The organism is Vibrio penaeicida (assembly GCF_019977755.1).
GTDB classification, from domain to species: Bacteria; Pseudomonadota; Gammaproteobacteria; order Enterobacterales; family Vibrionaceae; genus Vibrio; species Vibrio penaeicida.
In genome coordinates this window covers 2993551-3108893 of sequence record NZ_AP025144.1, presented here as the reverse complement: position 1 = coordinate 3108893, position 115343 = coordinate 2993551, and the positions used below count along the sequence as shown (strand labels likewise).

106 protein-coding genes and 1 pseudogene (1 of these 107 running past the window's edge) are annotated in these 115343 nt (G+C 44.6%); 75 read left to right on the top strand and 32 right to left on the bottom strand.

Annotated elements, in window-relative coordinates; genetic code table 11:
• Positions 1-366: 366 nt before the first annotated feature.
• Positions 367-1872 carry a membrane-bound lytic murein transglycosylase MltF gene (mltF, locus tag LDO37_RS13910; RefSeq protein ID WP_126609365.1) on the bottom strand — a complete coding sequence of 502 codons (1506 nt, stop codon included), beginning with the start codon at positions 1870-1872 and terminating at the stop codon, positions 367-369.
• Positions 1873-2286: 414 nt separating this feature from the next.
• On the opposite strand from mltF, the gene purL reads away from it, so the two are divergent.
• On the top strand, positions 2287-6180 hold the full coding sequence (purL, locus tag LDO37_RS13905) for a phosphoribosylformylglycinamidine synthase (RefSeq protein WP_126609364.1): 3894 nt from the start codon (positions 2287-2289) through the stop codon (positions 6178-6180).
• A gap of 178 nt (positions 6181-6358) precedes the next feature.
• The gene (locus LDO37_RS13900) at positions 6359-6676 is read left to right on the top strand and encodes a DUF3622 domain-containing protein (protein ID WP_126605858.1); all 318 of its coding nucleotides are present in this window, start codon (positions 6359-6361) and stop codon (positions 6674-6676) included.
• Between the two features lie 62 nt (positions 6677-6738).
• Here the strand turns inward: LDO37_RS13900 and LDO37_RS13895 are convergent, their stop codons facing one another.
• On the bottom strand, positions 6739-8211 hold the full coding sequence (locus LDO37_RS13895) for an aminoacyl-histidine dipeptidase (RefSeq protein WP_126605857.1): 1473 nt from the start codon (positions 8209-8211) through the stop codon (positions 6739-6741).
• Between the two features lie 1079 nt (positions 8212-9290).
• Here LDO37_RS13895 and LDO37_RS13890 point away from each other — a divergent pair.
• The 15 genes from LDO37_RS13890 (at position 9291) to LDO37_RS13820 (ending at position 22318) form a co-directional block, all read left to right on the top strand.
• Complete coding sequence (locus LDO37_RS13890) at positions 9291-10586, top strand: NCS2 family permease (RefSeq protein ID WP_126605856.1); 1296 nt, start codon at positions 9291-9293, stop codon at positions 10584-10586.
• 28 nt (positions 10587-10614) lie between these two features.
• Positions 10615-11070 (top strand): xanthine phosphoribosyltransferase, encoded by a 456-nt coding sequence (gene gpt, locus LDO37_RS13885; RefSeq protein ID WP_101110681.1) that lies wholly within the window; start codon positions 10615-10617, stop codon positions 11068-11070.
• Positions 11071-11204: 134 nt separating this feature from the next.
• Positions 11205-12452 (top strand): esterase FrsA, encoded by a 1248-nt coding sequence (frsA, locus tag LDO37_RS13880; RefSeq protein ID WP_185829686.1) that lies wholly within the window; start codon positions 11205-11207, stop codon positions 12450-12452.
• Between the two features lie 158 nt (positions 12453-12610).
• Entirely contained in the window at positions 12611-13000 is a 390-nt protein-coding gene (crl, locus tag LDO37_RS13875) for a sigma factor-binding protein Crl (RefSeq protein WP_126605854.1), read from the top strand.
• A 141-nt stretch (positions 13001-13141) separates the two neighbouring features.
• Positions 13142-14281 (top strand): glutamate 5-kinase, encoded by a 1140-nt coding sequence (gene proB, locus LDO37_RS13870; protein WP_101110871.1) that lies wholly within the window; start codon positions 13142-13144, stop codon positions 14279-14281.
• A gap of 17 nt (positions 14282-14298) precedes the next feature.
• The gene (locus LDO37_RS13865) at positions 14299-15549 is read left to right on the top strand and encodes a glutamate-5-semialdehyde dehydrogenase (RefSeq protein WP_126605853.1); all 1251 of its coding nucleotides are present in this window, start codon (positions 14299-14301) and stop codon (positions 15547-15549) included.
• A gap of 123 nt (positions 15550-15672) precedes the next feature.
• The gene (gene nrdR, locus LDO37_RS13860) at positions 15673-16122 is read left to right on the top strand and encodes a transcriptional regulator NrdR (RefSeq protein WP_101110677.1); all 450 of its coding nucleotides are present in this window, start codon (positions 15673-15675) and stop codon (positions 16120-16122) included.
• Complete coding sequence (gene ribD, locus LDO37_RS13855) at positions 16122-17219, top strand: bifunctional diaminohydroxyphosphoribosylaminopyrimidine deaminase/5-amino-6-(5-phosphoribosylamino)uracil reductase RibD (RefSeq protein ID WP_126605852.1); 1098 nt, start codon at positions 16122-16124, stop codon at positions 17217-17219. The genes nrdR and ribD overlap by 1 nt, the downstream gene beginning before the upstream one ends.
• An 8-nt stretch (positions 17220-17227) precedes the next feature.
• Complete coding sequence (locus LDO37_RS13850; RefSeq protein WP_126605851.1) at positions 17228-17896, top strand: riboflavin synthase; 669 nt, start codon at positions 17228-17230, stop codon at positions 17894-17896.
• Between the two features lie 17 nt (positions 17897-17913).
• Entirely contained in the window at positions 17914-19041 is a 1128-nt protein-coding gene (gene ribBA, locus LDO37_RS13845; protein WP_126605850.1) for a bifunctional 3,4-dihydroxy-2-butanone-4-phosphate synthase/GTP cyclohydrolase II, read from the top strand.
• Positions 19042-19388: 347 nt separating this feature from the next.
• Positions 19389-19859, top strand: coding sequence for a 6,7-dimethyl-8-ribityllumazine synthase (ribH, locus tag LDO37_RS13840; protein ID WP_101110673.1), 471 nt, complete (start codon positions 19389-19391; stop codon positions 19857-19859).
• Positions 19859-20326 (top strand): transcription antitermination factor NusB, encoded by a 468-nt coding sequence (nusB, locus tag LDO37_RS13835; protein ID WP_101110672.1) that lies wholly within the window; start codon positions 19859-19861, stop codon positions 20324-20326. The genes ribH and nusB overlap by 1 nt, the downstream gene beginning before the upstream one ends.
• A 133-nt stretch (positions 20327-20459) precedes the next feature.
• On the top strand, positions 20460-21434 hold the full coding sequence (gene thiL, locus LDO37_RS13830; protein WP_126605849.1) for a thiamine-phosphate kinase: 975 nt from the start codon (positions 20460-20462) through the stop codon (positions 21432-21434).
• Positions 21434-21940 (top strand): phosphatidylglycerophosphatase A, encoded by a 507-nt coding sequence (pgpA, locus tag LDO37_RS13825; RefSeq protein ID WP_126605848.1) that lies wholly within the window; start codon positions 21434-21436, stop codon positions 21938-21940. Before thiL ends, pgpA begins: the two co-directional genes overlap by 1 nt.
• Positions 21941-21967: 27 nt before the next feature.
• A complete protein-coding gene (locus LDO37_RS13820) occupies positions 21968-22318 on the top strand; it encodes a putative quinol monooxygenase (protein ID WP_126605847.1) in 351 nt (116 codons plus the stop codon).
• A 72-nt stretch (positions 22319-22390) separates the two neighbouring features.
• Here LDO37_RS13820 and dxs read toward each other — a convergent pair whose 3' ends face one another.
• Genes dxs through xseB form a run of 3 tightly spaced genes read right to left on the bottom strand, consistent with a single transcriptional unit; the run spans position 22391 to position 25433 of the window.
• Positions 22391-24280, bottom strand: coding sequence for a 1-deoxy-D-xylulose-5-phosphate synthase (gene dxs / locus LDO37_RS13815; protein ID WP_126605846.1), 1890 nt, complete (start codon positions 24278-24280; stop codon positions 22391-22393).
• 19 nt (positions 24281-24299) lie between these two features.
• Entirely contained in the window at positions 24300-25184 is an 885-nt protein-coding gene (gene ispA, locus LDO37_RS13810) for a (2E,6E)-farnesyl diphosphate synthase (RefSeq protein ID WP_126605845.1), read from the bottom strand.
• A gap of 3 nt (positions 25185-25187) precedes the next feature.
• Positions 25188-25433, bottom strand: coding sequence for an exodeoxyribonuclease VII small subunit (xseB, locus tag LDO37_RS13805; protein WP_101110666.1), 246 nt, complete (start codon positions 25431-25433; stop codon positions 25188-25190).
• A 361-nt stretch (positions 25434-25794) separates the two neighbouring features.
• Between xseB and pomA the strand changes: the two genes are divergently transcribed.
• The 8 genes from pomA (at position 25795) to rlmM (ending at position 33029) form a co-directional block, all read left to right on the top strand.
• Complete coding sequence (pomA, locus tag LDO37_RS13800) at positions 25795-26559, top strand: flagellar motor protein PomA (RefSeq protein ID WP_101110665.1); 765 nt, start codon at positions 25795-25797, stop codon at positions 26557-26559.
• Between the two features lie 11 nt (positions 26560-26570).
• Positions 26571-27512: a flagellar motor protein MotB gene (locus LDO37_RS13795; protein WP_126605844.1), complete on the top strand. Its 942-nt coding sequence runs from the start codon at positions 26571-26573 to the stop codon at positions 27510-27512.
• A gap of 129 nt (positions 27513-27641) precedes the next feature.
• Complete coding sequence (gene thiI, locus LDO37_RS13790; RefSeq protein WP_126605843.1) at positions 27642-29090, top strand: tRNA uracil 4-sulfurtransferase ThiI; 1449 nt, start codon at positions 27642-27644, stop codon at positions 29088-29090.
• Positions 29091-29206: 116 nt separating this feature from the next.
• The gene (locus LDO37_RS13785; RefSeq protein ID WP_126605842.1) at positions 29207-29641 is read left to right on the top strand and encodes a DUF805 domain-containing protein; all 435 of its coding nucleotides are present in this window, start codon (positions 29207-29209) and stop codon (positions 29639-29641) included.
• 373 nt (positions 29642-30014) lie between these two features.
• The gene (locus LDO37_RS13780; protein ID WP_126605841.1) at positions 30015-30917 is read left to right on the top strand and encodes a transcriptional regulator GcvA; all 903 of its coding nucleotides are present in this window, start codon (positions 30015-30017) and stop codon (positions 30915-30917) included.
• Entirely contained in the window at positions 30917-31546 is a 630-nt protein-coding gene (locus LDO37_RS13775) for an alpha/beta fold hydrolase (RefSeq protein ID WP_126605840.1), read from the top strand. Before LDO37_RS13780 ends, LDO37_RS13775 begins: the two co-directional genes overlap by 1 nt.
• Entirely contained in the window at positions 31543-31941 is a 399-nt protein-coding gene (locus tag LDO37_RS13770) for a DUF423 domain-containing protein (protein WP_126605839.1), read from the top strand. Before LDO37_RS13775 ends, LDO37_RS13770 begins: the two co-directional genes overlap by 4 nt.
• Entirely contained in the window at positions 31938-33029 is a 1092-nt protein-coding gene (gene rlmM, locus LDO37_RS13765) for a 23S rRNA (cytidine(2498)-2'-O)-methyltransferase RlmM (RefSeq protein ID WP_126605838.1), read from the top strand. Before LDO37_RS13770 ends, rlmM begins: the two co-directional genes overlap by 4 nt.
• Before the next feature lie 144 nt (positions 33030-33173).
• Here rlmM and LDO37_RS13760 read toward each other — a convergent pair whose 3' ends face one another.
• The 6 genes from LDO37_RS13760 to queF form a co-directional block, all read right to left on the bottom strand.
• Positions 33174-33929, bottom strand: coding sequence for a DNA/RNA non-specific endonuclease (locus LDO37_RS13760; protein WP_126605837.1), 756 nt, complete (start codon positions 33927-33929; stop codon positions 33174-33176).
• Positions 33930-34112: 183 nt separating this feature from the next.
• Complete coding sequence (gene xni / locus LDO37_RS13755; RefSeq protein ID WP_126605836.1) at positions 34113-34892, bottom strand: flap endonuclease Xni; 780 nt, start codon at positions 34890-34892, stop codon at positions 34113-34115.
• 168 nt (positions 34893-35060) lie between these two features.
• A complete protein-coding gene (gene ppnN, locus LDO37_RS13750; protein ID WP_126605835.1) occupies positions 35061-36425 on the bottom strand; it encodes a nucleotide 5'-monophosphate nucleosidase PpnN in 1365 nt (454 codons plus the stop codon).
• A gap of 313 nt (positions 36426-36738) precedes the next feature.
• Positions 36739-38310, bottom strand: coding sequence for a GGDEF domain-containing protein (locus LDO37_RS13745; protein WP_399480284.1), 1572 nt, complete (start codon positions 38308-38310; stop codon positions 36739-36741).
• 100 nt (positions 38311-38410) lie between these two features.
• On the bottom strand, positions 38411-40675 hold the full coding sequence (locus LDO37_RS13740; protein WP_126605834.1) for a tetratricopeptide repeat protein: 2265 nt from the start codon (positions 40673-40675) through the stop codon (positions 38411-38413).
• Positions 40676-40703: 28 nt separating this feature from the next.
• Complete coding sequence (queF, locus tag LDO37_RS13735; RefSeq protein ID WP_126605833.1) at positions 40704-41549, bottom strand: NADPH-dependent 7-cyano-7-deazaguanine reductase QueF; 846 nt, start codon at positions 41547-41549, stop codon at positions 40704-40706.
• Between the two features lie 92 nt (positions 41550-41641).
• Here queF and syd point away from each other — a divergent pair, with 92 nt between their 5' ends.
• The 3 genes from syd to LDO37_RS13720 all read left to right on the top strand — a co-directional run bounded on the left by syd (position 41642) and on the right by LDO37_RS13720 (position 43519).
• A complete protein-coding gene (syd, locus tag LDO37_RS13730) occupies positions 41642-42190 on the top strand; it encodes a SecY-interacting protein (RefSeq protein ID WP_126605832.1) in 549 nt (182 codons plus the stop codon).
• A gap of 10 nt (positions 42191-42200) precedes the next feature.
• On the top strand, positions 42201-42974 hold the full coding sequence (locus tag LDO37_RS13725; RefSeq protein WP_104401983.1) for a Zn-ribbon-containing protein: 774 nt from the start codon (positions 42201-42203) through the stop codon (positions 42972-42974).
• Positions 42975-43102: 128 nt separating this feature from the next.
• Positions 43103-43519 (top strand): globin family protein, encoded by a 417-nt coding sequence (locus LDO37_RS13720; protein WP_126605831.1) that lies wholly within the window; start codon positions 43103-43105, stop codon positions 43517-43519.
• 29 nt (positions 43520-43548) lie between these two features.
• Here the strand turns inward: LDO37_RS13720 and LDO37_RS13715 are convergent, their stop codons facing one another.
• From LDO37_RS13715 to LDO37_RS13700, 4 genes are all read right to left on the bottom strand, one after another.
• Positions 43549-43995: a YaiI/YqxD family protein gene (locus tag LDO37_RS13715; protein WP_101110649.1), complete on the bottom strand. Its 447-nt coding sequence runs from the start codon at positions 43993-43995 to the stop codon at positions 43549-43551.
• Positions 43992-44294, bottom strand: coding sequence for a hypothetical protein (locus tag LDO37_RS13710; RefSeq protein WP_126605830.1), 303 nt, complete (start codon positions 44292-44294; stop codon positions 43992-43994). The genes LDO37_RS13715 and LDO37_RS13710 overlap by 4 nt, the downstream gene beginning before the upstream one ends.
• 846 nt (positions 44295-45140) lie before the next feature.
• The gene (locus LDO37_RS13705; protein WP_101110647.1) at positions 45141-45440 is read right to left on the bottom strand and encodes a DUF3301 domain-containing protein; all 300 of its coding nucleotides are present in this window, start codon (positions 45438-45440) and stop codon (positions 45141-45143) included.
• Positions 45441-45461: 21 nt separating this feature from the next.
• On the bottom strand, positions 45462-46499 hold the full coding sequence (locus tag LDO37_RS13700) for a DUF3549 family protein (protein ID WP_126605829.1): 1038 nt from the start codon (positions 46497-46499) through the stop codon (positions 45462-45464).
• Between the two features lie 82 nt (positions 46500-46581).
• Between LDO37_RS13700 and LDO37_RS13695 the strand changes: the two genes are divergently transcribed.
• Together LDO37_RS13695 and truC are read left to right on the top strand one after the other, a co-directional pair.
• A complete protein-coding gene (locus LDO37_RS13695) occupies positions 46582-46899 on the top strand; it encodes a YqcC family protein (protein WP_126605828.1) in 318 nt (105 codons plus the stop codon).
• Positions 46884-47618 carry a tRNA pseudouridine(65) synthase TruC gene (gene truC, locus LDO37_RS13690; protein WP_185829685.1) on the top strand — a complete coding sequence of 245 codons (735 nt, stop codon included), beginning with the start codon at positions 46884-46886 and terminating at the stop codon, positions 47616-47618. The genes LDO37_RS13695 and truC overlap by 16 nt, the downstream gene beginning before the upstream one ends.
• Before the next feature lie 110 nt (positions 47619-47728).
• Here the strand turns inward: truC and LDO37_RS13685 are convergent, their stop codons facing one another.
• The 3 genes from LDO37_RS13685 to map form a co-directional block, all read right to left on the bottom strand.
• Positions 47729-48112, bottom strand: a complete 384-nt coding sequence (locus tag LDO37_RS13685) for a DUF3461 family protein (protein WP_126605826.1) — start codon at positions 48110-48112, stop codon at positions 47729-47731.
• A gap of 179 nt (positions 48113-48291) precedes the next feature.
• Positions 48292-50916, bottom strand: a complete 2625-nt coding sequence (gene glnD / locus LDO37_RS13680) for a bifunctional uridylyltransferase/uridylyl-removing protein GlnD (RefSeq protein ID WP_126605825.1) — start codon at positions 50914-50916, stop codon at positions 48292-48294.
• Between the two features lie 100 nt (positions 50917-51016).
• Positions 51017-51895 carry a type I methionyl aminopeptidase gene (gene map, locus LDO37_RS13675; RefSeq protein ID WP_126605824.1) on the bottom strand — a complete coding sequence of 293 codons (879 nt, stop codon included), beginning with the start codon at positions 51893-51895 and terminating at the stop codon, positions 51017-51019.
• Positions 51896-52299: 404 nt separating this feature from the next.
• Between map and rpsB the strand changes: the two genes are divergently transcribed.
• The 22 genes from rpsB to LDO37_RS13565 all read left to right on the top strand — a co-directional run bounded on the left by rpsB (position 52300) and on the right by LDO37_RS13565 (position 75552).
• Positions 52300-53034 (top strand): 30S ribosomal protein S2, encoded by a 735-nt coding sequence (gene rpsB / locus LDO37_RS13670; protein ID WP_145959477.1) that lies wholly within the window; start codon positions 52300-52302, stop codon positions 53032-53034.
• A gap of 146 nt (positions 53035-53180) precedes the next feature.
• On the top strand, positions 53181-54023 hold the full coding sequence (gene tsf / locus LDO37_RS13665) for a translation elongation factor Ts (protein WP_126605823.1): 843 nt from the start codon (positions 53181-53183) through the stop codon (positions 54021-54023).
• A gap of 185 nt (positions 54024-54208) precedes the next feature.
• On the top strand, positions 54209-54940 hold the full coding sequence (gene pyrH / locus LDO37_RS13660) for a UMP kinase (RefSeq protein WP_126605822.1): 732 nt from the start codon (positions 54209-54211) through the stop codon (positions 54938-54940).
• Between the two features lie 46 nt (positions 54941-54986).
• Entirely contained in the window at positions 54987-55544 is a 558-nt protein-coding gene (gene frr / locus LDO37_RS13655) for a ribosome recycling factor (protein ID WP_101110636.1), read from the top strand.
• A gap of 96 nt (positions 55545-55640) precedes the next feature.
• Complete coding sequence (locus LDO37_RS13650) at positions 55641-56393, top strand: isoprenyl transferase (protein ID WP_101110635.1); 753 nt, start codon at positions 55641-55643, stop codon at positions 56391-56393.
• A gap of 15 nt (positions 56394-56408) precedes the next feature.
• The gene (locus LDO37_RS13645) at positions 56409-57251 is read left to right on the top strand and encodes a phosphatidate cytidylyltransferase (protein ID WP_126605821.1); all 843 of its coding nucleotides are present in this window, start codon (positions 56409-56411) and stop codon (positions 57249-57251) included.
• Between the two features lie 57 nt (positions 57252-57308).
• On the top strand, positions 57309-58517 hold the full coding sequence (gene ispC, locus LDO37_RS13640; RefSeq protein WP_126605820.1) for a 1-deoxy-D-xylulose-5-phosphate reductoisomerase: 1209 nt from the start codon (positions 57309-57311) through the stop codon (positions 58515-58517).
• Complete coding sequence (gene rseP / locus LDO37_RS13635) at positions 58514-59872, top strand: sigma E protease regulator RseP (protein ID WP_126605819.1); 1359 nt, start codon at positions 58514-58516, stop codon at positions 59870-59872. The genes ispC and rseP overlap by 4 nt, the downstream gene beginning before the upstream one ends.
• A gap of 62 nt (positions 59873-59934) precedes the next feature.
• Positions 59935-62361, top strand: a complete 2427-nt coding sequence (bamA, locus tag LDO37_RS13630; protein WP_126605861.1) for an outer membrane protein assembly factor BamA — start codon at positions 59935-59937, stop codon at positions 62359-62361.
• Between the two features lie 16 nt (positions 62362-62377).
• A complete protein-coding gene (locus LDO37_RS13625) occupies positions 62378-62887 on the top strand; it encodes an OmpH family outer membrane protein (protein WP_126605818.1) in 510 nt (169 codons plus the stop codon).
• 6 nt (positions 62888-62893) lie between these two features.
• Positions 62894-63913, top strand: coding sequence for a UDP-3-O-(3-hydroxymyristoyl)glucosamine N-acyltransferase (gene lpxD, locus LDO37_RS13620; RefSeq protein WP_126605817.1), 1020 nt, complete (start codon positions 62894-62896; stop codon positions 63911-63913).
• A gap of 113 nt (positions 63914-64026) precedes the next feature.
• Complete coding sequence (gene fabZ / locus LDO37_RS13615; protein ID WP_174715161.1) at positions 64027-64458, top strand: 3-hydroxyacyl-ACP dehydratase FabZ; 432 nt, start codon at positions 64027-64029, stop codon at positions 64456-64458.
• 1 nt (position 64459) lies between these two features.
• Positions 64460-65248, top strand: a complete 789-nt coding sequence (gene lpxA / locus LDO37_RS13610) for an acyl-ACP--UDP-N-acetylglucosamine O-acyltransferase (RefSeq protein WP_126605816.1) — start codon at positions 64460-64462, stop codon at positions 65246-65248.
• 113 nt (positions 65249-65361) lie between these two features.
• Entirely contained in the window at positions 65362-66510 is a 1149-nt protein-coding gene (gene lpxB, locus LDO37_RS13605; RefSeq protein WP_126605815.1) for a lipid-A-disaccharide synthase, read from the top strand.
• 2 nt (positions 66511-66512) lie between these two features.
• Positions 66513-67133, top strand: coding sequence for a ribonuclease HII (gene rnhB / locus LDO37_RS13600; protein ID WP_126605814.1), 621 nt, complete (start codon positions 66513-66515; stop codon positions 67131-67133).
• 91 nt (positions 67134-67224) lie between these two features.
• Complete coding sequence (dnaE, locus tag LDO37_RS13595; RefSeq protein ID WP_126605813.1) at positions 67225-70704, top strand: DNA polymerase III subunit alpha; 3480 nt, start codon at positions 67225-67227, stop codon at positions 70702-70704.
• 44 nt (positions 70705-70748) lie between these two features.
• Positions 70749-71708, top strand: a complete 960-nt coding sequence (gene accA / locus LDO37_RS13590) for an acetyl-CoA carboxylase carboxyl transferase subunit alpha (RefSeq protein ID WP_101110623.1) — start codon at positions 70749-70751, stop codon at positions 71706-71708.
• A 117-nt stretch (positions 71709-71825) separates the two neighbouring features.
• The gene (tilS, locus tag LDO37_RS13585; RefSeq protein ID WP_185829684.1) at positions 71826-73163 is read left to right on the top strand and encodes a tRNA lysidine(34) synthetase TilS; all 1338 of its coding nucleotides are present in this window, start codon (positions 71826-71828) and stop codon (positions 73161-73163) included.
• Between the two features lie 58 nt (positions 73164-73221).
• Complete coding sequence (locus LDO37_RS13580) at positions 73222-73536, top strand: c-type cytochrome (RefSeq protein ID WP_126605812.1); 315 nt, start codon at positions 73222-73224, stop codon at positions 73534-73536.
• A gap of 234 nt (positions 73537-73770) precedes the next feature.
• Complete coding sequence (locus LDO37_RS13575) at positions 73771-74145, top strand: hypothetical protein (protein ID WP_101110621.1); 375 nt, start codon at positions 73771-73773, stop codon at positions 74143-74145.
• 115 nt (positions 74146-74260) lie between these two features.
• Positions 74261-74599 carry a nitrogen regulatory protein P-II gene (gene glnB / locus LDO37_RS13570; RefSeq protein WP_101110620.1) on the top strand — a complete coding sequence of 113 codons (339 nt, stop codon included), beginning with the start codon at positions 74261-74263 and terminating at the stop codon, positions 74597-74599.
• Positions 74600-74679: 80 nt separating this feature from the next.
• Entirely contained in the window at positions 74680-75552 is an 873-nt protein-coding gene (locus tag LDO37_RS13565; RefSeq protein WP_126605811.1) for an endonuclease/exonuclease/phosphatase family protein, read from the top strand.
• On the opposite strand, the gene LDO37_RS13560 is transcribed toward LDO37_RS13565, so the two are convergent.
• The 3 genes and pseudogenes from LDO37_RS13560 to gloB all read right to left on the bottom strand — a co-directional run bounded on the left by LDO37_RS13560 (position 75511) and on the right by gloB (position 78595).
• On the bottom strand, positions 75511-76194 hold the full coding sequence (locus LDO37_RS13560) for a YIP1 family protein (protein WP_126605810.1): 684 nt from the start codon (positions 76192-76194) through the stop codon (positions 75511-75513). The genes LDO37_RS13565 and LDO37_RS13560 overlap by 42 nt on opposite strands.
• A pseudogene (locus LDO37_RS13555) lies at positions 76191-77600 on the bottom strand (LysM peptidoglycan-binding domain-containing protein); the annotation flags it as partial. The gene LDO37_RS13560 and the pseudogene LDO37_RS13555, both read right to left, overlap by 4 nt.
• Positions 77601-77836: 236 nt before the next feature.
• On the bottom strand, positions 77837-78595 hold the full coding sequence (gene gloB, locus LDO37_RS13550; protein ID WP_126605808.1) for a hydroxyacylglutathione hydrolase: 759 nt from the start codon (positions 78593-78595) through the stop codon (positions 77837-77839).
• A 39-nt stretch (positions 78596-78634) separates the two neighbouring features.
• Here gloB and LDO37_RS13545 point away from each other — a divergent pair, with 39 nt between their 5' ends.
• The gene (locus LDO37_RS13545) at positions 78635-79378 is read left to right on the top strand and encodes a class I SAM-dependent methyltransferase (protein ID WP_126605807.1); all 744 of its coding nucleotides are present in this window, start codon (positions 78635-78637) and stop codon (positions 79376-79378) included.
• 38 nt (positions 79379-79416) lie between these two features.
• Here LDO37_RS13545 and rnhA read toward each other — a convergent pair whose 3' ends face one another.
• On the bottom strand, positions 79417-79881 hold the full coding sequence (gene rnhA, locus LDO37_RS13540) for a ribonuclease HI (RefSeq protein ID WP_126605806.1): 465 nt from the start codon (positions 79879-79881) through the stop codon (positions 79417-79419).
• Positions 79882-79945: 64 nt separating this feature from the next.
• Between rnhA and dnaQ the strand changes: the two genes are divergently transcribed.
• Positions 79946-80686, top strand: a complete 741-nt coding sequence (gene dnaQ / locus LDO37_RS13535; protein WP_101110613.1) for a DNA polymerase III subunit epsilon — start codon at positions 79946-79948, stop codon at positions 80684-80686.
• 8 nt (positions 80687-80694) lie between these two features.
• Positions 80695-81948: a TIGR03503 family protein gene (locus tag LDO37_RS13530; RefSeq protein WP_126605805.1), complete on the top strand. Its 1254-nt coding sequence runs from the start codon at positions 80695-80697 to the stop codon at positions 81946-81948.
• Positions 81949-82011: 63 nt separating this feature from the next.
• On the opposite strand, the gene LDO37_RS13525 is transcribed toward LDO37_RS13530, so the two are convergent.
• Together LDO37_RS13525 and fadE are read right to left on the bottom strand one after the other, a co-directional pair.
• Complete coding sequence (locus LDO37_RS13525) at positions 82012-84576, bottom strand: hemolysin (RefSeq protein ID WP_126605804.1); 2565 nt, start codon at positions 84574-84576, stop codon at positions 82012-82014.
• 400 nt (positions 84577-84976) lie between these two features.
• Positions 84977-87424, bottom strand: coding sequence for an acyl-CoA dehydrogenase FadE (gene fadE, locus LDO37_RS13520; RefSeq protein WP_126606837.1), 2448 nt, complete (start codon positions 87422-87424; stop codon positions 84977-84979).
• A 359-nt stretch (positions 87425-87783) separates the two neighbouring features.
• Here fadE and lpcA point away from each other — a divergent pair, with 359 nt between their 5' ends.
• Together lpcA and LDO37_RS13510 are read left to right on the top strand one after the other, a co-directional pair.
• On the top strand, positions 87784-88359 hold the full coding sequence (lpcA, locus tag LDO37_RS13515) for a D-sedoheptulose 7-phosphate isomerase (protein ID WP_101115729.1): 576 nt from the start codon (positions 87784-87786) through the stop codon (positions 88357-88359).
• 16 nt (positions 88360-88375) lie between these two features.
• The gene (locus LDO37_RS13510) at positions 88376-89221 is read left to right on the top strand and encodes a class II glutamine amidotransferase (RefSeq protein WP_126606838.1); all 846 of its coding nucleotides are present in this window, start codon (positions 88376-88378) and stop codon (positions 89219-89221) included.
• Between the two features lie 35 nt (positions 89222-89256).
• Here LDO37_RS13510 and LDO37_RS13505 read toward each other — a convergent pair whose 3' ends face one another.
• Complete coding sequence (locus tag LDO37_RS13505) at positions 89257-90489, bottom strand: alpha/beta hydrolase (protein WP_126606839.1); 1233 nt, start codon at positions 90487-90489, stop codon at positions 89257-89259.
• Positions 90490-90799: 310 nt separating this feature from the next.
• Between LDO37_RS13505 and LDO37_RS13500 the strand changes: the two genes are divergently transcribed.
• The 14 genes from LDO37_RS13500 (at position 90800) to LDO37_RS13435 (ending at position 104539) form a co-directional block, all read left to right on the top strand.
• Positions 90800-93109, top strand: coding sequence for a bifunctional salicylyl-CoA 5-hydroxylase/oxidoreductase (locus LDO37_RS13500; RefSeq protein WP_126608745.1), 2310 nt, complete (start codon positions 90800-90802; stop codon positions 93107-93109).
• A gap of 4 nt (positions 93110-93113) precedes the next feature.
• Positions 93114-93590, top strand: a complete 477-nt coding sequence (locus tag LDO37_RS13495) for a MarR family winged helix-turn-helix transcriptional regulator (RefSeq protein ID WP_221768563.1) — start codon at positions 93114-93116, stop codon at positions 93588-93590.
• A gap of 82 nt (positions 93591-93672) precedes the next feature.
• Positions 93673-95289 carry an AMP-binding protein gene (locus LDO37_RS13490; protein ID WP_126608744.1) on the top strand — a complete coding sequence of 539 codons (1617 nt, stop codon included), beginning with the start codon at positions 93673-93675 and terminating at the stop codon, positions 95287-95289.
• 63 nt (positions 95290-95352) lie between these two features.
• Positions 95353-96492, top strand: a complete 1140-nt coding sequence (locus LDO37_RS13485; protein ID WP_224055237.1) for an ABC transporter substrate-binding protein — start codon at positions 95353-95355, stop codon at positions 96490-96492.
• A 20-nt stretch (positions 96493-96512) separates the two neighbouring features.
• The gene (locus tag LDO37_RS13480; protein ID WP_126608742.1) at positions 96513-97430 is read left to right on the top strand and encodes a branched-chain amino acid ABC transporter permease; all 918 of its coding nucleotides are present in this window, start codon (positions 96513-96515) and stop codon (positions 97428-97430) included.
• Positions 97427-98443: a branched-chain amino acid ABC transporter permease gene (locus LDO37_RS13475; protein WP_126608741.1), complete on the top strand. Its 1017-nt coding sequence runs from the start codon at positions 97427-97429 to the stop codon at positions 98441-98443. The genes LDO37_RS13480 and LDO37_RS13475 overlap by 4 nt, the downstream gene beginning before the upstream one ends.
• On the top strand, positions 98436-99200 hold the full coding sequence (locus LDO37_RS13470; protein WP_126608740.1) for an ABC transporter ATP-binding protein: 765 nt from the start codon (positions 98436-98438) through the stop codon (positions 99198-99200). The genes LDO37_RS13475 and LDO37_RS13470 overlap by 8 nt, the downstream gene beginning before the upstream one ends.
• Position 99201: 1 nt before the next feature.
• On the top strand, positions 99202-99891 hold the full coding sequence (locus LDO37_RS13465) for an ABC transporter ATP-binding protein (protein ID WP_126608739.1): 690 nt from the start codon (positions 99202-99204) through the stop codon (positions 99889-99891).
• Positions 99892-99893: 2 nt separating this feature from the next.
• The gene (locus LDO37_RS13460; protein WP_126608738.1) at positions 99894-100310 is read left to right on the top strand and encodes an acyl-CoA thioesterase; all 417 of its coding nucleotides are present in this window, start codon (positions 99894-99896) and stop codon (positions 100308-100310) included.
• The gene (locus LDO37_RS13455; protein ID WP_221768562.1) at positions 100307-101326 is read left to right on the top strand and encodes a carbon-nitrogen hydrolase family protein; all 1020 of its coding nucleotides are present in this window, start codon (positions 100307-100309) and stop codon (positions 101324-101326) included. The genes LDO37_RS13460 and LDO37_RS13455 overlap by 4 nt, the downstream gene beginning before the upstream one ends.
• Before the next feature lie 38 nt (positions 101327-101364).
• A complete protein-coding gene (locus LDO37_RS13450) occupies positions 101365-102507 on the top strand; it encodes a cupin domain-containing protein (RefSeq protein WP_126608737.1) in 1143 nt (380 codons plus the stop codon).
• A gap of 41 nt (positions 102508-102548) precedes the next feature.
• Complete coding sequence (locus LDO37_RS13445) at positions 102549-103472, top strand: fumarylacetoacetate hydrolase family protein (protein WP_126608736.1); 924 nt, start codon at positions 102549-102551, stop codon at positions 103470-103472.
• A complete protein-coding gene (locus tag LDO37_RS13440; RefSeq protein WP_126608735.1) occupies positions 103469-104212 on the top strand; it encodes a maleate cis-trans isomerase family protein in 744 nt (247 codons plus the stop codon). The genes LDO37_RS13445 and LDO37_RS13440 overlap by 4 nt, the downstream gene beginning before the upstream one ends.
• A 54-nt stretch (positions 104213-104266) precedes the next feature.
• Positions 104267-104539, top strand: a complete 273-nt coding sequence (locus tag LDO37_RS13435; protein ID WP_101115711.1) for an Lrp/AsnC family transcriptional regulator — start codon at positions 104267-104269, stop codon at positions 104537-104539.
• Positions 104540-104672: 133 nt separating this feature from the next.
• Here LDO37_RS13435 and purN read toward each other — a convergent pair whose 3' ends face one another.
• Both purN and purM read right to left on the bottom strand, forming a co-directional pair.
• Positions 104673-105311: a phosphoribosylglycinamide formyltransferase gene (gene purN, locus LDO37_RS13430; protein ID WP_126608734.1), complete on the bottom strand. Its 639-nt coding sequence runs from the start codon at positions 105309-105311 to the stop codon at positions 104673-104675.
• A gap of 3 nt (positions 105312-105314) precedes the next feature.
• Positions 105315-106355, bottom strand: a complete 1041-nt coding sequence (gene purM, locus LDO37_RS13425; protein ID WP_104402028.1) for a phosphoribosylformylglycinamidine cyclo-ligase — start codon at positions 106353-106355, stop codon at positions 105315-105317.
• Positions 106356-106603: 248 nt separating this feature from the next.
• Here purM and upp point away from each other — a divergent pair, with 248 nt between their 5' ends.
• Positions 106604-107230: a uracil phosphoribosyltransferase gene (gene upp, locus LDO37_RS13420; protein WP_104402029.1), complete on the top strand. Its 627-nt coding sequence runs from the start codon at positions 106604-106606 to the stop codon at positions 107228-107230.
• 172 nt (positions 107231-107402) lie between these two features.
• On the opposite strand, the gene LDO37_RS13415 is transcribed toward upp, so the two are convergent.
• From LDO37_RS13415 to LDO37_RS13405, 3 genes are all read right to left on the bottom strand, one after another.
• Positions 107403-108788 (bottom strand): TRAP transporter large permease, encoded by a 1386-nt coding sequence (locus LDO37_RS13415; RefSeq protein ID WP_126608733.1) that lies wholly within the window; start codon positions 108786-108788, stop codon positions 107403-107405.
• On the bottom strand, positions 108775-109314 hold the full coding sequence (locus tag LDO37_RS13410; RefSeq protein ID WP_317982634.1) for a TRAP transporter small permease subunit: 540 nt from the start codon (positions 109312-109314) through the stop codon (positions 108775-108777). The genes LDO37_RS13415 and LDO37_RS13410 overlap by 14 nt, the downstream gene beginning before the upstream one ends.
• A 78-nt stretch (positions 109315-109392) precedes the next feature.
• Positions 109393-110397, bottom strand: coding sequence for a TRAP transporter substrate-binding protein (locus tag LDO37_RS13405; RefSeq protein ID WP_224055453.1), 1005 nt, complete (start codon positions 110395-110397; stop codon positions 109393-109395).
• Positions 110398-110611: 214 nt separating this feature from the next.
• Between LDO37_RS13405 and LDO37_RS13400 the strand changes: the two genes are divergently transcribed.
• The gene (locus LDO37_RS13400; protein WP_126608731.1) at positions 110612-111622 is read left to right on the top strand and encodes a sensor histidine kinase; all 1011 of its coding nucleotides are present in this window, start codon (positions 110612-110614) and stop codon (positions 111620-111622) included.
• Entirely contained in the window at positions 111619-112245 is a 627-nt protein-coding gene (locus LDO37_RS13395; protein WP_126608730.1) for a response regulator, read from the top strand. Before LDO37_RS13400 ends, LDO37_RS13395 begins: the two co-directional genes overlap by 4 nt.
• A 79-nt stretch (positions 112246-112324) precedes the next feature.
• Here LDO37_RS13395 and LDO37_RS13390 read toward each other — a convergent pair whose 3' ends face one another.
• Positions 112325-113578, bottom strand: a complete 1254-nt coding sequence (locus LDO37_RS13390; protein ID WP_126608729.1) for a uracil-xanthine permease family protein — start codon at positions 113576-113578, stop codon at positions 112325-112327.
• 196 nt (positions 113579-113774) lie between these two features.
• On the opposite strand from LDO37_RS13390, the gene LDO37_RS13385 reads away from it, so the two are divergent.
• Positions 113775-115100 (top strand): DUF2066 domain-containing protein, encoded by a 1326-nt coding sequence (locus LDO37_RS13385; protein WP_185829868.1) that lies wholly within the window; start codon positions 113775-113777, stop codon positions 115098-115100.
• 111 nt (positions 115101-115211) lie between these two features.
• On the opposite strand, the gene LDO37_RS13380 is transcribed toward LDO37_RS13385, so the two are convergent.
• Positions 115212-115343, bottom strand: partial view of a DUF2069 domain-containing protein gene (locus LDO37_RS13380; protein WP_101112919.1) — the end only. It continues 285 nt past the right edge of the window; 132 of the gene's 417 nt are visible here — the last part of the coding sequence; its start codon lies off the right edge, out of view — the gene reads right to left on this strand; it ends in the stop codon at positions 115212-115214.

Here is a 115343-nt window from a genome sequence, read left to right as displayed (position 1 = left end):
ACAGTGAGTTTTCTTTTACAGCGAAACTAAGGTTTCTTTGTACAGTAAAACTAGAGTTTCTTTGTACTTCAAAAACAAGTTATAAGCTTCGATTGTTACGAGTTGATGACGTGACAGCAAAGATTGTCATCACTGTTTAATGTAAGGGCGTTTGGTAGGTTTTTCAAGTAGTGTGACAATTAACCAGAAAGCCAAGTGAAAAAAGGGCTTAGCATCCTAATTGTTTAGAAAAAACACATTGCTCTTAGGAATGCATTTTCATCATAAAGAGCTTTTGAATTGAGTGAGAAGGTTTGAAATAGAGTGGGGCTCAACCGTTAATTGAGCCCCACTGGGTATCCCATAAATCGAATTACTTTAAAGATATTAATTCTTGTCTTCTTTGGGCTTTTCGCTGTCTTTCTCGCCTTGAGCAGGTTTATCTTGTTGCTTATTAGTGTCTTTACTTGATGTTGCCTCAGCTCCCGAAGTCGTAGGCAGAGCGGCAGACAGTGGAACATCAATAACCTGAAGATCGTCAATGTTGATTTCTTCGTTTGCGATACGCTGCTTATCAATATGACCAATGATCGATTGGTAGTAACGGCGAATATTCTCAACGTAGTTCCTCGCTTCATCTCCGCGAGCGTAGCCATAGCGAGTTTTGCTATAAAACTCTTTTTTCCGCAGTAGTGGCAATCTGTCTTTTACATCTGCCCAAGAGTCTGGATCGCCACCTTGACGTTTGGTGAGCCTTCTTGCGTCCATCATGTGACCGTAACCCACATTATAAGAGGCGAGAGCAAACCAAATTTTTTCGTGTTCGGAAATAGAATCAGGGACGCGGTCGACGATGCGCCTCAAGTATTCCACACCACCACGTACGGATTGTTCAGGATCGAGACGATTCTTTACGCCAACGCTTTTTGCGGTTGGCAAGGTAAGCATCATCATGCCTCTTACCCCAGTTGGCGATTTGGCGAGTGGATTCCAATGTGATTCTTGATAGCCCAGCGCTGCAATTAAGCGCCAGTCGAATTCGTTAGAGTGCTTCTTGAATAGCGCTTCCCATTTAGGCAGCTTGCTGTCTAATGCGCGAATAAATGCTCTTGTATCCACGTAATCGAAGCTTTCCACGTGACCGAAGTATTTTTCTTCCAATCGAGCCAAATCGCCAGATTGTTTAAGAAGCCCAAAGAATTCGATGAGCAGTGCGTAGAGGCTTTCATCGTCGCTGCGCCGCATATACCAAGAGATCGGCTGGTCTTCTGTTAGCTCAAATGCCAATGCCAATGAAGGGTACAAACGCTGAGATAAAGAAAGCTCAACCGAATCAGCCATGGTGAGTGCCAATTCGCCCCTAGATACTTTCTGTAATAGATCGTTGACGTCGGCGTCCTTTTCATCGCGATAAACGAGTCCAGGTTTTTCTTGTTGGAGTGTTTTTAGTGTGCGTTCAAAGTGTGAATCTTTTACAACGATGATAGGGATTTGCTTTTTAACCAGCTGATCAACGTTTCTTGGTCGCCATGATCCTTTTTTATACACCACCTGCTGAGATACATAATAGTAAGCTGGTCCGGCGCGAAAATGCTTAAGGCGATCAGGGGTCTGACTTAACCCAGCCGCAATCATATCAATTTCGCCACGATCAAGCGCTGGGAACAATTCCGATAAACGGTAGGCTGGTTTCATTTCCAAATTGACTCCAAGCTCGTCAGCAAATTGCTTGGCGAGCTCAAAATCTAAGCCAGTAGGGCCATCCGGGCCAATATAGTAAGAAAGCTGATTATTCAGTGTTCCGACTCTTAGCGTGCCTCTTTCTTTAATCTTTACGAGTTCACTTTTTGGGTTGGATTCTATCTGACAGCCAGATAACACGACGCTTATCATAGAGATAAAAGCGAACCTTCTTAGCCAGACTAGTGGGGAAATAATACTCAAAACAGTTTACTCACACTGAAATTCAGCTCTCTTTATATCAAAGCAGGTCACTAGGGCAAAGCAGCAATAAAAAAAAGAATAAAAAAGCGCGAGATGGTAAACGGAGAAATGCAACAGGTCTTGTCTTTAATTGACCTCAAGACACTCGATTTCTAGCACGTGACTTCCTTTAATAGCGACGCAATTAATTGAAGTATTAAAAAAAGGCGCAAACGGTTGCTATTTGTGGTTACGTCACAGAATTTTTCCTCTATAATACGCCCGCAAATGCGAGGTGAAATTGGTATAGGTTTCAGGGTGTTCAATAACCCTTTGAATTTATTGCAATATCATCTTAACTAACTGCATAAGAGACCTAAGCACATGAGAATTTTGCGTGGCTCCCCAGCTCTTTCTGAGTTTCGTGTTAACAAATTACTTGAACTTTGTCGTGAGCAAAGCCTGCCAGTAACAGGTATTTACGCTGAGTTTATGCACTTTGCTGACCTAACAGCAGATCTAGATGCGTCTGAATTAGGCAAACTAGAAAAACTGCTGACTTATGGTCCAACGATCGAAGAGCACGAGCCTGAAGGTCTTCTACTTCTCGCGACTCCACGTCCGGGTACTATTTCTCCGTGGTCTTCTAAATCCACTGACATCGCTGTTAACTGTGGTCTAGACAAAGTAAAACGTCTGGAGCGCGGTACGGCTTACTACATTGAATCATCAGAAACTCTATCTGAAGATCAAACTCAAGCCGTTAAAGCACTGATCCACGATCGTATGATGGAATCAGTGTTCACGGATCTGGATGCTGCATCTGCATTGTTTACAGTGGCAGAGCCGGCACCAGTAGCCGACGTTGATATCTTAGCGGGCGGTCGCGCTGCGCTAGAAGAGGCAAACGTTTCACTGGGTCTTGCACTTGCTGAAGACGAAATTGACTACTTGGTAGAAAACTTCACCAAGCTTGGTCGTAACCCGAACGACATCGAACTGATGATGTTTGCTCAAGCGAACTCTGAGCACTGTCGTCACAAGATCTTTAATGCAGACTGGACTATCGATGGCGTTGACCAAGATAAGTCTCTGTTCAAAATGATCAAAAACACGTTTGAAACGACGCCTGACCACGTTTTGTCTGCATACAAAGATAACGCAGCAGTAATGACGGGTTCTAAAGTGGGTCGTTTCTTCCCTGATCCAGAATCTCGCCAGTACAACTACCATCACGAAGATGCGCACATCTTGATGAAGGTTGAAACGCACAACCACCCAACGGCAATTTCACCTTGGCCTGGTGCTTCTACCGGTTCTGGTGGTGAGATCCGTGACGAAGGCGCAACCGGTATCGGTGGCAAGCCAAAAGCGGGTTTGGTTGGTTTTACAACATCTAACCTTCGCATCCCTGGTTACGAGCAACCTTGGGAAACTGATTTTGGTAAACCAGGTCGTATCGTTAACGCACTAGATATTATGCTAGAAGGTCCGCTTGGTGGCGCGGCGTTTAACAACGAATTTGGTCGTCCAAACCTGTTGGGTTACTTCCGTACTTACGAAGAAAAAGTAACGTCTCACGCGGGTGAAGAAGTTCGTGGTTACCATAAGCCAATCATGATTGCTGGTGGTATGGGGAACATTCGTGACGAGCATGTTCAGAAAAAAGAAATTCCTGTTGGTGCTAGCCTGATTGTACTTGGCGGTCCAGCTATGAACATCGGTCTTGGTGGTGGTGCCGCTTCTTCAATGGCTTCTGGTCAATCGGCTGAAGATCTTGATTTTGCTTCTGTTCAGCGTGAAAACCCTGAAATGGAACGTCGTTGTCAGGAAGTGATCGACCGTTGTTGGCAGCTAGGCGACGACAACCCAATCGCATTCATCCACGATGTTGGTGCTGGTGGTATTTCAAACGCGCTTCCTGAACTTTGTGATGATGGTGAGCGTGGTGGTAAATTCCAGTTACGCGACGTACCAAATGATGAGTTGAGCATGAGCCCACTTGAGATTTGGTGTAACGAATCTCAAGAGCGTTATGTTATGGCCGTTGCGCCAGAAAACATGGCAACATTCGAAGCAATTTGTAAGCGTGAACGTGCACCATACGCTGTCGTAGGTGTGGCAACAGAAGAGCGCCATTTAACACTGGAAGATTCGCACTTCGATAACACGCCAATCGATATGCCAATGGATATTCTGCTTGGCAAAACACCAAAGATGCATCGTGATGCCAAAACGCTGAAAGTGGAAAGTTCCGCGATTAGCCGTGAAGGTATCGAGCTAAATGAAGCGGCGGATCGCGTTCTTCGTTTACCAACCGTTGCAGAGAAAACATTCCTTATTACCATTGGTGACCGCTCAGTAACTGGTTTGGTTGCGCGTGATCAAATGGTAGGACCTTGGCAGGTTCCTGTAGCGAACTGTGCGGTAACGGCGGCGAGTTACGATTCTTACCACGGCGAAGCGATGTCGATGGGTGAGCGTACACCAGTTGCATTGCTAGACTTCGGTGCATCGGCTCGCTTAGCAGTAGGTGAGTCTTTGACGAACATCGCTGCGACAGATATCGGCGACATTAAACACATTAAGCTATCGGCAAACTGGATGTCTCCAGCGGGTCACCCAGGTGAAGATGCAGGTTTGTACGAAGCCGTTAAGGCGGTGGGCGAGGAGCTTTGTCCGGCACTGGGTCTAACCATTCCTGTTGGTAAAGACTCCATGTCTATGAAAACCAAGTGGAACGAAAATGGTGAAGACAAAGAAGTTACTTCTCCATTGTCATTGGTTATCACGGCATTTGGTCGTGTGGAAGACGTTCGCAAAACCGTAACCCCTCAGTTACTGACTGACAAAGGTGAGTCTTCACTGGTATTGGTAGACCTAGGTAACGGCAAGAACCGCTTAGGTGCGACAGCGCTAGCGCAGGTATACAAGCAGTTAGGCGACAAGCCAGCTGATGTAGATAACGCAGAGCAGCTAAAAGGCTTCTTCGATGCCATGCAAACATTGGTTCGTGAAGACAAACTGTTGGCTTACCACGATAAAGGCGATGGTGGTTTGTTTGTAACCCTAGCGGAAATGGCATTCGCAGGTCACTGTGGTGTTCGCTCGAATATCGCAGAGCTGGGTGAAGACGCGCTCGCGACGTTATTCAACGAAGAATTGGGTGCTGTGGTTCAGGTTAAGAACGACGATTTGGATGCGGTACTTTCTACTCTGGCTGCAAATGGCTTGGAAACATGCTCTCACGTTATCGGTAGCGTTGAAGATTCAGACAACTTCGTTATCACTTCTGGCGATGCGATTGTGCTTGAGCGTTCACGTACAGAACTGCGTACTATCTGGGCAGAGACAACGCACAAGATGCAAGGTTTACGTGATAACCCAGCGTGTGCCGACCAAGAATTCGAAGCGAAGAAAGACAATTCAGACCCAGGCCTGAACGTCAAATTAAGCTACGATGTGAATGAAGACATTGCTGCGCCATACATTGCGACAGGCGCTAAACCTAAAATGGCAATTCTACGTGAGCAGGGCGTGAACTCTCACGTTGAAATGGCTGCCGCGTTCGATCGTGCTGGTTTTGAAGCCACCGATATCCACATGAGTGATATCTTAACAGGGCAAGCCGTACTGGAAGAGTACAACGGTTTAGTCGCTTGTGGCGGTTTCTCTTACGGTGACGTATTGGGTGCTGGTGAAGGCTGGGCTAAATCAATCTTGTTCAATGAAGAGGCTCGCAGCCAATTCGAAAGCTTCTTTAAGCGCGAAGATACGTTCTCTTTAGGTGTTTGTAACGGTTGTCAGATGCTTTCAAACTTGAAGGAACTGATTCCAGGTGCGGACTTATGGCCTCGCTTTGTTCGTAACGAATCTGAGCGTTTTGAAGCGCGCTTTAGCCTAGTTGAAGTGCAGAAATCCGATTCTGTGTTCTTCGATGGTATGGAAGGCTCTCGTATGCCAATCGCGGTTTCTCATGGCGAAGGTCGTGTTGAAGTTCGTGGCGGTGAACACCTAAATGCCATTGAAAATTCAGGTACGGTCGCGTTGCGTTACGTTGATAATAACGGAAACCAAACGCAGCAATACCCTAACAACCCGAATGGTTCGCCAAACGCGATTACGGGTCTAACAACATCGGACGGTCGTGTAACGATCATGATGCCTCACCCAGAGCGTGTATTCCGCACGGTAGCAAACTCTTGGTCTCCAGAGGGTTGGGGTGAGAATGGTGCTTGGATGCGTATGTTCCAAAATGCACGTAAGAATGTCGGTTAATTGAGTTTTCGCTAGCAACTGATTCTCAGTTTACCGAAACCGCCAGAGTGAAAGCTCTGGCGGTTTTTTCGAAGTGTTGATGCTGAAAAACTAGAGCAATTTGTGTGACTTTGTGCTCTAATACCGCGCTTGCCAAGGGATGGCTATATCCCTTTACAAATCCCTTAGGAATATAGAAATGTCGAAAAACAGAAAATTTGCTATCCGTGTGTCTGAGAAGCGCAATGGCTGGACAGCAGAAATCACTCGCCAAGTTACATCGCGTCGTACTGTTGTATCGAAACGCGAAACTGGTTTTGAGTCTGAAGTTTTAGCAAACGAGTGGGCAGAAAAAACGCTGGCTGAGTTTGTAGAAAATCAAGCTAAGCGCAATGATCGTAAAGCTGAAAAGCGAAGCGAGCGCGAAGCTGCTGCATTGGCTTTGGCTGAAAAAGTGGCCGCAGAAAAAGCGAAAAAAGCAGCGGAAGAAAAGAAAAGTATCGCTGACGAAGAGTAATTTACTTTTCGATTATGAATAAAAAAGGCTGGCTCATCGCCAGCCTTTACTTTTTCTAGAGATTATTTCTTTTCTGGAATGGCTTCCAGTAGTGCAACCATTTGTTCCCAGTACAAAGCAACGGTATCAATTTTCACCTTCTCATCTGGAGAGTGAGGGAATTTGATTGTTGGTCCGAAAGAAACCATATCCATTTCAGGGTAAGGTTCTTTGAACAACCCACATTCTAATCCAGCGTGAATCACCATGATATTAGGTTTATGTCCGTAGATGCCTTCATACATTTCACGGAAGATAGCCATGATTTCTGAATCTGCGTCTGGCTTCCAACCAGGGTAAGCGCCAGAGAAAGATAATTCTGCCCCAGCCAACTCTGCAATAGAGCGAAGCGTGCTTTCAACTTGCTCTCGACCCGAGTCAATCAAAGAGCGAATCAAACACAGTACAGTGACCTTGTCATCTTCTGTTGTGATGACACCAACATTCAAAGACGTTTCTACCACACCCTCGATTTCATCACTCATACGAATAACACCGTTTGGCGCGGCGTTTAAAGCGGAAACAAAACGGAATTGATCTGCCTGAACAAACACTTTTCCTGTATTCTCTGCTTCTTCATTGAAAGAGACGATGCTTGTTTCAATTTTGCCTAATTCAGCAGAGAGCAGGTTTGTGTAAGTATTGAAAAGTTCTGCTAGTTTGTCTTGGTTTTCAGCAGGGACGGCAACGGTAGCAAACGCTTCTCTTGGAATGGCGTTACGAAGGCTACCACCACGGAAATCAATAAGTCGAAGATCAAGTTCTTGAGCATGAACGGCAAGGAAGCGAGCAAATAATTTGTTCGCGTTACCACGACCCGTGTGAATATCACAACCGGAATGCCCACCTTTTAAGCCTTTTAGAGTGAGCACGCGAGTCACGTAACCTTCTGGTACTTCTTCGCGTTGGATATCAAATGTCATTGCACCATCAATACCGCCAGCACAACCCATGTATACTTCACCTTCCTGCTCAGAATCTGTATTGAGAAGAATGTCCCCTTCCAGCCATCCAGCCTCCAAACCGAATGCGCCAGTCATGCCTGCTTCTTCATCAACCGTCAGTAAAACTTGAACTGGACCATGTTTAATGTCGTCAGAAGCAAGTACAGCTAAGCAAGAAGCCATACCAATACCGTTATCTGAACCTAGAGTCGTGCCCTTTGCAGTAACCCATTCACCATCAATGTAAGGTTGGATAGGATCTTTTGTGAAGTCATGGTCCGTGTCTTCATTTTTTTGAGGAACCATATCGATGTGCGCTTGAAGCACTACGCCTTTCTTATTTTCCATTCCTGGTGTGGCTGGCTTTTTGATAAACACGTTACCAGTAGGATCGCGGCGTACATCCAAGCCTTGCTCTGTAGCCCAATTTATAATGTATTGAGCAAGCTCTTCCTCATGCTTTGAAGGGTGAGGAATAGAACAAATTTTATCGAAGAACTGCCAAAGCTTCGCTGGGGACAACTGGCTGATTTCAGAATGGAACTCAGACACGGAAAACTCCTTTATTGTTTTGTTAGGCTGGCAGGATGATGTTTCTTGAGGATTTAAGATAACTAACCAGATATCGCATCAGTTGCGGTAATGACCGTACTTCATCCTGAACAACGCTGTGACGATGCGCCTAGAATACCATTTCCAATTCAGATTTACGTAGCAATTCTCAATTCAATCTTTAGCGATCGCGTAACAAATAGTTGGCGGTGTAAAAAACAGAATCGTAATACTTCTGCTAGCCTTAAAGAGTATGGATAGCAACTATTAAATATGTTTCATTTGGCTATTGTCATTATTTGATATTTTTGTAATTAAATTACATTAATTTTTTGATTTGGCGCAATTTAAGCGGGTTTGTGTGATATAGATCATTTTAAATGTTGTAATTATTTTTCCTGATGGTATATTAGCAACCAACTTCAGCAATGAAGAGAAAATGCTCAAAGGATGAGTCCGTTTATCGCCTCCAAGGAACTGAGAATCAAATTGTGTTTAATTGATTTAAAGGTGATAGCTATGAAAGGTTTACCGTCTGCGATGTTCTGGAATGTACCATCTATATACACTGGTAACTTCGCATACCCAACCAGCTTTGGTTACTAGTCATAACCAAGTGTAAGACTGAACAAATTGTTCACCCCTAAAATTGGAATTAATTTACCATCCCTGTTTTTGCTGTCGGGATTACAAGATTCTACCGCCACTCAAGTTGAGTGGCGTTTTTTTATGTTCAAAATATATTCACTCTGTGACTTTTACCCAACATAACCCTGCAATTTCATAATCCTTCCATTTTTAAACACTACCAATCGCAAATTTCTGGGAAATGTGTTCCTTGTCTAACTATGTGCTCAGTTTTCAACCTACAATGATGAGCTCTATGCCAATATGGCATAGAAACGTTTATAAGGATTAAGTGATTGATATGCATGAAAAAGGTAGCGTCGCTAGCCTTCGATAATTGTACGGATAATCGAGAGTTTTAATTCTAACTAGAATTTGATATTTGATATCTTTATAATTCGCGCCAATCGATTACGCAAACGTTTATTTTACACAATTTTAGGGATTCGATTATGCTCGAAAGGCTATTTAAACTGAGTGAACACAATACCAGTGTGCGCACCGAAATCATTGCCGGGGTGACGACTTTTCTCACCATGGCTTATATCATTTTTGTTAACCCAGCGATTTTGTCTGATACCGGAATGGATCGTGATGCTGTGTTTGTCGCAACATGTTTAGCGGCCGCCGTTGGGTGTTTCATTATGGGCTTAGTGGCAAACTACCCAATCGCTCAAGCACCAGGTATGGGGTTAAATGCCTTCTTTACTTATTCCGTTGTATTGGGGATGGGGCATACATGGCAAGTGGCATTAGCGGCGGTTTTTGTTTCTGGTGTTCTATTTATTTTACTGAGCATTTTTAAAATCCGCGAGTGGATCATTCACTCTATACCTATGTCATTGCGAACGGGTATTTCGGCAGGTATTGGTTTGTTCTTAGCTTTCATCGGACTGAAAAATGCCGGTATTGTTGTGGATAATCCAGCGACGTTTGTCTCGTTAGGGCAAATCACTTCTCTTCCAGCTGTACTCGCTTCACTTGGTTTCTTTTTGACCATTGCACTGGTTCATAAAGGTGTAAAAGGCGCAGTCATGATTGCTATTCTAGCAGTGACGGGTCTTGGCTTAGCATTCGGTGATGTAACTTGGGGTGGTGTGGCTTCGTGGCCGCCAAGCATTGCACCAACCTTTATGCAATTGGATTTCTCTGCTGTATTTGAAATCGGTATGATTTCCGTCGTGTTTGCTTTCCTATTTGTCGATTTGTTTGATACTGCAGGCACCTTAGTAGGGGTAGCGCAAAAAGCCGACCTTATTCAAAAAGATGGCAAGATTCCTCGCTTGAACCGAGCACTTCTCGCGGATTCAACAGCAACATCTGTTGGTGCTGTTCTGGGTACATCGAACACTACGTCTTACATCGAAAGTGTTTCTGGCGTTGCTGCTGGTGGTCGAACTGGTCTCACTGCGGTTGTGGTTGGCATTTTATTCCTACTTGCTTTATTCTTCTCGCCACTAGCTGGAATGATCCCCGCTTACGCGACAGCAGGCGCACTATTTTATGTTGCAATCCTGATGCTCTCCGGTTTGGTTAGTATTGACTGGTGCGATCTAACCGAAGCGGCTCCTGTTGTTGTGACGTGTCTTCTGATGCCGCTAACATTTTCTATCGCTGATGGTATTGCTTTAGGTTTTATTGCCTATGCAGCTATCAAAGCGCTGAGTGGTAAAGCGCAAGATGTGTCCCTAAGTGTTTGGGTTATGGCAGCCATTTTCACCATTAAATTCGTTCTTAGCGCAGGCTAAGACAAAGCCGATACAGGTTATAACAACTATGAGTAATAAATTTATCATCACCTGGGACAACATGCAGATGTACTGCCGTCAGCTTGCTGAGCGTCAAATGCCGGCAGAGCAATGGAAAGGCATCATTGGCGTGAGCCGTGGTGGTTTGGTTCCTGCCGCTATTCTAGCTCGTGAACTGGGTATTCGCTATGTGGACACGGTTTGTATTTCTAGTTATGACCACGATCATCAGCGCGATATGTCGGTTTTAAAAGCACCAGAAGGTGATGGTGAAGGCTTCCTGATTGTTGACGATTTGGCAGACAGTGGTGACACAGCTCGTCAGATCCGTGAAATGTACCCAAAGGCTAAGTTGATTACTGTTTGTGCGAAACCTGCTGGTATCGATTTGGTTGATGATTATGTTGTTGATATTCCACAAGATACTTGGATAGAGCAACCATGGGATATGGCGTTGACATTCGTTGATCCAATCAACAAATAAAGGCTTTATCTAGAGTAAATACTTAGGTAAACACTCAAATTTTCAAAATGACCCTGTATAGGGTCATTTTTTTTATTACTATTAGGGGCAGAAACCCCTTATACAACACTGAATAAGATCCTTGCCTTATGTCCATGCCTGAAGAGCAAATCAGCAAAAACCTTTCAGAAGAACTGTTTCAAAATCATCGCCAAGCGAGAGAAACGTCTGCACTTGTTCGCTATATGCCAAGTAACGAGAGCTACTTGGATAAGCAGCGAGAAGAGCAAGGCGAATCTTGGTATCGAACGCTAAGGCGTATGCAGTGGATATGGCAGGGGATTGAGCCGTTAGAGATGGAGGAAGTGCTTTCAAGAATTGCTTCTTCCACTCATTCCCGTACCCATGACGAATGGTTAGATACGGTCATGGGGTACTATTCTGGTAATTGGACGTACGAATGGATTCATCAAGGGATGTTGAATCAGAAGAAAGCATCGGAACTGAAGGGTGATGAAGCGAGTGACGCTTACTTTAGAGCCAGCCTGTGTTTTAGCATTGCGGGCTACCCGCACATAAAGGGAGATAGCCTTTCCATTCAGGCTCAGGTGTTGGTGCACAAAGCCTATGATTTGGCGATGGAACACAGTTCGCTCATTACTAAGAAGATCGAAGTGCCTTTTGGTAAGAAAAAGATAAAGGCGAATCTGCACCTTCCGCACACCGAAAGACAATTACCTGTTGTGATTGTTAGTGCTGGGCTTGATAGTTTGCAGTCGGACATGTGGCGATTGTTCAAAGACTATTTGGCGCCCAATGATATTGGCATGCTCACCTTAGACATGCCTTCTATCGGTCATAGCAGCCATTGGGATCTCACAGAAGATTCAAGCTGCCTTCACAAAGCGATTCTCGATGAGCTCCCTAGGATTCCTTGGGTTGATCACTTTAAAGTGGGGATGCTTGGTTTCCGCTTTGGTGGAAATGCGGCGATTCGTTTGAGCTTTTTAGAACAAGATAGGATTAAAGCGTGCGTTGCTCTGGGCGCGCCCATCCACGATGTTCTGTCTTCTACAGACAAGCTACTACAAATGCCGAAGATGTACTTGGACATGCTTTCATCTCGTTTGGGTAAAGAAGTCGTCGATGTACACAGTTTGGCAGGTCAAATGCGCGCTTGGTCACTTAAAACACAAGGTTTTTTAACGAATCGAAGAACTCAGGTGCCTATCCTCGCTCTTGGATTGGAAGGGGATCCCATTTCTCCCTATTCAGACAACAAATTGGTCTCAATTTTTAGCCATGGTGGTCAAGCAAAGAAAGTGTCATCTAAGTCAATTTCGAAAGGATATGAGGAATCTCTCTCATTAGCACTTCAATGGCTAAAATATGAACTAAAATAATGACTTTTGGTCAGTTTTAGTCAATGATTAATAAGTTCGACAGACGTAATCCTGCGCTTTAGGGCTGTCGGGTATAGGTGCCGAAACTGAATATCTTAAGGCACGTATCTTATAAATCTAAGTTCTTATAAATCTAATAATTGAAATGGAGATTCAATATGACTGAAAACACTGCGAATCCCACACACTTTCGTTTGTTGTCGGCATTAAAAGCCGTTGGTCCTTACTTGCGAGAGAAGGAGTCACAGGAAGGTCATTACTTGTTTGATTGCTTATCTGTTTGCGTTAGTGACAAAAAGTCACCGGAAGAAAGGGAGTTTTGGGGGTGGTGGTTAGAGTTCGATAAGCAAGATGAAGGTTATGTCGCTAACTACAGTTTAGGGCTTTACAATGTTGAAGGGGACTGGGAATCAAAGGCAATTCCTAAGAAAGCTCAAGATGAAGTTGCCAGAACAATGGAAGACTTTGATAAAAAACTAAAAAAAGCACTTTCAGAGCGATTTGAAATTGATTACGAGTTGCATAAAGAGTCAGTAGAAGTCACTTAATTCTCGTCTTTCAACACCGCACCTTGCCGTGACTCGGGTATAAGTGCATAAAAAGGCGCATTTTTGCGCCTTTTCTTCTTGTTAAAACCTCACTTCATTGTTACAACATCTGTTCTTAGTTTGTTTTTAACCATGTTGACAATGACAATGAATCAAAAAAACGGGATAGCCTCCCAAACTCAAACCATCGTTGTAAAGTTAGGAACCAGTGTGCTCACAGGCGGCACTTTGGAGATCAACCGACCCCACATGGTTGAGCTTGTAAGGCAGTGTGCAGAGCTTAAAAAGCAAGGTCATGCTGTTGTATTAGTTTCTTCTGGTGCTATTGCAGCAGGCAGACAACATTTAGGCTACCCGACCTTACCCAACAACATGTCGAGCAAACAACTGCTCGCGGCGGTTGGGCAAAGCAGATTAATCCAAATCTGGGAATCGTTGTTCGATCTATTTGGTTTGAAAATAGGTCAAATGCTCCTTACTCGCGCCGACCTTGAAGACAGAGAGCGCTTTCTTAACGCGAGAGATACCGTGAATGCACTGGTCGCAAACGACATCATTCCCATTGTGAATGAAAATGATGCAGTGGCGACGTCAGAGATAAAAGTGGGTGATAACGACAACCTATCAGCACTTGTTGGTATTTTATGCAGCGCCGATAAATTACTGCTTTTAACCGATCAGCCGGGGTTATTTACCGCAGACCCTCGTAAAGACCCGAACGCTGAATTAATAAAAGAAGTGAAAACCATCGATGACACTCTGCGAAAAATCGCGGGTGGCAGTGGAACCACGTTAGGTACTGGCGGTATGGCAACCAAACTGCAAGCTGCCGATATTGCGAGAAGAGCAGGTATAGAAGTGATTATTGCTGCGGGGAGCGGGCAAAATGTCATTTTCGATGCTTTAAGCGACAATCCGCAAGGCACTCGTTTCTTGCCGTTAGAAGAGTCACTAGAAAATCGCAAGCGTTGGATCCTAGCTGGGCCAGCGGCATCTGGCGATATTGTTATCGATGAAGGTGCAGTAAACGCAGTGATTGCTAGAGGAAGCAGCTTATTGGCTAAAGGTGTCGTGCAGGTAAGCGGATCGTTTGCTCGCGGAGAAGTTGCACGTATTACCACTTCCAAAGGTCAGCTCATTGCGAAAGGCATTACCAGTTACTCAAGTGGTGACTTAGAAAAAATTATAGGAAAACACAGCAAAGATATCAGCGCGATTCTTGGTTATGAGTACGGTGCAGAAGTCATACACCGTGACGATCTTGTTGTGATTCAAGAGTAGAATTGAGGAGAAAAGTCATGGATTTAACTAACATGGGAAAAGCGGCAAAAGACGCAGCTTTTTACCTTGCAACAGCATCAACCGCTCAGAAGAATCAAGCGTTAGCCATTATTGCAGATGAGCTAGAAGCGAATGAAAAAGTTATTCTTGAAGCGAATGCCAAAGATATAGAGCTAGGTCGTGAAGCGGGTTTAACAGAAGCGTTGCTCGATCGTCTCTTGCTGACGAAAGAAAGGTTGGCAGGTATTGCTGGCGATGTACGAAACGTCATTGGCTTGACTGATCCAGTCGGAAGCGAATTAGACAGCAAAATGCTTGAAAATGGCATGTTTCTGACCAAACGCCGTGTGCCACTTGGCGTTGTCGGAGTGATCTATGAAGCGCGTCCGAATGTCACGATTGATATCGCAGCGCTATGTGTGAAAACGGGTAATGCCAGTATTTTACGCGGCGGTAAAGAAACTTTCTTCTCCAATATGGAGTTGGTTAAGGTTATTCAATCTGCGTTAGAAAAAGCGGAGTTACCGGCAGCATCGGTCCAATACATTGAAAAGCCCGATCGTGAATTAGTGTCTCAGTTGCTCAAACTCGACCAATATGTCGATATGATCATTCCTCGTGGTGGGGCTGGGTTACATAAAATGTGTAAGGAAAACAGCAATATTCCAGTGATTATTGGTGGATTTGGTATCAGCCATATATTCGTGGATGAAAGTGCTGATTTGGATCGCTCACTGGACGTCGTTGAAAATGCAAAAATTCAGCGCCCCTCAGCATGTAACGCTCTGGACACTTTGCTTGTGCATGAAGCGATTGCTGCGGAGTTCTTACCTAAATTGGTAGGAAAAATGGCGGAAAAAGTCGCATTTGTTGCTGAACCGAAAGCCAAAGTATTTCTGTCCGATGCGGAAAACCTAAGAGATGCGAAAGAGGGGGACTTTGATACCGAATGGCTGAGTTTCACTCTCGGTGTGAAAGTGGTCAGTGACCTAGACGAAGCCGTACATCACATGCGTGTGCACAACGCGAGTCACTCCGATGCCATCATGTCAAATGACTTGGTGAATACCGAGCGCTTTATTAACTCAGTTGATTCCGCGGCGGTATACGTGAACGCATCGACACGATTCACCGATGGTGCCGAATTTGGTTTAGGCGCGGAAGTGGCGGTTTCGACCCAAAAACTCCATGCTCGAGGTCCTATGGGGTTAGAAGAATTAACCAGTTACAAATGGGTGGGTAAAGCCAATTATTTGCCGCGTAGTTAACAAATTGCTGGGCAGTTAACAAAAAAATGCTGCTAAAGTGTTGATAAGGGCTCCTTGTGAGCCCTTTTTTCTTTTCTCAACCCCTTATATTCCGGTAGACTAAGACAAATTTTTGGAGGTGATATGCATTGTCCATTTTGTTCAGAAAATGACACTAAAGTCATTGATTCTCGTCTGGTTGCAGATGGGCATCAAGTTCGTCGTCGCCGTCAATGCTTGGCGTGCAGTGAGCGATTCACGACATTTGAAAGCGCAGAGCTTGTCATGCCGAAAGTCATTAAATCCAACGGAAATCGTGAACCGTTTAATGAAGATAAAATGGTCGGTGGATTTCAAAGAGCGCTTGAGAAACGGCCTGTGGCAGCCGATGCCATTGAGCTCGCGATAAGTACAATTAAGTCTCAACTTCGTGCAACGGGTGAGCGTGAGGTACCTAGTGAAATGATTGGTAACCTTGTTATGGATCAGCTTAAAGACCTCGACAAAGTCGCTTACATTCGTTTTGCATCGGTTTACCGCAGTTTTGAAGACATTAGAGAGTTTGGCGAAGAAATCGCTAAGCTAGAAGACTAATGCCATTACCCATCCAAGACGCCCACTATATGGCATTGGCAATCGCTTTGGCTAAGAAAGGGCGTTTTACAACGTCACCTAATCCAAATGTAGGCTGTGTGATCGTAAAAAACGATCAAATTGTGGGGCAAGGCTACCACCAGAAAGCAGGTGAAGCCCATGCTGAAGTCATTGCGCTAAAAGACGCAGGAAAAGATGCCAACGGCGCGACAGCTTATGTGACTCTCGAACCTTGCTCGCATCAAGGTAAAACACCGCCATGTGCCGATGCATTGATTAAAGTGGGTATTGCTCGTGTAGTCTGCGCGACACAAGATCCAAATCCATTGGTTTCAGGGCGAGGCATCCAAAAACTAAGAGCTGCTGGCATCGATGTCGAAGTCGGTGTACTAGAGTCCGAAGCTATCTCCTTAAATACCGATTTCAATCAGCGTATGCAAAAAGGCAAACCTTATGTGCAATTGAAGTTAGCCGCAAGTTTGGACGGGCAAACAGCGCTGAGTAATGGCGAAAGTAAATGGATAACCTCAACTAAAGCTAGGAAAGACGTGCAGTTTTATCGTGCGCAAGCATGTGCGGTGCTATCGACTAGTAAAACCGTTATTGATGATAATGCATCACTAAACGTTCGTTGGTCTGAGCTTCCCACATCCATTCAGTCTGTTTACCCAGAAAGTGAGCTTCGACAACCCTTGCGCGTCATTCTTGATCGTCAGAAGAAGCTCCATGCTGAACTTGCGTTGTTCAAAACTGGCGGTAAAGTCGAAATCGTTTCGCCAGAGTCTGAACTTTTTGCGCTGGACAAGAAAAACAACATTGATCTATCGGCTGTACTGAAACAACTGTCTGCTATCCATCAAGTGCAAAAAGTATGGGTTGAAGCAGGGGCGACATTGGCCGCCAGTTTGATTCAGCTAGAATTAGTCGACGAGTTAATTGTTTATCTAGCCCCTAAATTGATGGGGAGTGATGGTCGAGGCTTGGTGCATATTTTGGGCCTGAACACTATGGCAGAAGCAATAGAACTCGATATAAAAGACGTACGCATGGTAGGACCAGATATTCGTATCACGGCCAAAATTCTAAAAAATACGTAGAAGAAATTATGTTCACAGGAATTATAGAAGCGGTGGGAACCTTAACCGCGATTACGCCCAAAGGTGAAGATGTTAGCGTTACGGTTGATGCTAGCAAGTTAGATATGTCTGACGTTCACCTAGGGGACAGCATTGCCACCAATGGCGTATGTTTGACGGTTATTGAATTTAACGATCACAGTTATACCGCCGACCTTTCACTGGAAACGTTGAACAAGACGGGATTCACTCAATATCAAGTGGGTGACAAAGTGAATTTGGAAAAAGCCATGTTACCAACTACTCGTTTTGGCGGGCACATTGTGTCTGGGCATGTAGATGGTGTTGGTGAGATTGTTGAGCGCAATCAGGTCGGAAGATCGGTTGAATTCTGGGTTCAGATACCTCAAGAGATAGGTAAGTATGTTGCGGAAAAAGGGTCGGTTACCGTTGATGGCATTAGCCTCACTGTTAATGCGCTCCGCAAAAATGCTTTCAAACTGACGATTGTGCCGCACACATCTTCTGAAACGACGATTAACGATTTTCAAGTTGGTCGAAAAGTAAACTTAGAAGTTGATGTATTAGCCAGATACATGGAACGCTTACTTCAAGGTTCTGCCCACAGTGGTTCTTCAATTGAAACACCTGAATCCAGCATGACAATGGAATTTTTACAACAAAACGGTTTTGCCTAACTAACGGGAACAGCATTATGTCTATTAGTACGCCTCAAGAAATCATTGAAGATATTCGTTTGGGTAAAATGGTTATCCTAATGGATGACGAGGATCGTGAAAACGAAGGCGATGTCATTATGGCAGCCGAGCACGTAACGCCTGAAGCTATTAACTTTATGGCAACGCACGGTCGTGGTCTTATTTGTTTAACCATGACCAAAGAGCGTTGTGAGCATCTTGGCTTGCCGCCAATGGTTCAAGACAATAATGCGCAGTATTCCACCGCGTTTACCGTCTCAATCGAAGCCGCAGAAGGCGTGACAACGGGTATCTCTGCAGCCGATAGAGCGCTGACTGTGCAAGCGGCTGTGGCGAAAGATGCCAAAGCGGCAGATCTCGTTCAACCGGGTCATATATTCCCTTTGACCGCCCAAGATGGTGGGGTCCTAACAAGAGCTGGGCACACCGAAGCAGGTTGTGATTTGGCGCGTTTGGCAGGGTTAGAGCCAGCTGGTGTTATCGTCGAGATTCTGAATGACGACGGCACAATGGCTCGTCGCCCCGATTTGGAAGTGTTCGCGGAAAAGCACGACATCAAGCTTGGTACCATTTCAGATTTAATCGAGTTTAGAAACAATACCGAAACGACGATTGAACGCGTGGCTCAATGTCACTTGCCAACAGAGTTTGGTGATTTTGAATTGGTTACTTACCGCGACACTATCGACAACCAAATACACTATGCGTTGAAAAAAGGCGACTTAGACGGCGCAGGAGCAAGTAACGGTAAAGCGCCGTTGGTACGTGTTCACTTGCAAGACACATTTACCGATGTTCTTCGAAGTGACCGCAGTGCCGAGCGAAGCTGGACGTTAGACAAGGCGATGAAGCGCGTAGGTGATGAAGGCGGTGTTCTGGTGATTTTGGGGAATGAAGAAACATCAGATTATATCGTTCACAAAGTAAAAACCTTTGAGCAGCAAGACAAAGGTGACGCGCCAACCATGGCAAAAAAGCAAGGCACTTCGCGCCGTGTAGGTGTGGGTTCTCAGATTCTTGCTGATTTGGGTATCAGTGATATGCGTTTGCTTTCTTCGAGCTCTAAGCGTTACCACTCTTTGTCCGGATTTGGTTTGAACGTTGTTGAATACGTTTGTGATTAAGGTCATCAGACCTTCGAGAACCATCAAACTTCTGAGGTTACTTTTTCAGCGGTGATTCTCTCATATCGTAATGACATGTTTTTTGTCTTAGAAAGAGCAGGTGCTTAAGTGCCTGCTCTTTTTGTATTCAACATTATCGGTTGTTTCAAATTCAATGAACGATAAATCGAATGGGATACAAAAGCTCTGTCGTGAATTCTGCTTTTAAGGAATCACGAGGGAAATTTTCTCAATAAATTTGCGTCTGTTCTAAGGTGATATCGCTTAATTTCCATTAGATATCTCTCACACTTTTGTGCTAGAATCCGGCGATTCTCACTTGATGAACATAGTTAAAGGAAAGCTTTATGAAAGTGATCGAGGGCGTTCTCCCTGCTCCAAATGCAAAAATTGCTATCGTTATTTCTCGTTTTAATAGTTTTATTAACGAAAGCCTGTTATCTGGTGCAATCGATACTTTAAAGCGTTATGGACAAGTCAGCGAAGACAACATCACTGTCGTACGTTGCCCTGGTGCAGTTGAACTGCCTCTAGTGGCTCAACGTGTTGCGAAAACTGGAAAATTCGACGCTATTGTGTCTTTAGGTTCAGTAATTCGTGGCGGTACGCCTCACTTTGACTATGTTTGTAGTGAATGCAACAAAGGGTTGGCTCAAGTGTCTCTGGAATACAGTCTTCCAGTTGCGTTTGGCGTACTTACTGTTGACACCATCGATCAAGCTATCGAGCGCGCAGGAACCAAGGCTGGTAATAAAGGTGCAGAGGCTGCACTAAGCGCGCTAGAAATGATCAACGTTCTTTCAGAAATTGATTCCTAATGGGGGCCAGTGTGAAACCAGCCGCACGTCGTAACGCACGTCAATTTGCATTACAAGCCATATATTCGTGGCAGATTACCAAAGAGAATGTTGCTACTGTTGAAGAGCAATTCCTGTCTGGAGGCAAATATGATGAAGAAGAGCATCATGCAAATGAGCCTTCTCTGTCTGCACCAGAAACTGACGTCGCTTACTTCCGTGACCTGCTAACTGGCGTTGTGCTTAGTCACACAGAGTTAGACAGCAAACTGCGTCCTTACTTGTCTCGCCCTATGCAAGACTTGGACATGATGGAGCTGGCTTTGCTTCGTCTTGCGATGTATGAAATGACGCGTCGCGAAGATGTTCCTTACAAAGTAGTGATTAACGAAGCTATTGAGCTGGCAAAAGTGTTTGCAGCGGAAGATAGCCACAAGTTTGTGAATGGTGTGCTTGATAAAGCCGCACCGCATGTTCGCAAAAAGTAATCGTGAATAAATACAAAAAGGTCAGCTAATTAGCTGACCTTTTTCTTTTCGTGCTCTAGGTCTTAAACTGCTTCGAGCAAGTCATGCAAACTTGGGTATAATTAACATAAATAACAACATGCAAGAGTCAGCTATGGCAGGTGAATTTAACCTAATTACCACCTATTTCGTAAACCGACAAACCCAGCGTAAAGATGTTCAGCTTTCCCTCGGCGATGACAGCGCCTTGGTTACCTCTCCTGAAAATGTTCAAATTGCAATCAGTACTGATACGCTCGTGGCGGGTACGCATTTTCTAGAGCACGCCAACCCAGCGTGGGTCGCTCACAAAGCATTGGCTTCAAATTTGAGTGATTTAGCTGCTATGGGCGCTTCGCCAGCATGGGTATCCCTTGCGCTCACTTTACCAGAGCCCGATGAAATGTGGCTGGCCCCATTTAGCGAGTCATTTTTTGAGTTAGCTAACTATTTCAATATCCAGCTCATTGGCGGCGATACCACTAAAGGTCCTTTGAGTATTACCCTAACCGTTCAAGGTTTTGTTCCCGAGGGTAAAGCGATGCGACGCGATGGTGCAAAAGTGGGTGATTGGATTTACGTGACGGGTACGTTAGGTGATAGTGCGGCTGGGCTCGAAGTTGTTCTTGATGAATCAAAGCGAAGTAAACCTTACGCAGAAGAACTCGAAAGAAGGCACTATCTCGCGGCTCCACGCTTGGTCGTTGGGCAGGCTTTGCGAAATGTAGCGTCTTCCTGTTTAGATGTCTCTGATGGGTTAATCTCGGACTTAAAACACATTATGGACGCTTCTAACGTTGGTGCGGTTATTAACGTGGATGCTATTCCTTTGTCTGATGAATTACTAGCGTATTGCGATGATAAAGATGAGGCTCTGAAGATGGCGCTGATCAGCGGTGAAGAGTATGAGCTTTGTTTTTGTGTCCCAGAAGAACATAAAGGTCAAATGGATACCTTGCTTGCGTATTCGGGTACAACCGCTACGTGTATTGGGCAAATTCGCAGTGGTGGCGAATTGGTACTGGAAAAAGAAGGTCAGAAACTGGATTGGCAGTTGTCTGGCTACGATCATTTTAAGGTTAACTCGTAATGCCATCTCCTTTATCCCTGATTTCGCTTAAAAACCCTTGGCACTTGCTTGCGACAGGTTTTGGCAGTGGATTAGCTCCCATTATCCCTGGCACCATGGGAACACTCGCCGCGGTTCCTTTCTATCTTCTATTGGTGCAGTTACCTTTGCCGCTATACATTATTGCTGTCATTGGCTCGTGTATTATCGGCATCAAGATTTGCCAAGTGACTTCTGATGATATGGGGGTGCACGACCATGGCTCTATTGTGTGGGATGAATTTGCCGGCTTTTGGATCACTATGGCTATTGTCCCACTGTTTAAAGTACCTGTTTTCGATTGGAAATGGATTCTTACTGGGTTCGTCCTTTTTCGCTTTTTTGACATGGTAAAACCATGGCCAATAGGATGGCTTGATAAGCGAGTCCACGGTGGGTTAGGTATTATGCTGGACGATATTGTCGCAGGCATCATGGCGGCTATTTCATTATGGCTTGTTGGCAGGTATGCTGGCTGGCTTATATAATGGAGTCGTTAAAAAAGGATACTTAACATGTCTAAAAAGGTGTATTGCATTGCTCAATTTTTACCGAAGGAAGGTAAGCTGGATGAATTGTTCGATGTTCTGTCATCATTGGAGTCTAATACATTAAGAGAGGATGGATGCTTACAGTATATCGTAACGCGCCATATCCCTAGCCCATTCGCAGAAGGTGAGTCTTATCCCATTGCATTTAACGAAATTTGGGAAAGTAATGAAGCGTTTGAAGCACATTGCCAGCGTTTTGAAATACAAGAGTTTTTTGAAACACACTGTATAGCTGAGAGTGGCTTGGTAGAGAAATATAATGTATGTATATATAGTGATGAACCAAACGGATACGATGCACCAAAATTGAAATAACGACAAGTTTGTAAGCATAAAAAAGCCGAACTGAGTTCGGCTTTTTTGATCATTACTTTAGGGTAATAGCGGTTATTTACTTAAGTATTCTTTTATCGCTAACTCAACACCCGCAGCATCTAAGCCAAGCTCGGTATGCATTTCTTCTTGCGTGCCTTGCGCGACAAATTGGTCAGGTAAACCAAGGTTTAATACTGGCACAATTTGTTTACTGCTCATTAGGTATTCAACAACACCAGCACCAGCACCGCCGGCGATAACGTTTTCTTCTAGCGTAACCAGCACGTCGTGTGTGGATGCTAATTCTGAAATCAAAGCTTCGTCTAGTGGTTTCACAAATCGCATATCAGCCACTGTGGCGTTTAACGCTTCTGCTGCAGAAAGAGCACTAGGCAAGAACGTACCGAAGCTTAATATGGCAACTTTTGGATGACTCTCTTTATCGTCAGTTTGGCGCTGGCGGACAATACGACCTTTACCAATCTCAAGTGCAGTCATGTCTTGTTGAATAGCCGTGCCACGCCCACTACCACGAGGATAACGAACAGCAGATGGACCTGTGTGTTTGTGTCCGGTGTACAACATCTGGCGACATTCATTTTCGTCACTAGGCGCCATAATAACCATGTTAGGGATACAGCGCATAAAGCTGAGATCAAACGCGCCTTGGTGAGTTTGACCATCGGCACCGACAAGTCCAGCTCGGTCAATAGCGAACAATACTGGCAAATCCATGATAGCGACGTCATGAATCAATTGGTCGTAACCACGTTGTAAAAACGTTGAGTAAATCGCTACAATTGGGTTCTGACCTGCGATGGCCATGCCACTTGCGAGCGTTACTGCGTGTTGTTCAGCAATCGCGACATCAAAATATTGTTTAGGATATTCCTTCGAGAACCGAACCATACCAGAGCCTTCACGCATTGCTGGTGTGATTGCCATTAGTTTTGGATCTTGAGCTGCCATGTCACAAAGGAAGTCGCCAAAAATATTGGAAAATGTTGGCTTTGAAGCTTTGGTCTTTGGCTTGTTATCTGGGTTTAGGAATTGTTTCTGTACCGCGTGGTATCCAATCGGATCTTTCTCGGCAGGTGCGTGTCCTTTACCTTTTTTGGTCATAATGTGTAGGAACTGAGGCCCTTTCAGGCTACGCATATTTTTCAGCGTCTTAACCAGTTCGTTCACATCGTGACCATCGACAGGGCCAATGTAGTTAAAGCCAAGCTCCTCAAACAAGGTCCCTGGAACAACCATTCCTTTGAGGTGTTCCTCTGTTCTGCGAACCAATTCTTTAATTGGAGGCAAGCCAGACAGTACTTTTTTACCGCCTTCGCGAATAGAGGTATAAAGGTTACCGGATAGAAGCTGAGCTAAATGATTGTTCAGTGCGCCGACGTTCTCTGAAATGGACATTTCGTTGTCGTTCAGAATGACCAGCATATCAGTATGTACATCACCAGCATGATTCATTGCTTCAAAAGCCATGCCTGCAGTAATCGCACCATCGCCAATAACGCTAACCACTCGCCTGTCTTTGCCTTCTTTTTCTGCGGCGATAGACATTCCCAGTGCTGCACTGATAGACGTTGAGGAGTGACCGACAGACAAGACATCGTATTCACTTTCGCCTCGCCAAGGGAAAGGGTGAAGCCCACCTTTTTGGCGAATGGTTGGAAGTTTCTCACGGCGACCTGTCAGGATCTTATGTGGGTATGCCTGATGACCAACATCCCAGATCAACTGATCAAATGGAGTGTTATAGACATAATGCAAAGCAACCGTTAGTTCCACTGTTCCTAAACCGGATGCCAAGTGCCCACTTGATTGGCTGACGGAATTAAGAAGGTACGTTCTCAATTCATCACATAGTGTCGGTAGGCTCTCCTTTGGAAGGAGGCGCAACTCATCAGGTGTATCTGCCAGTGCTAAAGTAGGATATTTTGAAATATCGAGAGTCATAAAATTCAGCGCTTATAGTTTAGTTTTTGCGCTCGACCACATAACGGGCGAACTCTTCAAGTAACTGCGTATTGTAAGGGATGGCTTCTAATGTGCCTAACGCCTCAGTGAGCAGCTCTTGAGCTTTCTTCTGAGCACCTTCCAAACCTAATAGGGAAGGGTAAGTACTCTTGTTTAATTCTTGATCTGAACCTTGAGGTTTCCCCAATGTTTCAGTATCGCTGATGATATCTAAAATATCGTCTTGTACTTGGAAAGCCAGACCGACTAGGTCTGCGTATCTTTCCAATTGAGGAAGAACAGTCAGCCCTTTCTCTCCAGCAGCCATTGCGCCCATCTTTATGGCGCTTTTTATCAGTGCTGCTGTTTTATTTAAGTGGATGGTTTCAAGTTCTTCGAGTGACACGCTGCGGTTTTCCGCGGCGAGGTCGAGCGCTTGCCCCATACACATCCCGCTCACGCCAGAGGCATTAGCAAGTGTTTGAACCATTTTTATACGGTTAAGCTCTCCGTCGGAACTCAGCTTACCTTCAGCAAGAATAGTAAATGCCAATGTCTGTAGTGCATCGCCTGTCAATATGGCGGTTGCTTCATCAAATTTGATATGACAAGTTGGCTGACCGCGACGAAGCTCGTCATCGTCCATTGCGGGTAAGTCATCATGAATCAAAGAGTAGGCGTGAATACATTCGACTGCGCAGGCTGGTGTATCCAAATCTTCTAGCCCACATCCCAGCATTTCACCGGTAATGTAAACGAGATAAGGGCGCGCACGCTTGCCACCCAGAGTTAATCCGTGGCGCATAGCCTGAATTAGAGGTAACTCTTGATAAGGAAGGGTATCAAGCCATGCATTCAACTGCGTGTTACTGCGGTTTTGATAAGGCGTTAAAGAAGCGGACATAAATTAATCTTCAGAATTTGATTCAAATGGCGAAAGTTCAGCCTGATCGTCATCTTGAGTCAGAATGGCAACACGTTGTTCAGCTTCAGATAATTTACCTTGACCTGATCGAGCAAGGAGGATTCCACGTTCAAATTTTTTTAAAGCATCTTCTAGTGCGAGATCGCCGCTTTCTAACTGCTCAACAATAGAATCCAATTCTGTTAGAGACTCTTCAAAAGTCATGTTTTCTGGTTTTTTGCTTGCCATACGGTTTCTGCTATTAAAACGTTGCACGCAAGTTACCCCAGCGACTGCTGCTGGTCAAACTCACGCAAGAGAAAATTTAACAAAAGTGCAGTATATCAGTTTTTATCCTCTATTCGTTATTAACAAATAGTCTCAAATTATGATGGAGATTCTTTTTTGCCCAATTCAGACGTGATCACAACACAAAACGAGAGATTGCCTACAATGTGAATGGGCAGCGAGCGTAGGTAACTCGGTTATACTCTGTTAAAGTTAAAGGAAAATTTGCGCTTGGTATCGGGAAAAGTCCTAAATAATACTCAGATTCTGCCGATAGTTGGTGTTAAGCGCACAGTAGAATTTATAGCATGAGGGGTGCTTTGTGGATTTAGCAACGTTAATTGGATTAATTGGCGGTTTTGCATTCGTCATCATGGCGATGGTGTTGGGGGGAGGCATCGGTATTTTTATCGATACCACTTCTATCTTGATCGTAGTCGGTGGCTCAACCTTCGTTGTATTAATGAAATTTACCATGGGGCAGTTTTTTGGCGCGGCCAAAATTGCAGGTAAAGCCTTCATGTTTAAAGCGGACGAACCTGAAGATTTGATCGCTAAGGTTGTTGAAATGGCGGATGCCGCTCGTAAAGGTGGTTTTCTTGCGTTAGAAGAAATGGAAATTACCAGCTCCTTTATGCAAAAAGGTATCGATTTACTCGTCGATGGGCATGATGCAGATGTTGTCCGGGCGACCCTTCAAAAAGACATTTCGCTCACCGATGAGCGCCATGAACAAGGAAGAGCTGTGTTTACGGCTTTTGGTGATGTTGCGCCTGCGATGGGAATGATCGGTACACTGGTTGGTTTGGTAGCGATGCTTTCCAACATGGATGATCCTAAATCTATCGGTCCTGCAATGGCGGTAGCACTTCTTACAACGCTATACGGTGCTATTCTTTCTAACATGGTGTTTTTCCCAATTGCCGACAAGCTATCCCTTCGTCGTGAGCAAGAAAAACTGAATCGCCGTCTGATTATGGATGGTGTATTAGCCATTCAAGACGGTCAAAACCCTCGTGTTATCGACAGCTATTTGAAGAACTACCTTAATGAAAGTAAGCGTGTTCTTGATGTGGATGGCGAGTAAGGTGAACTGAGATGGAAGAAGAAGAGTGCAAATGTCCCCCCCCGGGGCTCCCATTGTGGATGGGTACATTCGCTGATTTGATGTCGCTATTGATGTGCTTCTTCGTACTCCTGCTTTCGTTTTCTGAAATGGATGTACTGAAGTTCAAACAGATTGCGGGTTCAATGAAATTTGCGTTTGGTGTTCAAAATCAGCTGGAAGTGAAAGATATCCCTAAAGGAACCAGTGTGATCGCTCAAGAGTTTCGTCCTGGTCGCCCTGAACCTACTCCGATTGATGTGATCATGCAGCAAACCATCGATATGACGCAGAAAACCTTGGAGTTTCATGATGGAGAGTCCGATCGCGCAGGTGGTACAAAACGAGAAGTCGGTAAGCTGACAGGCGGTAAATCGCCAGACACATCTACTAAGATGAATCAAAATAACGAATCAGAGCAACAACAGCAACAAGCCGAATCTCAATCTCAGGAAATGGAAACCATTGTTGAGAGCATCAAAAAAGCGCTGGAAAAAGAAATCGATGAAGGCGCCGTCGAGGTCGAAAATCTCGGGCAACAAATTGTTATTCGTATTCGTGAAAAAGGTGTGTTTCCTGAAGGTTCTGCTTTCTTGCAACCTAAGTTCCGTCCTTTGGTGCGACAAGTTGCAGAGTTGGTGAAGGATGTGCCGGGAATTGTTCGAGTTTCCGGTCACACAGATAACCAGCCATTAGATTCTGAACTGTATCGATCAAACTGGGATTTATCCTCTCAAAGAGCCGTATCCGTTGCTCATGAAATGGAAAAAGTGAAAGGGTTTGAACATGCTCGTTTACGTGTTCGGGGGATGGCAGACACAGAGCCGCTCGTGAGTAACGACACTCGAGAGGGCAGAATTGAAAACCGTCGCGTTGAAATCAATATCATGCAAGGTAAACCGCACTTTAGTGACGAAGTTTCTGCTCAGCAGTAAATGATAGTTCTAAAATGATAAAGGTGAGTTCGATATGAGCTCACCTTTTTTTGTGGGGTTATCTCGGTTATAATCGCGCGCCTCAGAATTGCCTAAGGCAATCCTTTTTCTAATACAGTGAAGAAAGCCATGAAGTTTATTGTTAAACCCCATCCAGAAATTTTTGTTAAAAGTGATTCTGTTCGAAAGCGCTTCACTCGTATTCTGGAATGTAATATTCGCATTGTTATTCAAAAGCACACTGAAAATGTGGCGGTGTTTAACCGTCGTGATCACATTGAAGTGACAGCAAACAGTGACGAACACTACGAAAAGGTTTTAGCAATCCTGACTCAGACTCCAGGTATTCATCATGTTTTGGAAGTATTGCAATCAGACTTTGAAGACATGCACGATATCTATGAGCAAGTGCTCGAACTTAACCGCGACAAGCTAGAAGGAAAAACCTTTGTGGTTCGCGCTAAGCGCCGCGGTAAGCATGACTTTACTTCTATTGAACTTGAGCGCTATGTTGGTGGCGGGTTGAACCAAGCAGTCGAAAGTGCTCGCGTTAAACTCAGCAAACCTGACGTTACGGTAAAAATTGAAGTAGCGAACGAAAAGCTCAATCAAGTATTGGCACGTCATAAGGGATTGGGCGGTTTCCCATTGGGAACGCAAGAAGATGTACTCAGCCTCATTTCTGGTGGTTTCGATTCTGGTGTTTCAAGTTACCTGCATATAAAGCGCGGTTCTAAAACCCATTACTGCTTCTTCAACTTAGGTGGACCAGCACACGAGATTGGTGTTAAGCAAGTTGCTCACTATTTGTGGGAAAAATACGGTTCATCGGCCAAAGTAAAATTCATTTCAGTGGATTTTGAACCCGTTGTTGCTGAGATTCTAGAAAAAGTAGATGACGGTCAAATGGGTGTAGTCTTGAAGCGTATGTTTATGCGTGCAGGCGGAATGATTGCCGATAAGTTCGGTATTCAAGCATTAGTCACTGGGGAAGCATTGGGTCAAGTATCTAGCCAAACCCTGACCAATCTAAGACATATCGATATCGTGACAGACACACTGATTCTTCGCCCTCTTATCAACTGGGATAAGGAAGATATCATCAATCTTGCTCGTGATATTGGCACGGAAGACTTTGCGAAAACTATGCCTGAATATTGTGGTGTGATTTCGAAAAAGCCAACCGTCAAAGCAGTTAAAGAAAAGCTTGAAACGGAAGAAGAGAAGTTCGATTTCTCTATTCTAGAGAAAGTCGTTTACGATTCCCGCGTAATGGATATTCGTGATATTGCGAAAGAAAGCCTTGAACAAGCGCCAGAAGTTGAACAAGTAGAAGCTGTTGAGCAAGATGCGGTTGTGCTGGATATTCGTAGTGCAGAAGAAGAGGACGAAAACCCACTAGAGATAGAAGGTGTTGAGGTCGTTCATATTCCTTTCTTTAAGCTGAGCACTAAATTTGGCGACTTAGACCAAACTAAATCGTACTTGCTGTATTGTGATAGAGGTGTCATGAGCCGCTTGCAAGCTCTTTATCTTAAAGAACAAGGTTATCATAATGTTAAGGTATACCGTCCTTAATCTATAATTCTGTTAACCCCTACAAAAAAACCACTCTTTGGAGTGGTTTTTTTATGCAACACAATTACTATTTGTAACCTTCTTAAAATAAATATATCAATATCATGAGGTTGGTTATGAACGAATTTTTAAAAGCTTGGAAAAACCCTTTCGACTTCTCAAGTCGATCGCGTCGCAAAGATTACTGGATGTTTGCACTGATAAACTTTTTGGTCAGCCTTTTACTGGCATTCATCCCACTCGTTAATGTCATTTATCCATTAGCGGTAATGGTGCCCCAGCTTGCGTTGGCTGTTCGCCGTTTGCATGATATTGGTAAAAGTGGCTGGTGGTTATTGTGTCCATTACCTGGTGCTATTATTGCAGGTTTTGCCGCTTTCAATCAGTCTTACGAGTTGGCGTTCGTAGGCGCTGGTCTCGCGGCTATTGGTGGTATCGCTCTGTTTGTATTCAGCGTAATGGACAGCCAACCTGGTCCAAATCAGTATGGTGACAACCCTAAAGGGAATTCTGGTGATGGCAGCGCAAATCAAGAAACAGTGATTGCATAACCACTGCATTACTTACCGCGCACTTAATGACTTCAAGCCCTGTTTATCGGGGCTTTTTAGGCTTTGGAGACATAAAAAAACACCGCCTTTATAGGCGGTGCTGAAAAATTGACAGACAGGTCAAAATAATACAGGAAGTATGGTCTTGGCGCTGAGCGCTAAGACACTATGGTAGATAACTCTACCAACTCGAAATTCGAGTTTATGCAAACACAACATCGTAACAACCAAACCAATTGATTATCATAGATAATCAAGCCGTTCAGGCTTAGCGCTACGAGACGAAATATAGATTTTCTCTGGCTCATCGGCAATCGACAATTTATAATGTTTCGGATAAAAAAAACTAATGCTAAGTCTAAATTGGTGAATCATGTCCAGACGCCTTCCCCCTTTAAATTCTCTTCGTGTCTTTGAAGCTGCAGCCAGACACCTGAGTTTTACACGAGCTGCAGAAGAATTGTTTGTTACACAGGCAGCCGTGAGTCATCAGATCAAAACTCTGGAAGATTATCTTGGGTTGAAATTATTCCGTCGTCGTAACCGATCTTTGCTCTTAACTGAAGAGGGGCAAAGCTACTTCCTCGATATCAAAGATGTTTTTACTTCACTTGCTGAAGCGACCGATAAAGTGCTTGAACGCAGTGAGAAAGGGGCGTTAACCATTAGCCTACCCCCAAGCTTCGCCATTCAATGGCTCGTTCCAAGGCTTGCGGACTTTAATGCGCAAGAACCCGACATTGATGTTCGCATTAAAGCTGTGGATATGGATGAAGGCTCTCTCACTGACGATGTGGATGTTGCCATCTATTATGGGCGAGGTAATTGGTCGGGTCTTCGAGCGGACAAACTGTATCAAGAATGTTTGGTTCCTGTATGTTCGCCTCAGTTGTTGCTCGGTACGAAACCATTAGAATCTCTTGGGGATTTAAAACAGCATACGTTATTGCACGATACATCCAGAAAAGATTGGAAACAATTTACTCGCGTTCATGAAATTGAGGGGGTAAATGTTAATCACGGTCCAATCTTTAGCCATTCAACCATGGTATTGCAAGCAGCAGTCCACGGACAGGGTGTCGCGTTGGGAAACAATGTTCTTGCCCAGCCAGAAATTGATGCTGGGCGATTAGTTTGTCCATTTGATGAGGTATTGATCAGCAAAAATGCTTTTTATGTGGTGTGCCATGAGCAACAGGCAGATACAGGGCGAATAGCCACCTTCAGAGATTGGATGCTGGCTAAAGCGGCAAAAGAGCAAGAGGATTTTATTTAATGAGCCAAGTAATTGTAAATGGTGAAGGTGCGCAGACGTTTCTTTTTGCCCATGGTGCTGGTGCAGGAATGGATCATGATTTCATGACTCGGGTAGCGGAAGGTATTGCAGAACATGGTATTCGTGTTGTTCGTTTCAACTTTCCTTACATGGTAAAGCGCTCGGAAGATGGAAAAAAGCGTCCACCCGATCGCGCGCCAAAGTTGCTCGAAGCCTTTGAAGAGGTGATTGAGCGATACAGTGATGAGAGCCTTGTAATTGGCGGAAAGTCGATGGGGGGGCGCATGGCGAGCTTGTTATCCGAATCTCCACACATTCAAGGTATCGCGTGCCTTGGTTTCCCTTTTCACCCACCAGGGAAACCAGAGAAATTCAAAGGTGATCACCTCGCTCAAATCAATAAACCATGCCTTATCCTTCAGGGTGAAAGAGACACGTTTGGGAAAAAAGAAGAATGCGCCGAATTTCACTTTTCTGATGCAGTAGAGCTTCAGTTTATTCCCGACGGCGACCACAGCTTCAAACCCAGAAAAAGCTCTGGTCACACACAAGAAGGCAATATCGATTTAGCCATTGAACATTTGGTGAGCTTTATAAGAGGCTGTTGTGACGTTAAGGGGGAGCAGTGAAAAGTAAGCAAGTTTTAATGATCGCTGGTGTCTTTGGCGCGACTGCCGTGATGTTGGGTGCATTCGCAGCACATGGCTTAAAGGCGATGCTGTCTGAATATCTGATTGGGGTATTTGATACCGGAGTGCAATACCAATTCATCCACACATTGGCGTTGGTCTTGATTGGTATTTTGATGCAGATAAAAGTCGGAGAGAAAGTAGAAAAAGGACTGCGAAACGCGGCGATTTGCTTTATTATCGGCATCCTTTGCTTTAGTGGCAGCCTTTATGCGCTTGCATTAACGGGAATCAAATGGTTTGGACCTATTACTCCATTTGGTGGCTTAATGTTTATTGTGGGTTGGGTTTGCTTCACTATTGCTGCGTTTAGAATGAAAGAGGTGAAGTCGTGAAACACTTAATGCTCTACTGCCGCCAAGGTTTCGAAAAAGAGTGTGCAGGTGAGATTCAGGATCGTGCTACTCAATTAGAAGTGTACGGTTTCCCGAGAGTACAAAAAAACACAGGGTATGTGTTGTTCGAGTGCTACCAGGAAGGCGATGGTGCGAAACTGGCTCAGGAGCTGGACTTTAACTCATTGATTTTTGCCCGCCAGATTTTTGCCGTGGCAGCAGAATGTAAAGATTTGCCACAGGATGATCGAATTTCGCCCATTCTTGAAGGGCTATCTGAGATAGAGGCATTTCCACGTTGTGGCGATCTTCGTGTGGAAACACCAGATACCAATGAAGCGAAAGAGCTTCTGAAGTTTTGCCGCAAGTTTACCGTGCCATTAAGGCAAGCCTTACGTGGAAAAGGGGTGCTTTACAACAAAGACAACCCTAAAAAGCCGGTATTGCATGCGTGTTTTGTCGCACCGGGTCACTGTTTTGTTGGCTATTCCGTATCCGACAATAACTCAAAATTCTTTATGGGGATTCCTCGTCTTAAATTCCCATCCGATGCACCGAGCCGTTCCACATTAAAATTGGAAGAAGCATTCCATGTTTTCATTCCTAAGGAGGAATGGGACACACGTTTAGCTTCTGGTATGTGGGCGACCGATTTGGGAGCTTGTCCCGGTGGTTGGACATACCAGCTTGTGAAGCGCTCTATGTTTGTTCATGCAATTGATAATGGCATGATGGCGCAAAGCTTGATGGATACGGGTCAGGTTAAACACCATATGGAAGATGGGTTTAAATTTGAACCCCCACGTAAGAACGTGACGTGGTTAGTGTGTGACATGATTGAAAAACCATCGCGCGTTGCTCAGCTGATGGGAGAGTGGCTAATAAAAGGTTGGGCAAAAGAAACCATCTTTAACCTTAAGCTGCCAATGAAAGGTCGATACGATGAAGTTCTTCAAGATATCGAGAACTTAAAAGTTTTTCTAATCGACAATAAAGTGAAATTCAAGCTTCAAGCTAAGCATCTCTACCATGATAGAGAGGAGATCACGGTTCACATTCAATGCTTGTCGAACATATCGCCTCATTAGGTTTTCTAGGTAATGTAAGTTAACTAAGCTATCGCCTCACTTAGTTAAAGAAGCGGAAAGACATTAAAAGGCTTATTAGTCAAAAAAACGCTCCAATCGGAGCGTTTTTTATTGCTTCATTCTGGGGACAATAGAACCCAATTATTACTGATTAGTTGGCCACATATCCGGCCAATCTACCGACTCCATTTCATCTTCGGTAGTGTTTGGAGTGGCAGAGAAAAAATCCAATCCGGTTTGTTGTTCTACATCGTCAATCGTTGTAATGAAATTGACAAGTTCATCCCCTGAAACTTTTCTGTGTGGGACGATGAATGCGATGGCTTCGTTAAATTGCGGATCCAGAATTACTTTATAAAAAGCGCTCGGTATCGTTACACCATCTCCAATACTGTTTTCATTTCCTTGATAGATGGGCCCCGTTACCACGTACAGTTCATTGTACTCATTCGCCAAATCCCGCACGTGTTCTTCCAGTATTCGCCAACCCGCGCGATTAAATGTGGGAAGCTGGGGAGACATATTACTCATATAAAAGCTTTGTTTAATGGATTGAAGCGTAAAGTCCATGGTTGCTGAAGGGGCGAGGTGACCTCGGTCGTACCCAGTACCACGGTAATCTGCGAGAGTTGAGCGTGCATGCTGTGGCAAATCGGGGTCTTCTTTGAAGAAACTACTCTTTCGCTTGAACTTTAAGTTCACGCTGTCTGCAGTGATGTGATAGGCAACCCAATCTGCATTTTTTGTTGTGTAGTTATACCCTACGGCGTAGCCATCTCGACACAATACTTGGTCGGATTGACTTGAAGGAACTCCTATATCCAGATGCTTGGCACAGGTTGCAGAGAGAGCTGGGAGCGACATTAATGTCGTTAAGGTAAGTAAGATTGTTCTTTTCATTATTTTTCTCCTTATTGGGAGATATAAAAATAATGATATTTATCAATAACGTTGTGAAGCTGATTCTAGAATAATCAGCATCTTGTAAGGTAAGCCCAATATTGTATTGGTGTTGTGAGTGCAAAGGATTTCACAACACGTTTATTGAACATTGAGGAATGGTGCGGATATTAAGCGCATATATTACAGTTGGTTAGGTCCTGAATATCGGATATCTTGCAAGTTGAAGCCGAGCTCCATGTCTATTTTTAATGCTGAAATCTTTTTGCACGCTCGTGCAGATTCGATGTGTTCGTCAAATTTTTTACGGTACTTAGCTGGTAAATCGTCAGACGCATAGGCGCTTTCGATATCAGCATAAGCGGTGAGTATTTCTTTCGCCGCTTTGGGTCCAACCCCCGGAATACCAGGAACTTGGCTAGAGCTCACTCCCGCCAACCCCCAATAATCAGCGAGTTGTTCTGGTTTTACACCAAACTCTTTTTCAATAAACGGAGCATCAAGCCAGCGGTGCTGAAAATAATCTCGAATTTGAAGGGTAGGTGAGAGTAGTTGGCAGTAGCCTTTGTCTGTCGACACTATAGTTACTTTTTCACCATGGCTCGCGACTTTACAGGCTAATGTTGCGACTAAGTCGTCCGCTTCATCACCATCAGATAATAGTGAATCGATACCGAGTTTCCACCATGCATCTTGGATAGCATCTAAACCCTTCAGTAGTGGTTCAGGCATGGGCTTTCGGTTTTCTTTATATGTAGGAAGTACTTCAGCTCGCCACCCCCTATCTTGTTCATGATGATCGAAGACCGCAATGATATGCGTAGGACTAGATTCCGATAAGATTCGATTCAATGTTCGACCAGTAGTTTCTATGGTCCGTGAGATGTCTGTGGGATCAGGTTGCGCTGAATGCACGCGACGAATGAGGTTCAGAGCATCAATGATGACTAGATGAATCGACATTTTTGAATTCTAAAGAAAAAGGGGCGTAATGCCCCTTAGTGTATGTAAATAAAAACCGTATGTGAATAAAAAGAGTATACGAATCAAAACGTGATGATCTGAATCGGGATTTCCTGACTGATCAAGTAACCCCTATTGAGCTGACAGCCCTATATATCCCGTTAGTAACTATTGATCTGACAGAGCAATCTTGTAGCAAGGAATGTATTCCGAACCCGGTAGTTTCATCCTTTGTTGTTCAACAAAATCGCTGAGTAGTCGATCCATTTTTTTCATTAGCGCGGGGTCGCCATCGATAATGAAAGGTCCTTTTCGTTTTATTTCCCTAATGCCTTCTGCTTTTACGTTACCAGCAACAATTCCCGAGAATGCTTGACGCAATTTAGCGGCTAATACTTCAGGTTTTTGGTTTAGGTGAAGATCCAAATTGGCCATGTTGTCATGTGTTGGCTCAAACGGGAGCTGGAATTCAGGCTCAATCTTTAAAGACCAATTGTAACTGTACGCATCACCTGTTTCTTTGCGATGCTCGCGAACCGTTGGCATGGTTTCCTTGATGATTTTTGCCGCTTTTTCAGGATCGCCAATCACAATGTTGTAGCGGCTTTGCGCTTCTTCTCCCAGCGTATCCCCGATGAATTTATCGATGGATCGGAAGTAAGCCTCACTTTCTTTCGGTCCAGTTAATACAATCGGCATCGGCTGATCGACATTGTCTGGGTGAAGCATAATACCAAGGATGTACAGAAGCTCTTCTGCGGTACCAGCACCACCTGGGAAAATGACTATGCCGTGTGCCATTCGAACAAACGCTTCTAAACGCTTTTCGATGTCAGGCATGATGATGAGTTCATTCACAATTGGGTTAGGTGGCTCTGCCGCAATAATGGAGGGTTCAGTTAACCCTATGTAGCGTTGTTCGTCGTAACGCTGTTTTGCGTGCCCTATGGCAGCCCCTTTCATCGGACCTTCCATTGCACCTGGACCACAACCCGTACAGATGTTCAGCTCTCTTAACCCAAGCTCATGCCCAACCTCTCGGGTGTATTGATATTCGATAGGGTTTATAGAGTGACCGCCCCAGCAAACCACAAGATTTGGGTCTATTCCTGGGTGAAGTGCACCCGCGTTACGCAATATACCGAACACTAGGTTAGTGATGTGGGTTGCATTGGTTAGGTTGAGTCTTTGGTTGTCGGCTAGGTGCATGTTGACGTAAACAATGTCTCTCAACACCGAGAAAAGATGCTCTTGAATACCGGTAATAATAGTGCCGTCAACGAATGCATGATCGGGTGGGTTGTTGAGCTCGAGCTTAATACCACGTTCGCGACGCATCACGCTTACGTCGAACGCTTTATATTTATTAAGTAGTTCTTCAGAGTTATCGGTATGGCTGCCGGAGTTGAGAACCGCAAGGCTGCAGTTCCTATAGAGCTGGTAAAGCTCACTAGAGGCGGTTTTTTTTAGACGTTCTACTTCAATCTGAGACAGCAAGTCCATGCTGCCTGCAGGGCTGATATGAGTAATCATAGGCTCCTCCTTGGGATAGAAAGTCATTGTTTTTGTTAATTTCTCTACCCTGTCATTTCACCTTACACAGGAATTTGGGGTTTCGCCACTCACTTTTAACGGATAAATCAATAAATTGAGGTGTCCACCGAGACAAAACCTGTCTAAACGGTCGAAAAATTCATTACGCTCTTTGAGCGTTAAGTATACAACTCATTCCCATATCGATGAGCTCAATTAGGCATTGTGAAGGTGGAATAGGATTGAAAATTCAGCTCGGTTATCGGGAGGGAAATTAGATGATTTTTTCTAATGAAGAGATAAAAGTCAGGGGCTACAGCCAGATCAGCTGATTAGGACCTGTTCTCTTGGCGTTTTTGAGACCGAGTTGCAGCCTTTCAAGCACTTCTTCAGGAGTATCGGTATCACCGAAGACAGCACAAACCGCAGAGGCAGTGATAGTGATGCTTTGGTCTCTAAATTTAAATGGCAGCTTGGATATTTGCGCTTGAATCTTTTGTGTAACGACGTGAGTTTCTGAGTCCACTTGATCAGGAAGCAGAACTAAGAACTCTTCACCAGAGAATCGCGCCACAATATCGGTATCTTTCACAGCCTTTTTTATAGTGCGAGCGATGATCTTTAGTGCTTTATCTCCTGCACTGTACCCAAAGCTATCGTTCAACGTTTTAAAGTTGTCGATATCAAGCAACAAAATTCGGAAAGAGTGTTGAGCTCGGATCCAGCGGCGGTACTCCAGCTCGAGTTTATCCGCGAGTGCTGCTCTGTTATACACTTTAGTTAGTGGATCAAGAAGAAGCCTTTGTGCCTGATCTTGTAATCGGCGGCGATAGTCTTGAGTCACTTCTTGCAGCGCTTCCAGCTGGTTATGACTGTAGCTGAGCCTTTCGGTCAGAGTTTGCTCTCGTTTTTCGATGTGCTGCAAGCGTTCTGTTAGCGAACCTATCTTATCCAAAAGAGGTGCGATGGCGAGCTTAAGTGCCTCGGCATCTAAATCGGATTCCAAATTGCTTTTGCCCTGAGAGACCAAATCGTTGATCTCGAAGTGCATCATCTTACGATGTTCAGAGTAAGAAAGGCTTTGTTCGATATTCTGCGATGTGTTCTTTATTGCGGTGTTAAGAGAGGTATTGACCTGGTCTAAAAACTGCTCAGAGGTTTTGCGTTCGAAATGGGTGCCTTGAATAACAAGCTTCAAAATTTGAAGTATTAATTCAAACAATTCATTTGGTGGTACACCAATGAGAAGCTTAGCTCTTATGTCGGTTAATAATTCACCAGACTCGCCATCGAAATCTAATTCAGTAATCAGATTTTGCAGCTCTTCAGAAAGGCGATCAAAAATTTCCTGATCAACGGCTTTTTCTAAATTGAGGTTATTACGAGAATTAGACGCCATGATTTTTGTGGCGCGCTCGTATATACCCAAAAGGCGAATTGCTTGGTCAATTTCTTGGGTCAGCTTTCGACTTGGGAAATGAAGCAGGTTGCGGAGATCGCGTTTTAACTGTGCAGGCAGACCAGGGATGCGCTGCAACGTTTCTCCGCTATGTTTAATTCGCTCGTCTAAGTGAATTGTCTTTTTTTCCATGGTCACCGTGTTTTGCTTCAGCATTCTTTCTATGACGACCAGCTTAGGTATTAACTTTGTGACATCTTGTTGGTGTTCTAGGTCTTGCTTTAATAGCGACAAACCTTTATCAAGATCTTGGTTATTACCTTTGCATGCATCACTAAGATTAGCAACTATACGCTTAAGAACGTTTTGTTCTCTTTTAAATTTAAAAAGAGAATCTCGATGCGAAAGACGTGCGTGATCTAATTTACACTTTAAATCATGTAATTCGTCTTTCAACTCTTGCTCAAGAGTATCCAAATCATTCATAAAAAGCAGATGCCAATAAACCGCGATGGCGAAAACAGTTTAATGATAATAACAAAAAACAAAATAAGGTCACTTTAATCAGGAGTTAAGTGCTCACTTATCACTCGGATAGTGTCAATTTTTTGATGTCATCCTCATTTTGGCATGATGATTGGACTTTTATTAACCCTTGGTTTAATGCTTGCTTACATGCAAGTCGAATATTATCGGTCGCAAAACTTGCCGCTGGAGCATTTTCAATTGCTCGTAAATAGACCCATTGGCTTTCATCGCTATTTTTTTCTATTCCACGAGCAAGGTTTGTTGACAGCAGTAATATATCTATTAATTCTTGATCGTTAATCGCTGTATATGCTCTGGGCAAGAAAGGATAATCTGCCATACCTACGTGAACTTTGCGCGATATTTTTCTTTCTGGCTCAAATTCTGAGATCCAGCTGCAAATCTTATCGAACATTTGTTGCGGTTCGGTTGCAGTCTTAGTATTGGGCTCAACATACAGAAACATTGCGTCTGAAAAGTGGTAAAGGCGAGCAGGTCTGCTGACTTTTGATTTTATAAACTCTCCGAACGATCTCTCTAGCTCGAGTCCTGCTTGATAGCCCAGCTCAAGGTACGTGTTACGCAAAAAGGGTAAGTCAAACATTACAAAGCGCAGTCGGTCGCTGAATGGTTCACTGATTAGCTCACCAAGCTGCCATTGTTCGAATGTTGCACTACTGCGCGCTAATGAATTCTGAAGCTTTTTATTGAGCAACCGCAAATTTTGAAGGCCAGAACGAGCGTGCGTGTACAAATCGAGTCTGAGTGCTTTAACTTCACCTTTTAATTTGTCTATTACATAGCCACGTCTTAAAACAAATAGCACCAGTATCACGGTGATGATAAATAAACCAAACGCTGTATTTTGGAATTTTCTAAATTCTTGTTGCGCTATTTTTAGCTCTTCTTCCAGCCCTTTGTAATGTAAAGACTGCTCGATAATGTCCTTTTGCTGCTTTAGCACATCCTCGTTGATTTCATTCAATCTTCTTTGCTGGCTTGCGTTGAGAATAGAAAACTTCTTGAGCGCATTTAATGATTCTATGAAGTCGCCATTTTGTTCATATGCAGCAGATAGCACTCGATAGGATTGCAATAAAATAAAGTTATCGGATAAATCTTGACCTATTGCGAGTGCCTTTCTTGCATTATTTAGTGCATTTGAAGTTTGTTCTTGTTGCAGTGCCAAACTGGCAGTGAGTAATAACGTACGTGCTTTCAGCGGTTTTATTTGTGTGTAATTGACTAAGTTTTTTGCTTGGTCTAAATATCGCTCGGCTAGCGTAAAGTTAAATAACTGTAAATAAGTGTCAGCAATGCTTAATCTTAATTCAATCGCGTCGTGAATATCTCGTGCTAAGTATTCATGATCGAGTACGTTAAAATAACGCACTAATGCCAAATTATACTTTCCTTGTAAGAAATATATATCCGCCATTTGTTTAATTACATCGCCTAAAATCTGCGATTGTTCGTAATTTCGGTAGAAATCTGCAGAGCGAGCTAGATGTTCTAGAGCTTTGTCAAGAACTTGACGCTGTCTAAATAACTGGGCAAGTTGATAGTTCGCTTTTGCTAATTCTTGGCTCCTATCTTTCTCTATTGCCATCCAGTATCCGGTAAGTAATTCTGTTAACGCTAAATCGTAGGACTTGTAGCGTAAATAGTGTTTACCTAACTCAATATGGTAATTAATCAGCGTATCGATTCGTGTAATTTTGGCTAGTATTTCGAATGCAGTTTTATATTCCAACTCGGCATTAACACGATCGCCTTCAAAGGATGCGATTTCACCCTTGAGCATCGCTAATCTAAATTGAAGATCGGTAATAAGGCTCGAAGCGGTATGTGGTTGGAGTAGCTCTTGCTCAACTTTCTCAATGATGGGCAGAGCCTTTTTAATGTCCCCCGTTTGCAGCCAGAGCAATTCTGCTCTCAGCTGCAGAGTTTCAAGCGCGATTAATGGTAAGTCGTGGTTGTTGGCGAGCCTTTCTGCATTTTCTAAATGTAAAAAGGCATTGCGAGGGTCACCAAGCGTAATTTCCACTTGTGCCAATATCTGCAGAGCATCAATGCTACTGCTTGGAGTACGTAAAGAGTTGTCTGTATCTTCCCTAGGGATTGCTGACGGTCCTTTAGGCGAAGCGTCGGTCAACTTTCGCTGACGGAGAAATTTGGTGGCTATTTTCTTAGATTTTTTTGGGTCGACTTCAACCAAACTTGCGGCTTCACTGAGGACCGGCGATGTATAGAGCTTTGCCACTGCGGTCTGGCTTTGCAGCAAAATGGCAAAAAGCAGCCCCGACCAACCAAAAAATTTCATTCCTTTGTACTCCAGGCGTAAGTCGCTTCTATTGTCTTGCTAGGCGCAGATTGTTGTCCGGTCTTGATTGTTCTGTCGAACGATAAGGGTTGATATCTAATCCGCCACGTCTCGTGTATCTCGCAAATACTGTTAACGAGGTCGGTGCGCAGTATTTTTGAATATCCGTAAAAATACGCTCAACACATTGCTCGTGAAACTCGTTATGTTCTCGGAAAGAGACAAGGTAGCGTAAAAGAGATTCACGGTTAATTTTCTTCCCTGTGTATTGAATGGATACACTACCCCAATCGGGTTGATTGGTGATCAAGCAATTTGATTTGAGAAGGTTGCTGACTAAAGTTTCAGAGACAAGATCATCAGAAGTCGAGTTTTGAAGTAGCGCTGCATCAAATTCATAATGTTCAATCTTTATGTCCTGATTGTCGATGCATTCTCCCTTGAAGCTGACAATCGGCTGATTATCATAAAACGTGACAGGGTTGATAACGACATCCACCGCTTCGCCCGCACATTCAGACAAGTCTTTAACTAAAGCCTTTTTGACCTCATCCCAATGACTGAATCGAGTTTGATTGAAGCTGTTCAAATACAGTTTGAACGATTTGGATTCGACTAGGTTTGGACTAGTGGCTGGAAGTATTACTTCACCGACTGCAACTTGTGGGAGTCCGTTTTCGTTTAGCCAAGAGAGCTCATATAACGTCCAAATGTCGACGCCTATAAAAGGCAGGTCATCTGTTAGCTGGATATCATTGCGGTTTAGGCTGCGAGGAACACCTTGTAAAAGAGAAGGGTCATATTGGCTGCTGTATTCCGTTATTTGTCCAAGAGTTAAACCAGCCAGTTCTTCAGCGTTCGAATATTTGCTCATACTTGCTTTAAAAGATCGATTAGAATATCTCGGAGTTTACTTAATCCCTTTAATTCTGTCATCAATCTATGATGAGTATCTAGGAGCAATCAATGTCTCAAAATGTTGCACGTGCCTTAAAGTCGTTCAGCGAATCCTTCGTATCTTCATGGCAAGAGACGAACTCCAGTTTTCCCAAAAGCGAAGAGCTGGCGGGTATCCCTTCTCCTTGTATTGAGCAACAAGGCGATGATTTTGTTGAGTGGCAACCTGTATACCGAGATGAGTGGGCAGACTTTAGTAATGTAGAGAATGGCATTGAGCTGACAATTCATAAAGACATAAAAGCGTTCTACAGCTGTCAGTTTTGCGGTGATATGGAAGCGCTCTGGGATGGTAAGCCTTTAACTTTGCTTCAAGTGTGGAGTGAAGATGATTTCCTTAGATTACAAGAAAATATTCTTGGTCATTTGGTGATGCAGCGTAGGCTAAAGCTTAAGCCTACGGTATTTATTGGTTCGACCGATGCTGAAATGGATGTCATTTCAATCTGTAATTTAACAGGCGAAGTTATTTTTGAGCGTTTAGGAACGGATAAAAGAGACGTTCTAGCGCCGTCTGTAGAAGAATTCTTGGCGCAACTGACGCCAGACGTGCAGTAAGGTGAGATAGATGTACATTACCGAGCTCTCTTTTGAAGTATACCGCGATACGTCTATGGGCGATGTTGAGAAAGCGGTAAATTATGTGCTTGATTGTCTGAGATACAACGGACAAGTCTTAGGGCGAGAACTGCCTGTTTCGATGGACGGCGCAATTTTTACCGCGCGCGTTGTTTGCCCTGAATCCAATAGCTTGCATCCAGACTTCCACAGCCCTCAAGTTAAGCATGCGATGGATATATTGGCAGATTCGGGGTTACTTCAGCCAAAAATTAAAGTGATCGGTGAAGACATGAACTCCGATCCCAGTGATGGATGCGGTGAGCGAGATTGGCAAATCCTCTATACCAGTTATCTACATACTTGTTCGCCGATTCGATGCGGTGAACACTTCCAGCCCGTTCCACTGTACCGTTTGCCCGCTGTCGCGAATGGTGATCAAAAACAAATCATAAAATGGCAGGAAGATTGGAGTGCGTGCGATCAACTTCAGATGAATGGCTCGGTGGTTGAGCACCCATCACTTTACGAAATTTCTTCGAGCAAAAGTTTGCTGTTTCGTCGAGGGTGGGATTTATGTCGTCGAATTAAAGTCGTGAGTGGGATTCCTACTTATCTATATATCTACCGAGTGGGCGGTAAAAGCAAAGAAGAAGAGCTGTCTAGAAAATGCCCAAAATGCGAAGGGGATTGGAAGTTAGATGAACCCGTTCATGGCGTTTTCGACTTTAAATGTGACGATTGCTTACTAGTGAGTAATTTATCTTGGGACTTCAAAGACTAATCGACCCATCTATTTAAGAATCTGCCACGCACTCGCGTGGCGTTTTTAATCTGCCTACACTTTATAGGTCTGTTCATTTTTCGAAACAAACAGACACCAATACGCAGGTCAGGGAATAGAGGGTGATTATGTCAGTTACACAGCGTCAAATATCTTTGGTTCAACAGTCATTCAAGCAAGTTGAACCCATTTCAGAGCAAGCAGCAGAGATCTTTTATAACAAGCTATTTGAATATGAACCCGAGCTCCGCCCTCTTTTTAAGGGCGATTTAAAGATTCAAGGCAGAAAGCTTATGATGATGCTTAAAGCCACGGTCGAAGGTTTACAAGATGTGAACGCCCTTGTCCCTGTTCTGATCCAGCTCGCGCAACGTCACAATAAATATGGGGTTAAACGTTCACACTTCAGCCCAGTTGGTAACGCGTTGCTATACACGTTAAAAACGGGGCTTGGGGCGTCTTATACTAAAGAGCATCGCGAAGCGTGGGTTGCGGTTATACACGTGGTATCCGACACCATGAAACCTGAAATAATCCAGCGGTAGCTTTGAACTTACTTTAGTCGGACTTGCTGTTAGCGGTGTTTGGCTAAAAATCGGTCCAGTTGGTTGGCAAACTCTCTTCTTTCTGTTTGGGAAAGTGCGGCTGGACCACCAGTTTGTACTCCACTAGAGCGCATTGTGTCCATAAAATCACGAATATTTAGACGAGCTTTTATGGTGTCTTTGGTGAATAACTCTCCTCTTGGGCTTAAGGCTAAAGCATTTTTACTGATTACTTCATCGGCAAGAGGGATATCAGAAGTGATAACGAGGTCTTGCGCTTCGACTCTTTTCACAATCTCGTCGTCAGCGATGTCAAAGCCGCTAGGCACTTGTAGAGCATGAATATTATTCCGCTTCGGTAGTGGTATCGCGTGGTTAGCTACGAAAGTGGTGGTAATTCCTGTTCTTTCTGCGGCACGTATGAGTGTTTCTCGGATGACCTTGGGACATGCATCGGCGTCTACCCAGATTTTCATGATGATTGGTTCTCTAATTTTTCAATTCGTTTATTCAGATCTTCAATTTGCTTAGAAAAAGCAGCTATCTGTGCTTCCAGCAAAGCAACACGTTTGTTGCTAGATGGTTCACTGACCCCAACTTCAACTTTTGGGATATGAGATGAAGATTTCCAGCTTTTTATCGCGGCAATAATAGCAGGCATTGGCGCTGGGGTTTTCATTCTTGTTTTCACTAAGGCGACAGTAGGCTCTTTGCCTTGGTCGGCCAGAGACTGAATAGCCGCTTCCAATTCTGCTGTAATGTCCTGAGTTTTCATTTTGAGATCCTTAAATTCTACTCATCACCAAGGTCTACTGCCCTGAATGAATATGCGCTAATAGTATCGGTTCCAAGAAGTGTGCGCCAGCACTGGTTATTTGTAGTGAGTTTAACGAGGGGCTCGAGTTATTTGCTCATTAGCTTGTGAGAGATCTCTTACAAGAGGTGTAGGAAATGTTTGCTATTTATATTGGGGTATTATTACTAGTTGCGATTAACTTACTGTTATTTATAATAAAATTATTTGATGATATTTCTTCTCATAAAGAAATGTGAGATGGCTAAGTTGTTCTAAAAAGAGATAAACGTAATCTGTTCTCTGTCGGAAGGATTCCGACACGGAACAGGAAACAACCAAGGAATGGTTATCTTCAGGAAGAAGATTTGGTTATTCAGGATGAATGATCAGCATGGAGCGAAAGGACATTGAATGGACTCAATCGTTATCAGGAAGATGACGACAAAGGAAAGACAATGGACACCTCTAGGAAGAGGCAAGGAACGAGCATCAGGATGATGTAAAGGACACCGCTCAAGGAACAAGTGAGTGCGCTAATCAGGAAGGTTAGCAGATCAGGATAGGATCATGGACACCGCTAGGATGGCGACGAAAGGACTAAGCTGAAGGAACACAGCATACTATCAAGGATTTGATGCATGGAGCACTTTTAGTAGCCGGATTGCTGCGAGTAAGACTACAGCCCCGATACGCGAGTATCGGGGCTTTTCTTTTCTATGGGCTTTATGACGTTGAGTGTGTTTCCGAGAAAATTATAGCGTTATCTGTCTGTTTACTGGACAAAAAGCTATTTGCTTAACCAAGAGCTATTTACCCTCACACAGGCTACATTCGATAAGGTGGGATCTCGAAGTGGCTGGCATGAAAGCCCACCATAGTAAGCTCCCCGATGTAGTAATCATCCCCAAGCGCCGAGAATTCAAACTGGTAAATGGTGTGCCAGCCTAATTTACCTGTTTTATGGCGAATTTTGTGCCCCTTGAAAGAAACAGACAACATTTGTATCTCAAGCTGCTTACAACGATGCGCAACCATCTGTTTTGCTAGCTCAGATTGTCTGCGTTGTTGCCAGAACAACAAACAGAACAGGGTGACCAGTATGATTGTGAAAAGATTCCCTATCATTATTCCATCCTTTGGCGCTGTTTATTGAGAACGTGTGTTTTGCTGAAGTTTCAGCAAGGCAGTGGCCAATTCTTGCGATGGCGCGTTATGAAGTAATGGCAGCAAAACCATTCGAAGTTCAGGCAACATAACGAGATCGGCAAATAGCTGGTTGAACAGGTTTTGATTTCCTGTCTGTGCGAGCCTCAATAAAAACTGCCCAGCTCTTTCTGTGTCCGCCAATGAGGACCAACTTCTACCTGCGATCCCCACCAATACTTCCTGATGGCTCAATCTCGGGCTCTGTAATATATGGTCGACGATTAAGTTAAGAGAGTTTGAAGACCCTGCCAATGCTCTCACTAATGCCGATACGAGAAACAAGTCTGGCGTGTCGGAATTGCATTCAGAGAGCGCTTTTTCTTGCAAGGCTTTCCCGAGGTTGTCAGGCAGTTCACAGTGTTCTAGCACACCCAATAAGGCATAAAGTGGTTCGTTAGGCAGCTGGTTAAGCGCTTTTTTAAGCATCACGCTATTTTGATCAATGCCAAAGCGCGCACAAATGTCTGCAATGCCTTGTAATCCAATTGTCTGCCAGTTGTTCCAGCCTAAACCACCTGAGAAATAGTGCTGCGCGTGTTCATAGTATTGGCTTGTTGGCATCGACAGCTTTGCTCGAACTTGGCTGTGGAACACGGCCATTTTGTCTTCTGCTGGCTTGAAGGTGTAAGGGTTGTTAGAGAGCTTTTCTTGTTGCTCTTCACTCAACTCACCTCCCAGTCGTGTCCCCATGGCTTCAATGATGTATTTAATAAAGTTACCCACGTCAGCCTGTCTGAGTAGTCCACGTTCATCCAATTCAAACTTCAAAAACCAGATCCAAGGCTGTTTCGATTCGTTCCAGTAGGCAATAGCAATGTGTGCCTTGCGCTGCATTGGGAAGGGGTAAGCTTGTCGCCCCAATTCTACTTTTGCAAATGCACTAGGCTCGATCTTCGTAATACGACGACCCAAATCGAAAACTTGGTACTCGCAATGACTGTCACTTAGAAGCTGGGTAAGGGTATGAATGGTGTCCATGGACTGACTTGTTATCCTATATGTCTTTAGCCAATAGATGGTACTCTATGGGCATTTTTCAAGGCCATTTGAAACGAAATAGATGAATACTGCTCGAATATCGATCCTTATCGAGAATCTTAAAACCGCTTTGCAGCAACAAAACCTCTGGGAATCTTCGCCTCCTTCTCCTGAGGCGTTGGCTAGCCAACAGCCCTTTTCCTACGACACACTCGAGCCACAGCAGTGGTTGCAGTGGATATTCATTACCCGACTAGAAGCGATGATAAGTGCCAGCCAACCTTTACCTTCTGCGTTGCAGCTTTTGCCATACTTTGAAGAAGTTTGGAAAGATGATGTATCTAAGATAAAAGTGTTAGCAGCTATTTCTGACATCGATGAGGCATTTGCATCGTGCTAGAAATTTTATTTCAAGATGAGTATCTGGTCGCTGTAAACAAGCCTGCTGGAATGTTGGTTCATCGATCTTGGTTAGACAAACACGAAACGCAGTTTGTGATGCAAACATTGCGTGATCAAATTGGGCAACATGTGTTTCCATTGCATCGACTCGACAGACCGACTTCCGGTGTGTTGGTGTTTGCACTCTCTAGCGAAGTGGCTTCTGAAGTGATGCCGATGTTTGCGAATCATGAAATGCAAAAAACCTATCACGCGATAGTGCGAGGATGGATAGAGCAGGGTGATACGCTGGATTATCCTCTCAAAGAAGAGTTGGATAAAATTGCGGATAAGTTTGCAGATAAAGACCAAGAAGCCAAAGAGGCGATCACGGTATATCAGCCATTAGGAAAAGTAGAAGTTCCGCTGTCTACAGGGCGATTCCCAACCACACGTTATGGCTTGGTTGAGATGAAACCCAAGACGGGACGGAAACACCAGTTACGACGGCATATGGCGCATTTAAGGCATCCGATTGTCGGAGATACTTCTCATGGTGATGGCAAGCACAACCGCTTGTTTAGAGAGCATTACGACGCACATCGCCTGCTTCTTCACGCGTCGGAATTATCCTTTGTTCACCCTTATACCAAGGAAGAACTGGTGCTAAAGGCGAAGTTTGATGATGTTTGGGAAAGGTTATTGATTGAGTTTGGTTGGGTGGAGTTGTTTGCTTAATCCGGTTTGAAGCGCTTAATTAGCCGCTCTGTACTTTACTAGTAGAGGGTTCATTATGATAAGAGGGTCGGAAACCCTCTTATTCATTGTTTTCTATCGTAAATATCCGCTTACTTTAGCTTGTCGAGATCAGCTTCGATTTCAGCGATTTTGCTGGATACGACTTTTTCTAAGTGACGAAGATCAGACAAGACTTTCTCTTTCACATCAACTTCAACCAATTTTTCAGGCTTCGTAATGGTGTTTAACTCATCGATCACGAGTGTTAAGTTGCGGTTTATTTCAGTTACTTCTTTGTACTGATGGCTGCCGCTGTCGACCAAAACATTTTTGCGCTGTCTTGGGTATTTGAATTTGACGCTTTTAGCAAAAAGCTCGCCCTTTTGCTTTTTAAAATAGATCTTAAGTACGTCTTTTTGCGATTCTTGTCGAAGGGAATAACGTTCGATCTGTTTCGGGTCTTGAATACCTAATCCAGTGAGGTTTGGATACATAGAGCACCTCGTGTTAGCCAATGAATAGTAAATCAGTTTAATATTCATCAGGCTACAGGATGAACAAACTGATTGAGTACTGTTCAACTTTAGCAGCTATTGATAGGTCAGACAGGCGTTTGAGCAGAGAGTGTGGACGAGATCGCGATAAACCGGATCTCGTCCATTTACTTGTTTCGTTAGTGATGCTGAAGCTCACTAACGCTTTCTTTCAGCTTGGTTTTTAGCGCGGCTTGTTCTTCTTCACTCAAAGGACCGCCATTAGGTGAGGTGAGAATAAACAAGTCTTCTGCTCGTTCGCCTATGGTGATGATTTTTGCCGCATGAAGGTGAATACCTAACTCGGCAAAAGTTGCGCCTATGTTTGCCAGTAACCCTGGAGTATCTAAGGCAACGAATTCCATTAGCGTGCGCTTTCGTGTTTTGGTTGGAATAAAATCCACACGTGTTTTGACGTTGAAATGCATCAGTTGCCTCGGAGTCCGGCGCACTTTTGAGTTTGCCACGTCGTCTTCACTGAGAATGCTTTCTATATGACGAACCATATTGGCATGTCGGTTTTCGTCTATGGGTTCACCATGATGGTCTAACACAATGAATGTATCGAGGGCATAACCATCTTTGCTCGTCATTACTTGTGCGTCATGGACGCTAAAGTTACGCCTGTCGAGCTCACCAACAACGTTGGCAAATAGGTTGGGCAGGTCTTTTGAGTAAATGAACACTTCTGTACCGCCACGAGTGGCTTCTTTACTCAGTAAAACCAGAGGTTGCTCTTTGGATTCTAATCTAAGGAGATGTTCTCCGTGCCAAGCAATTTGTTTGTGGGTGTGGCGAAGGAAATAGTCGGCTTTGAAACGTTGCCATAACACTTCAATTTCTCGGGCGGTGAAGCCTTCTTTTCTTAACATAGCCGAGGCTAAGTGTTGGTTATGACGGATTCTGTCGCGAACATCGACTGGGTTTTCTAAGCCACGGCGTAGAGCTCGCTGGGAAGAGTAAAAAAGTTCAGCGAGCAGTGTCCGCTTCCAACTGTTCCAGAGTTCTGGGTTGGTTGCGCAGATGTCTGCAACGGTGAGGCATACCAAAAATTCGAGGTATTCTTCATCGCGAACTTTCTTTGCAAACCCTGTGACGACTTCTGGGTCATAAATATCACGTCTTTGAGCGGTGACAGACATCAACAGATGGTGTTTGACCAACCAAGAAACCAGCTTAGATTCTGGTTTGGATAAACCGTGCTCTATGCAAAAGTCGTAAGCTTCGACTGCACCAATCTCTGAGTGATCTCCTCCGCGCCCTTTTCCAATATCGTGGAAAATAGCCGCTATGATCAGCAATTCCTTTTTTTGAATCCGAGGGTAGACCTCGCAACAAATGGGGTGTTTCGCGTGGTTTTTGGCAAAGCTAAATGTGTGGATATGCTTGAGCAAACGCATACTGTGCTCGTCTACGGTATACACGTGGAATAAATCGAACTGCATTTGCCCAACAATTTGGCTCCACTGTGGTAGATAAGCCGACATCACGCCTAGGCGATGCATCAAACTGAACGCTTTATGCAAAGCATTAGGATGACGAACTAAGTCCATGAATTTTTCACGGGCTTCTGGAATGGTATGCAAAAATTTGTTCAATCGACGGCGAGCGGTTCGCAGTTGTCGCATGGTCGCGGGTGCCACGCCTTCAATAGAGGAGTCATTCGCAATGTGTAAAAACATATCCAAAATGGTTTCAGGGCGGGCCTGAAACAAAGCTGGTTTTCTGGCTTCGATTAGAGGTCCTCGGCGCTGAAAATCGGCATCCAGAATTTCTGCTGGTAGCTGTTCACCTTTATTGATGATGGCTTGGTCGAACAATTTGAGTAGCATTTTATTGAGTTCCGCCACACGTCTTAATGTGCGGTAAAACTCTTTCATCATCATTTCGATAGGCTTATTGCCTTCGCCAGTAAACCCAAGATGCTGCGCAACTTGAAGCTGGTGGGCAAACGTCAAACGATTATCGTAACGTTTCAGCTCTATATGTAAGGCAAAGCGCACTCGCCACAGGTAATCTTGGCACTCTAACAGTTCACGGTATTCAGCATCAGTGAGAAATCCATAGCGGCTCATTTCGAATAACGAAGTTGCCCCAAAGTGGCGTCTGGCAACCCAGCTTAGAGTATGGATATCACGAAGCCCGCCGGGACTAGATTTGATGTCGGGTTCTAGATTGTAAGTGGTATCGTGGAACCGTGCGTGTCGCTGCTTTTGCTCTTGGATTTTCGCTTGATAGAAGATCTCGCTCGGCCAGAAACTCTCTGAGTGGATAAGCATTTTTAGGCTGTGAAAGGTTTCTTCACAACCGCAGATTAACCTTGCCTCTTGGAGGTTTGTTGCGACGGTCAGATCGTCTTTTCCTACCTCTTCACACTCCGCTACGGTTCTGACACTGTGTCCGACTTCTAATCGTAAGTCCCAAAGCAGAGTAATGAATTCACTGACCTTGGTTTTGACTTCGCTCTGAAGTGGTGAGCTGTTAAGAATCAGGATATCGATATCGGAAAGAGGGTGTAGTTCACCACGTCCATAGCCACCAACAGCGACTAGGCTGAGTTCCTCTATGTGCTCAAATCCATAGTATTCCCAAAGGCGAGTAAGCAGCATATCCATATATTCGCTGCGACCAAGAACCAAATCGGTTACCGGGTGGTGCGAGAGAAACTCTTCTTTTTGGTCATTGGAGAAACTCTCCAACTCATGACGTAAATTTTCGAGATTCATAGCAGAATCTTTAAGCGTAAAAGGGGATTGAAAAGTCATCCATGCGTTCCGTGCTAGCTGTTATGTTTTAACTTTAACAATTGATACTCAAGTTTTCGAACTCTACAAAAGAAAAATCCCAGCAATGCTGGGATTTGAGTTATTTGTTAACCATGTTTCGAGGAATGCTTTCATCACCTCGTAAGGTAAGAACTTCGCAGCCGTCTCTTGTGACTAGTATCGTGTGTTCCCACTGCGCGGAGTTTTTCCCATCGCCAGTGTACACCGTCCAGTCGTCTTCTGAGTCGACGCTGCATCCAAATTTACCTGCGTTAATCATTGGCTCGATAGTAAAACACATGCCTTCTTTTAGCTTGCGTTTGTCGGAGTTCTTATAGTGAACCACTTGAGGTTCTTCATGGAACTCGCTACCAATACCGTGACCACAAAAATCCTTCACAATGGAGTATTTCATGCGAGGATTTTTCTTATTGTTGTCTTTTATAAATTTATCGATGGCTGTACCAAGCTCGCCAACCGTAACACCTGGCTTCACTTTACGCATGGCTACGTATAGTGCTTCTTGTGTTACCGTACATAAACGCTTATCGGCTGGTGAAACCTCGCCTACGCAGAACATTCTTGAAGTATCGCCATGATACCCCTTCGGTCTGACGCTCAAGTCGGCATTTTTATCTTCTGGGATAATAACAGTGACGTCGATATTGATGACATCACCGTCTTTTAAAATCGCAGGTTTTCCCTTACCGGTAGAACCGATTTCATCTTTGGATGCTGGGATCCCGTGGCAGACAATGTGATTAATTGAAGTACAGATAGATTTTGGGAAACCGTGGTAATCCAATGGTGCCGGATACGCATTGTTTTCCAGAATGTAATCGTGACAAATGCGGTCAATTTCTTCGGTGGTGACACCTGGTTTGACGTGCGGCTCTATCATTTCTAAAACGCTCGAAGCCAATTTGCAGGCTACACGCATTTTCTCGATTTCTTCTGTGGTTTTAATTTTAATAGACATCGTCTTTCTCGAACTCATTAATGCAATCGCTGCATTCTATCAGTGGGTTGCTCCACACGCAAAGGCCGTGGCAACGGGTTTGTAACAGCAGCAGTGGTGTTAGTTATGTTTCATTTAACGTTCAATTTCAGCTCAGGGTACGGCAAGCATAGACCTCATGGTGACTTTCAATAGAAGAGATATTCAAATTTATGCTAGCCAAAATGGCGATTTTTATGGTATAAAGCGCGCCGGAATTAAGAACAGTTATCTCCACTTGGCGAAGCTGTTTTTGAGTCCAAATATATTTTCTTTAAATCACACACATACCGACACATGATCCGGGGTGCTCACTTACTTATATTTAAGAAGTCGAGTCGGACGCATGGGGTATGTGGAGGCCTAACCCCATAGAGGAATTTAAAATGGCAACTGTATCAATGCGCGATATGCTTAAAGCTGGTGTTCACTTCGGTCACCAAACTCGTTACTGGAACCCAAAGATGAAGCCATTCATCTTCGGTGCTCGTAACAAAGTTCATATCATCAACCTAGAAAAAACTGTACCAATGTTCAACGACGCTCTAGCTGAGCTAGGCAAAGTTGGCGAGAAGAAAGGTAAAGTTCTTTTCGTAGGTACTAAGCGCGCTGCATCTGAAGCTGTAAAAGAAGCTGCTATCGCTAGCAACCAGTACTACGTAAACAACCGTTGGTTGGGTGGTATGCTTACGAACTACAAAACTGTTCGTCAGTCAATCAAGCGTTTGAAAGATCTTGAAGCACAAGCTCAAGACGGTACTTTCGACAAGCTAACTAAGAAAGAAGCTCTAATGCGTACTCGTGAAATGGAGAAGCTAGAGAAATCTCTTGGTGGTATTAAAGATATGGGCGGTCTACCTGACGCACTATTCGTTATCGACGCTGATCACGAGCACATTGCAGTTCGCGAAGCAAACAACCTAGGTATCCCAGTATACGCGGTTGTTGATACTAACTCTGACCCAGACGGCGTTGACTTCGTTATCCCAGGTAACGATGACGCAATCCGCGCAGTACAACTTTACCTTAACGCTGCAGCTTCTGCTGTAAGCGAAGGTCGTAACCAAGATGTTGTTGCTGCAGCTGCTGAAAAAGACGGTTTCGTAGAAGAAGCTGAATAATAGCGGCTCTGAGTCACGCTTAGTCTTATAGATAACAAGCCTTATCAGCAATCAAAGTTAAATATAAGCTAAGTTATAGTTACAATCAGGGGCCGAAATCGAGCCCCTGATTTTTACCATATCCAGAATTAACTGAGGAATAGAGAATGGCTGTTACTGCTGCTCTAGTAAAAGAACTGCGCGACCGTACTGGCGCAGGCATGATGGACTGTAAGAAAGCGCTGAACGAAACTGACGGCGATATCGAACTAGCAATCGAAAATATGCGTAAATCAGGTGCTGCAAAAGCTGCTAAGAAAGCAGGTAACGTAGCGGCTGAAGGTACAATCATCATCAAAGATGCTGATGGTGTAGCGGTACTTCTAGAAGTGAACTGCCAGACTGACTTTGTTGCTAAAGATGCTAGCTTCACAGCGTTTGCAAACGAAGTTGCTGAAGCGGCTCTTGCTTCTAAAGCTACTGCAGAAGAACTACAAGCTCAATTCGAGGAAACTCGTATTGCTCTAGTTGCTAAAATCGGCGAAAACATCAACATCCGTCGCGTTCAATACGTTGAAGGTGTTGCACTAGCTTCTTACCGTCACGGTGAGAAAATTGGTGTTGTTGTTGCTGGTGAAGGCGACGCTGAAACTCTTAAGCACGTTGCAATGCACGTTGCTGCTTCTCGTCCAGAATTCGTTAACCCAGAAGACGTACCTGCAGACGTAGTAGAAAAAGAGAAAGCCGTTCAAGTTGAAATCGCAATGAACGAAGGCAAGCCAGCTGAAATCGCTGAGAAGATGGTTGTTGGCCGTATGAAGAAGTTCACTGGTGAAATCTCTTTGACTGGTCAAGCTTTCGTTATGGAACCTAAGAAATCTGTAGGCGACGTTCTTAAAGAAAAAGGCGCTTCAGTAACTAACTTCGTACGTCTAGAAGTTGGTGAAGGTATCGAGAAAGCGGAAGAAATGAGCTTCGCTGACGAAGTAGCAGCGGTACAAAAAGGTTAATCCTTAGCGTATTGTTGAAAAAAAGACCGTAGCCAAGGCTGCGGTCTTTTTACGAACAAAATACATAAACTTACAAACAATGACCTATGTGGCTAATTGTCATAAATGCATGTTGGCATCAACGTAAAAATGCAATTTGTATTCATGACTGTTAATCAACAACTCTCATTTGGAAGGTAGACTCCATGACAACTAACCCTAAGCCAGCGTATCAACGTATCCTGTTAAAACTGAGTGGTGAAGCTCTTCAAGGTGAAGAAGGTTTTGGTATTGACCCTGCGGTACTAGACCGTATGGCTCAAGAAGTAAAAGAACTGGTTGAACTGGGTGTTCAAGTGGGTGTGGTTATCGGTGGTGGTAACTTGTTCCGTGGTGCTGGTTTGGCTGAAGCGGGCATGAACCGCGTTGTCGGCGACCATATGGGTATGCTAGCGACGGTAATGAATGGTCTTGCTTTACGCGATGCCCTTCACCGTGCTTACGTCAATGCGCGTGTAATGTCGGCGATTCCATTGAAAGGTGTGTGCGACGATTACAACTGGGCTGATGCAATTCGCGAGCTTCGCCAAGGTCGCGTAGTGATCTTCTCGGCAGGTACAGGTAACCCATTCTTTACTACAGATTCTGCTGCATGTTTGCGCGGTATTGAGATTGAAGCGGATGTTGTTCTTAAAGCGACAAAAGTTGATGGCGTATTTACTGCGGATCCAGTAGCAAACCCTGAAGCAGAGCTGTATGATAACCTATCGTTTAGTGAAGTTCTTGATAAAGAACTGAAAGTAATGGACTTAGCGGCATTTACACTGGCACGTGACCACAAAATGCCAATCCGTGTATTCAATATGAACAAGCCAGGCGCTCTACGTCGCGTGGTAATGGGTGAAGCCGAAGGTACGCTAATCAGCGAAGACCAATAATTGGCAGCCAAAAACACTCTTATTAAAAAAATATTAAGGTGAAATTGTGATTAACGAAATCAAACAAGATGCACAAGAGCGCATGGATAAAAGCGTTGAAGCGCTAAAGAACAACCTATCTAAAGTACGTACAGGTCGTGCTCACCCAAGCCTACTGTCGAATATCAACGTTGAATACTACGGCGCACCAACGCCTCTAAATCAAGTTGCAAACGTGATTGCTGAAGATTCTCGTACCCTTGCTATTACCGTTTTTGACAAAGAGCTAACGCCAAAAGTAGAAAAAGCGATCATGCAATCGGATCTTGGTCTGAACCCAATGTCTGCAGGTACTGTAATCCGTGTTCCTCTTCCTCCATTGACAGAAGAACGTCGTAAAGATTTGGTAAAAATCGTTCGTGGTGAAGCAGAAGGTGGTCGTGTTGCTATTCGTAACATCCGTCGCGATGCAAACAGTGAACTTAAAGCGCTTCTGAAAGACAAAGAAATCTCAGAAGATGAAGATCATAAAGCACAAGATGAAATTCAAAAGCTAACTGACGCTGCTGTTAAGAATGTTGATGACGTTCTTGCTGCAAAAGAAAAAGAGTTGATGGAAGTGTAATATAACTTACACTTTTCTTTTTCGAAGCGCTGTGCCCACAGCACAGCGCTTTTTTTATGCTATTATCTCAACCCCATTAGATTCAATGAACTTCCTATGCTGAACACTCAAGTCTATCCAGACGCATTCCCTAAACATATCGCTATCATTATGGACGGTAACGGCCGTTGGGCAAAAAAGCAGGGTAAGCCTCGCGTTTTTGGTCATAAAGCAGGGGTAGATTCAGTTAGAAAAACCATTTCAGCCGCTTCTCGACTCGGTATCCAAGCTGTTACTCTTTTTGCATTCAGTAGCGAAAACTGGCGCCGCCCGGAAGAGGAAGTTAGCTTGTTGATGGAGCTGTTTATTACCGTTCTGTCCAAAGAGGTCAAACGTCTTCATAAGAATAATCTTAGATTAAGAGTTATAGGCGACATCAGCCGTTTTAATCAACGATTGCAAAAAAAAATTGCAGAAGCGGAAAGCCTAACTAAAGACAACGAAGGTATGGTTGTTAACGTGGCGGCTAACTATGGTGGAAAATGGGATATCACCCAAGCTATTCAAAAAATCGCGACTGAAGCTAAAGAGGGTGTACTTGACCCAGCTGAAATCAATGAAGATCTGGTAACATCTCATTTAACTATGTCTGATTTGCCTGAAGTCGACTTACTCATCCGCACCAGTGGTGAATGCCGGATCAGTAATTTTGTTTTGTGGCAGATGGCATACGCTGAAATGTATTTTGTTGATCAACATTGGCCTGATTTTAATGAGCAAAGCCTAGCAGATGCTGTGGCATGGTTTGTTAATCGCGAGCGCCGTTTTGGTTGCACAGGCGAGCAGATTCAAGAAATTATGAATGGCTAACAAAGGATCATCAGCTTGAAACAAAGAATTATAACCGCGCTGATTCTGGCTCCATTAGTTGTATTAGGGATTTTTAAGCTCTCTATACCCCTATTTATTGCTGCGATTGCTGCAATTGTAGTAATTGGCTTTTGGGAATGGACTCAATTCGTTGAAACACCGAACCGCTCTATAGCAATAATCCCCGCTTTAGCAGTGCTTGCGGGTGTATTTTACTTTTTACCGTTTGAAATCTCTGCTTTGCAGCAGGTCTCGGGTGGACACATTTTAATCTTAGCCGCTGCAGGAATATGGTGGTTAGTATCCAGTGGAATGGCAATGACATTCCCGAAATCTTCTGCATTGTGGCAAGGCTCTAAGGTTCTGAGGCACGTATTTGGCTTGCTGACACTTATTCCATTCTTAACTTCCGTTATCCTTTTACGAAGTGTTGGTTACGATTCAGATCCATACTACGGTGCTAAGCTCGTACTGTTTGTTTGCTTTTTGGTTTGGGCTGCTGACAGCGGTGCTTACTTTGCAGGTAAAACGTTCGGAAAGCGTAAAATGGCTCCAAATGTAAGCCCAAATAAAACCATTGAAGGCTTGGTTGGTGGCATTATTACCGCATTGGTTATTGGATGGGGTGCCGCAAATTGGTTTGAACTCACCTTCCCAAGTCATGTCATAATGATATTCATCACTTTCACTACTGTCGTTATTTCAGTATTAGGTGATCTGGTAGAAAGCATGTTTAAGCGAGTTTCGGGCATTAAAGATAGTGGAAACATTATCCCGGGACACGGTGGTGTGCTAGACAGAATTGACAGCCTGACCGCCGCCTTTCCTGTTTTTGCCTTACTCTATTTCACGCTTTAGCATAGTAAAAAGGCAAGGAAACTTGCCTTTTCATGTTCTGTATAACGGTTTTCTATAATGCAAAATATAACCATTCTTGGAGCAACAGGCTCAATTGGTGATAGCACTTTAAAAGTTGTCGCCCAAAACTCCGAGAAGTTCAACGTCTTCGCGTTGGCTGCTGGCACAAACGTTTCAAAAATGCATGATTTATGCGTTGTTTGGAACCCATCGTATGCCGTTATGGCGGACGAAAATGCAGCGAATTCGCTCCGAGAAAAACTGTCAGCCTCCGGTAAAAAAGTAACCGTCTTAAGTGGAAACGAAGGACTTTGTGCCGTTTCTTCAATGGATGAAGTTGATATGGTTATGGCAGCTATCGTTGGAGCTGCTGGGTTAATACCTACTATGTCAGCGATTCAAGCGGGTAAAAAGGTGTTACTCGCTAACAAAGAAGCGTTGGTTATGTCTGGTCAGCTTTTTGTTGATGCTGTAGAGAAATATGGAGCGCAGCTGTTACCTGTAGACAGTGAGCACAACGCGATATTTCAGTGTCTACCTAAAGAAGTTCAGGTTCGACCGGGTAAATGCAATCTTGCAGATTCAGGAATCTCGTCCATTTTACTCACTGGTTCTGGCGGCCCTTTTCGTTATTCAGATGTTGCAACTTTGGCTAACGTGACGCCTAAAGAAGCCATTGCACACCCTAACTGGTCTATGGGGCCAAAAATCTCGGTTGACTCTGCCACTATGATGAACAAGGGGCTTGAGTACATTGAAGCCAAATGGTTATTCAATGCTGCGCGAGACCAGCTTAAAGTCGTAATACATCCTCAGTCGGTGATTCACTCAATGGTTCAGTATTGTGATGGCTCTGTATTGGCTCAGATGGGTGAGCCTGACATGGCGACGCCGATTGCTTACTCGATGTCTTATCCTGAGCGTATTTCAGCGGGTGTTAAGCCGCTTGATTTTACCAAAGTAGGTGAACTCACATTTCTTGAGCCAGACTTCGAGCGTTACCCTTGCCTTAAGCTAGCGATAGAGGCTTGCTATACAGGGCAACATGCCACTACTGGTTTAAATGCCGCCAACGAAATTGCGGTGGATGCATTTTTGAATCACAAAATTAAATTTACAGATATAGCTGCAATCAACGATCAGGTTTTATCTAAGCTGTGTGGTCTACAGCAAAACCTTGAAGTAGATTGCTTGGAAAGCTTATTAGAGCTGGATAGAATGGCGCGTACTTTTGCGCATGAATATGTAGGTAAGCGAGCAATATGACTGGTATTTTGTGGAATTTAGTATCGTTTATCGTCGCCCTTGGGGTGTTGGTTGCTGTGCACGAATATGGGCATTTCTGGGTAGCGCGACGCTGCGGAGTAAAAGTTCATAAGTTTTCGATAGGGTTTGGTAAGTCTATCTGGAGCAAGATAGGTAAAGACGGAACAGAATACAGCCTATCTATTATCCCGTTAGGTGGTTATGTCAAAATGCTCGATGGGCGAGTTGATTCGCTCAAAGAAGAAGAGAAAGAGCAAGCATTCGATCGAAAATCATTGTGGCAAAGAAGCGCAATTGTGGGCGCTGGTCCTGCATTTAACTTTATTTTCGCACTGTTTGCCTATTGGGTTGTCTTCATTATTGGTGTTCCAGCAATAAAACCCGTGATAGGAGAGGTAACCCCCAATTCCATTGTTGCACAAGCCGGAATTCAAGATGGGATGGAACTAAAGTCCGTCGCGGGAATCAAAACCGCAGATTGGGAATCCGTTAATATGCAGTTAATTGCCCATATTGGCGATGATGAAATGACGATGACGGTTACACCGGAAGGTGGTGTTGGCTTCGAAGAAACCTATACGCTTGATTTGCGTGAGTGGCGCTTCAACCCAGAAACTGAATCGCCAATGAGAACATTAGGCTTTACACCATTTCGCCCAGATACGACCACTAAAATCGCGCACGTAGGTAATGGCGGAGCCGCTTATAAAGCTGGATTTGAAGTTGGTGATCAGCTTCTGGAAATTGATGGTCAGCCCGTGTCGGAATGGCAGCAAATGGTTGATGCTATCCAGACGAACCCAAATAAATCAATTGATGTGTTGGTTGAGCGTAATGGTGTTGAAGTTCAGTTGGCGCTGATTCCTGAAGCTAAGGAAGCAAAAAACGGAACAACCAAAGGGTTTGCAGGTATTGCTCCTGAAATTGGTGAATGGCCCGCAGACTATCGCTTCGACCTACAATATGGTGTGGTTGAATCCGTTGGTAAAGCTGTTGAGAAAACAGGACAAGTTATTTCTTTGACCTTCAGTTTATTGAAAAAATTGGTTGTTGGAGATGTTGGAATAGAGAACTTGAGTGGTCCTATATCCATTGCTAAAGGCGCTGGCACAACCGCTGATTATGGTTTGGTGTACTTCCTAGGTTTTCTTGCTCTAATCAGTATCAACCTAGGAATTATTAACCTAATGCCATTACCAATTTTGGATGGTGGTCACTTGTTATTTTTTGCGGTGGAAGCAATTATCCGCCGCCCTGTGCCAGAAAAGATTCAAGAAGTCGGTTACCGTCTGGGAGGCGCAATTATATTCTCTCTCATGGTAGTTGCATTGTTTAATGATTTTACTCGCCTTTGATATCACCTGATTGGTAGAAGATGGCAAAGAATAAGAAGTTGCAAGGAATAATCAGAATAGATATGGCGATCAAGCATTTATTGCTCACCTCTCTGTTGCTATCGAGCACAGTGGTGAATGGTGCAGAAAAATTTGTCGTAGAAGACATCAAAATTGAAGGTCTACAGCGCGTAGCGTTGGGGGCAGCACTCCTCAAGATGCCTATTCGTATTGGTGATACTGTTGATCAGCAAGATGTGGCAAAGATCATCAAATCCTTATACGACTCTGGCAATTACGAAGATGTCAGGGTTCTCAAAGACAACAATGTGTTGGTTATCGAAGTGAAGGAGCGTCCAACCATTGCGAACATCTCGTTCTCTGGTAACAAAGCCATTAAAGAAGAGCAGCTGAAAGAAAACCTAGATGCTTCTGGGATTCGTATTGGTGAAGCGCTTGACCGAACAACTTTAAGTAACATAGAAAAAGGTTTAGAAGATTTTTACTACAGCGTCGGTAAATACAACGCCGAAGTAAAAGCGGTTGTAACACCGTTACCTCGGAATCGTTCTGACTTAAAATTTGTTTTTACCGAAGGTGTGTCAGCGAAAATTCAGCAGATTAACTTTATCGGTAACTCGGTATTTAATGACGAAGATCTCCGCTCTCGCTTTAACCTAAGAGTTGACGTGCCATGGTGGAATTTCTTAGCTGATGAGAAATACCAGAAGCAAGTATTGGCAGGTGACTTAGAAGCATTACGTACATTTTATCTCAACCAGGGTTACTTAAAGTTCCAAGTTTCCGACACTCAGGTTTCTATTTCTCCAGATAAAAAAGGCGTGTATATCACCCTAACACTGGATGAAGGCGAACCTTATGCTGTCGAATCTGTAAAGTTCCGAGGCGAGCTCATCGATAAGGAAGCAGAATTCGACAAGATGGTTCCTTTCGCTGCTGGTGATATTTATAATGGCAGCGCCGTAACATCACTCGAAGAAAATGTTAAGCGCGTATTGGGTGAGTCCGGCTATGCATATCCTCAAGTTAGGACCATTCCAGAATTTGATGACGAAAATAAGCAAGTTTCACTTGTTGTGAATGTAGAGGCTGGCAAACGAATTTATGTTCGTGATATTCGATTTACGGGTAACAACGCAACGCGTGATGAGGTACTTCGCCGCGAAATGCGTCAAATGGAAGGCAGTTGGTTAAACTCGAAAGCCATTGATACCGGTAAAAGCCGTTTGAATCGCTTGGGCTTTTTTGAAACGGTCGATGTTCAAACAGTACGTGTGCCCGGCACGGAAGATCAAGTTGATTTGGTCTATAACGTGAAAGAAGCAAACTCCGGAAGCATTAACTTCGGGGTAGGATACGGTACGGAGTCGGGAATCAGTTTCCAACTTGGTCTGCAGCAAGATAACTTTATTGGTAGCGGTAACCGCGTTGGTATCAACGCATCCACCAACAAATTCCGTAAGAACGTAAGCCTTGAATACCGAGATCCATACTGGAACCTTGATGGTGTCAGCCTGGGTGGTAAGATTTTCTACAATCAGTTCGAAGCCTCTGAAGCGGGCATCGTAGACTATACCAACGAAAGTTACGGCACACGTTTAACTTGGGGTTTCCCATTCGACGAACTTAACTTTTTTGAAATTGGTGCGGGTTATACGCACAACCGAATTTCCAACTTGGATGAGTACGTACAAATTGAAAAGTTCTTGCAGGCGCAAGAAGACAATTTGGACAAAAATGATCGAAGCCTGAACGTAAACGACTTTGATTTTTCTCTGTCTTGGACACGAAATAACCTAAACCGAGGGTTTTTCCCGACAGCAGGTAACCATCAGCGTGCATTCTACAAAATGACGGTGCCAGGTTCTGATGTTCAGTACTTCAAGCTTCAATACGATGTGAGACAGTACATCCCTCTGACAAAAAAGCATGAGTTTACTCTATTATTGCGTGGGCGGTTAGGTTACGGAAATGGCTACGGCAAGAATGGCGACAACGATAACTTGTTCCCATTCTACGAAAACTTCTACGCGGGCGGCTTTAGTTCGTTACGCGGATTCCGATCCAATAGCGCAGGTCCGAAGGCTGTGTACAATGAAAACCACACGGGTGGTAACAATTCCCAGTACACAGTGACAGACGATGCCGTTGGGGGTAATGCGATTGCACTTGCAAGCATGGAATTGATCTTCCCAACCCCATTTGCATCAGATGAAGCACGTAGCCAAATACGCACCAGTGCGTTTATTGATGCAGCAAGTGTGTGGGATACAGAATTTAACTATCTTGATCCAGACACTGGTGTAAGTGCTGGTGATTCTTATTACTATGATTACTCCGACCCGACAAATTATCGAATGTCTGCAGGTGTCGCCTTACAATGGATGTCACCAATGGGACCGTTGGTTTTCTCTCTTGCGAAGCCAATCAAAAAATTCGAAGGGGATAAAGATGAAGTCTTTACCTTTACAATCGGTCGAACTTTCTAATACTTAGGAGAGAATTTTGAAAACAACGTTAAAAGCAGCTGCACTTAGCCTAGCCTTACTGGGTACATCTTTTTTTGCCAATGCTGCAGAAGCGGCTCAAAAAGTGGGTTATGTAAATACTGCGCAGATTTTCCAGGCTCTCCCTCAGCGTGAATCTGTTTTACAAAAACTTCAGGCTGAATTTAAAGACCAAAACGCAGAGCTACAATCACTTGAAGCGAAGCTGAAAACGAAAATCGAACAAGGTCGCCGTGATGGTGAATTACTTGGTGAAGATGGTCTTCGTAAACTGCAGATTGAAATTGGTCAACTTCAGGCTGAATACAAAATTAAAGCGCAATCACTAGAGCAAAATGGTCAAAAGCGCGAAGCGCAAGAAAGACAAAAACTGCTTAAGCTGATTCAAGATACAATTGCAAAAGTAGCAGAGAAAGAAGGCTTTGACGTAGTGATTGATGCTACTTCACTCCAATACGCAAAACCAGAATTGAACCTGTCTAAAAAAGTAATTGAACAACTTAAATAAGAATATATGACAACATTAACCCTTGCAGAAATCGCGAAAATTGCAGGTGGTGAGTTACACGGAGACGGCAGCATTGCCGTTTCCGAGTTTGCTGCCATGGACAAAGCTGGTCAAGGTCAGCTTTCTTTTCTTTCTAGTCCCAAATTCAGAAAATCACTCGATCAGTGTAAAGCGGATGCTATTTTATTACGTGAGTCCGATCTGGAGCATTACTCGGGTAATTCAATCGTCGTTGAAGACCCATACGTAGCGTACGCCCGTATCGCCCAAGTGCTTGATACGACACCTTCACCAGCTTCCAATATTCATAAAACAGCGGTTATTGACGAATCGGTTTCATTAGGTGAAAACGTATCTGTCGGAGCTAATGCAGTGATTGAATCTGGTGTGTGTCTTGGCGATAACGCTGTGATTGGCGCTGGATGTTTCGTTGGTAAAAATACCTCAATAGGTTCAAATACCAAACTTTGGTCGAATGTTAGCGTATACCATGATGTAACGATCGGTTCGGATTGCTTAATTCAAGCTAATGCTGTGATTGGATCCGATGGATTTGGCAACGCCAACGAAAAAGGTGAGTGGATAAAAATCCCTCAAGTTGGCGGTGTTCGTATCGGAGACCGCGTAGAGATCGGAGCATGTACTACTATAGACCGTGGTACACTGGACGATACCGTAATAGAAGACAACGTTGTTCTAGATAACCAGATCCAAATTGCTCATAACGTCCATGTCGGTTATGGCACCGCAATGGCGGGAGCAGTGATAGTCGCAGGCAGCACTCAGATTGGTAAGTACTGTCAGTTTGGCGGCGGTGCGGTTGTTAATGGTCACATTACGATTGTCGATCAAGTGGTTGTTACTGGTATGTCCATGGTGATGCGTGACATTGAAGAAAAAGGTGTTTTCTCTTCAGGTGTCCCGGTGCAACCGAATAAAGAATGGCGTAAAATGGTGCCACGTGTACACAAGATTGCGGAACTAGACAGAAGACTGAAATCTGTCGAGAAAGAGCTAAAATCCTGACACGAAACGTTTAACTTAAAGCCTGCGCACTGCGGGCTTTCATTCGTTTATCTAACGATGAATTGAATTTGAAAATTGATAGGAATATGACTTTGACTACTGAAAAGAAAACGATGGACATCACGGAGATTCAAACACTTCTTCCACATCGCTACCCTTTCCTGATGATTGATCGTGTTACTGACTACGAAGAAGGTAAGTACCTAGTAGGCTTGAAAAATGTGTCAGTGAACGAACCTCAGTTCACCGGTCATTTCCCACAATTGCCTGTATTTCCAGGCGTATTAATTCTTGAAGCAATGGCTCAGGCAACGGGGCTACTCGCATTTAAAACATTTGGTGCTCCTGCGGAAAACGAACTGTACTACTTTGCTAGTGTTGACGGCGCAAAGTTCCGTGCACCTGTGATGCCAGGCGATCAAATGTTGATTGAAGTTGAATTTTTGAAAGAGCGTCGCGGTATTGCTGCGTTTAATGGTAAAGCGACGGTGGACGGCAAGGTAGTGTGTTCTGCTGAGCTGAAATGTGCTCGTAGAGAATTTTAATATGATTCATGAATCTGCCTCTATTCATCCTAGTGCGGTTATTGAAGGTAATGTTCGTATCGGTGCTGGCACAACGGTAGGGCCATTCACTTATATTTCGGGTGATATCGAAATTGGTGAAAACAACGAGATTATGTCTCATGTTGTGATTAAAGGTCCGACAATCATCGGTAATGAAAACCGAATCTTCCCCTATGCGATCGTAGGTGAAGAATGTCAGGACAAAAAATACAGCGGCGAAGATACTCGTTTGATTGTTGGCGACCGCAACGTTATTCGAGAAAGTGTACAAATGCACCGTGGCACAGTTCAGGATAAGGGTGAAACTCGCGTTGGTAGTGATAACCTATTCTGTGTTAACGCCCATATTGCTCATGATTGTATTGTGGGTGATAACGTTATTCTAGGTAACAATGCGACATTAGCGGGTCATGTTACAGTCGAAGACTACGTGATTCTAACTGCCCTTTCTCCGGTTCACCAATTTTGTACGTTGGGTGCTCACTGCTTTGTTGGCGGCGGATCCATTGTTGTACAAGACGTACCACCTTTTGTTATGGCGCAAGGGAATCACTGTAAACCTTTTGGTATCAATATCGAAGGGCTGAAACGCCGAGGGTTCGAGAAAAAAGAAATCCATGCTATTCGCCGGGCTTATAAGTCCCTTTACCGTAATGGACTGACGCTTGAAGAAGCGAAAACAGAGATTGCAAAAGAAGCGGATGAGTTTAAAGCTGTACAGCAGTTTTTGGATTTCTTAGGTAACTCGCAACGTGGGATTATTCGATAGGGTCAACCCGATCGGCTATATAAGTGCGTTGATTGTACTGACCACTGAAAAGATCGCTGTTTTTAGCGATCTTTTTGTATTTTTAAGTGTGAAAATTTGGCTTTGGGTGAAATATGACTTCAGGTACTGGTCCGTTAAGAGTTGGCATCGTTGCTGGTGAATTATCTGGTGATACGTTAGGTGCTGGTCTTATGGAAGCGATGAAAAGGCAATATCCAGATGCCGAATTTGTCGGTATTGGCGGACCCAAAATGAAGGCGTTGGGCTGCGAATCTCTGTTTGAGATGGAAGAGCTAGCCGTGATGGGGCTTGTAGAAGTATTAGGGCGCTTGCCTCGGCTTTTGAAAGTAAAAGCGGATCTAGTAAAGCACTTTACGCAAAACCCACCGGATGTGTTCATTGGTATAGACGCGCCTGACTTTAACTTGCGATTGGAATTGAGCCTCAAGAAAGCAGGGATTAAGACTGTCCATTATGTCAGTCCATCTGTATGGGCTTGGCGTCCAAAGCGAATTTTTAAAATTGATGCCGCAACGGATTTGGTTTTGGCTTTCCTGCCATTCGAGAAAGCTTTTTACGACAAATACAACGTAGCCTGCGAATTTGTCGGTCATACACTCGCAGACGCGATCCCCCTTCAGCCCGATAAAAAAGAAGCAAGAGCGCATCTCGAGCTTGAGCAAGATAAAACTTGGTTAGCCGTATTGCCTGGTAGCCGAGGAGGGGAAGTAGGTTTGATTGCTAAGCCGTTTATCGAAACGTGTAAACGCCTTAATCAAAAACATCCCGATGTTGGTTTTGTTGTTGCCGCTGTAAACGAAAAGCGAAAAGCGCAATTTGAACAGATCTGGAAAGACATCGCTCCCGAACTCAACTTTGTCATTGTTCAAGATACAGCTCGAAATGTGATTACGGCGTCTGATGCAGTATTACTTGCTTCTGGCACAGTAAGTTTAGAGTGCATGCTACTTAAGCGCCCTATGGTTGTCGGCTACAAAGTAAATAGACTGACAGGTTGGATAGTTCAGAAGTTGGCGATTACAGAATTTGTTTCTCTACCCAATATACTGGCAGGTAAAGAGTTGGTGAAAGAATTCATTCTTGATGGGTGCCACCCAGACTTTTTGTATCCTGAAATTGAAAAAGCCTTGTTTGGTGACAACCAAGCTTTAATCAGCGAATTTACAGAGATGCACCAGTGGATTAAAAAAGATGCCGATCATCAAGCCGCTACTGCCGTTCTCAATTTAATTGGAAAATAATTATGCCTAAGAAAGCAACGCAAGACTTTCCTCCATTTGAATACCCTACGGGTTATCAGCTTTTCGCGGGTGTAGACGAAGTCGGTCGTGGTCCATTGGTTGGTGACGTAGTGACTGCTGCGGTTATTTTAGATCCTAACAACCCCATTGAAGGACTGACCGATTCAAAGAAATTGTCTGAGAAAAAACGCCAAGCGCTTTTCCCTGAAATCAAAGAAAAAGCACTGGCTTGGGCAGTAGGTCGTTGTTCTCCAGAAGAGATAGATGAACTGAATATTTTGCAAGCCACGATGGTAGCAATGCAACGAGCCATTGCAGGATTGGATACACAACCGAGCTTCGCGCTTATTGATGGTAATCGTGTCCCTGAGTTACCTATGGCTGGTCTAGCTGTAGTAAAAGGCGATTTAAGAGTAGCGGAAATCAGTGCTGCATCCATTATCGCCAAAGTAGTACGAGATAGTGAGATGGAAGAGCTTGATAAAAGACACCCAGAATTTGGATTTGCAAATCACAAAGGGTATCCGACCAAGGCGCATTTTGAAGCAATCGAAAAACACGGTGTTATAGCTGAGCACAGAAAGAGCTTTAAGCCTGTAAAACGCGCACTTGGGATCGAATAGCTTCTCTTGTTTTTGGATTCAAGTATCATGTACGCAAGTGGGTTTAACCCTCACGAAATATCTAAGTAATCTGAGCATCAGGATCTGATTAATGTCTGACCCGAAATTTGTACACCTACGTATTCACAGTGACTTCTCTATGGTCGATGGCCTTTCTAAAGTGCCACCTATAGTCAAAAAAGTGGCTGAATACGGGATGCCTGCAATGGCGCTGACAGATTTTACAAACCTTTGTGGTTTAGTGAAATTTTATAATACGGCGCATGGGAATGGTATCAAGCCTATCATCGGGGCAGATTTCACAATGCAGTCGGATGAATTTGGTGATGAACTCACAAAAATGACGGTATTGGCAACGGATAACACGGGTTATAAAAATCTGACTTTGTTGATCTCAGATGCGTACCAACGTGGTCATGTACAGCACCAGCCGGTTATAGAAAAAGAATGGCTGGCGAAATACAGCGAAGGTCTTATCGTACTTTCAGGTGGGCGTGTTGGTGAAATTGGCCGTGCTTTACTGAAAGGCAATACTGCTCTTGTATCTGAATGTGTTGAATTTTATCAAACTTACTTTCCAGACCGCTTCTATTTGGAACTCACCCGTACAGGTCGACCTGATGAAGAAAGTTATCTGCATTTTGCTTTAGAACTTGCTGAGCAAGCAGAATTGCCCGTTGTTGCGACCAACGAAGTGGTATTCATTACTGAAGATCAGTTTGATGCACATGAGATTCGCGTTGCCATTCACGATGGTTTCACACTCGAGGACCCTCGTAGACCTAAAAACTACAGCCCACAGCAGTACCTTCGTAGTGAAGAGGAAATGTGTGAGCTGTTTTCAGATATACCTGAAGCACTAGAAAACAGCGTAGAAATTGCCAAACGCTGTAACGTAACCGTGCGTTTAGGCGAATATTTTCTGCCAAACTTTCCTACTGAAGGTATGGCGATCGAAGACTTTCTGGTTAAGAAATCGCAAGAAGGCTTAGAGCGGCGATTGGCTTTTCTCTTCCCCGATGAAGATGAACGCCTCAAACGCCGTCCAGAATACGATGAACGCCTAGAGATAGAGCTCGACGTTGTCAACAAAATGGGGTTCCCTGGTTACTTCCTTATTGTTATGGAATTCATCCAGTGGTCGAAAGACAATGATGTACCCGTTGGACCTGGGCGAGGTTCTGGTGCAGGGTCGCTTGTGGCTTACGCGTTGGATATTACCGATCTCGACCCATTAGAATACGATCTTCTATTCGAACGTTTCCTCAACCCAGAACGTGTATCCATGCCCGATTTCGATATCGATTTTTGTATGGATAAGCGTGATCAAGTTATTGATCACGTGGCTGAAATGTACGGTCGTGATGCGGTATCGCAGATCATTACATTCGGTACCATGGCTGCAAAAGCGGTTATTCGAGATGTGGGGCGTGTGCTTGGTCACCCATATGGATTTGTTGACCGAATATCGAAACTTGTTCCACCTGACCCTGGGATGACGCTAGAGAAAGCATTTGTTGCAGAGCCACAACTTCCCGAGATTTATGAAGCCGATGAGGAAGTAAAAGAACTCATCGACATGTGTCGTATTTTAGAAGGCTGTACTCGAAACGCGGGTAAGCATGCCGGTGGTGTTGTTATTTCACCAACGACCATTACCGACTTTGCTCCTATCTACTGCGATGCTGAGGGTAACTTCCCTGTAACTCAGTTTGATAAGAACGACGTAGAAACGGCAGGTTTGGTTAAGTTTGACTTCTTGGGGCTACGAACGCTGACCATCATCGATTGGGCGCTTGGCCTAATTAACCCTCGATTGGAGCGTGAAGGCAAAGAAAAAGTCCGTATAGAATCTATCCCTCTTAACGACCAACCGTCATTTAAATTGTTACAAAACTCCGAGACTACCGCGGTATTCCAGCTGGAATCTCGCGGTATGAAAGATCTGATCAAACGGCTTCAACCCGACTGTTTTGAAGACATAATCGCATTGGTAGCCCTGTTCCGGCCGGGACCGCTTCAATCGGGCATGGTAGATAACTTCATCGACCGTAAACACGGACGTGAAGCCATCTCTTATCCAGATGAAACATGGCAGCACGAAACGCTGAAAGAGACGCTGGAACCGACTTACGGCATCATCCTGTATCAAGAGCAGGTGATGCAGATTGCCCAGATCTTGGCGGGTTATACGCTAGGCGGCGCCGACATGCTTCGCCGAGCGATGGGTAAGAAAAAACCAGAAGAAATGGCCAAACAACGTGCCATTTTCGAAGAAGGCGCCATAAAGAATGGGGTCGATGGCGAACTCGCCATGAAGATCTTCGACTTGGTAGAGAAATTTGCAGGTTACGGTTTTAACAAATCTCACTCAGCTGCTTACGCGTTGGTTTCTTACCAGACGCTTTGGTTGAAAAAGCATTATCCAGCGGAATTCATGGCGGCAGTAATGACTGCTGATATGGATAACACAGAAAAAGTTGTCGGTTTGGTAGATGAATGCATAAGAATGAAGCTGACTCTGTTACCACCAGACATCAATGCTGGTTTATATCGGTTTAATGTCGATGAAACCGGTGCCATCGTTTATGGTATTGGAGCCATTAAAGGTGTTGGTGAAGGACCCATCGATAACATTATTGAAGCACGTGAAAAGGGCGGTTATTTTAAAGATCTTTTCGATTTTTGTGCTCGTATCGACCTTAAAAAAGTCAACAAACGTGTTATCGAAAAACTGATTTATGCCGGTGCGTTGGATAGACTCGGTCCACATAGAGCAGCCATGATGGCATCGCTCAATGATGCAGTGAAAGCCGCGAGCCAACACCATCAAGCGGAATCGTTTGGTCAGGTTGATATGTTTGGTGTCCTAACGGATGCACCCGAAGATGTTGAAACGAAATATACCCAAGTTCCCGCATGGCCAGAAAAAGTTTGGCTAGAAGGGGAGCGTGAAACCTTGGGTCTGTATTTGACCGGGCACCCAATTAATGCCTATTTAAAGGAACTCGGTAAGTACACCAGTTGTCGACTTAAAGATGCGCAACCAACTCGCCGTGACCAATCTTTAACCATTTCAGGGTTAGTGATTGCCGCACGTGTTATGACAACCAAACGCGGTACGCGCATTGGGCTTATGACACTGGATGATCGCTCTGGGCGCATGGAAGTGATGTTGTTCTCAGATGCGCTCGAAAGATATGCAGAACTGCTTGAAAAAGATAAAATTTTGGTCATTTCCGGACAGGTCAGCTTTGATGACTTTAACGGTGGGCTTAAAATGTCCGCGCGCGAGGTTATGGATCTCGGAAATGCGCGTGAAAAATACGCTCGTGGTTTGTCCGTTTCTATACAAGAACAACAAATTGATGAACATTTCTTTGAACGCTTCAATCAAATATTGGAGCCGCACCGAGCGGGAACAGTGCCAGTTAATGTATATTATCAGCGCAGCGATGCGCGAGCCCGTTTAGCACTGGGCGTGGAATGGCGAGTAACGCCAGCAGATACATTACTAGACGATTTAAAGGAGCTGCTTGGTCATAGCCAGGTAGAACTCGAATTTAACTAATTCAGCTGCGAAATGGTACGCAGTTGACCAATAAGGATTCATAGATGAGCCTAAACTTTCTTGAATTTGAAAAGCCTATCGCTGAACTGGAAGCAAAAATTGAAGCATTGCGTGACGTATCTCGTCATGGCGGGGATGCTTCAGTTGATCTAGATAAAGAAATCAAACAACTTGAAGACAAAAGTTTAGAACTGAAAAAGAAAATCTTCAGCGATCTAGGCGCATGGCAGGTAGCTCAGCTAGCTCGTCACCCTCAGCGCCCTTATACACTGGATTACGTGGAAAACGTATTTACAGAGTTTGATGAGCTTGCTGGTGACCGCGCTTATGCAGATGATAAAGCCATCGTTGGTGGTATCGCTCGTTTAGAAGGACGTCCAGTGATGATCATTGGTCATCAAAAAGGGCGTGAGACAAAAGAAAAAGTGATCCGCAACTTTGGTATGCCAAAGCCTGAAGGTTACCGTAAAGCACTTCGCCTTATGGAAACAGCAGAGCGCTTCAAAATGCCAATCATCACGTTTATCGATACCGCGGGTGCATACCCAGGTGTTGGTGCCGAAGAGCGCGGGCAATCAGAAGCTATCGCTAAAAACCTAAAAGTGATGTCTGGTCTTAAAGTACCCGTCATTTGTAACGTTGTGGGTGAAGGTGGTTCTGGTGGTGCATTGGCTATTGGTGTCGGTGACTACGTGAACATGCTTCAATACTCAACATACGCTGTTATTTCACCGGAAGGTTGTGCTTCTATCTTATGGCGTGATTCAGATAAAGCACCTCAGGCCGCCGAAGCAATGGGTCTTGTTGCTCCTCGCCTTAAGGAATTGAAGCTGATCGATGAGATCATCGAAGAGCCTCTAGGTGGCGCACACCGCGACAAGCTAAAAATGGCTGAAAACATGAAGGCGATGCTTGTTAAGCAACTTGACGAGCTTGACCATCTTGATGAAGAAACCCTACTTGAGCGTCGTTACCAACGCTTAATGAGCTATGGTTATTGTTAAGAGCTACGGTTATTGCTAAGAACTACAGTTACTGGTTAATAAGCCATAGTTACTGTGAGTTAGCAGATTAAGGTAGAATAAAGCGAGCATTAGGCTCGCTTTTTTATTGGGACAAACGTGTTACAAAACGAATTCAACCAACAAATACTGAAACATACCTCACCTGAGACAACGATTATCCTTGCCTTAAGTGGTGGGATGGACTCACGCGTAATGCTGCATCTACTGAGTCACATGGTTGAATCTCATCACATCAAAACCAAAGCCGTTCATGTCCATCATGGCTTGAGCAGCAACGCTGATGACTGGCAAAAAAATTGTCAGGCTTGGTGTGAAAAAGCCAACGTTCCGTTTTTTGCTGAAAGAGTTGTGTTAGATATTGAATCGGGTAGGAGTGTCGAGGAATTGGCCCGCGAAGCAAGGTATGATGTTCTTCGTCGATACGTCGGTCATAATGATGTTCTGTTGACGGGGCAGCATATGAGCGATCAAACGGAAACGTTTCTGCTGGCCTTAAAACGAGGAAGTGGTCCAAAGGGTTTATCAGGTATGCCGCGCATTGCTTCATTTGGAGAAGGGGAGATTTTACGTCCTCTACTCAGTGTTTCTCGCCAAGATATCGAACAGTATGCCCTCGAACACAAACTGAGTTGGAATCATGATGAAAGCAATGATGACACTCAGTTTGATCGCAATTTCTTACGCCACCGAGTTGTCCCTGAGCTTGCTAACCGCTGGTCTGGTTTTGAAAAATCTGTTCAGCGAAGTGCTCAATTGTGCGCCGATCAACAAAATCTCCTTGAAGAGCTCTTGAGCCAGAATCTATCGGATGCTCTGTTTCATGATGGTAGCTTAAGCATTGGTAAGCTTTCTGAACAGAGTGAACTCGCCAGAGCGCAATTGATCCGAATGTGGCTTGAGTATTCTGGCGCCAAAATGCCGTCAAGAAAACAATTGCAGGTCATCTGGCAAAATGTGGCGTGCAGTCAAAAAGATGCCAATCCAAGTTTGTCTTTGCCATCTGGAGAAATACGCCGATATGACCATCGCCTTTATCTAGTGCCCCCTGAACATGATCTTTCTGATTGGTGTGAAGAGCTAAGCGTTGGGAAGACGTTGCTTCTTCCCTATACCCTTGGTGAATTAACACTGGGTACAAGCGACCTCAATACATCACAGGGCAACTCTGTTTCAGTAAGCTCGCTTTCACTGCGCCTTCCACTTCCATCAGAAAAAGTGACAGTGCACTTCTGTCCTCAAGGGCTCAGCGCCAAGCCTGTGGGTCGAAATGGCAGCCGAAAACTTAAAAAGCTCTTTCAAGAGTATGGCGTGCCGAGTTGGAAGCGCAGGCAAATACCTATTCTAATGTACGATGATAAAGTTGCTGCTGTTGCCAATCTATTTGTTACTCAAGGCTTTAATGCTTCGGATTGTGAACTTGTTTGGATCAGTTGATCGAAAAATGTGCCACAATTAGCGGAAACTATAACCCTAATAAATACATGGTGAAGCAATGAGAAACGTAACAATAGGATGTGCAATGGCATTCGCAATGGTGTTTAGTGGTGCCAGTGTCGCAGGAGATGCCAATGCTGGGAAAGCTAAAGCGGTGGTGTGTGCTGCTTGTCATGGTGCGGATGGTATTGCAGCAATTGATGGTTATCCGAATTTGAAAGGTCAGAACGAGAAGTATTTAGTCAGTTCTCTAAAAGCGTATAAAGCAAATCAACGCACTGGCGGCTTGGCGGCAGTAATGTCGGCGCAAGCAATGGGGCTCAGTGATCAAGATATTGATAACTTGGCTGCTTACTTTTCGAGCCTTAAATGAAATTCGAACACGATAGTGTGATCTTATGCCCAGTACTGACTTCAATACTGGGCATTTTTATTTTTATTAATAAAAGAAAAGGTATAAATAAAGGTAGGCAATAGAAAGTCACTATATTTTTTCCATCTATTGTAAGGAGCTCATTTCCAACTACACTGAAATGAGATGGTATCAAACTATACGGGCATAAAGGTTACTATCGAAAAACAATAACGGACAACAAGGAGTGTTGCCATGAATGTGAATTCGTCAGGACAAAAGCGCATTTCGACAGAACGCATTATTGCGCTGATTCTTATTGGCTATTTAGCTTTTCATTCACCTATCCTAACTCAAGCTCTTTCCCAAACTGTACTCAAGCTGATTCCAGCGACCATAATGGCACTAACCTATATTAGTGGGCTACTTGCTGTTGTTGGGCTATGGCGTCAAAGAACTTGGGGTTATCTACCTGTTCTCTTCTTTATTCCCTCGCTAACACTGTTTTCAGGTGTGCTGTCGTTTGATGGTAGTGGGCTGTTATTCCAAGATTTTGTTCTCATGTTGGTAAACATAGGCGTATTCTTATTTGCTGCTTGGGGATTAATGCAGAAAATGGACGCTGCTTAGACATTTGCTTATTGCCAAATTTTAGTGGCATACAGCTAAGCGTGGGCGGCAGGACGTAGCATCTTGAAATCACTTGGGTATAATGATCTGCAAACGAATACGTGAAGGGAAGACAATGAAAAAAATAGAAGCAATCATTAAGCCATTCAAGTTGGATGACGTTCGTGAAGCTCTGGCAGAAGTCGGTATCACAGGTATGACTGTATCTGAAGTAAAAGGATTTGGTCGTCAAAAAGGTCACACCGAGCTGTACCGTGGTGCGGAATATATGGTTGATTTTCTGCCTAAAGTAAAACTAGAAATAGTTGTCTCAGAAGACGTTGCAGATCAGTGTGTGGATACCATTATTGAAACGGCGCAGACGGGTAAAATCGGTGACGGTAAAATTTTCATCACGGATATTGAGCGTATTGTACGTATTCGTACTGGTGAAGAAGACGAAGACGCCATCTAAACCAAAATTAGTATTAAAGAAATGGAGCTTCGGCTCCATTTTTGTTTGAAGCTTAGTCGCGTTAGGTTTTAGGAGAAAACATGAGGAAGTGGTTACTCAGTGTGGTTGCGGGCTGCTTTTGTTTAGTGGGTATTTATGCCATTTTGTTCACTGTTCCGGAAAAGCCTATACTCATTTCCCTCGATGCGACCAGCCAGCGTACCGACCAATATTGCTATACCAATGCGAATACCACACCTTTAGATTCCGATGAGAGAATTCGTTTATTGGTGTGGAATATCTACAAACAAAATCGAGAAGGGTGGTCTCAAGCACTCGACCGCTTTTCGGAACATGCGAACTTAGTGCTACTGCAAGAAGCCAACCTGAATGCTGAATTTATTCAATGGCTGTCTAAGCATCGCTGGGCAAGTAGCCACGTGAGCGCTTTTAAGCTTTTTGATAGCAGTGCAGGTGTTTTGAATCTCGCCCCCAACTTCCCCATAAAAGCGTGTGCTTATACCCAAATAGAGCCGTGGCTCAGATTACCTAAATCAGCCTTATATTCCACTTATCCTTTGTCTAACGGTCAAACACTAGCGGTCGTGAACATTCATGCGGTTAATTTCACAATTGGTACAACGGAGTTTGAAGCGCAGATAGACGCTTTGAAAGTGGCAGTTGAGTCACACGAGGGGCCAATGATCATTGCTGGTGATTTCAATACTTGGAGCGAAGAACGAACCTTGGAGCTGAAAGAAAGAATGGCAGCATTGGAAATGGCTGAAGCAAAGTTTTCACCAGATGCACGGCTAGCGTTTATTACGGGATGGGCATTGGATCATGTGTATTACCGTGGATTAACGCTAGAAACAGCAGAGGCGCCCATTTCAGGCGCCTCTGACCACAATCCTATGTTGGTCACGCTTAAGCTAGTTAAACACAGCGATACCGACGAGCATAGCAAAGAATAAAAACCATGGAAGGATAGCAATCGCTAGTGCCTGTCCTTTATCAAACTCAGTCCAAGCCCCTAGAGCGGCATAGCCCAGTACAATGTACCAAGGCAGTAACAATGGGAAGGTGCTGGTAAAGATATACCAGTTATGATCAGGTGATAACTTGATCAGCCCATTCAAACTGTTCAGGTCAGCGGCGTAACTCACTATGTGCCCGTGATTAACTAAAAGGCTAATGTAGCTTGCTAGATCCCCTAAAACCGCAGGGAAAAGCATCACACAGCTTGCAGCGACCCACTTCCAATAACCCATTTTGTATTGGCTTTGCCTTGTTGCCAAAGAAAACCAAAAACCTAAAAGCAACACGGCAAAAATACGACCCATGACATCGAGCAACACCTCACCCGCTAAAAGCGTATCGCTGTTTAGCAAAGCTTGTTGGTCTTGTGGAATGGTCATGGTGGCGATGAGCTCGGACTTTAGCCATTCAAAATCGACGATATCGAAGTAGGCACCCCAAAACAGAAACGGCGTAATCAGCAGAAAGATGAAAGGTTGCCATCCCCATATCCCTTTTTGGTAAAGAGCTGCAAAGCATTGAGTTGGTGAACGGAAAATGTCGACCAACATCACCAATGAATTCTTAGAGGGGGTCATGCACTTACCTTCGTTACGTCAACATACAGCTTTAATTTTTGACCAGGCTGTAAGTATTTGGATTTATTCAAATCATTCCACTTCATAATATCGCCTGTTTTGACTTTGAACTTAGACGCAATACCGCTGATGGTGTCGCCAGATCGCACCTTATAGAACACTGGGCGGATGATTGCACCTTCGTTGGAGTTTTTCCAAACAACCAGTTTCTGACCAATACGCAATGTATCGCGTGGTCCCATACCATTCCATTTTGCGAGAGATTGATGTGAAACTTTGTGTTTTTTGGCAATTGACCAAAGGTTGTCGCCTGATACGACTGTGTGGCTAAATTTGTATTTTCCACGAGCTTTGGACTGTGTTTTTGCTAATCGGTTATCAGCACTGAGCGCGTAAATGGTGTCGTTTTTTGTCGACGTAGGAATCATCAGATTCTGACCAACCCAAATGCTTGTGCTTGAAAGCTCGTTTGCCGCTTGAATGACTTTTGTCGTCGTGCTGTATTTTTTAGCGAGCACGCTTAAAGTGTCACCGGATTTCACTTGGTGGCGAACCAATTTCATACCTTTACCGCGATTTTGCGATATTTTTTGGTTGAACTGCTCTACTTTCTCAACGGGAATCAATAAATGGTGCGGTCCTGATGGAGCCGTTGCCCATTGGTTGTAAGCCGGGTTATAGCCTTGAAGTTCAGCCACACTCAAGCCTGCATAATTTGCGGCAATGGCTAAATCCAATTGTTCTTTAGGGTTTACTTGTGCTAGCACCGGTTGGTTCGCAATAGCCGGGATATTGATACCGTATTTTTCTTGGTTAGCGACGATGTCTGCTAGTGCAAGCAGTTTAGGTACGTACCCACTGGTTTCTTTTGGTAGAGACAGTGAAAAGAAATCGATAGGTTTGTTGGCTTTCTTGTTCTTTCGGATGGCACTCGATACTCTGCCACCACCACTATTGTATGCGGCAATGGCGTGATTCCAGTTACCCTCAAAGCGTCGATTCAAGTTTTCTAAGTAATTCAGAGCGGCATCGGTAGCCTCAGTAACATCACGTCTACCATCGTACCAATAGTTTTGCTCTAGTCCGTACATTTTTCCGGTAGCTGGAACAAACTGCCATAAGCCCGCTGCACTGCCATGAGAGTAGGCAAATGGGTCAAATGAACTTTCTACTACAGGCAACAGAGCGAGCTCCAAAGGTAAGCCGCGTTCTTCAATTTTTTCTGTAATTAGAAATAGAAATGGTTCTGCTCTTTGTGCGACCGTTTGTAAATGTCGAGGGTGTTTTAGGTACCATGTACGATAGTAATCGACAGTTTTATGGTCTGGGATAGGCATTTCAAGCTGCATGGCGATTCGTTGCCAAACATCAAGCTGACTTTGAGGAGTGACTACCGGTGTTTCTTTTGCCGTGGTGTTGCTAACAGGTTTGCTTGCCGACGGTGTAGAAGTCGAAGTAACTTTAGTTTCCTTTTGGTTACTTTCCGGTGATGTTTGATTGGGTGTTTCCGACGACGTTAGCTGACAACCTGTCAAAAATAACGCCAACACCCAACTGTACTGTACTCTCATTGATGCAGCCTTTTAATTAAATGGCTGCTGATAATACTTGTCTCTCTATCTAGGTGACAAGCATCAAATCGTTAAAATTCGTTCTTCCACTCACGAAGTGCCGAAAAGACTGCAAGTGGTGACGTATCTTGAGTGCGATGAGACACGGCCTTGATCACACTTTCTTCTTGAATGCGAAGAAACGGGTTTGTCCGCATTTCTTGGCTTATGGTGGTTGGGATTGTTGGCAAATTTTGTGCTCTTAGACGATTGACTTCATCGCGATAGATATGGAGTTCAGGGCTATCAGGTTCGACAGCGAGCGCGAAAGAAACATTGGATGAAGTGTATTCATGGGCACAATACACTTTGGTTTCTTGAGCCAGAGCAGACAGTTTGTTAACTGATTCAAACATTTGAGCAAAAGTGCCTTCAAAAACTCGACCACAACCTGCGGCGAACAGGACGTCACCACAGAACAATTTACCGTCGCCGACATAACCAATATGACCTAAAGTGTGTCCAGGTAGATCTAAAACGAGAAACCTTTCTCCAAATAGTTCGATTTGGTCGCCTTCTTTAACTGGTGTCGTTAGGGTAGGGATGGGTTCATCGGCAGGACCGACGACTTTACAATTTGGAAAAGCCCTTATGAGGTCTGATACACCACCAATATGATCGCCATGATGGTGTGTAATTAGAATGGCTTCCAGTTCAAGCTCATGAGTTTTTAGGTGCTCCAATACTGGAGACGCATCGCCTGGGTCGACAACCGCACAACGCTGATCGTTATTTTGGATGAGCCAGATGTAATTGTCGCTAAATGCAGGTATGCTTTTGATGGTTAACATATTTGGAACTCCAGTCCCCAGATATTTAGACGGATTATTATGAAGCCAGCTCGCACATCACGCAAATTAGAACAGCCACATTCTTGGGAACAGCTCAAAAATGGTCAGTGGGTATCAGAAACTATCCAAATGAGGCTAGATGAATGGTGTCCCAAGTTGTTTGGTTACCATATGCTCAAGCTCGGTGGCTTAAGTTGTGAGCTAAGTAGCTCTAACTGCAACATACAGCACCAAGTACTACTGGATGTCGAAAACCCACTCCATAACGTCATAGCCGATGCATACGATCTGCCTTTTCTTGAGAAGAGTTTTGACGCAGTGCTGATGGCGCACCAACTTGATTACTGTAATGACCCCCACCGACTACTGCGTGAAATAGACAGAGTAATGATTGACGATGGTTACTTAATCATAACGGGGTTTAATCCTATAAGCGTGACAGGATTATCGAGTTTGATGCCATGGCGAAAGAACAACTTACCTTGGAGTGGGAGAATGTTTACTCCCAACCGAATCCGTGACTGGTTAGGATTATTGAACTATCAGGTCGTTCATTTAGACAATTACGCACTATTGCCATTTGAGCGCTATCAACCTTTATGGACTTGGACTGAGAACGCACTAGGTAATTTCGCGAACCCATTTGGTAGCCTTTATTTTATCGTCGCTCGTAAACGCACCTATCCTCTTAAACCCATTAAGCCCCATTGGCGATTTAAGCGTAACTTATCGCCAATAGGAGTGAATTATCGAGTTTCTTCTCGGGAAACCAAGTCGTCTTAGGCTGTGGGAGTCTAAGTAATCTGAGTTTGATTAAGAGGTTAACTAGCTTGGTAGCCGGTATCTTCTTCGGTAGGTGATTCTGCAGCGGCGCGGGCAAGTTCATCACATATTTCGTTTTCTCTATGACCAGCGTGTCCTTTTACCCAGCGCCAATCCACATCATGACGAGCGGTTTCTTTGTCGAGCTCTTGCCATAAGTCGGCATTTTTCACGGGCTTTTTGTCAGCCGTTTTCCATCCTCGCTTTTTCCAATTATGGATCCACTGAGTGATGCCTTGTCTGACATACTGACTGTCTGTAGTCAAAATCACATTACAGGGTTCTTTAAGCGACTTCAGCGCAACAACCGCTGCCATCATTTCCATGCGGTTATTTGTGGTGAGGTGGTATCCTTTAGAAAGGTTTTTTTCAGTTTGCTTGTATCTGAGTACAATGCCATAACCGCCTGGTCCGGGATTACCTAGGCAGGAGCCATCTGTGAAAACTTCAACTTGTTTCGCCATGATTTGATACTATTACTCGATATTGCGAAATGAATTCATTGAACATAGTCTGACACATATCCTTATGAATACCAGCAACAATTCTGCGCACCAGAGAATCGTGGTGCTCGATACCGAAACAACCGGTATGAACCGAGAAACCGGTCCACACTACATGGGTCATCGCATCATCGAAATCGGTGCGGTAGAGATCATGAATCGTAAGCTCACTGGTCGACATTTTCATGTGTACTTGAAACCCGATATGTTAATCCAGCCCGACGCCATATTGGTCCATGGTATTACGGATGAGTTTTTGGTTGATAAACCTGAATATCGAGATGTCCATAAAGAATTTCTAGAATTCATTGATGGTGCAGAGCTGGTGGCTCATAACGCGCCCTTCGATGTCGGCTTTATGGATCATGAATTTAAGATGCTCGATCCATCAATCGGGAAAACTGAGCAATACTGTAAAGTAACCGATACCCTTGCCATGGCGAAGAAAATCTTCCCCGGCAAGCGGAACAACCTCGATATCTTGTGTGAGCGATATGGAATAGATAACTCTCACCGTACGCTCCACGGGGCATTACTCGATGCCGAAATCCTAGCAGACGTATACCTGTTAATGACAGGCGGTCAAACCACACTTAAGTTTAATAGTGGAGATCAGAACAGCGATGGATCGGGAGAAGCGATCAAACGGGTAGCGGCTGGTAGAAAGTCGCTTAAAGTTATTCGCGCATCAGCCGATGAAGTAGAAGCGCATGGTGCGCGTCTTGATATTGTAGAAAAAGCTGGCGCTTGCCTCTGGCGTCAATAGGAGAGTGTATGTGGCGGATTTTGATTCCCTTATTGTTGGTGTTTGCAGCTGGTGTAAGCAGCGAAGAATCAGAATCCTCAATTCGACTCTTAGACAACCGCTTTAGGGTCGATCCCTCTATTTCTCAAGCGTCCTTCATTATTTATCGCAAGCGTAACAGCCAATCTGTCGTCCTTGTAAGACCGGATGGCAAGAAATACTACGCTTGGAGCCATCCAGAAAACGTACGTTGGTATGAAGAGTCTGGTATGGACATCATTTCAATTGATGACCCAATGCCAGGACCGTGGCAAGCCGTCGGTAAAGTGCACCCCAGCAACAACATTAAAATTCTTTCAAACCTCAAGCTGAGTGTGGATCGTTTCCCACAGCGCCTTTATATGGGCGAAAGCACGAAGTTTACTGCTCAGTTAAGGCACGATGATAAGCCACTGATACTAAGAGATTTCTTGGACAGAGTGAACCTTAAAGTTACCTTTACGAAGTATGTAGAAAATGAAGCTTCGCTAAGCTCAGATGCTAGACCAAAACCTCAAGTTATGGGGGAATTTGAAGATGATGGGCAAGGGCTGGATGAGTACCCTGGAGATGGTGTGTTTACCGTAGAACTACCTATCCAAATTGAGCCTGGAAAATATCGAGCGCGCATCACATCTGGGAATGGAATCTTTCTTCGGTCGATTGAGCAGACAATTTTGGTGTATCCGACCCCATTGTCGGCGGAATTCATGCAAGCGCGAAGTGAAACAATGAACCATTCCATTACCGTGACGGGTGAAGAAGGGGCTATCAAGCCTGGATCTATTGCCGTCAGTATCGAGCAAACGACACCTGAAGGCAAAGAAATGATCACTCAAGGGCAATCGGATGAAGATAGCCTGAAAGCGTATTTTGGTTTGCCTAACGCTGCTATGCCCGGTAAACACACTTGGTCGGGAATTGCTTTCGCTACAGAGGCAGCAACGGAGCGAGAACTCGTTTTTCGTTTTGCAGAACAGTCTTTCAGTGTGGTGGAAAAGGTAGACGTGGAAGCTTCCATGCAAGCATTCAAGCAAGCTCAAGATGAGAAACGCATGCTTGAAGAGCAAGCCATTCGTGAGCAAGAGAGAGAAGATGAACGCTTCAAAGGGATGATGATCATTATGATCGGAAACCTTATTGCGATTATTCTGGGAATTGTTGTTTGGTTTGTTGTTCGCAAGATTAAGATGAAGAAAGCACAAATGCCAGAGATGCAGCTTTCAATGCCGCCTAAAGGTTAGCGGTAAACCTAGAGAATAAAAAAACGGGCTCGATTGAGCCCGTTTTTCGTTGAACGGTTTTGATTAGTTCAATTTTAGATTACGAATATCGAAGCCGTCACTAATTGCGCTATAACCTTGTTGGTAAGACGGAATCTTATGCGTTCTGTCTACAAAGCGGATTGCACGAAGCTTACAGCTTGAGTACTTGTCGTCGTTAAACGTTTTGTTGATTTTATGGTTGGTGATCAGCAAGTTATCAGGGAAAGTCGTTTCTAATGTTTCCCAGTTAAGCACGGTTTCGTTGTCTTGTTCACAAGCTAGAAGGACTTTCGTCAAACCTTGCTCTGCGAATCGTTGGAAATCCCAGTTATTACCTGTAAACTCATCCAGTGACAAAGTCTTGTTCTGAACATCACAACCTGAGTAAACACCATTGTATGCAAGGTTCAGTGTCACGACACCACCTTTACCCACAGAATAGTAATTCTTGTGATGGAAGATATTTTGTGGAACATAACGGAATGGTTCACTTTCTGCGCGGTAGCCCGGCTTGTTGACCACAAAGTTACCTAAGCTTTCATCAATACTTAGATCACATGATTCTGGTGTAACTGTTGGTTTGCCCGTCGACGTTAAACACTCTTTCTGAAGTTCAGGGTCATTCGGGTGGAACATCTGACATGCCACTTCAAATGGGTTTGCCATTGTTTCATCAGACACCACTTTTGTTACCAAGATACCGTAAGAGTCTGGGTGACCCGTATCTTTCAAGCTAATAGGCGTATAGAAACGATCAGCCTTGAAGGTGATTTTTGCGGATTTGAACCCGTCATTTTGAGCTTCACTTGATGCATAAAGCTTGTTGAAGCTTACATTTCCGCCAGCGGTGAAATTGCTGGTTAACTTAATGCGATCCCCTTTTCTGGCGATAAAGTTGTTTGTGAATGCCCAGTGGGTTGTTCCGTTAGCAATGCGTCCAGTGGCTGGATCATAGGTGTTCGAAACACGAACCTGATATACACGACCGTGTTGGCCTGTTGTCAGGTTAATCGCGTTTTGGTAGGCACGAGAATGCACGTATGCCCCTTTATTGAACGCCCCAAATCCAACGGCTAAACGCTGTTCGGTTCTATCCAAAGATTGTGAACCTTCAACGTTGTTGGAGCCATTGTTGTCTTCAAGTAGGTTGTCGTCGTCTTTTACAGAAATCGAGAAAGAATCCGAAGGCAGTGTGAAAGTGTGACCCACTGGGCTGCCATTTTGACCAATACCTGTATCGGAATGGTTAAACACTTGGGTCAGTGTATAGACGTCATCCAAACCATTCACTGTTGGCGTGATTGGAAGGTAGGATGTATGGCTATCATGCTCAATTTCAGCAATACCGGATACGGATACACTTTCAATTTCACCAGCCGTTGTTGTGACAAGCTCACGGTACGCAGCATCGGGATTTATGCTAGTACTGTAGTTACGTTTTTGGTAATCCACATCTAACTCGTAGGTCGCACCAGGAACGGTAGGTAAGAAGCTTTCAATGATGACGGTTGAAGCCTGACGACCAGAGAAGTCTAGTGGGTAGTTTGTCCCGTCAACATAAATCGAAGTACCGCGCTGACAGTGGTAGTTGCCAGAGTCTAACTCGGACGTGTGTCCAGCGGTGAACTGACTGCCGTAAGTACGATGTGTACCCACTTCAAGTCTTGCCGGGCAATACTCTTCAACAAGCTCACGAATCTTATCCACACCGACACTGGTTTTCAACGTTTCGAAACTCTCATCGCTTAGAAGTTTGCGCAGAGTACGCTCAGTCCAGCTAACTTGAAACAGTATTTCGCGTCCTTCAACAAATGTCGCTTTATCATCTTCAATAACAGGCTGACCATTGTTGTCAAATTCAACCAATCCCCAAGAGCCACGATCATACTGATCCGTAAAATCGTTGAAATCTTGAATCAATTGCTTATTTGTTGGAACGGTAGCACGAGACAAAACACGCATTGACCGTGGGTGAGAGAAATCAAGATTACGACCGTTGTATGCACGAACATTTTTCATATCTTCGTTGTTCGTGTCTTTAGTGAATACCGCTAAACGGTTGTAAGACAAGTTATCCCAGTCACTCAACATAACTGCCAAGCCTTCAGGTGCAATAACATCTACTTGATGTCCCCGAATGTAGTAGGGCAGTGAGTAACCCGAACGTTGACCTGCTTTCAAGCAGTATTCAGCGCCTGTTTGACGGCTAACGATACAGGCTTCATCCGGCTTCGCGGTGCTGACTACTCTCATTGAGCGAGGGTTAGAAAAGTCGAGGTAACGCCCATTACGAGCTAAAACGTGTTCCATCGCTTCGTTGTGAGTATGGCGTTCAAATACCGCTAATCGGTTGTAGGAAAGGTTATCCCAGTCACTGAGCATCACACCTAAACCTTCAGGTGCAATTACATCAACATCATGACCACGGATGTAAGATGGCAACGAGTAGCCAGATCGCTGACCTGCTTCTAAACAGTATTTTGCGCCTGTATCACGGCTAACAATACAGGCTTTTGCTGGTTCAGCTGCGCCTGCTGTTGCGATCATTGGCGTTTGGATGCCTACACCTAATATGATGGTGGACAGCAGTATTGGAGTCTTTTGCATTATTCTCTTCCCTCTGAGAGCTAATGAAATCAATAAACAACTTTCGTTTTAAAATGAAATTATTTAAGTGTTCGCTTATTTAGGTAATTATTTTTATTAAATTAACAAGTCGGTATTTTTGCATTTATTAAAAAAATAGAGTCGAGCATAAAAATGCATAAATAGTAAATAACGAGTTAATAGTGTGATTCGCCTGAATTCAGGCTGCTCACTGATATGTAAATTTTTGTCGAGGTGATTGTTAATTACTTGGAGGAAGATCTCAATTGCCCGTTTGTACTATTTTTGAGACTAGAGCGTTTGTCTTAAGTTTGAGAGGGTTTGTGGGAAGGCTAAGTAATTGTTTAGCTAAGTATTAGATGAATCCTAGTTCACCTAATACTTAGCTGAGGGAAAGAAACTATGCGACTTCATCCATTTTAGAAGACATATGAGGGTTTGCTGCAAGAGCATTGAAGTCGAAATCATCAACGTTGATGGTTTCTAACCTTAGCTTCTCGGCCAATACCAATAAATTAGCCTCTTCTTGAGAAAGAATATTATTTTCAATTCCTATATTTGCTATTTTATCTAGTTGCGTAAATGGTTTTCTTTTCTCAATTGCTTTGCATACTTTATTAAATAAAGGCTCCGCTTCCAAAATTATTTCCAACGCATATTCTAACTTACCCGCAGGGTTATTTTCTGTTGGAATTAAATATTGGTTACGACCTATTCTAGAACGTGTTTCACTTGGCACTTGAAGGATTGCTGCTACTTTGTGATCCAAGTTATCTGAAGGTGACTTTCTGATTCGACCAAAAGGTAGAATGATGACTCGGAGCATTTTTCCTAGCCAAGGGCTTGGGAAGTTCGCGAGGAACTCATCAATAGCGATTTCTGTTTGGATCAAGCTGTCTTGCATTCCCCATTCCAGTAATGGCAAATCTTCCGTTTTCTTTCCTTCATTTTCGAAACGCTTTAAGGTTGCGCTTGCCAAATAGAGTTGGCTCAGAATATCACCTAAACGTGCACTTAAGCGCTCTTTTCGTTTTAGCGAACCACCCAGAACAGCCATGGAAATATCGGATAACAATGCCATATTCGCGCTGTAGCGATTAAGCTGTTGGTAGTAACGACGAGTTTTGTCGCTGGTTGGGCTGTCTGAGCCTCTGCCATCTGTAACACCAAGCCAGAAGCTACGCACTAAATTACTCATGGTAAAGCCAATGTGTCCCATCAGTGCCTTATCAAATTTAGCTAACGCGTCTGGCTTATCTGAATGTGCGGCATTCATCTCTTCTAAAACATAAGGGTGACAACGAATCGCTCCCTGACCATAAATGATCATCGAACGTGTCAGAATATTTGCACCTTCAACCGTGACGGCGATGGGCGAACCTTGATAACCACGAGCCAAAAAGTTAGATGGACCTAGGCAGATACCTTTACCGCCGACAATGTCCATGGCGTCGATGATGCTTTGCTGCCCTCGGTGAGTACAGTGGTATTTCACAATAGCGGAAATAACCGATGGTTTCTGCCCCATGTCGATCCCAGCAACTGTAAGACTGCTCGCGGCATCCATAACGTAAGCGTTACCTGCAAGGCGCGCTAAAGGTTCTTCTATTCCTTCCATGTGACCAATAGGTTGCTTGAATTGGCGACGAATTCGAGCGTACGCCCCAGTTGCTAACGCTGCCGTTTTGATCCCACCGGTTGAATTTGAAGGTAACGTAATACCGCGACCGACACTTAAGCATTCAACCAGCATACGCCAACCTTGTCCTGCCATTTTTGGACCGCCGATAATGAAATCGAGTGGCACAAAGACATCGTTACCTTTGGTTGGACCGTTCTGGAATGGAACATTCAATGGGAAATGCCTACGACCGATCTCAACACCATCAATATTGGTAGGGATCAACGCACAAGTAATACCAAGATCTTGCTTTTCACCTAATAGCCCATCTGGGTCTTGTAGCTTGAATGCTAAACCCAAAACGGTGGCGACAGGTGCCAAAGTAATATAACGCTTATTCCATGTTAGGCGCATTCCCAACACTTCTTTTCCTTCCCATTCACCCTTGCAAACTACGCCATAGTCAGGGATGGATCCAGCATCCGAGCCAGCTTCTGGGCTCGTCAAAGCAAAACAAGGGATCTCTTTGCCGACCGCTAGTCTTGGTAAGTAATGGTTTTTTTGTTCTTCGGTACCATAGTGCTGAAGTAGCTCACCAGGACCTAAAGAGTTAGGTACGCCAACCGTGGAAGAAAGTACACCCGAGACGCCCGTGAGCTTCTGCAATACCAAAGATTGGGCATAGGCAGAAAATTCCAAACCGCCATATTGCTTTTTAATGATCATGGCGAAGAATTTGTGATCTTTAAGGTATTGCCAAACTTCTTGAGGAAGATCGGCAAGTTCATGAGTGACCTGATGATCACTTGTCATCGCACACACTTCATTCACCGGGCCATCAAGGAATTCTTGTTCTTCTTTTGTCAGAGTGGGTTTTTTAATGGATTGAAGTTGACGCCAGTCTGGCTTGCCTTTAAACAGCTCCGCTTCCCACCATACCGTACCTGCGTCCAGTGCTTCTTTTTCTGTTTGAGACATGGCAGGAAGAACTTTTTTAAAAAACTGAAGCGCTTTAGCACTGAACAGGGATTGTCTTACTGCTGGAATCGCTACGATGGCACTCAACACGATAAATACAATCCAACTTGTTCCTTCGGTCCAGCCTAGAACAGTTGTTCCGATTAGTGCAGCACCAATCATAAGCAGAGAAACAGCGAGCGACGTTCGATGATAGAGCACTAGCCCGACGGCTAGTACCAACGTAATTGTAGAGAGCAAGATATCCATAATTATTATCCTTTTAATTGGCAGTCTACTGCCTTATTCAGATAAGAGGTCATACCAGTTAATATGGATTGTAACTTAGATGTTACTGACTTGTAAAACTGTTATTTGTTCAAGATTTGATCGCGATCCGGTGTGCGAGCAACCAGTTTTATTTCAAGCGACAAATTCTCACTACAATTGAGAGGATTCTGCTCTCTGCTATCGACACGAAATTAATAATCGGTAAAATTTAGGGGGAAGGTAATCGGAACTCCCATTCCTCAATTTTTTGGGGATATATACTCAAAATGTTTGAGTTTAGGAAAGGGGTGGCTCTCCACATTGGAAGGCTGAAAGCAAACAACTATTCAGAGAAAACCATGTACCAAGACCTAATAAAAAATGAACTGCAAGAAGCTGCCGACGTACTGAACGCATTTTTAAGTGATGATGCAAACATCAAACAGATAGAAAGTGCTGCTAAATTAATCGCCGACTCTTTCAAACAAGGTGGAAAAGTCCTGTCATGTGGAAATGGGGGCTCGCATTGTGATGCAATGCACTTTGCGGAAGAATTAACAGGGCGATATCGTGAAAACCGCCCAGGCTACCCTGGTATCGCGATTTCAGATCCAAGCCACCTTTCTTGTGTGAGCAACGATTTCGGTTATGAATCGGTGTTTTCGCGTTATGTAGAAGCGGTAGGTTCAAAAGGCGACGTGTTGTTTGGTCTTTCAACGTCTGGTAATTCGGGCAATATTTTGAAAGCCATTGAGGCTGCAAAAGCAAAAGGAATGAAAACCATTGCCTTAACGGGTAAAGATGGTGGAAAGATGGCTGGTTTGGCTGATATAGAAATCAGAGTACCTCATTTTGGTTACGCTGATCGAATTCAAGAAATTCATATAAAAATTATTCATATCGTTATTCAGCTAATCGAAAAAGAAATGGAATAAAGGAGTACCAGTACTTATGTGCGAATTGCTCGGAATGAGCGCCAATGTGCCAACAGACATTTGTTTCAGCTTTACAGGGCTAATGCAAAGAGGCGGAAATACGGGACCACACCGTGATGGGTGGGGAATCACGTTTTACGAAGGGAAAGGGTTTAGGACGTTTAAGGACCCAAACCCGAGCTGCAAGTCTAAAATTGCTGAACTGGTGCAGAATTATCCGATCAAAAGTAAAGCCGTCATTAGCCATATTCGGCAAGCCAATCGAGGGGGAGTGAATTTAGAAAATACTCACCCTTTTACACGAGAGCTTTGGGGGCGTTACTGGACTTTTGCACACAATGGGCAGTTGAGTGGGTACGAAAAATTAAAAACAGGTTTCATTCGACCTGTTGGGCAAACAGACAGTGAATTGTCATTTTGTTGGCTACTCAATCGCTTGCAAGACCGTTATCCAGAGCCGCCGCAAGACATGGTTGGCATGTTTAAGTTTGTAGCCGAGTGCTGCGATGAACTGAGAGAGCTCGGCGTGTTTAACATGTTGCTCAGTGATGGTGAGTATGTGATGACCTATTGCACGAATCACCTGTATTGGATAACAAGACGCGCACCGTTTGGTAAAGCAAGCCTTATCGATGAAGATGTCACCATTGATTTTCAGAAAGAAACGACACCAAATGACGTTGTTTCTGTCATCGCAACTCAGCCGTTAACCGACAATGAGGCATGGCACCGCATGAAGCCGGGAGAGTTTAATATCTTCCATTTTGGTGAAAGCATTGACGGAAACCACGATGAGCTTGAGCACGTCCCGTTCGCAGAAGCGAAACCAAAATCACAAGCTCCAACAGAACCATTAGAATAATCGATTTTAAATCCCACTTACTTCGGTGGGATTTTTTATCGCATCTCTTCATTCTTCTCTTTTTCATTCTTCTCCAAAATCAAATCCAAGCAATCAAAGAAGGTCTGCGTGGCTCCAGAGTAGAGCTCATCAACAGCAGAGAAGTGATTTTTATTCGGTAGCACAACCTTGCGACCAGCCATGCCGTTTGAATGTATGTATTCAAGAAAAACATCGGTTTGTCTTTGAAATTCATCGCTTTCATTTTTTCCTACATAAAGGTGGAAGTCGACGGGTTCAACAGCGTCGCAATGGATAGGGCTTGTCTCTTTTAACTGTGTTGAATCGAGCTTCAACCGATCGCGCATCACGATAGATAACGGCTCTAAATCGTAGAGACCTGAAAAGCCAATAACGGTTTGAAAAATATTGCGAGGCAACACTGGATCTATCGTCGACCAATTAGTCAGCCCCGCCATGGCAGCAAGGTGTGCGCCTGCGGAATGACCTACTACGGTTATCGCATTTGGGTCTATGCCGTGTTCTTCTGCTGCGAGAAACAAGGCACGAATACCTTTGCGACACGATTCGATGATCTCACTTATAGGGACATCAGGGGCTTGAGGGTAGTTTAAGTTAGCCACCGCAACACCGGACTGAGTAAAAGAGTTGGCGACTTTGATGTAGATTTCTTTATCCGTGTATTGCCAATAGCCTCCATGAATATGGATAAGTAAGGGGATTTTCTTGCTCTTTTGTTTTGGAATAAACAAATCCAATGAATGATGATAAGAAGATGACCCGAATACCATTTCTGTTTTCTCGCAGTCAGGTGAGGGCTGGGTATTGACCCAATTACGAATGATTTGTGGTGCATCTGGTGCAGTCAAAAACGTGTAATACTGATCAAAGAGCGCGGTTTTTGTGTAGCGATGAAAAACAATCTCATTCGATAGAGGCTCACGTACAATTGCTGCTTCTAGCGCCACCGTGTCGTGTTCAATTAATGCCACCTCACCAATATTTCCTGCTAGTTTGAATCTGAGTAACTTATCTATTTCGTCAGCATTGCTATAGAAATCATCAAGTGCTTTTAGAAAAATCGTTAACGTTTTGATGGATGATCGATTCACGCCATAGGATTGAAACTTTGCGTTGATTTTAGTAGCAAGAACGTCAAGGGTTTCTATTGTATTTTTAGAGTTTTCTTCTGACACGTAATCTATGAAAATTTCATTATTTTCAATGCTTTCTATCGGTATTTTGCGATTTATAGATGTGATTTTCATGGCTGCTCTCCTTGCATTTTAGTATGGCAAACTATCAAGCGATTAGGCAAAAAAGCCCAAGTTTTCTGTTGTAGTGAAATGCGTCTCTTATGCACTGCAAATCTCCATATGCACACAAGATCCCTGCGATTTTTTCTAGAAATTCCCTCTAACCTTCAAAGTCCTTGATTGGAAATATAATTCTTCAAATTCTATAAAAACAGCATAACAACACAGATCACATTTACTTTAAGTATATATATTTTAAGCTTGAAGTATTTTTGTGAATTGTATACTTTTTGATCAAATCATCAAGGCAAGGAGCACAAAAATGAGAGTCGCTTGTATCGGAGGTGGGCCAGGAGGCCTGTATTTCGCAATATCAATGAAACTACGCAACCCTGAATCAGAAGTGGTCATTTTTGAGCGGCATCGTGCTGATGATACGTTTGGCTGGGGAGTCGTATTTTCAGCGGAAACACTAGACAACTTCGCACAAAACGATCCGTCAAGCGCAGAAGCGATAAGAGAAAACTTTGCTTATTGGGATGACATTGCTTTGGTCCGAAACGACGAAAAAATTGTTTCCACTGGTCATGGGTTTTGTGGAATAGGGCGTTTAAGGCTACTGAACATTTTGCAAAAAAGGGCAGAGGAACTTGGTATTGAAATTCGTTACGCCACTGAAGCATGTCCTGCCGAGGAATTAGCGAAGGAATATGATCTTGTCGTGGCTTCTGATGGCTTGAACTCCAAAACAAGACAAGCGCACGAAGCGGAATTCAAACCTAATGTGGAAATGAGACCCTGCAAATTTGTTTGGCTAGGTACCCCACAAAAGTTTGATGATGCATTTACGTTTATTTTTGTGGAAACCGATAAAGGTTGGGTTTGGGCACACGCCTATCAATTTGACGATGAGATGGCGACGTTCATCGTCGAGTGTGATGAAGAGACATGGCAAAACTATGGCTTTGGAGAGTTGAGCCAGCAAGAATCTATCGAAGTTTGTCAGGACATTTTCAAAGACCACCTATCCGGTCAGCCTCTCATTACCAATGCTAACCATATCCGAGGCTCAGCATGGATCAACTTCCCACGCTTACTGTGCGAAAAATGGAGCTTTAACAATATTGTCTTAATGGGGGATGCCTCTGCGTCGGCGCATTTCTCCATTGGCTCTGGCACGAAATTGGCGATGGAAAGCGCCATTGCCCTAGCTACTTATTTGAATCAAGAAGACTCCATCCAAGATGCGTTCGAGCTGTATGAAAGTGAACGTCGAGAGCAAGTGCTGCGGATTCAATCGGCCGCGATCAATTCTTTAGAGTGGTTTGAACACGTCCATCGTTATTTAGGATTTGATTTAGAGCAATTGAACTACTCCATGTTGACCCGCTCACAGCGAATTGGGCATGAAAATCTGAGAATGAGAGATCCGAATTGGCTAGCGGATGCAGAAGCTTGGTTCTGCAAACAGGCTGGTGGCACTGATTCAGATGGCGTTCGATCCCCTATGTTTACCCCGTTTTCTCTGCGTGACTTGGAATTGGTGAACCGCATAGTGGTTTCCCCTATTGCTCAATACAAAAGCAGCGAAGGGCACATTAGTGACTGGCACTTAATTCATTACGGTGAGAGGGCCAAAGGTGGTGCGGGTTTGGTGTGCACAGAAATGGTGTCTGTGTCTGAAGAGGGGCGTCCCACTCTCGGCTGTGCAGGGCTTTATCACGACTCCCAAATAGAAGGTTGGAACAGGGTTAACCGATTTGTTCATAAAGAAACTCAAGCGGCAACCTGTTGTCAGTTAGGACACGCAGGTGCTCGCGCGGCAACTCAATTGCCTTGGGAAGCGGAAAACCAACCATTAAACAAAGGAGGTTGGCCACTGAAATCAGCCTCTAACGTGCCATGGTCTCCTAGCAGTGAAACGCCAGACCCGCTTTCTGAACATGACATGGATACCGTGTGTGAGCAGTTTGTTCTCGCCGCAAGAAGGGCGGAGCGCGCTGGGTTCGACATGCTGGAAATTCACGCGGGTCATGGTGGTTTATTGGCGTCATTCATATCACCGCTCACCAACTTACGGGATGACCAATTTGGTCGCCAATCACTTGAAAATCGAATGAGGTTTCCGCTTCGAGTTGTCACAGCGGTCAGGCAAGCGTGGCCAAGGAAAAAACCGATGTCTGTTCGTATTTCTGCCAGTGACTGGTCTGGCGACAAGGGGGTGACACCCGATGAAGCCGTGGACATTTCCGCCATGTTTAAAAAAGTAGGCGTCGATATCATTGTGGTTTCATCCGGTGAAACCACGTCTTCGGTCACGCCAAGGTACGGTCGCCTATACCAAACGCCTTTTGCCGATCAAATACGCAATGAAGCCGATATCAGTACCATGGCCGTCGGGAATATCTACGAAGCTGACCATGTGAATTCCATCTTGCTCGCAGGTCGTGCCGATCTCGTGGCGATAGGTCGTCCCCATTTGTCGGATCCTTATTGGACGAATAGACAAGCCGCGCAAATACAAGACAAAGAGCAGGCATGGCCAAGCCCGTATCAAACTGGTAAAGAACAGCTTCAGCATTTAGTAAACAGAGAATTAGCAAACACCGGTTTGCCGAAAAGAGAGTCTTAAGCGCATGAGTGAATTGAAAAAGTCAATAATGAATACCGATGAACAAAAATCGAAGTCGCGTCTTCGGTTATGGCTCAGGATCCTCGGTGTTAGTCAATCTGTTCAGTCGGAGCTTCGGCAGAAATTCCGAGTAGAGTTTAATTCAACGCTTCCTCGATTTGATGTGTTAGCCACGCTGGCACGTTACGACGAAGGAATGAAAATGAGCGACTTATCCAAAGCGTTACGAGTTTCTGGCGGTAATGTGACGGGCATTATCGATAGGCTGATAGAAGACGAGTTCGTTGAAAGATCGGTGATGCCAAACGATCGCAGAGCCTCTTGTGTGTCGCTAACGGAATTGGGTCGGAAAGAATTTGAAGTTCAAGCGAAAGCCCATGAAACGTGGGTGAACGATCTTTTGATTTCATTGGATGACGAGTCGCTCGACACCTTGTGTCAGCAACTCGACGACATCATTCATCATACCGTCAAAGATTAGGGCAATAGAACCCTATTATCTGTCGATTACTGACAGAGCGATTGATGAAATGTTTATACATAACGCGTAGTGAGGGAAAACTATGTTAGGACCAACCGCACATGTCGATCCGTTTACACGGAACAACCTGCCACCTGCTGAGATGTGGCCAGAATTGCTGTATACGGAATCGCGTTACCCAGAATACCTCAATGTCGCCGAAGAACTGACCGACAAAATGGTCGCAATCGGGTTCGGCGACCATACTGCTCTTATCGGGAATGGGCGCAGGCGAACCTACAAAGAACTATTGGACTGGAGTAACCGAATAGCCAATGTTCTGGTTGAGGATTTAGGGCTCGTCCCAGGAAACCGAGTGCTCATTCGTTCATCAAATAACCCAGCGTTTGTCGCATGTTGGTTAGCCGTAACGAAAGCGGGTGGTGTTGCGGTCAATACCATGCCGATGCTAAGAGCGTCCGAGTTGGCTCAAATCGTTGAAAAGGCAGAAATAAAGTATTCATTATGTGATTCGCGGCTAATAGATGAACTTGAAAAGTGCCAAGAATCCAGCCCATGTCTAGAGCATGTTATCGGGTTTGATGGCAGTTCAAACTTCGATGCCCCACTCGACAGAATGGCATTGGAAAAGTCGGTGAAGTTTAGCCCAGTCAAAACAGGGCGAGACGATGTGGCCTTACTTGCGTTTACATCTGGCACCACAGGTAAACCGAAAGCAACAATGCATTTCCATAGAGACTTGCTACTGATAGCGGATGGATACGCAAAAGAAGTGTTGCAAGTGTCGCCCGACGACATTGTTGTAGGTTCTCCTCCGCTAGCCTTCACTTTTGGGCTCGGTGGATTGGCGATATTTCCTTTACGTTTCGGTGCATCAAGCATCCTGTTAGAAAATGCGTCCCCAACCAATATCATTGAAATTATTGATAAGTACAAAGCAACGATTTGCTTTACTGCACCAACGGCGTATCGAGTCATGCTGAAAGGCATGGAAGAAGATGCGGATCTGTCTTCGCTAAGAGTGGCTGTGTCTGCCGGTGAAACACTTCCCGCCCCCATTTATAAAGAGTGGTTTGAGAAAACTAAAAAGCCGCTGCTCGACGGAATCGGGGCGACCGAAATGCTGCACATCTTCATCTCCAATCGTCTTGACGACCATGCTCCAGGTTCAACGGGGAAACCCATTTCAGGATACGAAGCCAAAATCGTCAACGAGAATGGTGAAGAGTCTGCGGTGGACGAAGTTGGGAGGCTGATGGTTCGTGGGCCTACAGGATGTCGATACCTTAATGATTCTCGACAAAATGATTACGTCTCTTCTGGTTGGAATATCACGGGAGATGCCTTTTACAAAGACGAACAAGGCTTCTTTCATTTTGTTTCTCGTAACGACGAAATGATTGTGTCTTCTGGCTATAACATTGCTGGACCGGAAGTGGAATCGGCGCTGCTTAGCCATCCCCATGTAAAAGAATGCGCTGTGATTGGGACAAAGGATGAAGCGCGAGGCATGGTAGTTCAAGCTCATATTGTATTAGCCGAGAATGCCGCCCCATCGGAGCTGACCATCAAAGAACTTCAAGACTACGTCAAGAATACAATTGCTCCATTCAAATACCCAAGATCCATAAAATTTATTGAAGCGTTACCAAAGACAAAAACAGGGAAAGTACAAAAACACAAGCTAACAGGCGTCTAAGTTAGCTTAACCATTTAATTAAGTAGGCAAATACCATCTCGTGTGGTGGATAAGGACAATGCTATGAAATTAAAGATATATTTATCAATAGTGGTTTCGTTATTTTTTTCAATCTCATCGTCGTATGCGAATGAGCTCAAAGTGGGTTTGATTACCACGCTTTCGGGAGGTGGAGCAGCACTGGGTATTGATATTCGTGATGGTTTTCTATTAGGGATTGAACAAGCGGGCAAGGGCAATATTTCTGTTGTGGTCGAGGATGACCAGCGCAAGCCGGATATTGCCATCAAAGTCGCCGATAAAATGATTCAGTCCCATAAGGTGGATGTCTTAACTGGGATCGTTTTTTCCAATATTGCGATGGCGGTGATCCCAAGTAGCCTTTCTCAGAAGAAATTTTATATCTCTTCCAATGCGGGACCTTCTTTACTGGCGGGTAAACGCTGCCACAAAAACTATTTTAATGTTGCTTGGCAGAACGATAATTTGCATGAAGCCGCGGGCGCATTTGCAAATTCGAAACAGTACAAGAAAAGCTTCATTATGGCGCCAAACTACCCTGCCGGTAGAGATGCACTGAACGGATACAAAAGATTGTATCGTGGTGAATTGGCGGGTGAGATAAAAACTAAGCTAGGACAAACCGATTACGCCTCTGAAATTGCTCAAATTCGCGCATCGGGTGCGGACAGTGTGTATTTTTTCCTGCCGGGCGGAATGGGGGTTTCTTTTCTTAAACAATATGCCGACAGCGGCGTAGGTATTCCGTTGATTGGCCCTGCGTTCAGTTTCGACCAAACCATTTTAGCGGCAGTGGGCAAGGCAGCGATAGGGGTAAACAATACTTCTCAGTGGAACAAAGATCTTGATAACGAAGCGAATAAAGCATTTGTTTCTTCATTTAAGGAAAAGTACGGTCGATTGCCGTCCCTTTATGCAAGCCAGGGTTTCGACGCGGCAATTCTGCTATCCAACGTCAATGCCAAAGCGCCTATTTCCAACCCCGATCTCTTCCGAGCAGAACTAGAGCAAGCGGACTTTTCTTCGGTACGAGGAGCATTCAAATTTGGGCGTAACCATCACCCGATCCAAAGCTATTTTGTTAGAGAAGTCGTGAAAGAAGGCGACATTTATACAAATAAGACGGTCGCTACGGTACTGACTGATCACGGAGACGCGTACTCTCCTGAGTGCAAGTTTTAGCCCAAGGTGTAGGTGAGAAGATGTCGTTACTCCTCATTATTGAGCAATTGTTAAACGGGATACAGCTGGGTGTCATGCTGTTTCTTGTCTCGTCGGGGCTGACCTTAGTGTTTGGTGTGATGGGGCTCATTAACTTGGCTCACGGTTCCCTTTATATGGTGGGCGCATTTGCTGCGGCTTATGTCGCCAGCATCACCGGGTCCTTTCTTGCTGGTATCGCCGCCAGTGTGATTGTTTCGGGGCTTGTTGGGGTTCTGGTGGAATTTACCGTCATGCGAAAACTGTATGCACGTGACCACCTAGATCAAGTGCTTGCCACGTTTGCCCTCATTCTCATTTTTTCTGAAGGAACAAGGCTGATATTTGGATCATTCCCCCTGTATTTATCGATACCCGATTATCTGTCGGGACCGGTCACCCTTCCAGGTGGGATTAACTACTCGCTATATCGCTTGGTGCTGATTGTGATTGGGTTGTGCATTGCCATTGGTATGCATCTTTTGATCAGTAAAACCAAACTGGGTATCCAGATTCGAGCGGGGGAAAGTGACAGGGAAATGATCGCGTCTTTAGGGGTGAATATTTCCAAGTTGTACACCGTGATATTTGCTATTGGTGCCGCTTTGGCTGGGCTTTCGGGCGCGTTAGTTGGGGCGATACAGTCTGTGCAAGTAGGCATGGGAGAACCTGTCTTGATTACCGCCTTTGTAGTGGTGGTAATCGGTGGTATTGGCTCCATAAAAGGGACATTCTACGCCGCTATTTTAGTCGGCTTAGTGGATACCCTTGGGGGGTACTTACTGCCCATTCTGTTCATTTCACTTTTTGGTACGGAAGCGCATGAAACGGGTGCCACCATCGCCTCGATGCTGGTGTATATCTTAATGGCTTTGGTATTGCTGTTTAAGCCAACGGGTCTTTATGGAGCATCGCAATGATACGTTCTAATCTGTTGACATGGGTTAGCCCATTGTCTTCAACCTCTTTGAATGCGCTGCTCTACCTGAGCCTCATTTGCATTGCCATTGTCGCGCATTTGGTGGGGGAAGTGTTTCTTATCACGCTGTCTACGCGAGTGGTCATTTTTGCGTTGGCAGGCATCGGTTTAAATATCGCTTTAGGGTATGGCGGATTAGTCAGCCTTGGTCATGCGGCATTCTTTGGGCTGGGTGGGTACTCCATGGGTATCCTTGCCAGTCACGCACAAGACTATATGCCGTTGTATGAAGGGGTGATAACTGTCTCAGGCACGCAATCTATGCCGATTGTCTGGCTTGTTGCTCTGATAAGCAGTGGGATTGCGGCGTTCGTGATTGGGCTGTTGTCTCTTAGAACCTCGGGCGTTTACTTCATTATGGTGACCTTAGCCTTTGGTCAGATGCTTTACCACTTTGCCATCAGCTGGTCTCGATATGGTGGTGAGGATGGGCTGGTTATCTATACGAGGAACACCTTCCCAGGGCTGGATACACTCGACCCTCTGCAATTTTTCCTCATTACTTTTGTCTTGCTTTCGGTCGTGCTGTATTTCACTGCTCGCCTAAGGTACTCGCCATTTGGCATGGTGTTGAAAGCGGTGCGACAAGCCCCCGGTCGGGTGGAAGCGGTCGGTGTTCACCCTTTTAAAATTCGACTTATTGCGTTTGTTATTTCAGGGATGATCACGGGTTTAGCTGGGGCGTTATACGCCGATCTTAACCGATTCGTTAGCCCTGAAATGTTCAGCTGGCAGCTGAGCGGTGAAATTATGATCTTCGTGATTTTAGGCGGTGTTGGGCGTTTGTTTGGGCCCGTTGCTGGCGCTGGAGTATTTGTTTTTCTCGAATACTTACTCGGTGGCTTAAGCGATTTTTGGCACATCTACTTGGGCGCGATTCTGCTGTTTGTCGTCTTGTTTGCTAAGGGCGGTATTGTGTCGATTCTGTCTAAGAAGGAGTCGGTTCATGAGTAACTCTGTTTTGTCTTTAACAGGACTATCTAAATCATTTGGAGCGCTAAAGGCGACGCAAAACGTGTCTTTAGATTTGGCTCCAAATGAGATACACGCCTTGATTGGCCCGAATGGTGCCGGAAAGTCCACCTTGATTAAACAAATTGCTGGTGAGCTTCAACCCGACGAAGGGACAATTCACTTTTTAGGGCAGGACATCACTGCATTGGGCGTGGTAGAGAGAGCGCGAATGGGCTTAGGAAGAAGCTTTCAAATCTCCTCAATTGTGCCGGAGTTTACGGTGATGGAAAACATCCTATTGGCGCTAAAAGGGCGCGAACATGTTTGTTTTCAATTTTTTACGCATTGGAAATCGGATCGTCAACTGAATGAGCAAGCCGTAGAGTTCGCCGAGAAAACTAAGCTTCATCACCGTTTGTCGGTACCCGCAGCCGAACTGGCACATGGAGAACGTCGTCGATTGGAGTTGTCCATGGCGCTCGCCTTGAAACCCCAAGTATTTCTGTTGGACGAACCCATGGCAGGGTTAGGGAGCGAAGGTGCATCGGAAATGACAGAGTTGCTGTCGGAGTTGAAATTCGATGCTCCGATTCTGCTTGTCGAACACGACATGGACGCCGTTTTTGCGTTAGCAGATTCCATTAGCGTGCTGGTGTATGGCGAGGTCATCGCCAGAGGCTCGGTGGATGAAATTCGATCACACCCTGATGTTCGCCGAGCTTATCTGGGCGAAGAATCTGCAGAGAAAGGAGCATGATATGAATTTACTCACGGTCTCTGGATTACAAGCCTCTTATGGTCCGTCCAAAGCTTTGTTTGGTGTTGACTTAACCGTTGATAAAGGAGAAGTCGTGGCATTGATGGGGCGTAACGGTATGGGGAAAAGCACAACCGTTAAATCCATCTGCCGAATGCTGAAGGATACCCAAGGCGAAATACGCTTTCTCGATCGCTCTTTGCATTCGATGGCGTCTTTTGAAGCGGTTCGGCTAGGCATTGGATTGGTGCCAGAAGGGCGACGCTGTTTTCCCAGTTTAACGGTACATGAAAACCTCATTGTTGCTTCTCGTGCCGGGTACTGGGACTTCAACAAAGTGGGCGAGTTGTTTCCACGCCTTTTAGAGCGAGAGCACCAGCCTTGCAAAACACTGTCGGGTGGGGAGCAGCAAATGGTCGCGATAGGACGAGCGCTTATGACCAACCCAAAATTGTTGATTTTGGATGAGGCGACAGAAGGTCTTGCCCCCATTGTTCGCCAAGAAATATGGGGAGCGATTAAAGCGCTCAAAGACAAGTCGGACATGGCCATCCTCATCATCGATAAATCGATAAAAGAGCTATCGACCATCACTGATCGAGCCGTGATTTTAGAGCGAGGAAAGAGTGTGTGGGAAGGTCGTTTAGACATGCTCGATGACGAAACCTTAAATGAACGCTTAGGGGTATAACGATGACTTATATTGTGAAACAGAAAGTCCTTTTCAAGCACTGCGATCCCGCTGGCATTGTCTTTTATCCTCGGTACTTTGAGATGATCAATGATGTCGTTGAGATGTTTTTCGCTGAAGCGTTATTGATGCCATTTGAAGAATTGCTCAAAACGGGTGGGCTGCCTACCGTCGAAATCTGTACTCGTTTTCATTCGCCGAGCAGGCACGGAGAGTACTTACATATTTCTCTGGAACCCAAGCGCCTTGGTCACTCCAGTATGAATGTGGATGTGAAAGCAATTTGTGAAAGCGAAGAACGATTTTCGTCATCTCTCACATTGGTCAATGTCGATTCAAACGGCAAGTCCTGTGAATGGAGTGGAGAAATTCGAGAAAAAATCGTGTCGCTGATGTCGACAGAAATGGAGGAGGCATGATGAAAGAGTTTCCAAAATTTAAAGCAGCAGCCGTGCAAACAAGCCCCGTTTTTCTTGATGCTGAAGGTACGGTAGAAAAAGCCGCTCAGCTGATTGCCGAAGCGTCAGACAATGGCGCAAAGCTGATCGTGTTTCCCGAGTCCTTTGTACCCGGATATCCATATTGGAATTGGATTACCGATCCGGTTTCGGGCAGTGAGTGGTTCGAAAAGCTCATCAAAGCGTCCATTTTTGTTCCCGGACCTGAAATCGATGTAGTTTGCGCGGCTGCCGCTGCTGCTAATGCTTATGTGGTGATTGGCGTCAATGAGCGTTCGAAAACATCGCTCGGCACCTTATACAACACATTGGTGTTTATTGACCCTCAAGGTCAGATCATGGGGAAACATCGCAAGCTGGTTCCTACATGGGCTGAAAAACTCACTTGGACGGGGGGGGACGGTTCTAGCTTAACGGTTTACGACACTGATATTGGTCCGTTAGGTGGTCTTGCGTGCGGTGAAAACACCAATACGTTAGCGCGATACAGTTTATTGGCTCAAGGTGAATTAGTGCATACCGCCAGTTACATCTCGCTTCCGGTCGCTCCCCCTGATTACGACATGGCGGAAGCCATCAAGCTCAGAGCGATGTCGCATTCCTTCGAAGGCAAGGTGTTTACCGTCGTTTCTACTTCAACCATTTCAGAAGAAATCATCAATGAGATGGATAAAGTTCGCCCCGATGCTCGCCAGTTAATGGAACGGAAATCCAGCTGTTATTCCGGTGTTATTGGTCCTGATGGCAGGGCGGTAGGCGATGAATTGATCGATGAAGAAGGCATTGCGTATGCCGACATCGATTTAGCACGTTGTATTCAGCCGAAGCAAATGCACGACATTGTTGGGCACTACAACCGGTTCGATATATTCCAGCTCACGATCAATCAAACGAAGCAGCAACCGATATTTCAATCGGATATTCAAGAGTTAGCCAAAGATGATCCTACCGAAACATTGACCGCTCAGGGTTCTTAGTTGATACGAGAGAGGGCACAACATTAAGGGTGATAGATATGAATAACTTTAAAGAAAGCTTAGACGCCAACCAAGATAGGACGGATGACCAATTGGGTAGGTCGAGAGTGACAGATAGCGACGCGCTGGAGGCTTACTACTCTGAACTGGATGGGCAAAACACCGGTGCATTTTGGAAAGTTGCCAACAATATTGAACCGTGGGAGCCCAAAGCACTTTCTGAACCTGTGGTTTGGAAAAATGAAGAACTGCGAAAACTGGTCTTGAAATCAATTGATTTGGTCAGCCCAGAAGACGCTGGAAGACGCGTGGTGTATTTGAAGAATCCTAAGCGTACCGAAGTAAGTGCGGCTTGTGGCTGGCTATTTTCTGGTTTGCAAGTGATGCAGCCGGGAGAAAGAGCGGGTGCGCACAAACACGCGGCATCTGCTTTAAGGTTCATCATGGAAGGAAAGGGGGCCTATACCATTGTAGATGGTCATAAAATTGACCTTGGGGCGCGTGATTTTGTCATTACTCCGAATGGAACGTGGCACGAGCATGGTGTTGCTGAAGATGGCGAAACCAGCATGTGGCAGGACGGGTTGGATATTCCGTTAACCAATGTTCTGGAATCCAATTTTTATGCCGTTCACCCTGATGGCTACCAAACGGTCGATTTGCCAAAAAATGACAGCCCACTCACTTATGGAGCTCCCGGACTTCGACCTGAACTGGATAAATGGGATAAACCCTATTCTCCACTCATGAAATATTCATGGGACCAAAGCTACGAAGCACTATTGAACTACTCAAAAGTGACCGATGGCTCACCGTACGACGGGGTCATGATGCGTTACATGAACCCTCAAAATGGCGATGACCCGATGCTTACCATGGGGGCGAGCCTGCAGTTGCTTCGCCCATCGGAGCACACCAAAGCGCATCGCCATACTGGCAACATTATCTACCAAGTCGCTAAAGGTTCAGGGTATTCGATCATCAACGGACAACGATTCGAATGGAAAGAGAAAGATATTTTCTGTGTTCCAACATGGATGTGGCATGAGCACGTCAATACATCGTCATCTGATGATGCTTGTTTGTTTTCTTTCAATGATTTACCGACGATCAAGAAACTAGGGTTTTATGTCGAGCAAGGCTTGGTCGACAACAATGGGCATCAGGTTGTGGTTGCCTAAATTCCGTTTTTTGTCAGTTCAAATAACTAAAGGATGAGTAAATGAAACTTATAACATACAGAAATGGGCACCAAGGTGAAGCCCGATTGGGTGTGGTTTTAGATAATATGGTGGTGGATGTCGAAAAATTAGGAAGTGCAGTCGGTCAAACCTTCCCTAACTCTATGCTTGAATTGATCGACCAAGGTCTAGATGGTTTAGCGGCGATATCCCGAGCGTTGGAAGAAACGCAGGCGAACCGACCAAATGGAATCGCAACCGCGGAAGAGAATGTTACGGTGATGGCACCCATCCCCAAGCCTAGAAAAAACATTTTTGGTATTGGGTTAAATTACGTGGAGCACGTTGCTGAATCGGCAAAGTCGCTGGATACGTCAAAAGACCTACCGGACAAGCCAGTTGTGTTTTCTAAGCCACCGACCAGTGTGATCGCCACTGGTGAATCCATTCAACATAACGCAGCAATGACTCAGCAGTTGGATTGGGAAGTGGAATTAGCGGTCATTATCGGTAAGCGTGCTACGCGTATCAATAAAGAAGATGCCATGGACCACGTATTTGGTTATACCGTCATCAATGATGTTTCTGCTCGTGATAATCGCAGAGCTGGTCAATGGATCTTCTCCAAAGGTCAGGATTCCTATGCGCCTATGGGACCGTGTATTGTGACGGCGGATTCGGTCGAAGATCCGCATAATCTCGACTTATGGCTAACCAAAAACGGCGAGGAAAAGCAGCGTTCGAATACCCAGCATTTACTGTTTGATATCCCCACGCTCATTTCCGATATCTCAACGGGCATCACCTTAGAACCTGGGGACATTATCGCAACGGGAACCCCTTCAGGCGTTGGGGCTGGTCGTGAACCTCAAGAGTGGATGTGGCCTGGTGACGTAATTGAGTGTGGTGTCGATGGAATCGGGGTGATTAGAAACCCTGTAGTCAACATTGGGGCGCAGTCATGAGTCAAACATTCAAAATTGGGCAAATTGTGCCCAGTTCTAACCTCACGATGGAGCGTGAAATTCCAGCAATGCTAAGGGCAAGAGAAGCGGTTTATCCAGAGAGATTTTCGTTTCACTCCAGCCGGATGAGGATGAAGCACGTTACGCCGGAAGAGCTGAAGTCCATGGACAGCGACAGCGATCGATGTGCATTAGAGCTGTCGGACGCGGATGTGGATGTTATGGGTTACGCCTGCCTTGTTGCCATTATGGCGCAGGGCAACGGCTACCACCGAGAAAGCCAGAAAAGGTTGCATGAAGTGACTCAATCTAACGGCTACCCGACTCCAATAGTGAGTTCAGCAGGTGCGCTGGTGGATTGTTTGAAATTAATGAATGCCAAACGGATTTCGTTGATTACCCCATATATGAAACCGCTCACTCAATTGGTTTGTGATTACATCGAGTACGAAGGCATCGAAGTGCACGATTCTGTCTCGCTCGAAATCCCCAACAATTTAGAAGTTGCAGCGCAAGACCCTATGAATCTTGTCGAGATATATAAGCGGTTAGATCTCACTGGCATCGATGTATTGGTTTTGTCTGCCTGTGTTCAAATGCCTTCATTGGCAGCAATACAAGCTGTGGAAGATGAATGTGGAATCCCTGTCATCTCTGCCGCGGTGGCGACAACGCATCAAATTCTGACTACTTTAGGGTTGGAGGCTAAGGTGCCCAACTGCGGAAAGCTACTGTCTTGAGTATAAAAAGCATCAAGGTGTCGCTACCACGGATAACAGATAGGAGAAAATCCCATGTTAACGTCAATCATTTTTTTCAATGTTGAGCGAGATAAAATAAACGCCGTCGCGGAGCAGCTAGCGGGTTTAAAAGAAATGTCGGAAGTCTTTTCAGTAAGTGGTGCGTTTGATTTGATTGCGATTGTTCGAGTAAACAAAGCGGATGATCTGTCTCGGCTTGTAACAGAAGAGATGATCAAAATAGAAGGCATCACCAAAACCGATACGATGTTGGCCTTCAAAGCGTATTCTCGACACGATCTCGAAAGCATGTTCAGCTTTGATTGAGCTTATGTTGAAGCTTTATCAAAAATATCTGCCGATAACAAAAAAGGTGACCGAGTGGTCACCTTTTTTCTATCAAGTATTTTCTAACAAATATCGTTTATAGAAGCATCGCTTAAACAAGCATGTAAGCAATTTATTCTTCAGCGTAGCCATTCTCGCCTAGGATATGCCCATCCAAAACCGCTTTACCGTCTTGCATCGATAATCTGTTGGTTACAAACCATTGAGCAACTAATGGGTAGATGCGGTGTTCCTGAGTTTGAATACGTTCTGCTAAAGCATCCGCTGAATCGTTTTCGAATACAGGGACTTTTGCTTGCAAAATAACCGGTCCGCCATCGAGCTCTTCTGTAACGAAGTGAACACTGGTTCCATGTTCCTCATCGCCAGCATCTATTGCACGTTGATGAGTGTTTAAACCAGGGTACTTCGGAAGAAGAGATGGGTGAATGTTGATCATCTTACCTATATAGTGACGAACAAATCCTTCACTCAGAATACGCATGTAGCCTGCAAGAATAATTAAGTCGGGTTGGTATTGGTCGATTTCGCCCATTAGCGCTAAATCGAATGCCTCACGCGACTCAAAATCTTTGTGGCTGACAGCGCGGGCATCAATCCCGCTGCGTTTTGCTCGTTCCAATCCGTAAGCGTCAGCTTTGTTAGAAAAAACGGCGCTGACTTTTCCTTCAATGCTTCCATTTTCACAGGCGTCAATCACTGCCTGTAAGTTACTGCCATTTCCGGAAATTAAGACAACGATATTTTTCATGGCTTAGCGAATCTCTACTTGCTCTTCACCAGCTGCTGCTGATGCGATTTCACCGATAACCCAAGCGTTTTCGCCTTCTGCTTTAAGCAGTTCAACTGCCGCTGCTGCTTGCTCTTTTGGTAGAGCAACAATCAGACCAACACCACAGTTAAAGGTACGGTACATTTCGTGAGTTTCAACATTGCCTTTCTCTTGTAGCCAAGAGAAAATTGCTGGCCATTCCCAGCTGTTGCCATCGACAACCGCTTTTGTGCCTTCAGGAAGAACGCGTGGGATATTTTCCCAGAAACCACCACCTGTGATGTGCGAGATCGCGTGAATGTCGTGTTCTGCAATCATCTTAAGTGCTGATTTAATGTAAATTTTTGTTGGTTCAAGCAGTTGCTCACCAATCGTGCGTCCGTTTAGCTCTTCGCTTAAATCCGCTTCAGAAACTTCAAGAATCTTACGGACTAGAGAGTAGCCGTTTGAGTGAGGACCACTAGAGCCTACCGCAATCAGTGCATCGCCAGCGGCAACTTTAGTACCGTCGATCACTTCAGATTTTTCTACAACACCGACACAGAAGCCAGCAACGTCGTAGTCTTCGCCTTCGTACATGCCCGGCATTTCAGCGGTTTCGCCACCGATTAGCGCACAGCCAGCTTGAATACAGCCTTCGCCAATACCCGCAACTACGTCTGCTGCAGTATCAACATCTAGCTTGCCTGTTGCGTAGTAATCAAGGAAGAAAAGAGGTTCTGCACCTTGAACGATAAGATCGTTCACACACATTGCAACCAAGTCGATACCAATGGTGTCGTGTTTTTTCATATCCAATGCTAGGCGAAGTTTCGTGCCTACGCCGTCTGTTCCAGACACTAGCAGTGGTTCATTGTATTTAGTTGGTAATTCGCATAGTGCGCCAAAGCCACCAATACCGCCCATTACTTCAGGACGACGAGTGCGCTTTACCACACCTTTAATTCGGTCTACCAGAGCATTACCAGCATCAATATCTACACCAGCGTCTTTATAACTTAGAGAAGAGTTGTTACCACTCACGGGGATGTCCTCGTCATAGGTTGGATGTGAAAAACGGCGCTATTCTAACAGGGGTTGAAAAGAAAAGGAAAACGTTTGCGCAGTTTTTTTTCTTCGCGTTTTTGTCTCTCAAATCACGCCACGTAAAGGCTGGGTACTTATTGTTTTTACAGTCAGTTAGCTAGGCAAGTAAAAGGTCTGCAACTCTGTAACTATTCCGACCAGTTAGGTATAATCTGAAAGTTTATTAAAATTTGCTGGAGTTGGAAATGAAAGTTGTTGAAGTAAAGCACCCATTAGTTAAACACAAACTGGGCTTAATGCGAGAAGGTGACATCAGCACTAAACGTTTTCGTGAGCTTGCGACTGAGGTAGGTAGCCTACTTACTTATGAAGCCACCGCGGATTTCGAAATGGAACGTGTGACGATTGAAGGTTGGAACGGTCCAGTAGAAGTGGATCAAATCAAAGGCAAAAAAGTAACGGTTGTGCCAATCCTTCGTGCTGGTCTAGGCATGATGGACGGTGTTTTGGAACATATGCCAAGTGCACGCATCAGTGTTGTTGGTATCTACCGTGATGAAGAGACACTAGAGCCAGTACCTTACTTCAATAAACTGGCGTCAAATATTGATGAGCGTATTGCCTTAGTAGTCGATCCAATGCTGGCGACTGGCGGCTCGATGATTGCAACCATCGACCTTTTGAAAGAAAAAGGCTGTAAGTCGATCAAGGTACTTGTGCTGGTTGCTGCACCTGAAGGTGTAGAAGCATTGAAAAAAGCGCATCCAGATGTGGAGCTATATACAGCCGCGATTGATGAAAAACTTAACGATAAAGGCTATATCGTTCCTGGGCTTGGTGATGCAGGCGATAAGATTTTCGGCACTAAGTAACTAAGTAACTAAGTAACTGTACCGTTTATTAACTCTTTTCTAGAGAAAAATCACCCAGGCTAAATGGTTAGCCTGGGTTTCCTACAAAGCGCACCAATCAATGCAGTGCCAATCGGAGCTTCGAGCTGAAGAAGTCTCTCTTCTTTCTAGTTATATCAAGCAAATAATCCGTTTAGTTATAAGCGATAGACGGTAACCACAGCGCGATACTCGGCCAGAATAAAATCAGCAACAACGCTAAAAGCTGCAACAGAATAAATGGTATTACCCCTTTGTATATATCCGACAGTTGTATCTCTGGTGGACACACCCCTTTCAAGTAAAACAGTGCGAATCCAACAGGTGGCGTTAGGAAACTGGTTTGCAATGTCATGGCGACGAGCATGACAAACCAAACTGTTGTTGGGTCATCGATGCCAGCAAATTGACCAATGTTCAGATCTAATCCCGCAACAACCGGCGCTAACAACGGCAAAATGATCAGCGTGATTTCAATCCAATCAAGAAAAAAGCCCAGTAGAAACACCATCAAAAGGATGAAAGCGATAATGCCGTAGGGACCGAAAGGGAGCTGTTGAAAGATGCTTTCAATGAACTCATCCCCCCCTAATTCTCGCAAGACCAATGAAAAGCAGGTTGCCCCAATGAAAATGGCAAAGATGTAAGCCGTGGTCTTATAGCTTTCAATGGTGACTTCTTTCAGAATTTTGAGGGAAAACCGTTTGTAGTATATAGCCAGTAAGGTTGCTCCTGCCGCACCAACACCGGATGCCTCAGTTGGCGTGGCGATACCTGCAAATATGGACCCTAATACTGCAAGAATGAGTAGTAATGTAGGGATGATTGCTTTGACGACTTGCCAGATAATTTTGAAGGATACTTTTTCAGCGGTATCAGGTAACGGCAGTGCATTGGGTTTTAGCACCCCCGAAATGAGGAGATAGAATATGTACATTGCCCCAAGTGCAAGCCCCGGGAAAACCGCCGCCATGAACAAATCACCAACCGATAATCCCAGTTGATCCGCCATGATGACCAACATGATGGATGGGGGAAGTAATATTCCAAGGCAACCAGAAGACGCAATGGTTCCGAGCGCTAAAGGTTTATTGTAGCCTTGTTTGAGCATGGAAGGCAGGGCCATCATTGCGAGCAGTACTACGGAAGCCCCAATGATTCCGGTTGATGCGGCTAAGATGATGCCAATAGAAACGACGGTAATCGCTAAGCCACCATGTACTTTTCCAAACATCGCTTGCATAGAGAACATCAGCCGATCAGCTACCCCAGACTTGTCCAACATATTTCCCATGAAGATGAACATGGGCAAGGCGACTAGGATCCAGTTATCCATGATCTTATATAGGCGGTTAACCAAAAGTCCGAGCGTTTGAAAGTCGAGTCCCGTGATGGTGTCTAGGTACAGATCTGAGAAATACGCCAGACCGCCAAATATAATGCCAATTCCACCTAACACCCACGCCACCGGGATGCCTAAAAAAAGCAAAAGGATAAAGCTGCCGAACATGCTTATGATGAGAATTTCATTGATTTCCACGGTTGGCTCCTTTTCGTATTGTGGCAAATGAGCGAATAACCTTAGAAAGCCCCGCAAGTGCGAGTAATGAGAAGGCTAGCGGGATGGTTGATTTGATGAGCCAACGGAAGGGCAGCCCAGATGGGGCGTTAGAGCGTTCGCTTACCCGCCATGACTCATAAACAAAATCGATAGAGTGAAGAAATACAACCAGAATAAATGGCATAAGAAACAAGACGATGCTAACAATCTCTATCCAAGCTTTAGCCTTTACGCTGAAGCGATGATAAAAAATGTCAACGCGCACATGTGAATTGGTGATTTCAGCGTACGCGAGACCAAAAAACACGCCAATGGCGTACAAATGCCACTGAAATTCCTCTAGTGCGATCAAGCCATGGGAAAACCCTTTTCGAAGAATAACCTGAGTTAAAATGACCAAGACTAAACCTACGTAAACCCAAGCAATGCCATGGCTTACTTTTTTTATAAACGCATCCATTCTGTCGGCCATTGGAGCAGGTGCGTTAATGTGAGTACGATTCAAAACGACGAACCTTTTTGAAAAACGGTAGGAATCACTCAAGCCACAAGGGTGCGGCTTGAGTGTACTTTTCGCTGGGGATTACTCTCCCGTTCTTGGTAAAAACGCTTTGTCAGACCAGACTTTGTAATTCGTACGGAACTGAGTCAGATCCGTCCACACTTTGTTGAAGAAGGCATCTTTCTTCTGTTCTTCAACCACTTCGAGCCATGTGCTTTCGAACAGATTCAACATGTCGTCGTTCCAATAAAGTTGTTTAACGCCGTTTTCCTGAGCTTTTATCATTGCGTCATATTGCAGCGACTCACCTTCAGCCATGGAGTAGGTCATGGATGCCATACAAACGGTTTCAACAGACGATTGTTGGTCGCTGTCCATTTTGTTCCATGTGTCTTTGTTGATCAGAAGCTCCCATACTGTCGACTGTTGGTGCCAACCAGGGAAATAGTTGTATTTCACGATTTTATGGAAGCCTAAACGGTGATCGATGGCGGGCTGCGAAAACTCGGTGGCGTCAATGGCACCCTTCTCAAGTGCCCCGAAAATCTCGCCGCCTGGCAGTTGGACGGTACTGACACCTAGCTTCTCCATGATCTGCGCACCCAGCCCAAAGAAGCGCATGTTGAGACCTTTCAGATCTTCTGGTTTATTGATGGGCTTGGCGAACCAGCCAGAAGTTTCTGGTGAGTTGATTGCACAAGGCAACACTTTGACGTTATAGCCAGCTTGGTCATACATTTCTTGGTAAAGCTTATTACCGTTACCGAAATACAGCCACGCCATATATTCAGGGGCTTCAGGACCAAAAGGTACGGCAGAAAATAGCGGAGCAGCTGGAATTTTCCCTTTCCAGTAACCCGCGGTGGTGTAGCCTGCATTTACTTTACCGGAAGAAACAGCATCTAAGATTTCATTGGCAGCAACCAATTTTCCCGGTTCGTAAATCTTCATTTTTACGGTACCACCTGATGCAATGGGCAATTGCTTGGATACCCATTTCATGGGGGTTCCGAGTGCTGGCAAGTGAGTACCAATAGCCAGTGGGGTTTTCAGTAGAACTTTATCTGCGTGGGCAGGTAATGCCATAAAGGTGGCTGTCACTGCCAATGCAATGGCCGATTTTCCGATGTGCTTTTTCATTCTTCACTCCTTGAATTAGGCGATTTTTTCGCCTTGCATGCCATGTCTAGGTTTTTATGTTACGAATATGTAAAAATTTATTAAATTCGTAAGACAGCGTAATTTGTAGACGTACATTCATGGATGAAATGTACGCAGTACTACGTACAGGACGTGAAAGATGACAGAAGAAGAAAATCGATTTAAGCAGAGAACGATCGTTCTTTCTCAGATACCTATATTGTTGATGTTGATTTACATTTTGGCGCACATCTACACCGAAACCGATCCGCTGTTCACGCAAGAGTATTCGGATAAAGTGGCCAGAGCCGTTCAAGAGGAAATGGCTGAAGACACTTATATAAACAATGAATTCAAATCCATTTCACCAGTTCAAAAACACGAGTTGGATTCCTTTCTATTGGAACTGTCCATCTTCATCTTTTTAGCCTGCGTCTTGGTTGCTGGGTGGGTCAGTGTGGTACACATCAATCGCAGTGAATTGGCCAATAAACAGCTTGTTCTGCTCAACAAACAACTCATCGACATGCAGGAAGAGGAGCGAGCCCGAGTCTCTCGCGAGCTACACGATGGAATCAATCAGATTTTAGTGTCCACCAAGATGCGGTTTGAAAATATAGAAAATGCCAACCCAAATGACCAAATCTTAATGCAAACGGACTTGGGTCGGAAAAGTGTCGATCTCGCGATGGACGAAATTCGTCGTATTTCGAAAGCGCTTCGCCCTGCTGTATTAGACGATTTTGGTCTGGTGGTCGCTATCGAGAATTTAGCAAAGGAATGCCGAACACGTTCTGGTATTGATGTGGTTTTCGAACACCAGATAGATGAAAGCCTTTGTTCTCGTAATGTCGAACACGCGCTCTACCGAGTAGCTCAAGAAGCGATTCACAATGCGGAGAAATACTCAAAATCGAACGCGATTGATATCGTCCTTCAAGAAGAGAAATCTCAAATTATTTTCACAGTAGCGGATGACGGTAAAGGGTTTGACCTATCAGATGTAGAAAATCGAAATAAGACCATTGAATCAGGTATGGGGCTGACCAACATCCGTAAACGAATAGAATTGATTGGTGGACTACTAGAAGTGAACAGCGACCCGGATGATGGAACGGAAATTCGGGTAACCTTTGCGATTTCAATGGACGATGAAAGGAACGAAGTATGACTACGATTGTATTAGCGGATGATCATACGTTGCTCCAAGACGCATTAGTCGAGCGTTTACGCCGTGAGGAACAGTTTTCAATTGTCGGCACCGCTGAGAATGGGGTAGAAGCCGTTGAAGTGACGTTGGAAAAAGAGCCCGATATTTTGATTACCGACATTTCAATGGAAAAGATGACGGGCATCGAAGTACTCGAAACCTTGAATAAGCAGGGTGTAAATTCAAAAGTGGTCATTTTGAGCATGCACAAAGAAGAAGAATACGTCATGTCGGCCATTAAATGTGGAGCGAGTGGCTACATTTGCAAAGACATTTCTTCGAATGAACTGATTAAAGCATTGGAGGTGATAGCGAGTGGTGGGACCTTCTTTAGCAAAGGCATTTCAGAGCAACTGTTTCAAGCATTCAGTCAACATGACGACCATGTAAATACGCAACTAACCCCGCGCGAAAAGGACGTTTTGCTGTTGATTGCGGAAGGGGAGTGCAACAAATCTGTCGCCAATACTTTGTGCATTAGCGTCCGAACGGTTGAAACACACCGATTGCGAGTGAAAAAGAAACTGAACATAAAAACAACGGCAGGATTAGTGAAATACTGTTTAAGTCAGGGGTGGCTATAGAGTCTCTACCTTTGGTAAAACTATGAAGTAAATAGAGGCAGTCATTTATTACTGCCTCTATTTGTTATCAGGTGCTTGGCTATTTACTTGTTTCTTCTTCCATCTGAGCGTTATCTACGACATGAGATTCACCCATGTCTTTAGGTAAAATTAGGTTTAACGCAATGGCCACGATACCGCATAAGCTCACGCCTTGTAGGCTGAACTCACCAATCCCAAAAGCCATTCCGCCAATACCAAAGACTAACGTCACCGCGACAATCACAAGGTTTCGGGATTTGTGGAGATCAACGTGATTTTTAATCAGCGTATTCAAACCGACAGTGGCGATGGAGCCGAACAGTAGAATCATAATGCCACCCATTACTGGAACGGGGATGGTTTGTAGCAGCGCGCCTAGTTTTCCTACCAGCGCAAGAACAATCGCGGTTACCGCTGCCCAAGTCATGATGACTGGATTGTAAGCTTTAGTCAGCATCACTGCGCCAGTCACTTCACTGTACGTTGTGTTTGGTGGAGCACCCACCATAGAAGCCGCCATTGTAGCGACACCGTCACCTGTAATGGTGCGGTGAAGCCCTGGCTTCTTGAGGTAGTCTTTTCCAGTCACATTGGAAATCGCAAGCATGTCACCCACGTGCTCAACCGCTGGTGCAATGGCGACAGGGATCATGAAAAGAATCGCATTAATGTTGAATTCTGGCGTTGTGAAATTGGGAAGGGAAAGCCAGCTTGCTTGAGCAACAGGTGTAAAGTCTACGATTCCGTACAGTAAGCTGAGCGAGTACCCGACAGCGATGCCTCCAAAAATAGGTAGCAACTTTAAGAAGCCCTTGGCAAAAACACTGATAGCAATGGTGGTGGCTAGAGACGCAGAAGCGATAATAAGGGCGGTATTGCCATCGATAAGCTGAACTGCTCCATCGCCCGTTTTCCCTAAAGCCATATTGACCGCGACAGGTGCAAGCCCCAATCCAATCACCATAATAACCGGACCAACAACAACAGGGGGTAACAGTTTATGGACGATTCCAACGCCCCGCAATTTGATCACCGCTCCTAATGCAACGTAAACCAAACCAGCACACATAAGCCCACCCATGGTGGATGCAATCCCCCACGTTTGTACGCCATACATGATTGGGGCAATAAACGCGAAAGAGGATGCAAGGAAAATAGGAACGGTGCGGCGAGTGATAAATTGGAATAAAAGGGTGCCTACGCCAGCGCCGAACAGAGCAACACTAGGGTCGAGCCCAGTGAGTAAGGGGACGAGCACGAGTGCGCCAAATGCGACAAAGAGCATTTGGGTACCTTGGAGTATTTGAGTCATGATTCTCTTCCATTTTTAAAATTTGCAGGATTTTATCACTAAGAAAACGATTGCATTGATAAATGGGTCAAAAAATATCTATACAGGGGGAATTATTCCAGTGAAGGGGGATGTCACTGTATTCGCGATGTTTCCTTGCTCCGGCATTGAGAGTTGCTTATCATTTGAGGTTCATTCACGTTGTGACAGAGAATTTATGAATCGGATAGCTTGTTTGTTGTTGAGTTTGCTGGCTTTTCCTGGCTTTGCTTTAACTAAAGTGGACGTATTCCAATCTGAAATTGTATTGACTGAAGAAGAAAATGCAGAGGATCTTGCGAAAGCTCAAGGGTTAGAGCAGGTTCTTATTAAGGCATCTGGACAAAAAACCGTTGCCAGTAATCCGGTTATCGAAAAAGCGAAAAAGAGCACAGGCCCTTATCTTTCTCAAATTAGCTTCGGGCAATTAGATGGGCAAGAAACGTTAAAAGTCGCTTTTAGTCCAAGACAAATTCAGGGGTTATTGACTCAGGCGGGCTTGCCGTATTGGTCTGAAAATCGCGCTTCCATTTTAATGTGGATTATTGAAGAAGATCGCTATGAACGCCAAATAGTGTGGGAGCAGAGTGGCTCTAACGTTACTAAACTGTTGAACCAGTATGCCGATTCTCGAGGCTTACCCATTACCGTACCAGTTGGTGACTTTGATGATGTAACAGGAATCTCTGCACCGGAGATCTGGGGAGCCTTTGTTGAACCAATCAGTAGAGCCAGCTCACGTTATCCTGCGGATGCGGTATTGGTTCTGCGGGTACAACACTTAAGCTCAGGCAGAGCATCTGTGCGTTGGACTTTGTTTGACCAATCACCGGAGCAAATGCTTGGCTCTCAGCAATCTCCTATGTCGGGGCAGGAGCGAGGTGAATTTAATTCTACACTGCAAACTGTGGTCGATAGCATCAGCGATTACTTTGCGAGTAAAAGTGCGGTTCAGGTTTCGGATGTATCGACAGAAAGCGTGACAGTTCAATTTTTGGACGTTAAAAGTTCACGCGATTTCTTCCAATTGGAGTCTTTGTTTGAAGGCTTGAACTCGGTTGCATCGACAGAGATTTTAAAAATCAAAGGCAACGATGTCACTTTTAAAGTCAATTTACTTGCTCCAGTTGTGGATTTTCAGCGTGAGTTAGAAAACTTTAAACAAGTGAGAGCGTTTACTTTGGACGCTTATGTTGAGAGTGAAGAAGAGCAACGAGTTGAAAGTACGCCAGTAGAATCTACCGATCCTCAAACAGCCGAACCTGAACTTGTCGCACCCGAGATCGCCGATGAGGGCGCAGTAGAAACAGACGTGGCTACAGGTGAAACGACAGATCAGCTAGTCAGCGATGAGCTTTCAGTAGAAGGGGATACGTCAGAAGCCCCTGTACAAACAGATGATTCGTCTACTGTTGATGGCGTTCCAAGCATTAGTGCTGAAGTCGTCGAAGAAGCGACTCCTGAAGAAAAAGCGGACTTGGTGTATGAGTGGCTTGGTCTTTAAAAGAAGTTCGTACACAATAGAATTACATGCATAAAAAAGAAGAGCTTCCGATGGGGAGCTCTTCTTTTTTTGATGCTTGATTGACTACTCAAGCATCAACTCTTCAAATTTCTACTGCTCAAAACGTGCTTTTTCTTGTTTCTCTACTTCAGAAAGCTTCGTGAGTTTTAGACCTAGTTCTTTTCCTCTTTGCCGCGCATAAAGGGTGTTTCCTACAAAGGCAATAGTGGTTAATAAAAGCTC

Coding starts and splice junctions, on each gene's coding strand:
- mltF (WP_126609365.1), bottom strand. CDS start 1,872: ATGATAAGCGTCGTGTTATCTGGCTGTCAGATAGAATCCAACCCAAAA.
- purL (WP_126609364.1), top strand. CDS start 2,287: ATGAGAATTTTGCGTGGCTCCCCAGCTCTTTCTGAGTTTCGTGTTAAC.
- LDO37_RS13900 (WP_126605858.1), top strand. CDS start 6,359: ATGTCGAAAAACAGAAAATTTGCTATCCGTGTGTCTGAGAAGCGCAAT.
- LDO37_RS13890 (WP_126605856.1), top strand. CDS start 9,291: ATGCTCGAAAGGCTATTTAAACTGAGTGAACACAATACCAGTGTGCGC.
- gpt (WP_101110681.1), top strand. CDS start 10,615: ATGAGTAATAAATTTATCATCACCTGGGACAACATGCAGATGTACTGC.
- frsA (WP_185829686.1), top strand. CDS start 11,205: ATGCCTGAAGAGCAAATCAGCAAAAACCTTTCAGAAGAACTGTTTCAA.
- crl (WP_126605854.1), top strand. CDS start 12,611: ATGACTGAAAACACTGCGAATCCCACACACTTTCGTTTGTTGTCGGCA.
- proB (WP_101110871.1), top strand. CDS start 13,142: ATGACAATGAATCAAAAAAACGGGATAGCCTCCCAAACTCAAACCATC.
- LDO37_RS13865 (WP_126605853.1), top strand. CDS start 14,299: ATGGATTTAACTAACATGGGAAAAGCGGCAAAAGACGCAGCTTTTTAC.
- nrdR (WP_101110677.1), top strand. CDS start 15,673: ATGCATTGTCCATTTTGTTCAGAAAATGACACTAAAGTCATTGATTCT.
- ribD (WP_126605852.1), top strand. CDS start 16,122: ATGCCATTACCCATCCAAGACGCCCACTATATGGCATTGGCAATCGCT.
- LDO37_RS13850 (WP_126605851.1), top strand. CDS start 17,228: ATGTTCACAGGAATTATAGAAGCGGTGGGAACCTTAACCGCGATTACG.
- ribBA (WP_126605850.1), top strand. CDS start 17,914: ATGTCTATTAGTACGCCTCAAGAAATCATTGAAGATATTCGTTTGGGT.
- ribH (WP_101110673.1), top strand. CDS start 19,389: ATGAAAGTGATCGAGGGCGTTCTCCCTGCTCCAAATGCAAAAATTGCT.
- nusB (WP_101110672.1), top strand. CDS start 19,859: ATGGGGGCCAGTGTGAAACCAGCCGCACGTCGTAACGCACGTCAATTT.
- thiL (WP_126605849.1), top strand. CDS start 20,460: ATGGCAGGTGAATTTAACCTAATTACCACCTATTTCGTAAACCGACAA.
- pgpA (WP_126605848.1), top strand. CDS start 21,434: ATGCCATCTCCTTTATCCCTGATTTCGCTTAAAAACCCTTGGCACTTG.
- LDO37_RS13820 (WP_126605847.1), top strand. CDS start 21,968: ATGTCTAAAAAGGTGTATTGCATTGCTCAATTTTTACCGAAGGAAGGT.
- dxs (WP_126605846.1), bottom strand. CDS start 24,280: ATGACTCTCGATATTTCAAAATATCCTACTTTAGCACTGGCAGATACA.
- ispA (WP_126605845.1), bottom strand. CDS start 25,184: ATGTCCGCTTCTTTAACGCCTTATCAAAACCGCAGTAACACGCAGTTG.
- xseB (WP_101110666.1), bottom strand. CDS start 25,433: ATGGCAAGCAAAAAACCAGAAAACATGACTTTTGAAGAGTCTCTAACA.
- LDO37_RS13795 (WP_126605844.1), top strand. CDS start 26,571: ATGGAAGAAGAAGAGTGCAAATGTCCCCCCCCGGGGCTCCCATTGTGG.
- thiI (WP_126605843.1), top strand. CDS start 27,642: ATGAAGTTTATTGTTAAACCCCATCCAGAAATTTTTGTTAAAAGTGAT.
- LDO37_RS13785 (WP_126605842.1), top strand. CDS start 29,207: ATGAACGAATTTTTAAAAGCTTGGAAAAACCCTTTCGACTTCTCAAGT.
- LDO37_RS13780 (WP_126605841.1), top strand. CDS start 30,015: ATGTCCAGACGCCTTCCCCCTTTAAATTCTCTTCGTGTCTTTGAAGCT.
- LDO37_RS13775 (WP_126605840.1), top strand. CDS start 30,917: ATGAGCCAAGTAATTGTAAATGGTGAAGGTGCGCAGACGTTTCTTTTT.
- LDO37_RS13760 (WP_126605837.1), bottom strand. CDS start 33,929: ATGAAAAGAACAATCTTACTTACCTTAACGACATTAATGTCGCTCCCA.
- xni (WP_126605836.1), bottom strand. CDS start 34,892: ATGTCGATTCATCTAGTCATCATTGATGCTCTGAACCTCATTCGTCGC.
- ppnN (WP_126605835.1), bottom strand. CDS start 36,425: ATGATTACTCATATCAGCCCTGCAGGCAGCATGGACTTGCTGTCTCAG.
- LDO37_RS13745 (WP_399480284.1), bottom strand. CDS start 38,310: ATGAATGATTTGGATACTCTTGAGCAAGAGTTGAAAGACGAATTACAT.
- LDO37_RS13740 (WP_126605834.1), bottom strand. CDS start 40,675: ATGAAATTTTTTGGTTGGTCGGGGCTGCTTTTTGCCATTTTGCTGCAA.
- queF (WP_126605833.1), bottom strand. CDS start 41,549: ATGAGCAAATATTCGAACGCTGAAGAACTGGCTGGTTTAACTCTTGGA.
- syd (WP_126605832.1), top strand. CDS start 41,642: ATGTCTCAAAATGTTGCACGTGCCTTAAAGTCGTTCAGCGAATCCTTC.
- LDO37_RS13725 (WP_104401983.1), top strand. CDS start 42,201: ATGTACATTACCGAGCTCTCTTTTGAAGTATACCGCGATACGTCTATG.
- LDO37_RS13720 (WP_126605831.1), top strand. CDS start 43,103: ATGTCAGTTACACAGCGTCAAATATCTTTGGTTCAACAGTCATTCAAG.
- LDO37_RS13715 (WP_101110649.1), bottom strand. CDS start 43,995: ATGAAAATCTGGGTAGACGCCGATGCATGTCCCAAGGTCATCCGAGAA.
- LDO37_RS13710 (WP_126605830.1), bottom strand. CDS start 44,294: ATGAAAACTCAGGACATTACAGCAGAATTGGAAGCGGCTATTCAGTCT.
- LDO37_RS13705 (WP_101110647.1), bottom strand. CDS start 45,440: ATGATAGGGAATCTTTTCACAATCATACTGGTCACCCTGTTCTGTTTG.
- LDO37_RS13700 (WP_126605829.1), bottom strand. CDS start 46,499: ATGGACACCATTCATACCCTTACCCAGCTTCTAAGTGACAGTCATTGC.
- LDO37_RS13695 (WP_126605828.1), top strand. CDS start 46,582: ATGAATACTGCTCGAATATCGATCCTTATCGAGAATCTTAAAACCGCT.
- LDO37_RS13685 (WP_126605826.1), bottom strand. CDS start 48,112: ATGTATCCAAACCTCACTGGATTAGGTATTCAAGACCCGAAACAGATC.
- glnD (WP_126605825.1), bottom strand. CDS start 50,916: ATGACTTTTCAATCCCCTTTTACGCTTAAAGATTCTGCTATGAATCTC.
- map (WP_126605824.1), bottom strand. CDS start 51,895: ATGTCTATTAAAATTAAAACCACAGAAGAAATCGAGAAAATGCGTGTA.
- rpsB (WP_145959477.1), top strand. CDS start 52,300: ATGGCAACTGTATCAATGCGCGATATGCTTAAAGCTGGTGTTCACTTC.
- tsf (WP_126605823.1), top strand. CDS start 53,181: ATGGCTGTTACTGCTGCTCTAGTAAAAGAACTGCGCGACCGTACTGGC.
- pyrH (WP_126605822.1), top strand. CDS start 54,209: ATGACAACTAACCCTAAGCCAGCGTATCAACGTATCCTGTTAAAACTG.
- LDO37_RS13650 (WP_101110635.1), top strand. CDS start 55,641: ATGCTGAACACTCAAGTCTATCCAGACGCATTCCCTAAACATATCGCT.
- ispC (WP_126605820.1), top strand. CDS start 57,309: ATGCAAAATATAACCATTCTTGGAGCAACAGGCTCAATTGGTGATAGC.
- rseP (WP_126605819.1), top strand. CDS start 58,514: ATGACTGGTATTTTGTGGAATTTAGTATCGTTTATCGTCGCCCTTGGG.
- bamA (WP_126605861.1), top strand. CDS start 59,935: ATGGCGATCAAGCATTTATTGCTCACCTCTCTGTTGCTATCGAGCACA.
- lpxD (WP_126605817.1), top strand. CDS start 62,894: ATGACAACATTAACCCTTGCAGAAATCGCGAAAATTGCAGGTGGTGAG.
- fabZ (WP_174715161.1), top strand. CDS start 64,027: ATGGACATCACGGAGATTCAAACACTTCTTCCACATCGCTACCCTTTC.
- lpxA (WP_126605816.1), top strand. CDS start 64,460: ATGATTCATGAATCTGCCTCTATTCATCCTAGTGCGGTTATTGAAGGT.
- lpxB (WP_126605815.1), top strand. CDS start 65,362: ATGACTTCAGGTACTGGTCCGTTAAGAGTTGGCATCGTTGCTGGTGAA.
- rnhB (WP_126605814.1), top strand. CDS start 66,513: ATGCCTAAGAAAGCAACGCAAGACTTTCCTCCATTTGAATACCCTACG.
- dnaE (WP_126605813.1), top strand. CDS start 67,225: ATGTCTGACCCGAAATTTGTACACCTACGTATTCACAGTGACTTCTCT.
- accA (WP_101110623.1), top strand. CDS start 70,749: ATGAGCCTAAACTTTCTTGAATTTGAAAAGCCTATCGCTGAACTGGAA.
- LDO37_RS13580 (WP_126605812.1), top strand. CDS start 73,222: ATGAGAAACGTAACAATAGGATGTGCAATGGCATTCGCAATGGTGTTT.
- LDO37_RS13575 (WP_101110621.1), top strand. CDS start 73,771: ATGAATGTGAATTCGTCAGGACAAAAGCGCATTTCGACAGAACGCATT.
- glnB (WP_101110620.1), top strand. CDS start 74,261: ATGAAAAAAATAGAAGCAATCATTAAGCCATTCAAGTTGGATGACGTT.
- LDO37_RS13565 (WP_126605811.1), top strand. CDS start 74,680: ATGAGGAAGTGGTTACTCAGTGTGGTTGCGGGCTGCTTTTGTTTAGTG.
- LDO37_RS13560 (WP_126605810.1), bottom strand. CDS start 76,194: ATGACCCCCTCTAAGAATTCATTGGTGATGTTGGTCGACATTTTCCGT.
- gloB (WP_126605808.1), bottom strand. CDS start 78,595: ATGTTAACCATCAAAAGCATACCTGCATTTAGCGACAATTACATCTGG.
- LDO37_RS13545 (WP_126605807.1), top strand. CDS start 78,635: ATGAAGCCAGCTCGCACATCACGCAAATTAGAACAGCCACATTCTTGG.
- rnhA (WP_126605806.1), bottom strand. CDS start 79,881: ATGGCGAAACAAGTTGAAGTTTTCACAGATGGCTCCTGCCTAGGTAAT.
- dnaQ (WP_101110613.1), top strand. CDS start 79,946: ATGAATACCAGCAACAATTCTGCGCACCAGAGAATCGTGGTGCTCGAT.
- LDO37_RS13530 (WP_126605805.1), top strand. CDS start 80,695: ATGTGGCGGATTTTGATTCCCTTATTGTTGGTGTTTGCAGCTGGTGTA.
- LDO37_RS13525 (WP_126605804.1), bottom strand. CDS start 84,576: ATGCAAAAGACTCCAATACTGCTGTCCACCATCATATTAGGTGTAGGC.
- fadE (WP_126606837.1), bottom strand. CDS start 87,424: ATGGATATCTTGCTCTCTACAATTACGTTGGTACTAGCCGTCGGGCTA.
- lpcA (WP_101115729.1), top strand. CDS start 87,784: ATGTACCAAGACCTAATAAAAAATGAACTGCAAGAAGCTGCCGACGTA.
- LDO37_RS13510 (WP_126606838.1), top strand. CDS start 88,376: ATGTGCGAATTGCTCGGAATGAGCGCCAATGTGCCAACAGACATTTGT.
- LDO37_RS13505 (WP_126606839.1), bottom strand. CDS start 90,489: ATGAAAATCACATCTATAAATCGCAAAATACCGATAGAAAGCATTGAA.
- LDO37_RS13500 (WP_126608745.1), top strand. CDS start 90,800: ATGAGAGTCGCTTGTATCGGAGGTGGGCCAGGAGGCCTGTATTTCGCA.
- LDO37_RS13495 (WP_221768563.1), top strand. CDS start 93,114: ATGAGTGAATTGAAAAAGTCAATAATGAATACCGATGAACAAAAATCG.
- LDO37_RS13490 (WP_126608744.1), top strand. CDS start 93,673: ATGTTAGGACCAACCGCACATGTCGATCCGTTTACACGGAACAACCTG.
- LDO37_RS13485 (WP_224055237.1), top strand. CDS start 95,353: ATGAAATTAAAGATATATTTATCAATAGTGGTTTCGTTATTTTTTTCA.
- LDO37_RS13480 (WP_126608742.1), top strand. CDS start 96,513: ATGTCGTTACTCCTCATTATTGAGCAATTGTTAAACGGGATACAGCTG.
- LDO37_RS13475 (WP_126608741.1), top strand. CDS start 97,427: ATGATACGTTCTAATCTGTTGACATGGGTTAGCCCATTGTCTTCAACC.
- LDO37_RS13470 (WP_126608740.1), top strand. CDS start 98,436: ATGAGTAACTCTGTTTTGTCTTTAACAGGACTATCTAAATCATTTGGA.
- LDO37_RS13465 (WP_126608739.1), top strand. CDS start 99,202: ATGAATTTACTCACGGTCTCTGGATTACAAGCCTCTTATGGTCCGTCC.
- LDO37_RS13460 (WP_126608738.1), top strand. CDS start 99,894: ATGACTTATATTGTGAAACAGAAAGTCCTTTTCAAGCACTGCGATCCC.
- LDO37_RS13455 (WP_221768562.1), top strand. CDS start 100,307: ATGATGAAAGAGTTTCCAAAATTTAAAGCAGCAGCCGTGCAAACAAGC.
- LDO37_RS13450 (WP_126608737.1), top strand. CDS start 101,365: ATGAATAACTTTAAAGAAAGCTTAGACGCCAACCAAGATAGGACGGAT.
- LDO37_RS13445 (WP_126608736.1), top strand. CDS start 102,549: ATGAAACTTATAACATACAGAAATGGGCACCAAGGTGAAGCCCGATTG.
- LDO37_RS13440 (WP_126608735.1), top strand. CDS start 103,469: ATGAGTCAAACATTCAAAATTGGGCAAATTGTGCCCAGTTCTAACCTC.
- LDO37_RS13435 (WP_101115711.1), top strand. CDS start 104,267: ATGTTAACGTCAATCATTTTTTTCAATGTTGAGCGAGATAAAATAAAC.
- purN (WP_126608734.1), bottom strand. CDS start 105,311: ATGAAAAATATCGTTGTCTTAATTTCCGGAAATGGCAGTAACTTACAG.
- upp (WP_104402029.1), top strand. CDS start 106,604: ATGAAAGTTGTTGAAGTAAAGCACCCATTAGTTAAACACAAACTGGGC.
- LDO37_RS13405 (WP_224055453.1), bottom strand. CDS start 110,397: ATGGCATTACCTGCCCACGCAGATAAAGTTCTACTGAAAACCCCACTG.
- LDO37_RS13400 (WP_126608731.1), top strand. CDS start 110,612: ATGACAGAAGAAGAAAATCGATTTAAGCAGAGAACGATCGTTCTTTCT.
- LDO37_RS13395 (WP_126608730.1), top strand. CDS start 111,619: ATGACTACGATTGTATTAGCGGATGATCATACGTTGCTCCAAGACGCA.
- LDO37_RS13390 (WP_126608729.1), bottom strand. CDS start 113,578: ATGACTCAAATACTCCAAGGTACCCAAATGCTCTTTGTCGCATTTGGC.
- LDO37_RS13385 (WP_185829868.1), top strand. CDS start 113,775: ATGAATCGGATAGCTTGTTTGTTGTTGAGTTTGCTGGCTTTTCCTGGC.